General features: G+C 73.8%; 100 protein-coding genes, 3 pseudogenes and 1 riboswitch (2 of these 104 running past the window's edge). Of the genes and pseudogenes, 58 read left to right on the top strand and 45 right to left on the bottom strand.

The features are described from left to right. Window positions 1-373: the 5' end (the start) of an alpha/beta fold hydrolase gene (locus AC1C2V_RS05530; protein ID WP_495388592.1), read on the bottom strand. The gene continues 458 nt to the left of window position 1, outside the view; 373 of the gene's 831 nt are visible here — the first part of the coding sequence; it begins with the start codon at window positions 371-373; its stop codon lies beyond the left edge, outside the window. A 59-nt stretch (window positions 374-432) separates the two neighbouring features. Between AC1C2V_RS05530 and AC1C2V_RS05525 the strand changes: the two genes are divergently transcribed. Then, window positions 433-783, top strand: coding sequence for a holo-ACP synthase (locus AC1C2V_RS05525; protein WP_495388591.1), 351 nt, complete (start codon window positions 433-435; stop codon window positions 781-783). Window positions 784-1,051: 268 nt separating this feature from the next. Here the strand turns inward: AC1C2V_RS05525 and AC1C2V_RS05520 are convergent, their stop codons facing one another. Further along, on the bottom strand, window positions 1,052-2,107 hold the full coding sequence (locus AC1C2V_RS05520; protein ID WP_495388590.1) for an LLM class F420-dependent oxidoreductase: 1,056 nt from the start codon (window positions 2,105-2,107) through the stop codon (window positions 1,052-1,054). On the opposite strand from AC1C2V_RS05520, the pseudogene AC1C2V_RS05515 reads away from it, so the two are divergent. The 4 genes and pseudogenes from AC1C2V_RS05515 to AC1C2V_RS05500 form a co-directional block, all read left to right on the top strand. Continuing rightward, window positions 2,039-2,569 (top strand): annotated as a pseudogene (locus AC1C2V_RS05515) (NAD(P)H-hydrate epimerase); the annotation flags it as partial. The gene AC1C2V_RS05520 and the pseudogene AC1C2V_RS05515 overlap by 69 nt on opposite strands. Before the next feature lie 220 nt (window positions 2,570-2,789). Next, window positions 2,790-3,932 carry an ADP-dependent NAD(P)H-hydrate dehydratase gene (locus AC1C2V_RS05510; protein ID WP_495388589.1) on the top strand — a complete coding sequence of 381 codons (1,143 nt, stop codon included), beginning with the start codon at window positions 2,790-2,792 and terminating at the stop codon, window positions 3,930-3,932. Then, window positions 3,929-4,759, top strand: coding sequence for a class I SAM-dependent methyltransferase (locus AC1C2V_RS05505; protein ID WP_495388588.1), 831 nt, complete (start codon window positions 3,929-3,931; stop codon window positions 4,757-4,759). The genes AC1C2V_RS05510 and AC1C2V_RS05505 overlap by 4 nt, the downstream gene beginning before the upstream one ends. Beyond that, a complete protein-coding gene (locus tag AC1C2V_RS05500) occupies window positions 4,756-5,361 on the top strand; it encodes an acetyltransferase (RefSeq protein WP_495388587.1) in 606 nt (201 codons plus the stop codon). The genes AC1C2V_RS05505 and AC1C2V_RS05500 overlap by 4 nt, the downstream gene beginning before the upstream one ends. Before the next feature lie 50 nt (window positions 5,362-5,411). Here the strand turns inward: AC1C2V_RS05500 and AC1C2V_RS05495 are convergent, their stop codons facing one another. Next, window positions 5,412-5,894, bottom strand: a complete 483-nt coding sequence (locus AC1C2V_RS05495) for a glutathione peroxidase (RefSeq protein ID WP_495388586.1) — start codon at window positions 5,892-5,894, stop codon at window positions 5,412-5,414. Window positions 5,895-5,940: 46 nt separating this feature from the next. Between AC1C2V_RS05495 and AC1C2V_RS05490 the strand changes: the two genes are divergently transcribed. The 6 genes from AC1C2V_RS05490 (at window position 5,941) to AC1C2V_RS05465 (ending at window position 11,145) form a co-directional block, all read left to right on the top strand. Further along, window positions 5,941-6,924 carry a pseudouridine synthase gene (locus tag AC1C2V_RS05490; protein WP_495388585.1) on the top strand — a complete coding sequence of 328 codons (984 nt, stop codon included), beginning with the start codon at window positions 5,941-5,943 and terminating at the stop codon, window positions 6,922-6,924. Between the two features lie 14 nt (window positions 6,925-6,938). Beyond that, on the top strand, window positions 6,939-8,222 hold the full coding sequence (gene alr, locus AC1C2V_RS05485) for an alanine racemase (protein WP_495388584.1): 1,284 nt from the start codon (window positions 6,939-6,941) through the stop codon (window positions 8,220-8,222). Window positions 8,223-8,230: 8 nt separating this feature from the next. Next, entirely contained in the window at window positions 8,231-8,797 is a 567-nt protein-coding gene (gene tsaE / locus AC1C2V_RS05480; RefSeq protein WP_495389122.1) for a tRNA (adenosine(37)-N6)-threonylcarbamoyltransferase complex ATPase subunit type 1 TsaE, read from the top strand. Window positions 8,798-8,870: 73 nt separating this feature from the next. Further along, window positions 8,871-9,602, top strand: a complete 732-nt coding sequence (gene tsaB / locus AC1C2V_RS05475) for a tRNA (adenosine(37)-N6)-threonylcarbamoyltransferase complex dimerization subunit type 1 TsaB (RefSeq protein WP_495388583.1) — start codon at window positions 8,871-8,873, stop codon at window positions 9,600-9,602. Next, window positions 9,599-10,252 carry a ribosomal protein S18-alanine N-acetyltransferase gene (rimI, locus tag AC1C2V_RS05470; RefSeq protein WP_495388582.1) on the top strand — a complete coding sequence of 218 codons (654 nt, stop codon included), beginning with the start codon at window positions 9,599-9,601 and terminating at the stop codon, window positions 10,250-10,252. Before tsaB ends, rimI begins: the two co-directional genes overlap by 4 nt. After that, a complete protein-coding gene (locus AC1C2V_RS05465) occupies window positions 10,249-11,145 on the top strand; it encodes a sulfurtransferase (protein WP_495388581.1) in 897 nt (298 codons plus the stop codon). Before rimI ends, AC1C2V_RS05465 begins: the two co-directional genes overlap by 4 nt. A 13-nt stretch (window positions 11,146-11,158) precedes the next feature. Here the strand turns inward: AC1C2V_RS05465 and AC1C2V_RS05460 are convergent, their stop codons facing one another. After that, on the bottom strand, window positions 11,159-11,782 hold the full coding sequence (locus AC1C2V_RS05460) for a malonic semialdehyde reductase (protein WP_495388580.1): 624 nt from the start codon (window positions 11,780-11,782) through the stop codon (window positions 11,159-11,161). A gap of 113 nt (window positions 11,783-11,895) precedes the next feature. Here AC1C2V_RS05460 and tsaD point away from each other — a divergent pair, with 113 nt between their 5' ends. From tsaD to AC1C2V_RS05445, 3 genes and pseudogenes are all read left to right on the top strand, one after another. Then, window positions 11,896-12,957, top strand: a complete 1,062-nt coding sequence (tsaD, locus tag AC1C2V_RS05455) for a tRNA (adenosine(37)-N6)-threonylcarbamoyltransferase complex transferase subunit TsaD (protein WP_495388579.1) — start codon at window positions 11,896-11,898, stop codon at window positions 12,955-12,957. A 45-nt stretch (window positions 12,958-13,002) separates the two neighbouring features. Continuing rightward, complete coding sequence (locus tag AC1C2V_RS05450) at window positions 13,003-13,308, top strand: hypothetical protein (protein WP_495388578.1); 306 nt, start codon at window positions 13,003-13,005, stop codon at window positions 13,306-13,308. Next, window positions 13,254-13,571, top strand: a pseudogene (locus AC1C2V_RS05445) (class I SAM-dependent methyltransferase); the annotation flags it as partial. The gene AC1C2V_RS05450 and the pseudogene AC1C2V_RS05445, both read left to right, overlap by 55 nt. Before the next feature lie 292 nt (window positions 13,572-13,863). On the opposite strand, the gene AC1C2V_RS05440 reads toward AC1C2V_RS05445, so the two are convergent. Next, complete coding sequence (locus AC1C2V_RS05440) at window positions 13,864-15,015, bottom strand: glutamate--cysteine ligase (protein ID WP_495388577.1); 1,152 nt, start codon at window positions 15,013-15,015, stop codon at window positions 13,864-13,866. Between the two features lie 200 nt (window positions 15,016-15,215). Next, complete coding sequence (locus AC1C2V_RS05435) at window positions 15,216-16,442, bottom strand: class I SAM-dependent methyltransferase (protein WP_495388576.1); 1,227 nt, start codon at window positions 16,440-16,442, stop codon at window positions 15,216-15,218. A 211-nt stretch (window positions 16,443-16,653) separates the two neighbouring features. Here AC1C2V_RS05435 and groES point away from each other — a divergent pair, with 211 nt between their 5' ends. Continuing rightward, window positions 16,654-16,950, top strand: a complete 297-nt coding sequence (gene groES, locus AC1C2V_RS05430) for a co-chaperone GroES (protein ID WP_495388575.1) — start codon at window positions 16,654-16,656, stop codon at window positions 16,948-16,950. A 76-nt stretch (window positions 16,951-17,026) separates the two neighbouring features. On the opposite strand, the gene AC1C2V_RS05425 is transcribed toward groES, so the two are convergent. Continuing rightward, window positions 17,027-17,317, bottom strand: coding sequence for a WhiB family transcriptional regulator (locus AC1C2V_RS05425; protein ID WP_495388574.1), 291 nt, complete (start codon window positions 17,315-17,317; stop codon window positions 17,027-17,029). A gap of 202 nt (window positions 17,318-17,519) precedes the next feature. Here AC1C2V_RS05425 and AC1C2V_RS05420 point away from each other — a divergent pair, with 202 nt between their 5' ends. The 3 genes from AC1C2V_RS05420 to AC1C2V_RS05410 all read left to right on the top strand — a co-directional run bounded on the left by AC1C2V_RS05420 (window position 17,520) and on the right by AC1C2V_RS05410 (window position 20,497). Continuing rightward, complete coding sequence (locus AC1C2V_RS05420) at window positions 17,520-18,644, top strand: MerR family transcriptional regulator (RefSeq protein ID WP_495388573.1); 1,125 nt, start codon at window positions 17,520-17,522, stop codon at window positions 18,642-18,644. A gap of 72 nt (window positions 18,645-18,716) precedes the next feature. After that, window positions 18,717-20,234, top strand: a complete 1,518-nt coding sequence (gene guaB, locus AC1C2V_RS05415; RefSeq protein ID WP_495388572.1) for an IMP dehydrogenase — start codon at window positions 18,717-18,719, stop codon at window positions 20,232-20,234. A gap of 125 nt (window positions 20,235-20,359) precedes the next feature. Further along, window positions 20,360-20,497: a hypothetical protein gene (locus tag AC1C2V_RS05410; RefSeq protein WP_495388571.1), complete on the top strand. Its 138-nt coding sequence runs from the start codon at window positions 20,360-20,362 to the stop codon at window positions 20,495-20,497. Here AC1C2V_RS05410 and AC1C2V_RS05405 read toward each other — a convergent pair. Next, window positions 20,472-21,245, bottom strand: coding sequence for an exonuclease domain-containing protein (locus AC1C2V_RS05405; RefSeq protein WP_495388570.1), 774 nt, complete (start codon window positions 21,243-21,245; stop codon window positions 20,472-20,474). The two genes, AC1C2V_RS05410 and AC1C2V_RS05405, sit on opposite strands and share 26 nt — an antisense overlap. 129 nt (window positions 21,246-21,374) lie before the next feature. On the opposite strand from AC1C2V_RS05405, the gene AC1C2V_RS05400 reads away from it, so the two are divergent. From AC1C2V_RS05400 to AC1C2V_RS05390, 3 genes are all read left to right on the top strand, one after another. Continuing rightward, a complete protein-coding gene (locus tag AC1C2V_RS05400; RefSeq protein ID WP_495388569.1) occupies window positions 21,375-22,499 on the top strand; it encodes a GuaB3 family IMP dehydrogenase-related protein in 1,125 nt (374 codons plus the stop codon). Then, complete coding sequence (locus AC1C2V_RS05395) at window positions 22,496-22,939, top strand: GNAT family acetyltransferase (protein WP_495388568.1); 444 nt, start codon at window positions 22,496-22,498, stop codon at window positions 22,937-22,939. Before AC1C2V_RS05400 ends, AC1C2V_RS05395 begins: the two co-directional genes overlap by 4 nt. A gap of 121 nt (window positions 22,940-23,060) precedes the next feature. Beyond that, window positions 23,061-24,683: a succinic semialdehyde dehydrogenase gene (locus AC1C2V_RS05390; protein WP_495388567.1), complete on the top strand. Its 1,623-nt coding sequence runs from the start codon at window positions 23,061-23,063 to the stop codon at window positions 24,681-24,683. Here AC1C2V_RS05390 and AC1C2V_RS05385 read toward each other — a convergent pair. Genes AC1C2V_RS05385 through AC1C2V_RS05375 form a run of 3 tightly spaced genes read right to left on the bottom strand, consistent with a single transcriptional unit; the run spans window position 24,680 to window position 27,100 of the window. Continuing rightward, complete coding sequence (locus AC1C2V_RS05385) at window positions 24,680-25,426, bottom strand: enoyl-CoA hydratase (protein ID WP_495388566.1); 747 nt, start codon at window positions 25,424-25,426, stop codon at window positions 24,680-24,682. The genes AC1C2V_RS05390 and AC1C2V_RS05385 overlap by 4 nt on opposite strands. 19 nt (window positions 25,427-25,445) lie before the next feature. Continuing rightward, window positions 25,446-26,381 (bottom strand): DUF4031 domain-containing protein, encoded by a 936-nt coding sequence (locus tag AC1C2V_RS05380; RefSeq protein WP_495388565.1) that lies wholly within the window; start codon window positions 26,379-26,381, stop codon window positions 25,446-25,448. After that, complete coding sequence (locus AC1C2V_RS05375) at window positions 26,378-27,100, bottom strand: FadR/GntR family transcriptional regulator (RefSeq protein ID WP_495388564.1); 723 nt, start codon at window positions 27,098-27,100, stop codon at window positions 26,378-26,380. The genes AC1C2V_RS05380 and AC1C2V_RS05375 overlap by 4 nt, the downstream gene beginning before the upstream one ends. Window positions 27,101-27,244: 144 nt before the next feature. On the opposite strand from AC1C2V_RS05375, the gene AC1C2V_RS05370 reads away from it, so the two are divergent. After that, window positions 27,245-27,817, top strand: coding sequence for a gluconokinase (locus tag AC1C2V_RS05370; RefSeq protein ID WP_495388563.1), 573 nt, complete (start codon window positions 27,245-27,247; stop codon window positions 27,815-27,817). A 95-nt stretch (window positions 27,818-27,912) separates the two neighbouring features. Here the strand turns inward: AC1C2V_RS05370 and AC1C2V_RS05365 are convergent, their stop codons facing one another. The 3 genes from AC1C2V_RS05365 to AC1C2V_RS05355 are packed head-to-tail and all read right to left on the bottom strand — an operon-like array spanning window position 27,913 to window position 33,845. Then, window positions 27,913-29,199, bottom strand: a complete 1,287-nt coding sequence (locus AC1C2V_RS05365) for an acetate/propionate family kinase (protein ID WP_495388562.1) — start codon at window positions 29,197-29,199, stop codon at window positions 27,913-27,915. After that, complete coding sequence (pta, locus tag AC1C2V_RS05360) at window positions 29,196-31,322, bottom strand: phosphate acetyltransferase (protein ID WP_495388561.1); 2,127 nt, start codon at window positions 31,320-31,322, stop codon at window positions 29,196-29,198. The genes AC1C2V_RS05365 and pta overlap by 4 nt, the downstream gene beginning before the upstream one ends. Before the next feature lie 30 nt (window positions 31,323-31,352). Continuing rightward, window positions 31,353-33,845 carry a phosphoketolase family protein gene (locus tag AC1C2V_RS05355; RefSeq protein ID WP_495388560.1) on the bottom strand — a complete coding sequence of 831 codons (2,493 nt, stop codon included), beginning with the start codon at window positions 33,843-33,845 and terminating at the stop codon, window positions 31,353-31,355. Window positions 33,846-34,033: 188 nt separating this feature from the next. Between AC1C2V_RS05355 and AC1C2V_RS05350 the strand changes: the two genes are divergently transcribed. Together AC1C2V_RS05350 and AC1C2V_RS05345 are read left to right on the top strand one after the other, a co-directional pair. Continuing rightward, window positions 34,034-34,930 carry an SURF1 family protein gene (locus AC1C2V_RS05350; protein WP_495388559.1) on the top strand — a complete coding sequence of 299 codons (897 nt, stop codon included), beginning with the start codon at window positions 34,034-34,036 and terminating at the stop codon, window positions 34,928-34,930. Window positions 34,931-34,985: 55 nt separating this feature from the next. Then, window positions 34,986-35,600: a GyrI-like domain-containing protein gene (locus AC1C2V_RS05345; protein WP_495388558.1), complete on the top strand. Its 615-nt coding sequence runs from the start codon at window positions 34,986-34,988 to the stop codon at window positions 35,598-35,600. Window positions 35,601-35,697: 97 nt separating this feature from the next. On the opposite strand, the gene AC1C2V_RS05340 is transcribed toward AC1C2V_RS05345, so the two are convergent. Both AC1C2V_RS05340 and AC1C2V_RS05335 read right to left on the bottom strand, forming a co-directional pair. Next, a complete protein-coding gene (locus AC1C2V_RS05340) occupies window positions 35,698-37,452 on the bottom strand; it encodes an ABC transporter ATP-binding protein (RefSeq protein WP_495388557.1) in 1,755 nt (584 codons plus the stop codon). Further along, a complete protein-coding gene (locus AC1C2V_RS05335; RefSeq protein WP_495388556.1) occupies window positions 37,449-39,212 on the bottom strand; it encodes an ABC transporter ATP-binding protein in 1,764 nt (587 codons plus the stop codon). Before AC1C2V_RS05335 ends, AC1C2V_RS05340 begins: the two co-directional genes overlap by 4 nt. A 75-nt stretch (window positions 39,213-39,287) precedes the next feature. Here AC1C2V_RS05335 and AC1C2V_RS05330 point away from each other — a divergent pair, with 75 nt between their 5' ends. Together AC1C2V_RS05330 and AC1C2V_RS05325 are read left to right on the top strand one after the other, a co-directional pair. Then, window positions 39,288-39,683 (top strand): DUF3817 domain-containing protein, encoded by a 396-nt coding sequence (locus AC1C2V_RS05330; protein ID WP_495388555.1) that lies wholly within the window; start codon window positions 39,288-39,290, stop codon window positions 39,681-39,683. Beyond that, window positions 39,680-40,924, top strand: coding sequence for a ThiF family adenylyltransferase (locus AC1C2V_RS05325; protein WP_495388554.1), 1,245 nt, complete (start codon window positions 39,680-39,682; stop codon window positions 40,922-40,924). Before AC1C2V_RS05330 ends, AC1C2V_RS05325 begins: the two co-directional genes overlap by 4 nt. Window positions 40,925-41,007: 83 nt before the next feature. Here the strand turns inward: AC1C2V_RS05325 and AC1C2V_RS05320 are convergent. Next, window positions 41,008-41,597: pseudogene (locus tag AC1C2V_RS05320) on the bottom strand (thiazole synthase); the annotation flags it as partial. Window positions 41,598-41,810: 213 nt separating this feature from the next. Here AC1C2V_RS05320 and AC1C2V_RS05315 point away from each other — a divergent pair. The 3 genes from AC1C2V_RS05315 to guaA are packed head-to-tail and all read left to right on the top strand — an operon-like array spanning window position 41,811 to window position 44,790. Beyond that, complete coding sequence (locus AC1C2V_RS05315) at window positions 41,811-42,491, top strand: hypothetical protein (RefSeq protein ID WP_495388553.1); 681 nt, start codon at window positions 41,811-41,813, stop codon at window positions 42,489-42,491. Further along, window positions 42,488-43,153 (top strand): OmpA family protein, encoded by a 666-nt coding sequence (locus AC1C2V_RS05310; protein WP_495388552.1) that lies wholly within the window; start codon window positions 42,488-42,490, stop codon window positions 43,151-43,153. The genes AC1C2V_RS05315 and AC1C2V_RS05310 overlap by 4 nt, the downstream gene beginning before the upstream one ends. A gap of 41 nt (window positions 43,154-43,194) precedes the next feature. Next, on the top strand, window positions 43,195-44,790 hold the full coding sequence (guaA, locus tag AC1C2V_RS05305) for a glutamine-hydrolyzing GMP synthase (RefSeq protein ID WP_495388551.1): 1,596 nt from the start codon (window positions 43,195-43,197) through the stop codon (window positions 44,788-44,790). Between the two features lie 317 nt (window positions 44,791-45,107). On the opposite strand, the gene AC1C2V_RS05300 is transcribed toward guaA, so the two are convergent. Continuing rightward, window positions 45,108-46,304: a glycosyltransferase family 4 protein gene (locus tag AC1C2V_RS05300; RefSeq protein ID WP_495388550.1), complete on the bottom strand. Its 1,197-nt coding sequence runs from the start codon at window positions 46,302-46,304 to the stop codon at window positions 45,108-45,110. 127 nt (window positions 46,305-46,431) lie between these two features. On the opposite strand from AC1C2V_RS05300, the gene AC1C2V_RS05295 reads away from it, so the two are divergent. Beyond that, window positions 46,432-47,145, top strand: coding sequence for a hypothetical protein (locus tag AC1C2V_RS05295; RefSeq protein ID WP_495388549.1), 714 nt, complete (start codon window positions 46,432-46,434; stop codon window positions 47,143-47,145). Here AC1C2V_RS05295 and AC1C2V_RS05290 read toward each other — a convergent pair. Both AC1C2V_RS05290 and AC1C2V_RS05285 read right to left on the bottom strand, forming a co-directional pair. Beyond that, entirely contained in the window at window positions 47,131-47,658 is a 528-nt protein-coding gene (locus tag AC1C2V_RS05290) for a hypothetical protein (RefSeq protein WP_495388548.1), read from the bottom strand. The genes AC1C2V_RS05295 and AC1C2V_RS05290 overlap by 15 nt on opposite strands. Further along, window positions 47,655-49,145 carry a PspC domain-containing protein gene (locus AC1C2V_RS05285; RefSeq protein WP_495388547.1) on the bottom strand — a complete coding sequence of 497 codons (1,491 nt, stop codon included), beginning with the start codon at window positions 49,143-49,145 and terminating at the stop codon, window positions 47,655-47,657. Before AC1C2V_RS05285 ends, AC1C2V_RS05290 begins: the two co-directional genes overlap by 4 nt. 137 nt (window positions 49,146-49,282) lie before the next feature. Between AC1C2V_RS05285 and AC1C2V_RS05280 the strand changes: the two genes are divergently transcribed. Beyond that, window positions 49,283-50,599, top strand: coding sequence for an ATP-binding protein (locus tag AC1C2V_RS05280; RefSeq protein ID WP_495388546.1), 1,317 nt, complete (start codon window positions 49,283-49,285; stop codon window positions 50,597-50,599). Next, entirely contained in the window at window positions 50,596-51,279 is a 684-nt protein-coding gene (locus AC1C2V_RS05275) for a LuxR C-terminal-related transcriptional regulator (RefSeq protein WP_495388545.1), read from the top strand. The genes AC1C2V_RS05280 and AC1C2V_RS05275 overlap by 4 nt, the downstream gene beginning before the upstream one ends. Here AC1C2V_RS05275 and AC1C2V_RS05270 read toward each other — a convergent pair. Genes AC1C2V_RS05270 through AC1C2V_RS05255 form a run of 4 tightly spaced genes read right to left on the bottom strand, consistent with a single transcriptional unit; the run spans window position 51,245 to window position 56,002 of the window. Next, window positions 51,245-52,018 carry a sirohydrochlorin chelatase gene (locus AC1C2V_RS05270; RefSeq protein WP_495388544.1) on the bottom strand — a complete coding sequence of 258 codons (774 nt, stop codon included), beginning with the start codon at window positions 52,016-52,018 and terminating at the stop codon, window positions 51,245-51,247. The two genes, AC1C2V_RS05275 and AC1C2V_RS05270, sit on opposite strands and share 35 nt — an antisense overlap. 56 nt (window positions 52,019-52,074) lie before the next feature. Continuing rightward, window positions 52,075-53,427, bottom strand: a complete 1,353-nt coding sequence (gene cobA, locus AC1C2V_RS05265; RefSeq protein ID WP_495388543.1) for a uroporphyrinogen-III C-methyltransferase — start codon at window positions 53,425-53,427, stop codon at window positions 52,075-52,077. Continuing rightward, entirely contained in the window at window positions 53,424-54,278 is an 855-nt protein-coding gene (locus AC1C2V_RS05260) for a phosphoadenylyl-sulfate reductase (RefSeq protein WP_495388542.1), read from the bottom strand. Before AC1C2V_RS05260 ends, cobA begins: the two co-directional genes overlap by 4 nt. Next, the gene (locus AC1C2V_RS05255) at window positions 54,275-56,002 is read right to left on the bottom strand and encodes a nitrite/sulfite reductase (protein ID WP_495388541.1); all 1,728 of its coding nucleotides are present in this window, start codon (window positions 56,000-56,002) and stop codon (window positions 54,275-54,277) included. Before AC1C2V_RS05255 ends, AC1C2V_RS05260 begins: the two co-directional genes overlap by 4 nt. Window positions 56,003-56,404: 402 nt before the next feature. Here AC1C2V_RS05255 and AC1C2V_RS05250 point away from each other — a divergent pair, with 402 nt between their 5' ends. Then, window positions 56,405-56,773, top strand: coding sequence for a hypothetical protein (locus AC1C2V_RS05250; protein ID WP_495388540.1), 369 nt, complete (start codon window positions 56,405-56,407; stop codon window positions 56,771-56,773). Between the two features lie 28 nt (window positions 56,774-56,801). Continuing rightward, window positions 56,802-57,284, top strand: coding sequence for a DUF456 domain-containing protein (locus AC1C2V_RS05245; protein WP_495388539.1), 483 nt, complete (start codon window positions 56,802-56,804; stop codon window positions 57,282-57,284). A 109-nt stretch (window positions 57,285-57,393) separates the two neighbouring features. On the opposite strand, the gene AC1C2V_RS05240 is transcribed toward AC1C2V_RS05245, so the two are convergent. From AC1C2V_RS05240 to AC1C2V_RS05230, 3 genes are all read right to left on the bottom strand, one after another. Then, window positions 57,394-59,166, bottom strand: coding sequence for an HNH endonuclease signature motif containing protein (locus AC1C2V_RS05240; RefSeq protein WP_495388538.1), 1,773 nt, complete (start codon window positions 59,164-59,166; stop codon window positions 57,394-57,396). A gap of 78 nt (window positions 59,167-59,244) precedes the next feature. Continuing rightward, window positions 59,245-59,586 carry a YnfA family protein gene (locus AC1C2V_RS05235; RefSeq protein ID WP_495388537.1) on the bottom strand — a complete coding sequence of 114 codons (342 nt, stop codon included), beginning with the start codon at window positions 59,584-59,586 and terminating at the stop codon, window positions 59,245-59,247. A gap of 35 nt (window positions 59,587-59,621) precedes the next feature. Further along, entirely contained in the window at window positions 59,622-60,005 is a 384-nt protein-coding gene (locus AC1C2V_RS05230) for a VOC family protein (RefSeq protein WP_495388536.1), read from the bottom strand. Between the two features lie 173 nt (window positions 60,006-60,178). On the opposite strand from AC1C2V_RS05230, the gene AC1C2V_RS05225 reads away from it, so the two are divergent. After that, a complete protein-coding gene (locus AC1C2V_RS05225) occupies window positions 60,179-60,685 on the top strand; it encodes a GNAT family N-acetyltransferase (RefSeq protein ID WP_495388535.1) in 507 nt (168 codons plus the stop codon). A 25-nt stretch (window positions 60,686-60,710) separates the two neighbouring features. Here the strand turns inward: AC1C2V_RS05225 and AC1C2V_RS05220 are convergent, their stop codons facing one another. Further along, a complete protein-coding gene (locus AC1C2V_RS05220; protein WP_495388534.1) occupies window positions 60,711-61,280 on the bottom strand; it encodes a TetR/AcrR family transcriptional regulator in 570 nt (189 codons plus the stop codon). A gap of 153 nt (window positions 61,281-61,433) precedes the next feature. Here AC1C2V_RS05220 and AC1C2V_RS05215 point away from each other — a divergent pair, with 153 nt between their 5' ends. Together AC1C2V_RS05215 and AC1C2V_RS05210 are read left to right on the top strand one after the other, a co-directional pair. Beyond that, entirely contained in the window at window positions 61,434-62,060 is a 627-nt protein-coding gene (locus AC1C2V_RS05215) for an NAD(P)-dependent oxidoreductase (RefSeq protein WP_495388533.1), read from the top strand. Window positions 62,061-62,119: 59 nt separating this feature from the next. Continuing rightward, window positions 62,120-64,795, top strand: coding sequence for a UvrD-helicase domain-containing protein (locus tag AC1C2V_RS05210; protein ID WP_495388532.1), 2,676 nt, complete (start codon window positions 62,120-62,122; stop codon window positions 64,793-64,795). 560 nt (window positions 64,796-65,355) lie between these two features. On the opposite strand, the gene AC1C2V_RS05205 is transcribed toward AC1C2V_RS05210, so the two are convergent. Further along, on the bottom strand, window positions 65,356-65,502 hold the full coding sequence (locus AC1C2V_RS05205) for a hypothetical protein (protein WP_495388531.1): 147 nt from the start codon (window positions 65,500-65,502) through the stop codon (window positions 65,356-65,358). A 154-nt stretch (window positions 65,503-65,656) separates the two neighbouring features. Here AC1C2V_RS05205 and AC1C2V_RS05200 point away from each other — a divergent pair, with 154 nt between their 5' ends. Next, window positions 65,657-66,253 carry a hypothetical protein gene (locus AC1C2V_RS05200; protein ID WP_495388530.1) on the top strand — a complete coding sequence of 199 codons (597 nt, stop codon included), beginning with the start codon at window positions 65,657-65,659 and terminating at the stop codon, window positions 66,251-66,253. A gap of 7 nt (window positions 66,254-66,260) precedes the next feature. On the opposite strand, the gene AC1C2V_RS05195 is transcribed toward AC1C2V_RS05200, so the two are convergent. From AC1C2V_RS05195 to AC1C2V_RS05165, 7 genes are all read right to left on the bottom strand, one after another. Continuing rightward, window positions 66,261-66,965 (bottom strand): response regulator, encoded by a 705-nt coding sequence (locus tag AC1C2V_RS05195; protein WP_495388529.1) that lies wholly within the window; start codon window positions 66,963-66,965, stop codon window positions 66,261-66,263. Next, the gene (locus AC1C2V_RS05190) at window positions 66,962-69,484 is read right to left on the bottom strand and encodes a DUF4118 domain-containing protein (RefSeq protein ID WP_495388528.1); all 2,523 of its coding nucleotides are present in this window, start codon (window positions 69,482-69,484) and stop codon (window positions 66,962-66,964) included. Before AC1C2V_RS05190 ends, AC1C2V_RS05195 begins: the two co-directional genes overlap by 4 nt. A gap of 25 nt (window positions 69,485-69,509) precedes the next feature. Next, window positions 69,510-70,151, bottom strand: coding sequence for a potassium-transporting ATPase subunit KdpC (gene kdpC, locus AC1C2V_RS05185; RefSeq protein WP_495389121.1), 642 nt, complete (start codon window positions 70,149-70,151; stop codon window positions 69,510-69,512). A 32-nt stretch (window positions 70,152-70,183) separates the two neighbouring features. Further along, on the bottom strand, window positions 70,184-72,361 hold the full coding sequence (gene kdpB, locus AC1C2V_RS05180; RefSeq protein WP_495388527.1) for a potassium-transporting ATPase subunit KdpB: 2,178 nt from the start codon (window positions 72,359-72,361) through the stop codon (window positions 70,184-70,186). Further along, window positions 72,358-74,034 (bottom strand): potassium-transporting ATPase subunit KdpA, encoded by a 1,677-nt coding sequence (gene kdpA / locus AC1C2V_RS05175; RefSeq protein WP_495388526.1) that lies wholly within the window; start codon window positions 74,032-74,034, stop codon window positions 72,358-72,360. The genes kdpB and kdpA overlap by 4 nt, the downstream gene beginning before the upstream one ends. 313 nt (window positions 74,035-74,347) lie before the next feature. Further along, the gene (locus tag AC1C2V_RS05170) at window positions 74,348-74,902 is read right to left on the bottom strand and encodes a Clp protease N-terminal domain-containing protein (protein ID WP_495388525.1); all 555 of its coding nucleotides are present in this window, start codon (window positions 74,900-74,902) and stop codon (window positions 74,348-74,350) included. Then, complete coding sequence (locus tag AC1C2V_RS05165) at window positions 74,902-75,111, bottom strand: RNA polymerase subunit sigma-70 (protein WP_495388524.1); 210 nt, start codon at window positions 75,109-75,111, stop codon at window positions 74,902-74,904. Before AC1C2V_RS05165 ends, AC1C2V_RS05170 begins: the two co-directional genes overlap by 1 nt. 322 nt (window positions 75,112-75,433) lie before the next feature. Between AC1C2V_RS05165 and sucC the strand changes: the two genes are divergently transcribed. The 5 genes from sucC (at window position 75,434) to AC1C2V_RS05140 (ending at window position 80,694) form a co-directional block, all read left to right on the top strand. Then, a complete protein-coding gene (gene sucC, locus AC1C2V_RS05160; RefSeq protein WP_495388523.1) occupies window positions 75,434-76,603 on the top strand; it encodes an ADP-forming succinate--CoA ligase subunit beta in 1,170 nt (389 codons plus the stop codon). A 39-nt stretch (window positions 76,604-76,642) separates the two neighbouring features. Continuing rightward, complete coding sequence (sucD, locus tag AC1C2V_RS05155; RefSeq protein WP_495388522.1) at window positions 76,643-77,539, top strand: succinate--CoA ligase subunit alpha; 897 nt, start codon at window positions 76,643-76,645, stop codon at window positions 77,537-77,539. Between the two features lie 157 nt (window positions 77,540-77,696). Next, the gene (locus tag AC1C2V_RS05150) at window positions 77,697-78,941 is read left to right on the top strand and encodes a cell division protein PerM (RefSeq protein WP_495388521.1); all 1,245 of its coding nucleotides are present in this window, start codon (window positions 77,697-77,699) and stop codon (window positions 78,939-78,941) included. A gap of 9 nt (window positions 78,942-78,950) precedes the next feature. Continuing rightward, window positions 78,951-79,607: a phosphoribosylglycinamide formyltransferase gene (gene purN / locus AC1C2V_RS05145; protein WP_495388520.1), complete on the top strand. Its 657-nt coding sequence runs from the start codon at window positions 78,951-78,953 to the stop codon at window positions 79,605-79,607. 112 nt (window positions 79,608-79,719) lie between these two features. Then, a complete protein-coding gene (locus AC1C2V_RS05140; RefSeq protein ID WP_495388519.1) occupies window positions 79,720-80,694 on the top strand; it encodes a helix-turn-helix transcriptional regulator in 975 nt (324 codons plus the stop codon). On the opposite strand, the gene AC1C2V_RS05135 is transcribed toward AC1C2V_RS05140, so the two are convergent. Both AC1C2V_RS05135 and AC1C2V_RS05130 read right to left on the bottom strand, forming a co-directional pair. Continuing rightward, complete coding sequence (locus AC1C2V_RS05135; protein WP_495388518.1) at window positions 80,581-81,813, bottom strand: MFS transporter; 1,233 nt, start codon at window positions 81,811-81,813, stop codon at window positions 80,581-80,583. The genes AC1C2V_RS05140 and AC1C2V_RS05135 overlap by 114 nt on opposite strands. 107 nt (window positions 81,814-81,920) lie before the next feature. Next, window positions 81,921-82,490 carry a helix-turn-helix domain-containing protein gene (locus tag AC1C2V_RS05130; protein ID WP_495388517.1) on the bottom strand — a complete coding sequence of 190 codons (570 nt, stop codon included), beginning with the start codon at window positions 82,488-82,490 and terminating at the stop codon, window positions 81,921-81,923. Between the two features lie 111 nt (window positions 82,491-82,601). Between AC1C2V_RS05130 and AC1C2V_RS05125 the strand changes: the two genes are divergently transcribed. Continuing rightward, window positions 82,602-83,879: an MFS transporter gene (locus AC1C2V_RS05125; protein WP_495388516.1), complete on the top strand. Its 1,278-nt coding sequence runs from the start codon at window positions 82,602-82,604 to the stop codon at window positions 83,877-83,879. Between the two features lie 39 nt (window positions 83,880-83,918). On the opposite strand, the gene AC1C2V_RS05120 is transcribed toward AC1C2V_RS05125, so the two are convergent. Next, window positions 83,919-84,806 (bottom strand): hypothetical protein, encoded by an 888-nt coding sequence (locus tag AC1C2V_RS05120; RefSeq protein ID WP_495388515.1) that lies wholly within the window; start codon window positions 84,804-84,806, stop codon window positions 83,919-83,921. A 22-nt stretch (window positions 84,807-84,828) separates the two neighbouring features. After that, complete coding sequence (locus AC1C2V_RS05115) at window positions 84,829-85,845, bottom strand: SDR family NAD(P)-dependent oxidoreductase (RefSeq protein ID WP_495388514.1); 1,017 nt, start codon at window positions 85,843-85,845, stop codon at window positions 84,829-84,831. 71 nt (window positions 85,846-85,916) lie between these two features. Here AC1C2V_RS05115 and AC1C2V_RS05110 point away from each other — a divergent pair, with 71 nt between their 5' ends. After that, window positions 85,917-86,459: a TetR family transcriptional regulator gene (locus AC1C2V_RS05110; RefSeq protein ID WP_495388513.1), complete on the top strand. Its 543-nt coding sequence runs from the start codon at window positions 85,917-85,919 to the stop codon at window positions 86,457-86,459. 10 nt (window positions 86,460-86,469) lie between these two features. Here the strand turns inward: AC1C2V_RS05110 and AC1C2V_RS05105 are convergent, their stop codons facing one another. After that, complete coding sequence (locus tag AC1C2V_RS05105; RefSeq protein ID WP_495388512.1) at window positions 86,470-86,844, bottom strand: nuclear transport factor 2 family protein; 375 nt, start codon at window positions 86,842-86,844, stop codon at window positions 86,470-86,472. A gap of 92 nt (window positions 86,845-86,936) precedes the next feature. Then, a riboswitch (ZMP/ZTP riboswitch) is annotated at window positions 86,937-87,029 on the top strand. Between the two features lie 32 nt (window positions 87,030-87,061). Here AC1C2V_RS05105 and purH point away from each other — a divergent pair. Further along, window positions 87,062-88,696, top strand: a complete 1,635-nt coding sequence (purH, locus tag AC1C2V_RS05100) for a bifunctional phosphoribosylaminoimidazolecarboxamide formyltransferase/IMP cyclohydrolase (protein WP_495388511.1) — start codon at window positions 87,062-87,064, stop codon at window positions 88,694-88,696. Window positions 88,697-88,878: 182 nt separating this feature from the next. On the opposite strand, the gene AC1C2V_RS05095 is transcribed toward purH, so the two are convergent. Then, window positions 88,879-90,225: an NAD(P)/FAD-dependent oxidoreductase gene (locus AC1C2V_RS05095; RefSeq protein ID WP_495388510.1), complete on the bottom strand. Its 1,347-nt coding sequence runs from the start codon at window positions 90,223-90,225 to the stop codon at window positions 88,879-88,881. Window positions 90,226-90,264: 39 nt separating this feature from the next. Between AC1C2V_RS05095 and AC1C2V_RS05090 the strand changes: the two genes are divergently transcribed. Continuing rightward, on the top strand, window positions 90,265-90,621 hold the full coding sequence (locus AC1C2V_RS05090) for a DUF3017 domain-containing protein (protein ID WP_495388509.1): 357 nt from the start codon (window positions 90,265-90,267) through the stop codon (window positions 90,619-90,621). Window positions 90,622-90,627: 6 nt separating this feature from the next. Here AC1C2V_RS05090 and AC1C2V_RS05085 read toward each other — a convergent pair whose 3' ends face one another. From AC1C2V_RS05085 to AC1C2V_RS05075, 3 genes are all read right to left on the bottom strand, one after another. Next, window positions 90,628-91,698, bottom strand: coding sequence for a hypothetical protein (locus AC1C2V_RS05085; protein ID WP_495388508.1), 1,071 nt, complete (start codon window positions 91,696-91,698; stop codon window positions 90,628-90,630). A gap of 61 nt (window positions 91,699-91,759) precedes the next feature. Continuing rightward, window positions 91,760-92,275, bottom strand: a complete 516-nt coding sequence (locus AC1C2V_RS05080) for a CD225/dispanin family protein (protein WP_495389120.1) — start codon at window positions 92,273-92,275, stop codon at window positions 91,760-91,762. 63 nt (window positions 92,276-92,338) lie between these two features. After that, window positions 92,339-93,400 carry an MIP/aquaporin family protein gene (locus AC1C2V_RS05075; RefSeq protein ID WP_495388507.1) on the bottom strand — a complete coding sequence of 354 codons (1,062 nt, stop codon included), beginning with the start codon at window positions 93,398-93,400 and terminating at the stop codon, window positions 92,339-92,341. 253 nt (window positions 93,401-93,653) lie between these two features. Between AC1C2V_RS05075 and AC1C2V_RS05070 the strand changes: the two genes are divergently transcribed. The 11 genes from AC1C2V_RS05070 to mmsA (AC1C2V_RS05020) all read left to right on the top strand — a co-directional run. Next, complete coding sequence (locus tag AC1C2V_RS05070) at window positions 93,654-94,643, top strand: malate dehydrogenase (protein ID WP_495388506.1); 990 nt, start codon at window positions 93,654-93,656, stop codon at window positions 94,641-94,643. Window positions 94,644-94,748: 105 nt separating this feature from the next. Next, window positions 94,749-98,318, top strand: a complete 3,570-nt coding sequence (locus AC1C2V_RS05065) for an ATP-binding cassette domain-containing protein (protein WP_495388505.1) — start codon at window positions 94,749-94,751, stop codon at window positions 98,316-98,318. A 111-nt stretch (window positions 98,319-98,429) separates the two neighbouring features. Continuing rightward, entirely contained in the window at window positions 98,430-104,366 is a 5,937-nt protein-coding gene (pulA, locus tag AC1C2V_RS05060) for a pullulanase-type alpha-1,6-glucosidase (protein WP_495388504.1), read from the top strand. Window positions 104,367-104,417: 51 nt separating this feature from the next. Continuing rightward, the gene (locus AC1C2V_RS05055) at window positions 104,418-104,783 is read left to right on the top strand and encodes an ArsR/SmtB family transcription factor (RefSeq protein WP_495388503.1); all 366 of its coding nucleotides are present in this window, start codon (window positions 104,418-104,420) and stop codon (window positions 104,781-104,783) included. Further along, window positions 104,783-105,235, top strand: a complete 453-nt coding sequence (locus tag AC1C2V_RS05050; RefSeq protein WP_495388502.1) for an SRPBCC domain-containing protein — start codon at window positions 104,783-104,785, stop codon at window positions 105,233-105,235. Before AC1C2V_RS05055 ends, AC1C2V_RS05050 begins: the two co-directional genes overlap by 1 nt. Before the next feature lie 351 nt (window positions 105,236-105,586). Beyond that, the gene (gene chvE / locus AC1C2V_RS05045; RefSeq protein WP_495388501.1) at window positions 105,587-106,744 is read left to right on the top strand and encodes a multiple monosaccharide ABC transporter substrate-binding protein; all 1,158 of its coding nucleotides are present in this window, start codon (window positions 105,587-105,589) and stop codon (window positions 106,742-106,744) included. 207 nt (window positions 106,745-106,951) lie between these two features. Beyond that, complete coding sequence (mmsA, locus tag AC1C2V_RS05040; protein WP_495389119.1) at window positions 106,952-108,493, top strand: multiple monosaccharide ABC transporter ATP-binding protein; 1,542 nt, start codon at window positions 106,952-106,954, stop codon at window positions 108,491-108,493. Further along, entirely contained in the window at window positions 108,490-109,668 is a 1,179-nt protein-coding gene (gene mmsB, locus AC1C2V_RS05035; protein WP_495388500.1) for a multiple monosaccharide ABC transporter permease, read from the top strand. The genes mmsA (AC1C2V_RS05040) and mmsB overlap by 4 nt, the downstream gene beginning before the upstream one ends. Window positions 109,669-109,762: 94 nt before the next feature. Then, window positions 109,763-111,007 (top strand): ROK family transcriptional regulator, encoded by a 1,245-nt coding sequence (locus AC1C2V_RS05030; protein WP_495389118.1) that lies wholly within the window; start codon window positions 109,763-109,765, stop codon window positions 111,005-111,007. Then, window positions 111,004-111,738 carry an ATP-binding cassette domain-containing protein gene (locus tag AC1C2V_RS05025; RefSeq protein ID WP_495388499.1) on the top strand — a complete coding sequence of 245 codons (735 nt, stop codon included), beginning with the start codon at window positions 111,004-111,006 and terminating at the stop codon, window positions 111,736-111,738. The genes AC1C2V_RS05030 and AC1C2V_RS05025 overlap by 4 nt, the downstream gene beginning before the upstream one ends. 156 nt (window positions 111,739-111,894) lie before the next feature. Beyond that, a protein-coding gene (gene mmsA, locus AC1C2V_RS05020) for a multiple monosaccharide ABC transporter ATP-binding protein (RefSeq protein WP_495388498.1) crosses the window boundary here: on the top strand, window positions 111,895-112,812 show its 5' portion. 630 nt of this gene lie beyond the right edge of the window; 918 of the gene's 1,548 nt are visible here — the first part of the coding sequence; it begins with the start codon at window positions 111,895-111,897; its stop codon lies off the right edge, out of view.

Genomic DNA, 112,812 nt, shown 5'->3' with positions numbered 1-112,812 from the left:
CGGGGCACAGCAGCGCGATGCCCCGGACCCGTTCCGGGTCGGCGGCCACCAGCCCGCGCGCGAGGTACCCGCCGTACGACTCGCCGACGACGACGTACGGGCCCGGCGCCAGCTGGTCGATCGCGGACCGGACGACCGCGAGCACGTCGTCGGTGCTCCCCACCCCGGACGGCCGGCTGGCGCCCATCCCCGGCAGGTCGAGGTAGACGCGCCGCCAGCCAGGGCGGGACGCGAGCACACCCTCGAACGCAGTGAGCATGAGCCGGTGGTCCACGGGGAACCCGTGCAGCAGCACGAGCGTGGGCACGTCCTGCCCCGCCGGTGCGCCCCGCTCGACGTAGTGGACCCGGGACCCTGCGGCGTCGACGAACATGGGCGGGACCCTACGGCCGGGCACCGACACCGGCCCTGGGGGCACCTAGGCTGAGCCGCATGATCATCGGCGTGGGCATCGACGTGGTGGACGTCGCCCGGTTCATGGCGACCGTCGAGCGGGTGCCGCGCCTGCGGGAGAAGCTCTTCACCGAGGCCGAGCGCGACCTGCCGGCCTCGTCGTTGGCCGCCCGATTCGCCGCGAAGGAGGCCATCGCGAAGGCGCTGGGGGCCCCGGGGAACATGCACTGGCACGACGCCACCGTGCACCGGGTGGTCGGCGGCCCGCCGGAGGTCGAGCTGCGCGGCACGGTACAGGCGCGCGCCGACGAGCTCGGCGTGAAGGCCTGGCACCTGTCCATCTCCCACGACGCGGGCATCGCGTCCGCCATGGTGGTCGCCGAGGGCTGACGTCGCCCGTCGTGCAGCTCCGCGCCCGTCGCCGGAAGCTGCGCCGGTTGCCGGCGATGGTCGCGAGCGAACGGGTCTGGGTCGAGACCACCGATGTGACCGACGACCTCGACACCCTGTTCCCCATCGTGGGCGCGGAGTTCGAGGCGGGGGGACGACGTCGTCGGTCACCGTGGGCCGGGCGGTCTGCCGTCTCTTCGACGCCGCGGCGAGCTGGTGCAGTTCGCGACCGGCCGTTTCGCCGAGCTGCTCCGCCCCGTGAGCCCGGTCAGTCCTGCAGGGCGGGGATGACCTGGCGCTGGAACAGCTCGATCTGGTCCCGGTCGGCCGCGGCGTTGGGGAAGTAGTTGATGGCGTAGGTCATGCCGCGCGACTGCAGGTCGGTCAGTGCCTCGACGACCTGTTCGGGCGTGCCGACGAGCGGGCTGTTGCGCCAGTTCGCGATCTCCTGCTCGCCCTTCTCGCCGGGGGCGTGCTTGCGGAAGTGCGACTCGATCCACGCGAAGCGGTCGTCCACCTCCGCCTGGTTCTCCCCGATGACGACGTTGTAGTCGGACGAGCGGGTGATCTCGCCGAAGTCACGACCCACGTCGCGGCAGTGCTGCTCGAGGATCGTCGACTTGCGCGAGAAGCCCTCGGGGGAGCCGTCGAAGTTGGTGTACTGCGCGAACCGCGCGGCGATGCGCAGCGTCTTCTTCTCGCCGCCGCCCGCGACCCACAGCGGGATGCTCGGCACCTCGGCGCCGCCGTCGCCGACGGGCAGCCGCTGCAGGGGCTGCGGGTAGCACAGGGCGCCGTCCACCTGGTAGCGCTCGCCGTCGAACTTCCCGGAGCTCCCGGTGCGCCACATCTGCGTGATGATCTGCAGGCCCTCGTCGAGCGCTCGCAGGCGCTCGCCCGCGCGCGGGAAGCCGTAGCCGTACGCGCGCCACTCGTGCTCGTACCAGCCGGCCCCGATGCCCAGCTGCGCACGGCCGCCGGAGATCGCGTCGACCGTCGAGGCGACCTTCGCCAGGTACGCCGGGTTCCGGTACGACATGCACGTGCACATCTGGCCCAGCTTCACGCGCTGCGACGTCGCCGCGAACGCCGCCATCAGCGTCCATGCCTCGTGCGTGGCCTCGGTGCTCGGCACGGGGACGGTGTGGAAGTGATCGAAGACCCACACGGAGTCCCAGGCCCACGGGCCGCCGGGGATCGGCTCCCCGGCCGCGGCATTGTCGGCGTAGTGGAGCAGGGACAGCATCGTCTCCCAATGCTGCTCCGGCGGGATGTCGGTGAGCGAGTGGCGCCAGCCCTGCGGGATGAAGAGTCCGAATCGCATGCCCGGAAGCCTATGCCCCGGCCTGCGGAGACGCTGCGGGACGCGTCGGCGCGCGGCAGGATGCGTCCCATGATCTCCGCCTGGTCCGCAGCCGACGTCCGCGCCGCCGAGGAGCCGCTGCTCGCCGCCGGCGTGCCGCTGATGGAGCGCGCGTCGTTCGCCCTCGCGACGCTGGTGCTGCGCGACGTGGCGGGGCTCCGGCGCGCGGTCCGGGACACCCGTGTCGTGCTGCTGGTGGGCGCCGGCAACAACGGGGGCGACGCCCTGCACGCCGGCGCGGTGCTCTCGCGCCGGGGGATCGCGGTCACGGCCGTGCTGACCTCCGAGCGGTTCCACGCCGGCGGCCGTGCCGCGCTGGAGCGGGCGGGGGGCCGGGTGGTCGAGCTGTTCGCCGCGCCCGAGCGCCTGGGTGTGGCGGCCGACGACGCCGTGCGGGCCGACGTCGTCCTGGACGGCCTCGTCGGCATCGGCGCTCGCGGCGCCCTGCGCGGCCTCGCCGCCGACCTCGTCACCGCCCTGCACGACGCTGTGGGCGCGGGGGGGGGGGGGTGGGAGTGCAGGAAGGAACCCGGGTTGGGGAAGGGACGGTGGAGAGTGGAAGGGTGCGAGATCGGGGACTATCGGCGGCGCGACAGTCCCCGATCTCGCGCCCACAGCGGGCCGGGGGCCGTGGGTGGTGGCGGTGGACGTGCCGTCCGGCATCGGGGTGGACGACGGCGCGGTGGCCGGGCCGGTGCTGGCCGCGGACCGCACGGTGACCTTCGGCGCGGCCAAGCCCGGCCTGCTGCTGCCGCCGGCCGCCGGGCTGGTGGGGGAGCTGAGCGTGGTAGACATCGGCCTCGACCTCGGACCCGAGCCGGGACCTGAGCCGGGACCCGGCCCCGGCGGCGGCCCGGCCGTGCGCAGGCTGACGCCCGACGACGTCGGCCGGTCGTGGCCGGTGCCCGGCGGCGCGGACCAGAAGTACACGCGCGGGGTGGTCGGGATCGTGGCCGGCACCGCCACGTTCCCCGGCGCCGCGGTGCTCACGACCACGGCCGCCGTGCGCGCGGGCGCCGGGATGGTGCGCTACCGCGGCTCGGAGAGCGTCGGGCGGGCGGTGCTCGCCGCGCGCCCGGAGGTCGTCACCGCGCCGGGGAGGGTGCAGTCGTGGGTGGTGGGCGCGGGTGTCCCGGGCGGGCCGGAGACGGTGCACGAGGGCGAGGACGGCGGGCTCGACGACGGGCAGCACGAGCGCGGACGGGCGGGGCTGGCCGCCGCCGCGGGCCGCCTCGCGGGCACCGCCGGCGCGCCCGTGCCCGCCGTCGTCGACGCGGGCGGGCTCGGGCTGCTCGACGACGTCAGCCCGCCGTGGTTCGTCCTCACCCCGCACGCCGGCGAGCTGACGACGCTGCTGTGCTCCCGCGGCGAGGGCGTGCGCCGCGCGGACGTCGAGGCCGAGCCGCTGCGCTGGGCGCGGCGGGCGCACGAGCTCACGGGCGCGACCCTGCTGCTCAAGGGCGGGGTGACCGTCGTCGTCGGGCCCGGGGTGGCGTACGCGCAGGCCGACGGCCCGGGCTGGCTCGCCACGGCCGGCTCCGGCGACGTCCTGGCCGGCGTGCTGGGCGCGATGCTGGCGGCCCGTGCGGAGGAGGTGGTCGGGCGACCGGCGCTCGCGGCCGAGGTGGCCGCCGCCGCGGCGCTCGTGCACGGCCGCGCCGGGCACCGGGCGAACCCCGGCGGACCCGTCGCCGCGCTCGACGTGGCGAACGCCGTGCCAGGTGAGATCGCCGGACTACTGTCGGCGGAAGGCCCGCCGACCCGCCGACCCCAGGGAGCCCCATGACGACCACCGCACGCAGGACCGACGGCTCCGCCGGGGACGTCGACTACGGCGCCATCGGCGGCGGGTACACCGAGTACCGGCGGCCCGAGCCGGAGTTCGCCGCGGCGATCGCGGCGGCGCTCGGCGACGTACGCACCGTGCTGAACGTGGGCGCGGGCGCCGGGTCGTACGAGCCGCGCGACCGCGACGTCACCGCTGCGGAGCCGTCGGCCACGATGCGCGCCCAACGACCCGCGCACCTGCCGGTCGCCGTCGACGCGACGGCCGAGGTACTGCCGTTCCCCGACGGCGCGTTCGACGCGGCCATGACGACGTTCTCCGTGCATCAGTGGCCCGACCTCGACGCCGGGCTGCGCGAGCTGCGCCGGGTCGCGACCGGCCCGGTGGTGGTCATGACGTGCGACCCGGCGCGCCTCGACCGGTTCTGGCTGCACGAGTACGCGCCCGAGCTGATCGAGACCGAGGCGGGTCGCTACCCTGCTGTCGACCGCATCGGGTCCGGGCTCGGAGGGGGCGTCGAGGTCGCGGGGCTGCCGATCCCGCTCGGGTGCGTGGACCGGTTCAGCGAGGCCTACTACGGCCGCCCGGAGGGCCTGCTCGACCCGGGCGCGCGGCAGGCGAATTCGGCGTGGAGCTTCGTGGGGCCGGACGTCGAGGAGCGGTTCGTGGAGCGGCTCGGCGCGGACCTCGCCTCGGGCGAGTGGGACCGCCGGTTCGGGCACCTGCGCACGCAGGCGCACCTCGACGGCTCGCTGGTGCTGGTCGTGAGCCGGCCGATGACAACGAATGACCGCCGCCGGGACGACGCTGCTACGGTCGGCCGGTGACGACGAACCTCCCCGCCGTGCGGATCCTGCGCTCCGACGACCCGGAGGCGGCGTGCCTGCTCGACGCCGGGGCCCGCATCGAGGCGGAGTCGTGGGGCGCGCGGCTGACCGTCACCCCCGCCGTGCTGGCGACGTGCCGCGCCGCGGTGGACGCCGCGCGTGCCGGGGGCTGGACCGTCGGCGAGCTCGCCGTCGAGGACGCGGCGGACGTCGTCGACCTCGACGCCGGCGCGGCGTCCGACTACCCGCGGACCGCGGCGACGTCGCACGACGTGCCCGACGCTGCGAAGTTCGCCGCCGCGCTGGCGGCCGGCGAGCGCTGGGCGTTCGGGGCCCGCGCCGCGGACGGCCGGCTGGACGCGGCAACCGTGCACTACCTGGTCGCGGACCGGGTCGACGTCGACTTCACGGTGACCCGCGCCCGGGCGCGGCGTCGCGGCCTCGCCACGGCGGTCAAGGGCGCGGCGGTGCTCGCCCTCGCCGGCGCCGGGCACACGCGCTTCGGCACCGGAGGGGCAGGCATCAACGCGGGCTCGCGGCTCGCGAACGAGGCCCTGGGCTACGTGGTCACGGAGCGCTGGCTGCACCTGGTCGCGCCGTAACCGGTTGAACTACCTCGAGGGGGGCCCGAACTACGTCGGCGAGACTCGAACTACCTCGGCAGGGACTTCTCGATCAGCCCGACGACGGCGGGGTCGTCCGGCACCGTCTGCGGGGAGAACCGGTGCACTTCGCCGCCGGGCAGGACGACGAACTTCTCGAAGTTCCACCGGACGCGGCCCGAGTGACCGCCGTCGTCCGCGGCCTTCTTCAGCTCGGCGTACAGCGGGTGGGTGTGCCGGCCGTTCACCCGGACCCGGGAGACGACGGGGAACGTCACGCCGTAGGTGGTGGAGCAGAACTCGGCGACCTTCTCGTCGGTGGACAGCTCCTGCAGGAACTGGTTGCTGGGGAATCCCACCACCGTGAACCCGCGGTCGGCGTATGTCTTCTGCAGCTCCTCCAGGGTTGTGTACTGCGGTGCCAGCCCGCAGCGTGACGCGACGTTGACCACGAGCACCACGTCGTCGCGATGCTCGGCCAGCGACGCCGTGGTGCCGTCCATGCGCTCGAACGGGATGTCGTAGAGGCTCATGCCCTCATCATGCCGCGCGGGGCGAGGTGCGCGGGAGAATGGAGGAGTGTCAGACCGCCCGCGCCCGCACCGCCCGCCGCTCCCGGTCCGCGACGGGCTCAACCCGACCCGGCTGGTGCTGCCCCACGACGCGGCGAGCACGGCCCGCTACGCCACCGCGACCCAGTACCTGCTGGACCGGTTCCCGCACGACGCCGGCCGCCTGGCGGAGAAGGTCGCCGCGGGCGAGGTCGTGACGGGGGCGGGCGCCGTCGTCGACCACGACACCCCGTACGAGCCGCGCGGCTTCCTCTACCTGTACCGCGACCCGCCCGCCGACGAGCCCGAGGTGCCCGCCCTCGACGACCTGGAGGTGCTGCACCGCGACGACGACCTGCTCGTGGTGGACAAGCCGCACCTGGTCGCGACGATGCCGCGCGGGCGGTGGGTGACCCGCACGGTGCTGGTGCACCTGCGCGCCACCCTCGACCTGCCGGACCTGGTGCCCGCGCACCGGCTGGACCGGCCCACGGCCGGCGTCCTCGTGCTCACGCTGCGGCCCGAGGTGCGCGGCGCGTACCAGACGGCGTTCCAGGACCGCGCGGTGCGCAAGGTCTACGAGGCGGTGGCGCCGCTGCCGGCGGCGGGCACGGAGGCGGACGCACGGCTCGGGGCGGAGGGCGCGACGACGGTGCGCTCGCGCATCGTCAAGCACCGCGGCGTCGTGCGGGCGCAGGCGGAGCCGGGGGAGCCGAACGCCGAGTCGCGGATCACGCTCGTCGCGCGCGACGACGCCCGCGGCCTGGGCTTCTACCGGCTCGAGCCGCACACCGGCAAGACGCATCAGCTGCGCCTGCACATGGCCTCCCTCGGGCTGCCCCTGCTGCACGACCCGTTCTGGCCCCAGCTGCGCGAGGACGCACCGGACGACCCCGATCGCCCCCTGCAGCTCCTCGCGCGCTCGCTCGCGTTCGCCGACCCGATCAGTGGGACCCGCCGGGAGTTCCGCTCCCGGCGCCGGCTGCGCGAGTGGCCCGGTGCCGAGCGGTGAGAGAATTCTTGACCGTGAGCACCGACCTGAGCTCCGTGGTCCCACCCTTCCCCGACGACCTCCTGGCCCGCGCCGTGATCGACCTGGCGGCCGTGTGCGACAACGTGCGCGCGCTGGCCGGCCAGGCGCCCTCCGCCGCGGTGATGGCGGTGGTCAAGGCCGACGGGTACGGGCACGGGATGTTGCCGGTGGCCCGGGCGGCGCTCGCGGGCGGCGCGACCTGGCTCGGCACGGCCGTGCCGGCCGAGGCGCTCGCGCTCCGCGCCGGCGGGATCGCGGCCGCCGATGCCCGCGTGATGACCTGGCTGTGCGCCCCCGGCGCGCCGTTCGAGCGCCTGGTGACCGCGCGGGTGGACGTCGGTGTCGCCGCACCCTGGGCGCTCGACGAGGTCGCCGCCGGTGCGCGGGCGGCGGGCGCACCGGCGCGGGTGCACCTCAAGGTGGACACCGGGCTCGGGCGCAGCGGGATCATGCCCGCCGACCTGCCCGACGTCGTGCGCCGGGCGGCCGCGCTGGAGGCCGAGGGCGTGTTGCGGGTGGTGGGCGTCATGTCGCACCTGGCGTGCGCGGACGACCCCGGGCACCCGTCGATCGCCCTGCAGGCCCGCGCCTTCGACGACGCAGTCGCCGCCGCCGAGGCCGCCGGCCTGCGCATCGAGGTCCGCCACCTCGCCAACTCCGCGGCCGTGCTCACCGACCCTCGCCTGCACTACGACCTGGTCCGCCCGGGCATCGCCGTCTACGGACACTCGCCCGTGCCGCAGCTCGGCGTGCCCGGCGACTACGGCCTGCGGGGCGCGATGACGCTGCAGGCGCGGCTCGCCACCGTCAAGGACATGCCGGCCGGGCACGGCGTCTCCTACGGGCTCCAGTACACGACGACGCAGGACACGCGGCTCGGCGTGGTGCCGTTGGGGTACGCCGACGGCATCCAGCGGCACGCCTCGGGCGGGGAGCTCGGCGTCGGCGGCCCGGTCGGGGTCGGGCGGGGAGACCCCGCGCGCGGTGGCTCCGCCCGGGTGCTGCGTGTGGCGGGACGCGTCTGCATGGACCAGTTCGTGCTGGACCTCGGGCCGGGGGCGGACGAGCGGGCCGGGGACGTCGTGACGCTCTTCGGGGCGTCGGACGGCGTCGAACGCGGCGCGGTCGTGCCGAACGCGGAGGACTGGGCCCGCGCGGCGGACACCATCAGCTACGAGATCGTCACCGGGATCGGGGCGCGCGCGCCGCGCGTCCACGTCGGGGCCGGCACAGAGATCGGCACAGAGATGGACACGGGGAAGGAAGTGCAGCGGTGAGCGACGTCATGGCGCGGGCGGAGGCCGAGCTGCCGGACGCGGAGCGGACACGGGCGCTGGGGGCGGCGCTGGCGGGTGTGCTCCGGGCGGGCGACCTCGTGATCCTCACGGGAGACCTGGGGGCGGGCAAGACGACGCTCACCCAGGGGCTCGGCGCCGCGCTGGGCGTGCGCGGCCACGTGGCGTCGCCGACGTTCATCGTGGCGCGCGAGCACCCGCCGCTGCCCCGCGTCGACGGCTCGCGCGGACCGGCGCTGGTGCACGTCGACGCCTACCGGCTGGGCGGCCTGGACGAGCTCGACGCGCTCGACCTGGACTCGTCGCTCGACGAGTCGGTGACCGTCGTCGAGTGGGGCCAGGGCCTGGCCGAGGCACTCACCGAGGACCGCCTGGAGATCGACCTCGAGCGCCCGCGCGGCCGCGCCGCGGGCGCCGCCGACGCCACGGAGGACGGTGCCGAAGACCTGGCCGAGGATCTGGCCGAGGATCCGGGCGCGGGCACGCGACACGCGACGCTGCGGGGCGTCGGGCCGCGCTGGGCCGGCGTCGACCTCGCCGCCCTCGTCGCGAGATAGAGAACCCTCGCGGGGAGGGGTTCTCCATCTCGCGTGTTCGCGCTATATCTCGCGGGAAACGTAGGCTGGGGCCGTGGCAGTTCTCGCTCTGGACACCTCTGCAGCCGTCGCCGTCGCCCTCGTCGACGAGACCGGCACCCGGCTCGCCTCCCGCTCGGCCGACGAGCGCCGTCGGCACGCCGAGTCGCTCGGCCCCCTCGTGGCTGAGGCGCTCGACGAGGCCGGGCTCGACCGCACCGCCCTGACGGCCGTGGTCGTCGGCACCGGCCCCGCGCCGTTCACCGGCCTGCGCGTCGGGCTCGTGACGGCGCGCACCCTGGCACTCAGCCTCGGGGTCGAGGTGCTCGGGGTGCCGAGCATCGACGTGGTCGCGGTGCAGGCGGTCGCCGACCTCGGGCTGGCGCCGGGCGACGAGGTGCTCGTCGCGACCGACGCCCGCCGCAAGGAGGTCTACTGGGCGCACTACCGCGTCGTCGCCCACGAGGGGCCGCACGGGGTGCCCGTCGTCGAGACCCTGGCGGGCCCCGGCGTGGACAAGGCCGCCGACCTGGCGGCCCGGCTCGAGGACGCTCCTGCAGACGGGCGGCTCGTCGTCGTGGGGGAGGGCGCCACGCTGTACCCCGAGCACCTGCCGGCCGACGAGGACGCCCCGCTCGTGCCCGACGCAGCCGTGCTGGCGCGCCTCGCGCTCGCTCGGCGCGCCGCCGGCGCGGAGCTGCCCACCGACCCGCTGTACCTGCGTCGTCCCGACGTGCAGGAGCCCGCGCCCGCGCGGCTGGTGCCGGCCACCGGGAGCCCGGCATGAGCGCCGACCTGCCCCGCGTGGTGCAGCAGGTGTACGCGCCGTCGTGCCGGCTGCGCCCGCTGGCGAGCGCGGACTTCGACCGGGTACTGCAGCTGGAGCGCGTGCTCTTCGGCGCGAGCGCCTGGACGTACGGCATGCTCGCCGACGAGCTCGCTGCGCTCGGCCGGTGGTATGTCGTCGCGGAGCCGACCGGCCCCGACGCCGCGGCCGTGTACGGGCCGGGCCGCAAGCCCGTCGTGGGATACGCGGGCCTGTGGTTCGACGGTGACGTCGCGCAGGTCATGACCATCGGCGTCGACCCCCACTACCAGCGGCACGGCGTGGGCCGCGCCCTGCTGGAGGCGCTGATCGACCGGTCGCGGAAGCTGAGGGCGGGCGCGGTGCTGCTCGAGGTGCGGGTGGACAACGGGCCGGCGCTCGCCCTGTACGAGCGTTTCGGCTTCGAGCGGATCGGGCTGCGCAAGCGGTACTACCAGCCCGAGGACAAGGACGCCTTCACGATGCGCCTGGATCTGTCGGCCGCGCGCAATGTACCGGCCCAGGCGGCCGCGGACGGCGGTCCCGGCATCGGTCCCGGCATCGGTCCCGGCACCGACCCCGGCACCGACCCCGGCGACGGGCCCGACACGCCGGTGGGAGACGCCGCATGAACGACGTGAGCCCCGCCCGGTCCCGGATCCTGGCGGACGTCGCCGAGCTCGCCGCGGACCTGCAGGTCGGCACGGGGCCGGACCCGGCCGCCGGGGTGCCCGTGCTGCTGGACGTGCGCTGGGCGCTCGGCATGACCGACGGCCGCGAGCGCTACCTCGAGGGGCACCTGCCGGGTGCCGTGTACGTCGACATGGAGAGCGAGCTGGCCGCGGAGCCGTCTCCGGCCGAGGGGCGGCACCCGCTGCCGTCCGCGTCGTCGTTCCAGCGCAGCGCCCGCGCCTGGGGCGTGCGCGAGGGGTCGCGCGTCGTCGTCTACGACACGGTGGGCGGCCTGTCCGCGGCGCGGGCGTGGTGGCTGCTGCGGTACTTCGGGGTAGCGGACGTGCGGATCCTCGACGGCGGCCTGCCCGCGTGGGTGCGAGCCGGGTTCGCGCTTGAGGGCGGCGACGTGGTGCACGCGCCGGGGGACCTGGTCGTGCACCCGGGGCACCTGCCGGTGCTGGACGCGGACGACGCGGCCGAGCTGGCCGAGAGCGGCACGCTGCTGGACGCCCGCGCGGCCGAGCGCTACCGCGGCGAGACGGAACCGGTGGACCCGCAGGCCGGGCACGTGCCCGGCGCCGTCTCGGCGCCGACCGCGGCGAACCTCCGCGACGACGGGACGTTCCTCGACGACGCAGCGCTCGCCGGGCGGTTCGCCGACCTCGGGCTCGGCGCTGCCGGGTCGGAGCAGGCGGCGGAGCCGGCCGTCGGCGTCTACTGCGGCTCCGGCGTGACGGCGTCGCACGAGGTCGCGGCCCTGGCCTGCGCGGGCATCCCGGCGGCGCTGTACCCGGGCTCCTGGTCGCAGTGGTCGAACGACCCGTCGCGGCCGGTCAGCCCGTCGGGATAGAGAAGGCGAACCGTCAGGCGATGCGGGCGACCTCGTCGAAGGAGAGGCGCGGGCCGCGCGGGTACGGCGAGCCCTCGCCCTCGGCGTGGCCGACGTTGATGACGAGGAACGACTTCCAGCCGGACTCGGCGAAGAACTCGCCGTCCACGCCGTCGAAGTCCATGCCGTTCATCGGGCCGGCGGCGAGGCCGGCGGCCCGCAGGCCGACGATGAGGTAGCCGGCCTGGATGAGCGCGTTGTTGCGGGCCATCAGCTCGCGGACGTCCGCGGCGGGGTCGAGCTGGTCCTTGATCCCCGGGTACGCGGGGTACAGCGTGTCCATGTGCTGGTGGAAGGCCGGGTCGGCGGCGAGCACCAGGGAGACCGGGGCAGCCTCGACCTTGGGCTTGTTGCCGTCGCCCATGTGGGCCACGAGGCGCTGCTTGGCCTCGGGGGAGCGCACGACGAGCACGCGCAGCGGCAGCGCGTTCATCGCGGTGGGGCCGAACTTCGCCAGGTCCCAGGCCGCGGCGAGCTGCGCGTCGGTCACGGGCGCGTCCGTCCACAGCGAGGTGGTGCGGGCGGAGCGGAACAGGAGGTCCGCCACGTCGTCGCCGACGGCGAGCGAGGCGGCGGGGTGCGTCAGAGTCTCGGTCATAGTTGCCTCAACAGATAGATGCAGAATCATGATTCCTGCCTCGGGCGTGACGTGAGGCACAGCGGTGTCCACCCCCGCGTCACGGCCGGTCGCTGTGGTGCGATCATGGGGCCATGGCACGCGCGCACGGGGGTAGCGGCCCCCTCGTCCTCGGAATCGAGACCTCCTGCGACGAGACGGGCGTCGCCCTCGTCCGCGGCGACGAGCTCCTGGTCGACGCGGTCGCGAGCTCGATGGACGAGCACGCGCGCTACGGCGGGATCATCCCCGAGGTCGCCAGCCGCGCCCACCTCGAGGCGATGGTGCCGACGATCACCCGGGCGCTCGGCGAGGCCGACGTCGACCTGTCCGAGGTGGACGCGGTCGCCGTCACCGCCGGCCCCGGCCTGGTGGGCCCCCTGACCATCGGTGCCTCGGCCGCGAAGGCGCTCGCGATCGGCCTGAACAAGCCGCTCTACGGCGTCAACCACGTGATCGGCCACGCCGCGGTGAACCAGCTCGTGGACGGACCGTTCGTCGGCCGCACGATGGCGCTGGTCGTCTCGGGCGGGCACAGCTCGCTCATGCTCGTCGACGACCTCGCGACGAGCGTCACCGAGCTCGGCTCCACCCTCGACGACGCCGCGGGGGAGGCGTTCGACAAGGTCGGCCGGCTGCTCGGCGTGCCGTACCCGGGCGGCCCGCACGTGGACCGGCTCGCGCGCGAGGGCGACCCGGAGGCCATCCGTTTCCCGCGCGGGCTGACTGCCGCCAAGGACCAGGCGAAGCACGCACACGACTTCTCGTTCTCCGGGCTCAAGACGGCCGTCGCGCGCTGGATCGAGGCGTGCGTGGACTCCGGGCGCGAGGTGCCCGCCGCCGACGTCGCCGCGTCGTTCGCCGCGGCGGTGGCCGACGTGCTCACCGCCAAGACGATCGCAGCCTGCCGGCGGCACGACGTCGACACGCTCGTCGTGGGCGGCGGGTTCTCCGCCAACAGCCAGCTGCGCGACCTCGCCGCGAAGCGGTGCGCGGAGGCCGGCATCGACCTGCGCATCCCGCCGATCCGCTACTGCACCGACAACGGGGCGATGATCGCCGCGCTCGGTTCGTCGGTCGTGCGGGCCGGGGTGGCGCCGTCGAGCCTCGACTTCCCTGTCGACTCCTCCATGCCGATGACGACGATCACGGTCTGAGAAAAGTCCTCGGCGCTTGGCCGGGGCGTCGCTAGCGTGCCGGTCGTGAGCTCCGCCGGCCGCAGCATCTACCAGCACCCGCTCGCCTACCTCGTCGGGCTCGAGGGGGTCGCGCTGATGCGTGCGTTCGCCGGCGAGCACGACCGCGCGTTCGTCGAGGCGCGGCTCGCCGACGTGCGTGCGCTGCTCGACGCCGGCGACCGGTTCGGCGACGGCCACGACGTGCCGCCGATCACCACCCAGGACGGTTACCGGCACTGGGCGCCCCGCTACGACGGCCCGAACGGGTTCTGGGGATGGAGGAGCCGCTCGTCCGGCCGCTGCTGGAGCGGGCCGAGCCGTGCGTGGTGATCGACGCCGCGTGCGGCACGGGCCGGCACACCCAGTGGCTCGTCGAGCAGGGGCACGAGGTGCTGGCGTTCGACACCTCGCCGGACATGCTTGCGATCGCCCGCGCCAAGGTGCCGGGTGCCCGGTTCGCGCAGGCCGACCTGTCCGACCTCCCGGTGCCCGACGCCTCTGCCGACCTCGTGCTCGTCACGCTCTCCCTCTGCCACGTGCGGGACCTGGGCCCGGTGTTCGCCGAGCTGGCGCGCGTGCTGCGCCCCGGCGGACGCCTCGTCGTCTCCGACACCCGCGGGTACTTCGTCGGCTCGCCGCTCTACCCGCTCGTCGAGGGGGCGGACGGCGAGTTCGGGTACATCCCGAACTGGCGGCACGAGACGAGCGAGTACCTGCAGGCGGCGCTGCCCGCGGGGCTGGTGCGACCCCACGGGCGACCTGACGTTCGAGGACCCGTCCAGGCCGCCGAACGTCTGGGAGATGATGCCGTGGGTCGAGGCGGCCACCCGCGCGGCGTACGCCGGTGCGCCCGTGCTCATCGTGTGGGACTTCGCGCGGGAGTAGCTAGCCCGCCGCGGGCAGCGGCCTGCCCGCGCGCAGCTCGGCGACCAGCGACGCCACCACGGCCTCGAGGGCGTCCTGCCCGCCGCCGTGGGCCCGGGCCACCTCCCGCTGACGCTGGTACGACGCGCCGCGGCGCACGATCTCGCGCACGCCCTCGAGCTCCACGATGCAGCCGAGGCGTCCCGCCACGGGTTCGAGGGTCGTGAGCAGGCGGGGGAGGGCGTCGGTGACGAGCTCCTCCTCGCCGGCCTGGTCGAGGATGATGATCGCGTCCATCCCGTACCGGGCGGCGCGCCACTTGTTCTCGTGCACGAACCACGGCGGCATCGTCGGCAGCGGCCGGCCGGCGTCGAGCAGGCCCGACAGGTGCTCCACGAGGCAGTGCACCAGCGCGCCGAGCGCGGCCAGCTCGAAGGCGTTCGACGTGCCGTCGCAGATGCGCACCTCGATCGTGCCGAACTGAGGCGCCGGCCGGATGTCCCAGCGCACCTCGGTGAAGTCGTCGATGACCCCGGTGTGGAGCATGTCGTCCACGTACCGCTCGAGCTCGCTCCACGCGGCGAACTGGTACGGCAGCCCGGCCGTGGGCAGCTGCTGGAAGATCATGGTCCGCATCGACGCGTAGCCCGTGTCGTCGCCCCCGAAGAACGGCGACGACGCCGACAGCACCTGCAGGTACGGCAGGTACACCAGCAGGGAGTTGACGATGGGCAGCACCTTGGCACGGTCCTCGATCCCCACGTGCGCGTGCACGCCGTAGACGATCTGCTGGCGCCCGACGACCTGGGCCCGCTCGACGACGGTCGCGTACCGCTCCTTGTCCGTCACCTTCTGCTGGGACCAGAGCGCGAACGGGTGGGTGCCCGCGCCCATGAGGTCCACCCGCATCGGGCCCGTGGCGTCGTGGATGGCAGCGATGCCGCGCTCGAGGTCGGCGATCGCCTCGGGCACGGTGCGCCGCACGTCGCTGATCACCTCGACCGTGTTGCGCAGGAACTCGGGCTTCACGTAGCGGTGCCGCACGTCGTCCGCCACCGCCTCGAGAACCGCGGGCGCCACCTGTCGGAGGTCGCCGGTGTCGGCGTCGACCAGCGCGAGCTCCCACTCGAGCCCGACGCTCGACCGGTCGGAGGCGGCGAATTCCAGCACCATACGGGCCATGCTTCCACGGAGTCCACCGGTCGAGCCTGTCGAGACCACGGGTTTCGACAGGCTCGACCAGCGAGTACTGACGGGCTCGACCAGGGGGTTTCGACAGGCTCGACCAGGGGGTTTCGACAGGCTCGACCAGCGAGTACTGACGGGCTCGACCAGGGGGTTTCGACAGGCTCGACCAGCGGGTTCTGGCACGCTCAACCAGCGAGGCGCTCGACGACGAGCACGTGCTGCGCGCCGGCGACGCGCGTGAGGACGAGCGTCGCCTCGGCGTCCCCCTTCGGCGAGAGCTGTGCGCGCAGCTGCTCGGGCGTGACGGCGGTGCCGCGCTTCTTGATCGTCAGCCGCCCGACGCCGCGCTCGCGCAGGTAGGCCTTGAGCCGCTTGAGGTTGAACGGCATGACGTCGAGCACCCGGTAGCCGGTGGCCAGCGGCGCCCGGCCGGCGGGCGGCGGGGCGGCGGGCTGGTCCGTGGTGACGTACGCGATGGTGCGGTCCACGAGCCGCCCGCCCAGCTCGGCGGCGGCGTGCGCCACGAGCCCTGCCCGGATGACGGCGCCGTCCGGCTCGTACAGGTACGCGCCGACGGACCCCACGGCGGGCACGACGTCAGCCGGGTCGCCGTCGGCGCGCAACGTGCGCGACGTGGTCGTCCCGCCGGCCGAGGAGAGCACGAGGGCGGACCGGCCGGGCCCGTCGGGGGCGAGCGGCCCGAACCACAGGCCGGCCTCCACGACGTCGCCGTCCACCGAGACCCACTGGGTCTCGGCCTCCGCGGGCAGGCCCTGGTGCGGGATGCCGGGCCCGACCTTGATGCCGAGTGCCGGGACCTGCGACCGCAGCGCCCACACGGCGTCGAGCGGGGGAGCGTACGCGGCCGGGTCGAAGACGCGCTTGCCACCGCGCGTGCGGCGGGCGGGGTCGGCGTAGATCCCGTCGACCCCCTCGGCGGCGAGGTCGAGACCGAGCCCGTCGGCGTGCCGCACCTCGGCCTCGGGGAAGTGGCGCAGGTTGACGGTGGCCATCGCGGCGGTCATCTCGTCGACGTCGGCCGCGAGCACCCGGAGCCCGACGCCGGCGAACGCGAGTGCGTCGGCGCCGACGCCGCTGGTGAGGTCGGCGACCTTGGTGACCCCGGCCTCCAGGTAGCGCCGGGCGTGCACCGCCGCGACCACCAGCCGCGTCGCCTGCTCGACACCCTCGGGGGTGAAGAGCATCCCGTCGGCGAAGTCGCCCAGCTTGGCACGGGCCTTGGCCCGCAGGCGGGACTGCGTGAGGGCGGCGGCCGCGAGATCGGGGTCGACGCCGTCGGCGCGCAGCCGCGTGGCGAGGGCCATCGCCGTCTTCTCGTCGTACGGCGGCAGGGCGTTGAGCAGTGCCCAGCCCTCGGGGCTCAGCAGCTTGCTCACGGAGGCGGCGTCCATCGGGCCATCGTCTCAGGCGTCGCCGCCGGGTCGGGGACGAGCACCAGGCGCGACGCTCTCGGTGAATTATTGGCACTCGACTTGTCAGAGTGCTAACGGCTGCCTAGATTTGTCGTCAGCGACCGCAGGCTGTAACCGGCACCCGCGACGACGGCCAGCCGCTGGGCGCGACCTCAGTCCATCCATGCACAGCGAAACAAGGAGGTCCGACGTGTCGGTCCCCATCAAGCCGCTCGAGGACCGGATCGTCGTCAAGGCCATCGAGGCCGAGACCACGACCGCTTCCGGCCTGGTCATCCCGGACACCGCCAAGGAGAAGCCCCAGGAGGGCGAGGTCCTGGCCGTGGGCGAGGGTCGCTTCGACGACAAGGGCAACCGTGTCCCCGTCGACGTGAAGGTCGGTGACAAGGTCATCTACAGCAAGTACGGCGGCACCGAGATCAAGTACGCCGGTGAGGACTACCTCGTCCTCTCCGCGCGCGACGTCCTCGCGGTCGTCGTCGCCTGACGACGAGCCAGCGCGGAAGGCCTCGCATCGAGATCGGTGCGGGGCCTTCGTGCGTCATGACAGGTTCCGGCGGCTCTCAGCCGGTCTTGCGGGAGGTGCCGGCGAGGATGGCGGACCGCTCGTCCTCGCTGAGCCCGCCCCACACGCCGTAGGGTTCGCGCACCTGGAGCGACTGCTCTCGGCACTCCAGCATGACGGGGCAGGAACTGCAGATCGCCTTGGCCGCCTCGGCCCGCCGTCGGCGGGTCGATCCACGCTCACCCTCCGGGTGGAAGAACAGTGTGTCGTCCGTGTCGCGGCACGAACCCTGGTACTGCCACTCCCACAGCTCCATCACAGGGCCGGGAAGTCTTGAGATCTCCGTCATGCCGAACAACCTACAAGTTGTGCAGAAGTTGTTCAAGGTGCAGTTGTGTGACGAGGTTAATGGTTCATTGTTCAACTTCCGCCTCCCGGTGTGAATCGGTTCGGCCGGCATTGACCGGCTTTGACGTGCGTCTGTGAGACGGATCGCGGCGCGCCCGGCTGCGCAGTGGCGACCCCCGGGTCCTCTCGGCAGAATCGAGGCCATGACCTCATCCCGGCCCGCCCCTCGCGGGGGCGGGTCTCGCGCGTCGAGCCCGGGCCTCGCCGTCGCGGCGGTCGCCAGGCGCCTGGGGGTGGCCCCGGCGACCCTCCGCACGTGGGACCGTCGCTACGGACTCGGCCCGTCCGCCCGCACCGCGGGATCGCACCGTCGCTACACGCCCGAGGACGTGGCGCGCCTGCTCGTGATGCGCCGCCTCACGCTCGAGGGCGTGGCGCCCGTGGACGCCGCCCGCGCGGCGCTCGAGGCCGGCGTCGAGGAGCTCGAGGAGGCCACCGAGCAGGCCGCCGCGAAGGCTTCCGACGCCGGTGACACGGCGCGCGAGCCCGACGACGAGCAGCGCCCGGCCCGCCCGGCCGACAGCGACCCCCCGCGGTCAGGTCGTGCCCACCTGCGGGCGCTCCCCGGCGGTGGTGAGCGCTCCCCGGCGACGTCCAGCGCGGCTCCGGGGCGGAGCGCCTCCGGGCTCGTGTCCGCCGTCGTCGACGCCGCCCTGGCCTACGACCAGGCGTCCTGCGACGACCTGCTGGCCCTGTCCGCGCAGGGCGACCCGGCAGTCTGGTGGACGGAGGTCGCCGAGCCCGCCTGGCAGCGCGTGGCGCAGCGGACGGTGCTCGCCGGACCGGGCGCGGTCCCGGAGGTGGTCCTGGCGACGGCGGCCCTGCGCGCGCTGCGCGACTTCACCGAGGCGTTCGAGCGGGCGATGGTCGCGGGCGGCGCGCCGCCCGCGAACCACCCCAGCCGGATGCGCAAGATCGTGCTCATCTTCGCGGCCCCCGACGAGGTGGTCCCGCTGTCGGCGCACGCACTGGCCGCGGCGCTGACGGCCAAGGGGGCGACCGCGCGGATCGTGACCGGGCCGGCGAGCACGCACCGCTCGCTCGAGCTCGTGACGATGGTGCGGCCCGCGGCCCTTGTGCTCGCCACGGCGCAGCGGCGGCCCGACCTCGACCTCGTGCACGCGGTGCACGACGGCTTCTCCGAGCTCCCGATCATCGTCAGCCTGCGTCGCGACGACGCGGCGAGCGAGCTTCCCCTGGCCGCGACGGTGCAGCGCGTGCGGTCCTTCACCGCGATGCTGCACGAGGCGCTCGCCGTCGTGGCGTGAGGTCCGCCACCCCGGCCTCCGACGGCGCCTCGGGCCGGAATATCGGCGACGTCGGGAACGTAGACTCCTGACATGACGGACTCGACCTCGCCCGCGCACGACCCGTTCGGATTCCTCGGCCTCACGTACGACGACGTGCTGCTGCTGCCGGGCTACTCGGACCTGGCCCCCACGGACATCGACACGACCTCGCGCCTCACCCGCGAGATCTCCCTGCGGGTGCCGCTGGTCTCCGCGGCGATGGACACCGTCACCGAGTCCCGGATGGCGATCGCGATGGCGCGCCAGGGCGGCATCGGCGTGCTGCACCGCAACCTGTCGATCGAGGACCAGGCGTACCAGGTCGACCTCGTGAAGCGCACGCAGACCGGCATCATCTCCAACCCGGTGACGATCGGCCCGGACGCGACGCTCGAGGAGCTCGACAAGCGGGCGGGGGAGTACCGCATCTCCGGGTTCCCGGTGGTCGACGCGGGCGGTCGCCTGACCGGGATCGTCACCAACCGCGACCTGCGCTTCACCCCCGTTGCCGAGTGGGCCACGACCAAGGTCTCCGAGGTCATGACCCCCGCCCCGCTCATCACCGGACCGGCGGGGATCGCGCGCGACGACGCGACGCTCCTGCTGCGCAAGCACAAGCTCGAGCGGCTGCCGCTGGTGGACGACGAGGGCCGGCTGGCTGGGCTCATCACCGTCAAGGACTTCGTGAAGTCCGAGCAGTTCCCGAACGCCTCCAAGGACGGGCAGGGGCGCCTGCTCGTGGGCGCGGCGATCGGCTACTTCGGCGACGCGTGGGAGCGGGCGACGACCCTGGTCGACGCGGGCGTCGACGTCCTGGTCGCGGACACCGCGCACGGCAACGTGGCGATGCTCGTCGACATGGTCCGCCGGCTCAAGACCGACCCCGCCACCCGGCACGTGCAGGTGATCGGCGGCAACGTCGCGACCAAGGAGGGCGCGCAGTCCTTCGTCGACGCGGGCGCCGACGGCATCAAGGTCGGCGTGGGCCCGGGCTCGATCTGCACCACCCGCATCGTCACGGGTGTCGGCGTGCCGCAGATCACCGCCGTCTACGAGGCGTCCCTCGCCGCGCGCGAGGCCGGGATCCCGGTGATCGCGGACGGCGGCATGCGGCACTCCGGCGAGATCGGCAAGGCGATCGTCGCGGGGGCCGAGGCGGTCATGCTCGGCTCGATGCTGGCCGGCACCGAGGAGGCGCCGGGCGAGACGATCCTTGTCAACGGCAAGCAGTACAAGGCATACCGCGGGATGGGCTCGATGGGGGCCATGTCCTCGCGCGGCAAGAAGTCGTTCTCCAAGGACCGGTACTTCCAGGCCGAGGTCACCAGCGACGACAAGATCGTGCCCGAGGGCATCGAGGCGCAGGTGCCGTACAAGGGCACGCTCAACGCCGTGGCGCACCAGCTCGTGGGTGGCCTGCACCAGTCGATGTTCTACGTGGGCGCCCGCACCGTGCCGGAGCTGCAGGCCAAGGGCCGGTTCGTGCGGATCACCTCCGCCTCCCTCAAGGAGAGCCACCCCCACGACGTGCAGATGACCGTCGAGGCGCCGAACTACACCGGCTTCTGACGAGTCGCCGGTCGAGCCTGTCGAGGCCCGGGTCTCGACAGGCTCGAATGCCCCGTGAAACCCGCCGTCGATCGTGCTGGTGCACAGCTCGCTCCGGTCGTTCGGACACCTGGGACGCCACCGGCGTGCCCGGGCCGCCGGGGCTCGTGCGGCCGCACAACGCGTACTGGAACGTGCTGCTCGGCGTGGACCACCGCGCGGCCGCCTGGCGCGGCCAGGAGCCGGTGCCCGCTGTCGTCAGCCGGCGCGCAGGGTCGGGCTGATCGACTCGGTGACCGCCGGCGCCGGCTGGGACGGCCAGGCCGTCGACGTCGGCGGGCGGCCGTCGTGCAGCGCGGCGCGCTCGGCGTTGACGCGCTCCGCCCAGTCGTGGTGCACCCCCGCCTGCGCGGCGTGCAGGGCCTCGAGCGCGACGCTCCGCAGGTGCGGGTGCCGGGTGAGCTGCGCGTCGAGCACGTCGAGCGTGGCGAGCGCGTCGACGTCGGCCGTGTGCAGGTTGCCGACGCCCTCGATCTCGTACAGGGCGCACAGGTCGCCGAGCCGCCGCTTGCCCTCCCGCGAGCCGTCGAGCCAGCGGTCGAGCTGGAGCGGGTCGATCACGGGGGAGACGGGGCGGCCGAGCCGCTCGGGCACGGTGGCGAGGTCGTGCCGGGCCAGCTCTGCGTCGAGCAGCGAGAGGTCGAACGAGGCGTTGTACGCCACGAGCGGCGCACCCCGGCGGACGTGCTCGACCAGCGTGGTCGCGATCTGCTCGAGCGCCGTGCCGGGCGCCTGCCCGGCCGCCCGGGCGTGCGCGGTGGTGATGCCGTGGATGGCGGCGGCCTCCGCGGGGATCTCGACGCCGGGGTCGAGGATCCAGGTGCGCACGTCGGTGCGCTGCCCGGGGCTCCGGAGCACGAGGGCCGCGGTGACGATGCGGTCGTGACAGACGTCGAGGCCCGTGGTCTCGGTGTCGAACCCGAGCACGGGGTCGCTCGACCACCCCGTGTGCTGCGCTCCGTGCCTCGTCATGCTCACTGCCCTCCTGGCGGGGCCTCGTTGCCGGCCTCGACCTGGCACGGACTGTGCCACCGGCCACCGACAGCCGCGCCGTGCCGGACGGGCCCGACCGTCCCGGGGCCGCGCCGGTACCCTGGTCCGGTGAGCAACGAGATCGAGATCGGACGTGGCAAGCGCGGCCGCCGCGCATACTCCTTCGACGACATCGCGATCGTGCCCTCGCGGCGCACGCGCGACCCGAAGGACGTCTCCGTGGAGTGGCAGATCGATGCCTACCACTTCGAGCTGCCGATCATGTCGGCGCCGATGGACTCCGTGATGAGCCCGGACACCGCGGTGGCGCTGGGGAATCATGGCGGCCTGGGCGTCCTCGACCTCGAGGGCCTGTGGACGCGCTACGAGTCGCCCGAGCCGCTGCTCGCCGAGATCCGCGACCTGTCGGCCGAGCAGGCGACCCAGCGCATGCAGGAGATCTACGCCGAGCCGATCAAGCCCGAGCTGATCACGCAGCGCCTCAAGGAGATCCGCGCCTCGGGCGTCACGGTCGCCGGGGCCCTGTCCCCGCAGCGCACGCAGGAGCACTATCAGACGGTGGTCGACGCCGGCGTCGACCTGTTCGTCATCCGCGGCACCACGGTCTCCGCCGAGCACGTCTCGGGCAACGCCGAGCCGCTCAACCTCAAGAGGTTCATCTACGAGCTCGACGTGCCCGTCGTCGTCGGCGGCGCGTCCACCTACACCGCGGCGCTGCACCTCATGCGCACGGGCGCGGCCGGCGTGCTCGTCGGCTTCGGCGGCGGGGCCGCGCACACGACGCGCGTCGGCCTCGGCATCCACGCCCCCATGGCGACCGCCGTGTCCGACGTCGCCGCCGCGCGCCGCGACTACCTCGACGAGTCGGGCGGCCGGTACGTGCACGTCATCGCCGACGGCGGCGTGGGCCGCTCGGGCGACGTGGTCAAGGCCGTCGCGTGCGGGGCCGACGCCGTCATGCTCGGCGCCGCGCTCGCCCGTGCGTCGGAGGCGCCGGGTCAGGGCTGGCACTGGGGTCCGGAGGCGCACCACGCGGTGCTGCCGCGCGGCGAGCGGGTCGAGGTCGGCACGGCCGGCTCGCTCGAGCAGATCCTGTTCGGGCCCAGCGGCACCGCCGACGGCACCCTCAACCTGGTCGGCGCCCTGCGCCGGGCCATGGCCACGACCGGCTACTCGGACCTCAAGGAGTTCCAGCGGGTCGAGGTCGTCGTGTCCCCCTACCAGCCGCGATGACCACCGGCGCCACGACCCGGGACGCGCTCGACGTCGCGTTCCGGGAGATCGAGGACGGCGACGTCGAGCAGGTCGTCACGCTGTGGGGGGCCTGCGGGCTGACCCGGCGGTGGAACGACCCGCACCTGGACATCGCCGATGCCCGGACCAACCCGACGTCGACCGTCCTGGTCGCCGCGGGGGAGGACGAGGTGGTGGCGTCCGCCGTGGTCGGCTACGACGGCCACCGGGGGTGGGTCTACTACCTGGCCGTCAGCCCCGGGGTGCAGCGCGGGGGACTGGGTCGAGCTGCGATGGGCGCGGCCGAGGACTGGCTGCGCCGGCGGGGCGTGCGCAAGATGCGCCTCATGGTGCGGCACGGGAACGAGGGCGTGCTGGGGTTCTACGAGGCGCTCGGGTACACCGACTCCGACTGCGTGGTCCTGGGCCGCGACCTGTAGCGGCCGCCCGCCGTCGCGCCCGGGGGCCGGAAACGTTCCCGGTCGCGCTGAGAGCGAACGGCCCGGTGAACCATGGACGACGGTTGCCCTGGTGACACCGGGTCCGCGTATGGTGTCGGCCATGTCCACCGCGCACGAGGGCGAAGGAGCTCTCGAGGGTCTCCTCGACCCCGAGCTGCCAGCCGCCACCTATGTCCTGGAGCCCGACGTCGTGGAGCCGCTGACGCGGCGCATCGTGACCTCGCACGCTGCAGGGACGCACCGCTCGATGCTGCCCTTCACGGGTGCTCCCCTCGCCGCGTTCCCGCTGTCGTCGACGGACGACGTGACGGACGCCGTCCGGCGGGCGCGCGACGCGCAGGAGCGTTGGGCGCGGACTCCCGTGCGGGAGCGCGTGGCGGTGCTCGACCGCCTCGGGGCGATCGTGCTGCGGCGCCAGTCGGAGATCCTCGACCTGATCCAGATGGAGTCCGGCAAGTCGCGGCGCGGCGCCTTCGAGGAGGTCGCGGACATCGCGCTGGTCTGCCGGCACTACACGGTGCGCGGGCCGTCCTACCTGGCCGACCGTCGTGAGCCCGGGATGCTGCCTCTCCTCACCGGCGTCCGCGTGCACCGCCGTCCCGTGGGTGTGGTCGGCGCGATCACGCCCTGGAACTACCCGCTGACCCTCGTGCTCTCCGAGGCGGTGCCCGCCCTGCTGGCCGGGAACGCCGTCGTCGTGAAGCCGGACCCGCAGACCTCGCTCTCGGCCCTGTGGGTGGCAGAGGTGCTCGAGGACGCGGGGCTGCCGGAGGACCTGTTCCTGGTGGTCACGGGCGGGGGCGACGTGGGCGCGGCGCTCGTGGAGCACGTGGACCACGTCGTGTTCACGGGGTCGACAGCGACGGGTCGCAAGGTGGCGGCGCGCGCGGGCGAACGGCTCATCGGGGCGACGCTCGAGCTGGGCGGCAAGAACCCCCTCTACGTGGCGGCCGACGCGGACCTCGACTCGGCGGTGCCGGGCGTGGTGCGGGCCTGCTTCTCCAACGCCGGCCAGCTGTGCATGTCCATCGAGCGGCTGGTGCTGCACGAGGAGATCGCGGACGCATTCCTGGAGCGGTTCACGGCCGCGGTGCGCGAGCTGACGCTCGGGACGGGGCTCGACTACACGGCGGACGTCGGCTCGCTCGTCTCCGCGGCGCAGCTCGACCGCGTCATCGAGCACGTGGACGACGCGCTCGCCAAGGGCGCGCGCGCCCTCGTTGGGGGCGTGCACCGCTCTGACGTCGGGCCGTTCTTCTACGCCCCGACCGTGCTCGACGACGTCCCCGCGGACGCGCTGTGCGCCACGGACGAGACCTTCGGGCCCGTGGTCGCGGTGACGCGCGTGGCGTCCGACGACGAGGCCGTGCGCGTCATGAACGACACCGAGTTCGGGCTCAACGCGAGCATCTGGTCCGCGGACGTCGTGCGGGCGCGGCGCCTGGCGGCGCGCGTGGAGGCCGGCACCGTCGTGATCAACGACGGGTACGCCTCCGCGTGGGCGTCCGCGGCTGCGCCGATGGGTGGGTTCAAGGCCTCCGGGCTGGGCCGCCGGCACGGGCGGGAGGCGATCGAGGCGATGACCGAGGTGCAGACCGTCGCCGCCCAGCGCGGCGCGCGGCTCGGCGTCTCCCTCGACACGCTGTACACCCTCGGGGGCGAGACCCCGAGCCGGGTGCTCACCGTCGCCCTCGGCGCGATGCGGCGGCTGCGCCTGCCCTAGGGGCGGGTCAGGAAAGAGCTCAGGGCAGCCTGCGCCGCGGGCTCGCCCAGCAGGCGGGTGAACACCGCGCCCTCGTCCTCGATCCGGTCGAGCACGGCGGCCTGCGTGCCGGCCCGCAGGAGCCGCTTGGTCTCCACGAGCGCCGCGACGGGCTTGGCGGCCAGCCGGGCCGCCTGCGCGCGGGCGAAGCCGAGCACCTCGGCGTCCGGCAGCACCCGGTTGACCAGCCCGGCGTCGAGCGCCGCGGCGGCGAGGATCGGCTCGCCGAGCATCAGGGCGGCCGCGGCCCGCTGGTGGCCGACGACCCGCGGCAGCAGGAGGCTGGACGCCGCCTCGGGGACCAGGCCGAGGTCTACGAACGGGAACAGGAGCGTTGCGCCCTCGCCGGCGTACACGAGGTCGCAGTGCAGCAGCATCGTGGCGCCGACACCGACGGCCGGGCCGCACACGGCCGCGACGAGGGGCTTCGGGAACCGCGCGATCGTGCGCAGGAAGCGGAACCCTGGGTCGTCGGGGCCGGCCTGCGGGCGGTCGACGAAGTCGCCGATGTCGTTGCCCGCACAGAACACGGTCTCGTCGCCCTGCACCACCACGGCCCGGACGTCCTTGTCCGCCTCCGCGGCGTCGAGCGCATCCGCCAGCGCGGCGTACATCGCGGTGGTGATCGAGTGCTTCTTGGAGGGGCGGTTCAGGGTCACCGTGGCGACGCCCTCAGCGACGCTGGTGAGTACGTCTTCGGTCATGCCGAGACGATATCCGCCGTCAGGGCTCAAGCGCGGCGCGCTCGGCACGCAGGTTCCGACCGGCAGATCCGGCCCAGCGGGTCGCGCCGACGGCGGTCCGGAACAGCGCCGGCAGCCCCGCGAGCTGGTCCAGGACCGCCGCCCGGCCCGTGCGGAACGCGTCGTCGGGCACGTGGCCGTACTCGGCCCGCACCTGGGCCGCGTACCGGGCGTAGCGCGTCGGCTCGGCGCCGAGGATCGCGAGGTCGGCGTCGCTGACGAGCGCCCCGGTGGGGTCTTCGGCCGTGGGCGCGTGGTCGGTCGTGACGAGCACGAGCCGCGCGACCTCGTCGGCGTCCTGCGACGACACCGCCGCCGCCCGCCCGGCCGGCCCCGCGCCGCCGACGAGCGGGCCCAGCAGCGTGCCGACCAGCGCGGCCGAGCGCTCCTCGTCGCTGCCGGCCTCGCCGTCGTGCACCGCGTCGTGGAACCACAGCGCGACGGCCGCGTGCCAGCCCGAGCCGGAGGCGTCGTCGGCGACGAGCTGGCTGAGGGCGTCGAGGGAGTCGGCCAGGTGCAGGCGCGAGTGGTACACGCGGTGCGGCTCGCGCCAGCGGTCCACGAGATCGACGCCGACGGCGTGCACCCGCGGGCCGGCGCGGGGGTCCCACAGGCGGCCCCACCGGTCGAGGAGCGCCGCGCGCGAGGCGCGCCGCCGCTCCCGGCCCGGGACGCGCAGCACCGACGCGCCGAGGCGCCGCGCGAGCGTCCGCCCGTCCAGCGCGACGGCGCCCGCCGCGACGAGCGTGTCGTGCCGCTCGGCGGGCACGTCGTAGTGGTCGAGGTCGAAGGCCCGGTCGCCGAGACCATGCGCACGGGCGAACGCGCGCAGCTCGTGCAGCGACGTGTCGGAGACCAGGTGCGACCACAGCGTGCCGTGCGCGGGCCAGGCGGGCGGGTCGATGAGGAGCGTCATGCGCGGACCTGCTCGGTGTCCCGCTCCTGGTCCCGGCGCGTGAGGGTCCGGCGTACCTCCCCCACGATCGCGGACATGGCCGCCTCCGCGGCCGCGGGGTCGCCGTCCGCGACGGCGCGGGCGACGGCCTCGTGCTGGTCCAGCGCCTCGGGCACCGGCGAGGGGGGCATCAGCCCCAGGTTTGTCCGGCCGGCCAGGACCTCGGCGACGACGTCCGCCAGGGGGCCGAACATCTCGTTGCCGCTGGAGCGCAGCAGCAGCTCGTGCATGCGGACGTCGAAGGCGAGGAACTCGGTGAGGTCGCCGGCCTCGCCGGTGAGCCGCATGCGTCGTGCCAGGTCCAGCAGCTCGCCGCGCACCTGCGGCGAGGCGTGCCGGGCGGCGCCGGCAGCGGCCAGTGGCTCGACGGCGTGGCGCAGCTCGGTGAGGCTGCGCAGCTGGGCGTCGCGCCCGGGACCCTGCAGCCGCCACCGAATGATGCGAGGGTCGAGGACGTTCCAGTCCTCGATGCCGAGGACGACCAGACCGACCCGACGGCGGGAGCGGACCATCCCGAGGCCCTCGAGCAGTCGCATCACCTCGCGCGCGACGGTGCGCGAGACCCCGTGCTCCGCGCCGATCCCGTCCAGCGTCAGGGGCGTGCCCGGGGGCGCCTCGCCGCCGGCGATCGCGAGCCCGAGGGAGTCGAGCACCGCGGCGTGCAGGGAGGGACGGGGCATGGGGCGAGCCTATCCACGCGGCACCGCCCGGTGTCTTTTGGTGTCACCAATCTTGGCAAAGGTGTTACCAGTGGTGCATGCTCTGACGACGTCACGGCCGTTTGCCCCGGCCACAGGCACGAGCACAGGGACAAGGAAGTCGACATGGACACCGTCGTCGCGAACGCACCGCAGGAGGCCCGCGTGACCAGCACGTCGCGGCTGCCGGGCACCGAGCACCTCGTCGTCATGGGCGTGGCCGGCTCCGGCAAGACCACCGTCGCCGGCCTCCTGGCCGACCGTCTCGGCCACGACCTCGCGGAGGCGGACGAGTTCCACCCGCCCGCGAACATCGAGAAGATGAGCGCCGGCACCCCGCTCACCGACACCGACCGGGCGCCCTGGCTCGAGGCCATCCGCGAGTGGCTCGACGCCGAGTCCGACGCCGACCGCGCGGCGGTCGTCACCTGCTCGGCGCTCAAGCGCGCCTACCGCGACGAGCTGCGTCGGGCGCGCGACCGCGTCCGGTTCGTGCACCTCACGGGCAGCCCCGACCTGCTGGCGGAACGCATGGCGAACCGCTCCGGGCACTTCATGCCGACGACGCTGCTGCCGTCCCAGCTCGCCACGCTCGAACCGCTCCGACCGGACGAGGACGGGATCACCCTCGACGTCTCCGCATCCCCGGCCGAGCTCGTCGAGTCCGTCGTCGTGTGGCTCACCGCTTCCGCTTCCTGAGACCGGATGACTCCAGGACCGACGGGCCCAGACCCTCACGGAAGGGCCGCCGCTCACCACCGCCGCCGAACATGCCGCCCGCGCGTCGGCGTCAATCAGCCGGAGGTGACCGCCGACGACGGGTTCCGCCCGTCGACGGCCTCGACGGCCTGCCGCGCGATCGCCAGCTCCTCCATGGTCGGGATGACCATGACCAGCGTGGACGTCCAGTCGGGGGAGACGATGCGCTCCCCGCCACGGCGGGCCTCGTTGCGCTCCGGGTCGACGGCGATGCCCATGCCCGCGAGCCCCTCGCAGACGGCGGCCCGCACCGCCGGGTCGTTCTCGCCCACGCCCGCGGTGAACGCGATGACGTCCACCCGCCCGAGCAGCGCCGCGTACGCGCCCACGTACTTCCTCAGCCGGTGGATGTACACGTCGAACGCGAGGGCGGCGGCCTCGTCGCCGTCGTCGATGAGGCGGCGCAGCTCGCGGAAGTCGTTCACGCCGGACAGCCCCAGCATGCCCGAGCGCTTGTTCAGCAGCGTGTCGAGCTCGTCGATGCTCATGCCCGCGTTGCGGGCGAGGTGGAACACGACGGCCGGGTCGATGTCTCCCGAGCGCGTGCCCATGACCAGCCCCTCCAGCGGCGTGAGCCCCATGGAGGTGTCGATCGGCGCGCCGCCGCGCACGGCCGAGGCCGACGCCCCGTTGCCCAGGTGCAGCACGATGGTGTGCAGGTCCTGCACGCGGCGGCCCAGCACCCGCGCGACCTTGCCCGTCACGTACTGGTGGCTGGTGCCGTGGAACCCGTACCGGCGCACGTCGTGGGCGGCGGCGACCTCGCGGTCGATCGCGTACGTGTAGGCCGCGGCGGGCAGCCCCTGGAAGAACGCGGTGTCGAAGACCGCGACGTGCGGGACGTCGGACAGCAGCTCGCGCGCCACCCGGATGCCCTGCACGTTCGCCGGGTTGTGCAGGGGGGCGAGCGGCACCAGCGCCTCGATGCGGTCCACCACGCCGTCGTCCACGACGACCGGCCCGGAGAACTCCGCCCCGCCGTGCACCACCCGGTGGCCGACGGCGTAGATCCCCGCGTCCTCGAGGTGCGGGCCGATCTCGGCGAACATGCCCAGCGCGAGGCGCAGAGCCTCCCCGTGGTCCGGCACCTCGAGCTCGCGGCGCGTGCGGTTGCCCGCGAACGTGTGCGTGACGATGCCCTTCGAGTCGCCCGAGGTCTCGCCGATCCGCTCCACCGTGCCCGCCGCGATCGCCTCACCGCCCACCGGGTTGACGAGCTGGTACTTCAGCGACGACGAGCCCGAGTTGAGCACGAGCACCGACCCGTGCGCCCCGTACGCGCTGTACGGGTTGGACCGCTCTGCCTCGGGGACGATGCTCATGCGGGAACCTCCTGCGGGTCGGTCGGCGTCTGCGCCTGGATCGCCGTGATCGCCACGGTGTTGACGATGTCGGCGACGAGCGCGCCGCGCGACAGGTCGTTGACGGGTTTGTTGAGCCCCTGCAGGACCGGGCCGACGGCGACCGCGCCCGCCGAGCGCTGCACGGCCTTGTACGTGTTGTTGCCCGTGTTCAGGTCGGGGAAGACGAACACCGTCGCCCGGCCCGCCACGGAGGACTCCGGCAGCTTCGACGCCGCGACGGACGCGTCCACGGCGGCGTCGTACTGGATGGGGCCGTCCACGGACAGGTCGGGACGGCGCTCGCGGACCAGCTCGGTCGCGGAGCGCACCTTGTCCACGTCCGCGCCGGACCCCGAGGTGCCCGTGGAGTACGAGAGCATCGCGACCTTCGGGTCCACGCCGAACTGCGCGGCCGTGGCCGACGACGAGATGGCGATGTCCGCTAGCTCCTCCGCAGTCGGGTCGGGGATGACGGCGCAGTCGCCGTACACCAGCACCCGGTCCTGCAGGCACATGAGGAAGACGGACGACACGACCGAGACGCCGGGCTGCGTCTTCACGATCTCGAACGACGGCCGGATGGTGTGCGCCGTGGTGTGCGCGGCGCCCGAGACCATGCCGTCCGCGAGGCCGAGGTGCACCATCATCGTGCCGAAGTACGACACGTCGGTGACGATCTCGCGCGCTCGCTCCACCGTCATGCCCTTGTGGGCGCGGAGCCGCGCGTACTCGGCGGCGAACTGCTCCACGTGCTCGGGGTCGGTGGGGGAGAGCACGGTGGCCGCCGCGATGTCGAGGCCCAGCTCGGCGGCCCGCGCCCGGATCGGGGTCTCGTCGCCCAGGATCACGAGGTCCGCGATACCGCGCGCCAGCACGGTCGACGCGGCGCGCAGCACGCGGTCGTCGTCGCCCTCCGGCAGCACGACGCGGCGGCGGTCGCCGCGGGCGCGCTCGATGAGCCCGTACTCGAACATCAGGGGCGTGACCACGGGCGTGCGCGGCAGGTCGAGACGGGCCAGCAGCGCCGCGCCGTCGACGTGCTGCTCGAACAGCGCCCGCGCCACGTCGATCTTGCGGGTCGAGGCCACGGTGACGTAGCCGTGCGTCTCGGCCGCGCGTCGTGCCGCCTGGTACGTGTCGAGGGTGGTCGCCACGACCGGGACGCGGGGGCCGAGCGCGGACAGCAGCTGCGCGATCACGCCGCGCGGCACGTAGCCGCCGGTGAGCACGATGCCGGCCAGCGACGGGAACGTGGCGGCCGCGTGCGCGGACAGCAGCCCGAGCAGCACGTCCGAGCGGTCGCCCGGCAGGATGACGACCGCGCCGTCGGACAGGTGGTCGAGCACGTGCTCGAACGACATCGCCCCGACGATCACCTCCAGCGCCTCGCGGCCCATCAGGTCCGGGTCGCCCAGCATGAGCGTGCCCTCGACCGCCTCGGCGAGGCGGCCGACCGTCGGCGCGTGCAGGAACGGCTCCTCGGGGATGGTCCAGACCGGCAGGTCCAGGTCGCCGACGAGCGCCGGCGCGCCCGCGGCGAGCACCGCCGGGCCGCTGCGGTTGACCACGACGCCCACCGGCTGGGCGTGGTTGGCGCGCAGCTCGGAGACGCTGAGCCGCGTCAGGGCGCGCACCTCGTCGGTCGTCCGGTCCCGCCCCGAGGCGACGAGCAGCACCGGCGCGCCCAGGTTGGCCGCCACCCGGGCGTTGAACGCCAGCTCGGTGGCGCCCGTCACGTCCGTGTAGTCGGTGCCGACCACCACGACGGCGTCGCAGGTGTCGGCGACGGCGTGGTAGCGGTCGACGATGCGCGCCAGCGCCCGTTCCGGGTCGGCGTGCACGTCGTCGTACGTGACGCCGACCGCCTCCTCGTAGCCGAGGTCCACGCCGTCGTGCTCCAGGAGCATCTCCAGGACGTGGTCGCGCGGGGCGTCGCCGCCCGCGTCCGACGCCGGCCGCGACGGCACGCGGGAGACCGCCCGGAAGACCCCGACGCGGGAGACCTGCCGCACCAGCAGGTCCAGGACGCCGAGCGCCACCGTGGATTTGCCGGTCTCGCCCTCGGGGGAGGCGATATAGATCGAGCGGGACGTACCGGTCACGCGGCGTCACCTGTCATTCGTCGTCACCTGTCATTCGTTGTCGCCGCCCGTCGCGGCGGAGGCGTCGTACTGCGGCCCACCCTGCTCGGTCGCCGTGTCGCCGGCGTCCGGCCACACCCAGTCGCGCACCTCGGGGAGGTCCTCGCCGTGCTCGCGCGTGTACTGGCGGGCCGTGAGGCGGGCGTCGACCATCTCCTGGCGCAGCCCGGCGGCCTTCGACCGCAGGAACGGCACCCGGTCGATGACGTCGATCACCAGGTGGAAGCGGTCGATGTCGTTGAGCATCGCCATGTCGAAGGGCGTGGTCGTGGTGCCCTCCTCCTTGTAACCGCGCACGTGGATGTTGCCGTGGTTGGTGCGGCGGTAGGTGAGGCGGTGGATCAGCCACGGGTAGCCGTGGTAGTTGAAGATCACCGGCCGGTCGGCCGTGAACAGCGTGTCGAAGTCCTGGTCGGACAGGCCGTGCGGGTGCTCGTGCACGTCCTGCAGGCGCATGAGGTCGACCACGTTGACCACGCGGATCTTCAGCTCCGGCACCCGCCTGCGCAGGATATCGACGGCGGCCAGCACCTCGAGCGTCGGGACGTCGCCGGCGCAGCCGAAAACGACGTCCGGGTCCTCGCCCGGCGTCTCCGTGCCCGCCCACTCCCAGATGCCCAGGCCGCGGGTGCAGTGCGCGATCGCCTGCTCCATCGACAGGAACTGCGGGGCGGGCTGCTTGCCCGCCACCACCACGTTGACGTACTGGCGCGACCGCAGGACGTGGTCGTAGGTGCTGAGCAGCGTGTTCGCGTCCGGCGGCAGGTACACCCGCACGATCTCGGCCTTCTTGTTGACCACGTGGTCGATGAAGCCCGGGTCCTGGTGGCTGAAGCCGTTGTGGTCCTGGCGCCACACGTGGCTCGACAGCAGGTAGTTGAGGCTCGCGACCGGCCGCCGCCACGGGATGTCGTTGGTGACCTTGAGCCACTTGGCGTGCTGGTTGAACATCGAGTCGACGATGTGGATGAAGGCCTCGTAGCTGGTGAACAGGCCGTGCCGCCCGGTGAGCAGGTAGCCCTCCAGCCAGCCCTGGCACTGGTGCTCGCTCAGCATCTCCATGACGCGCCCGGCGCGGGCCAGGTGTTCGTCGACGTCGGGCCCGAAGAAGTCCGCGTTCCACTGCTTGTCGGTGACCTCGTAGACCGCCTGCAGGCGGTTCGATGCCGTCTCGTCCGGCCCGAAGATGCGGAAGTTGTCGGGGTTGAGGCGCACGACGTCGGTGAGCCACTGCCCGAGCACGCGCGTCGACTCCGCGATGCCGCCGCCGGGGGCCGAGACGTCCACGGCGTAGTCACGGAAGTCGGGCAGGCGAAGGTCCTTGAGCAGCAGCCCGCCGTTCGTGTGCGGGTTGCCGCTCATCCGAAGCTCGCCGACCGGGGCCTGCGCGGCGATCTCGGGCCGCAGGCGGCCGTCGTCTTCGAAGAGCTCGCTCGCCCGGTACGACTCGAGCCAGCCGCGCAGCACCTCGAGGTGCTCCGGCGTGTCCCGGGCGCTCGCGAGCGGTACCTGGTGCGCCCGCCACGAGTCCTCGGTCTTCTTGCCGTCGATGACGGGCGGGCAGGTCCAGCCCTTCGGGCTGCGGAAGACGATCATGGGCCAGGCCGGGCGCTCGTCGTTGCCCTCGTGCGCCTCGCGCTTGATGCGCGCGATGTGGTCGAGAACCTCGTCGAGCAGCGCCGCGAACCGGCGGTGCGCCTCGGCGTGGTCCTCGCCGTCGAACCCGCCGACGAAGAAGTACGGGGTGTGCCCGTAGCCGATCATCAGGTCGCGCAGCTCGTCGTCGCGGATGCGGCCGAGCACGGTCGGGTTGGCGATCTTGTAGCCGTTGAGGTGCAGGATCGGCAGCACGACGCCGTCGTTGACCGGGTTGATGAACTTGTTCGAGTGCCAGCTCGTGGCGAGCGGGCCGGTCTCGGCCTCGCCGTCGCCCACCACCGCCGCGACGAGGAGGTCCGGGTTGTCGAAGGCCGCGCCGTACGCGTGGCTGAGGGCGTAGCCCAGCTCGCCGCCCTCGTGAATGGAGCCGGGGGTCTCGGGCGCGACGTGCGACGGGATGCCGCCCGGGAACGAGAACTGCCGGAACAGGCGGCGCAGGCCCTCGTCATCGGGGGTGATGTCCGTGTAGGTCTCGGAGTACGTGCCCTCGAGGTAGGAGTTCGCGACCAGGCCGGGGCCGCCGTGGCCGGGGCCGGTGACGTAGATCGTGGACTGCTCGCGCGTCTTGATCGCCCGGTTGAGGTGCGCGTACAGGAAGTTGAGCCCGGGCGTCGTGCCCCAGTGGCCCAGCAGGCGCGGCTTCACGTCGTCGCGGGTCAGCGGGGTGCGCAGCAGAGGGTTGTTGAGCAGGTAGATCTGCCCCACGGACAGGTAGTTGGCCGCCCGCCACCACTGGTCGATCCGATCGATGGCTTCCGGCGGGAGATCGGCGACGCCGGTGGCGCGCCACGGCGTGGGGCTGGCGGTCGTGGACGGGATGCTCATCACACGCTCCTGCGAAGCTCGGGGACGGCCGGCGGGGTGCTGCCCGGTCTGCGCCCTCATTCCATCGCACACCGGACCCGAATGCAGCACGACCGGCGGGGTCATCGACGTGACGTCGATCTGGCAGTCCGTCAGGTGCCGCCGGCACCGATTCCGTCGCAGGGCCGCGCGCCGATTACGGTGGTGCCGTGTCCAGCCCCCGCCCCGCCCGCAGGTCGTTCTGGGCGGTGGCCGTCCGACCCCGCATGCTCGGGATCCTGCTCCTCTTCCTGCTGGCCGCGGCCGTGTGCGCGCGGCTGGGCGTGTGGCAGCTCGACCGTGCCTACGAGCGGGCGGAGCTCGCCGCGCAGCAGGAGGCCGCGGAGGCGGTGGCTCATGGCCCCGAGGCGCTGGGCGACCTGCTGCCACCGCAGACGTCGTTCCCCGGCGAGCTCGTCGGGCAGGAGACGTGGGTGACCGGCACCTACGAGACCGACGGCCAGATGCTCGTGGCCGGACGCTCGCTGGAGGGCCGCACCGGGTACCTGGTGCTGACGCCGCTGCGGGTCACGGACGACGGCTCCGGGGGCGAGTCGTGGGCCTCGCTGTCCGGGGCGCCTGTCGTCCCCGTGGTGCGGGGCTGGGTGGACTCGCCGGACCCGGGCGACGCCGCGCTCGACGTGCCGGACGGCGAGGTGCGCGTCACGGGGTGGCTGCAGGCCTCCGAATCCGTCCAGGAAGGCGGCGGATCGCTGCCGGAGAACTCCGACGGCCCGCCGCTCGTGGACTCCATCGCCACCGGTGCGCTCGTCAACTCCTGGGGCGGGCCGATCTACTCCGGGTACGTGGTGCTCACGTCCTCGGAACCCGCGCAGACCCCGGCGGCCGACGGCGGGCCCGTCCCGCTGCCCCGGCCCATCCTCGAGGGCGGCGACGGCGTCAACCTGCAGAACCTGTTCTACGCGCTGCAGTGGTGGGTCTTCGGGCTCTTCGCGGTGCTCCTGTGGGTGCGGCTCTTGCGCGACGAGGCTGCCGGCACCCACCGGGGACGGCAGAAGGCGGACGACGATCCCGTGGGGACCGGCATCGCGGGGCTGCCCGGCTGACCGGCGGCCGTCCGTCCGGGGGCATCTTGTCGGTGGCCGCAGCCATCCTGGGGCGATGGTGAGCATCGACCTGAAGCGTGAGCTCCGCGAGCAGTACGGCGCGACGACGACGCCGGCGCTGCTGGGCGTCCGGCCCCGCCCGTTCCTCATGGTGGACGGCGAGGGCGACCCGAACACCGCGCCCGCGTACCGGGAGGCCGTCGAGACGCTGTATCCGCTCGCGTACGCGCTGCGCGCGGCGATCAAGCAGACCACCGGGGACGCCTACACCGTCATGCCGCTCGAGGGGCTGTGGTGGGCGGACGACATACGCCGCTTCAGCGTGGATGCCAAGGACGAGTGGCGCTGGACCCTGATGATCAGCCTGCCCGACGCCGTCGACCAGGTGGACGCGTCAACCGTCGTGGCCGCCGTGGGCCGCGACAAGGACCTGCCCGCCGCCGACCGGGTCCGCCTCGAGCGCTACGACGAGGGCGACGCCGCCCAGGTGCTGCACCGCGGCCCGTTCGCCACCGAGCCGGAGACCATCGAACGGCTGCACGCGTTCATCGACGCCCAGGGCCTGCGGCTGCGCGGGCTGCACCACGAGGTCTACCTGTCCGACCTGCGCCGTGCGGCGCCTGACAAGTGGCGCACGATCATCCGCCAGCCCGTCGCCCCGCCGAGGTAGTCCCAAAATCGCCGAGGTAGTTCGAAAATCGCCGAGGTAGTTCGAAAATCGCCGAGGTAGTTCGAACTACCTCGGCGATTTTGGGACTACCTCGGCGTCACTCGTGCTGCCAGCTGTGCCAGAGCCTGGCGTAGTCGCCGCCGGCGGCGACGAGCTCGTCGTGCGGGCCGATCTCGGTGATCCGCCCGCCGTCGACGACGGCCACGCGGTCGGCGTCGTGGGCGGTGTGCAGGCGGTGCGCGATGGCGACCACGGTGCGGCCGGTGAGCACCGCGTTGAGCGACCGCTCCAGGTGCCGGGCGGCTCGCGGGTCGAGCAGCGACGTGGCCTCGTCGAGGACGAGCGTGTGCGGGTCGAGCAGCACGAGCCGCGCGAGCGCGATCTGCTGCGCCTGGGCCGGGGTGAGCGTGTACCCGCCCGATCCGACCGCGGTCTCCAGACCGTCGTCCAGCGCCGCCGCCCAGCCGCGGGCGTCGACGGCGCCCAGCGCCTCCCACAGCGCGTCGTCCGACGCCGACGTGTCGGCGAGGCGCAGGTTCTCGGCGAGCGAGCCCACGAAGACGTGATGCTCCTGGGTGACCAGCGCGACGTGGTGGCGCAGGTCCTCCAGGGGCAGCTCGACGAGCGGCACGTCGCCCACGGTGACCGACCCGCCGGTGGGCGGGTGGATGCCTGCGAGCATGCGACCCAGGGTCGACTTGCCGGCCCCCGACGGCCCGACCACCGCGAGCCGCTCGCCCGGGCCGAGGTCGAGGTCGATGCCGTGCAGGACGTCGTGACCCTCGCGGTAGGCGTACCGCACCGCGCGGGCCCGCACGTCCTCCGACGTGGGCACCGCCGTGCCCGCGACGCGGTCCGGGCCGACGAGCCCGACGCCGACGACGCGCGCCAGCGCCACCGCGGCGACCTGCAGCTCGTCGAGCCAGAACACCAGGTCGAACACCGAGCCGCCCATCTGGTGGCCGTACATGGCGATGGTCGCCACGGTGCCGATGGTCACCATGTCCTGCGAGACGAGCCAGCCGCCCCACAGGATGACGACGATCGGCGCGATCGCGACCGCCGCGTCGAGCGCCGGGATGAGGCGCAGCCGCAGCCCCAGCGTGTACGACTCGGCGTCGAAGGCCTCGCGCAGGTCCCGGTCGATCCGCCGGCGGAGGCGCGCGCCGAGGTGCAGGGCGTCGGTGGTGCGGGCGCCCTCGACGGCCTCGGTGATGGAGCCGTTGATCGTGGCGTACGCGGCCGACTCGCGCAGGTACCCGGGCGTGGCCCGCTTGAGGTACCAGCGTGTCGCCACGGCGATCAGGGGGGCGCCGGTCAGCAGCCCCAGCGCGACGAGCGGCGAGGCGAGGAACGACGCCACGAGCGTCAGCGCGATCGTCACGACGCACACGAGCACGCGCGGGACGCCGAAGCGCACGGCGTGCTGCAGCTTGTTGACGTCGTTCGTGGTGCGCGCGACGAGGTCGCCCGTGCCGGCCTTCTCCACCGCGGACAGCGGCAGGCGGGTCACGGCGTCCATGAACTCCTCGCGCAGGTCCGCGAAGACCCGCTCGCCGAACACCATGGACAGCCGCTGGGCGTACCGGGTGATCACGGCCTGCGCCACGACGGCGATCAGGAGCGCGAGGGCGAGCCCGTCCACCGCGGCGATCGTGGTGCCGTCCGCGATCTGGTCGATGATCCGACCGAGCACGAACGGGCCGACCAGGCCGGCGAGCGCCGCGAGCGTGTGCAGCACGCCGACGCCGCCGAGCTGGCCGCGGTGCCGGCGGAACAGCCGGCCCACGGTGCGGTTGACCTCCGCCCGGTCGGCGATCGGGAGCAGGTTCGGGTTGGCGGTGCCGCTCATCGCGCCGCTCCTTCCAGGTCGGAATCTTCTGCCATGCTGCGGCCGACGACGGCCCGGTAGGAGGCGCCGTGCGCGTCCCGGCGGGCGAGCAGCTCGGCGTGCGTGCCGCCCGCAGCCACCCGGCCGTCGTCGTCGAGGAGCAGCACGTCGTCGAGGTGGTCGAGGACGAGCGGGCTCGCGGTGACCACCAGTGTCGTGCGGCCGCGGCGGGCCTCGGCAACGCGCTCGGCGATCCGCGCCTCGGTGTGCGCGTCGACGGCGCTGGTCGGCTCGACAAGCACGAGGACCTCCGGCTCGGTGAGCAGCGCCCGCGCCAGGGTGACGCGCTGGCGCTGACCGCCCGAGAGCGAGCGGCCCTTCTCCGGCAGCTCGCCGGCGATTCCGTCCGGCACGCTGTCGAGCACGTCGTGCGCGTCCGCAGTCATCATGGCCGCCATCAGGTCCGCCTCGGTGGCGCGGCCGCGGGCGTCGATCTCCTCGCCGAGCACGCCGGAGAACAGGTGCGGCGTGGCCTCGGAGACCACGACGCGGTGCCGGAGGGCGTCCTTGTCGAGGTCGGCGAGCAGCACGCCGCCGAGCCGGACGGGCGTGGCCGCCTCGGCCTCGTCGTCGAGCCGGCCCAGCCGCGTCGCGACGGCCGCCGAGGCGTCCGGGTCGGCGCTGACCAGCCCGGTCACGCGGCCCGGGCGCAGCACGAGCCCGCTCGCCTCGTCGACGAGGTCGGACCCGGCCGGGGGCGCGTCGGCGGGGTCGGTGGACGACGGCGTCGCCTCCGTGACCCGCAGCACGTCGAGGATCTTGCGCGACGAGATGACCGCGCGGATCACCATCTGCAGCATCTGCGTGGCCATCTGCACGGGCCAGGCGAGGAACGCCGCATACCCGTAGAAGGTGACGAGCTGGCCGCCCGTGATCTCCCCGCGCACGGCCGCCCGGGCGCCGAGCCACAGCACCAGGGCCGCGAGCAGGCCAGGCAACAGCACCTGCAGCCCGTCGAGGACCGACTGCAGCACGGCCACGCGTACGCCCTGGCGGCGCACCTCCTGGGACTGCCGCGCGTACCGGGCGGCGAACTCGTCCTCGCCGCCGATGCCGCGCAGGATCCGCAGGCCGGACACGGTGTCCGAGCCGAGCGACGTGAGCCGGCCCGTCGCCTCGCGCTGCGTCGTCTGGCGCGACTGCAGCGGCTTGACCAGCAGGCCGAGCACCAGCGCGACGACCGGGATGCCGAGCGCCAGGACGAGCCCGAGCTGCACGTGCTGGGACAGCATGATCGCCACCACGACGACGTACGCGAGCACGCCGCCGGTGAACCGGCCGGCCATGGAGAACATGTCGCCCACGCGCAGCGCGTCGTTCGCCACGGCGGCCACGACCTCGCCCGTGGGCAGCTTGCGCGTGATCGCGTGCCCGCTGCGCGACGCCTGATAGCCGATGAGCTGGGAGAACGACAGGGAGGCGCGCACCCAGTTCTCCACGTCCCAGATGTGGTTGAAGATGCCCGAGACCACGATGATCGCGGCCGCCGCGAGCATCGCCCCGCACCACAGGAACAGCTCGGGGCCGAAGCCCCGGCTCAGGCCCTCGTCGATGGCACGGCCGATCAGCAGCGGCGCCGCGGCCGACGCGAGCATCGCCACCACGCCCGCCACCAGGGACTTCGCGAGCACGTCGCGCTGGCGCCACCCCTGCCAGGCCAGGAGCCGGGCGGGGGACGCGAGGGGAGGCCGGCCGACGTCGGCCAGAGGGAGGGGGCGCACGATCGTCCAGCCTACGAACGCCCTCCGACACGGGCCACGGATTAACCGGACGGGTTCCGCACCTACGATGCAGAGGTGAGCACGCCGCAGCAGACCCCAGCAGCCAGCCAGGCCCAGGCCGAGACCGCCATCCGCAAGGCGCGCGGAGCACTGTCGCGCTACCGGTTCATGGCGATCCTCACCGGTGTGATGCTGCTGATCCTGTGCGGGGAGATGTTCTTCAAGTACGTGGTCCCGGTCGACGTCGTGGTCGACTACATGGGCTGGGTGCCGTTCGCTCACGGCTGGATCTACGTCGTCTACCTCGTCACGGTGCTCGACCTGTGGTCCAAGATGCGCTGGGGCTTCGGCCGCCTGGCGACGATGGTCTTCGCGGGCGTCGTGCCCGTCATGTCCTTCATCCTGGAGAAGCGTGTGCACGCCGACGCCGACGCCAAGCTCCAGGCCCTGGAACAGCGGTACGCGGCATGACCGACACGAGCGCACCCGCCGTCCCGGACCTGGCGCCGCTCGTCGCGCCCGGCCCGGAGCTCGACCCCGCCCGCCTCGCGCGGTACGCCCGGCACCTGCCCCTGCCGGGGATCGGCCCGGAGGGGCAGCGGCGGCTCACGGCGGCGCGTGTGCTCGTGGTGGGGGCGGGCGGCCTCGGCAGCCCGGCCCTGCAGTACCTCGCCGCCGCCGGGGTGGGGACGCTGGGCGTCGTCGACGACGACGTCGTGGACGTCAGCAACCTGCAGCGCCAGGTGGTGCACGGCACCGCGGACCTCGGCCGGCCCAAGGTGGAGTCCGCCCGGGACCGGCTGGCCGACCTCGCGCCTGACGTGCGCGTCGTGCCGCACCCGGTACGCCTCAGCCCCGAGAACGCGCTCGAGATCCTGCGCGGCTACGACCTCGTCCTGGACGGAGCCGACAACTTCCCCACGCGGTACCTCGTCTCCGACGCGGCCGAGATCCTCGGCGTGCCCGTCGTCTGGGGCGCCATCCACCAGTTCGACGGCCAGGTGAGCGTCTTCTGGGGCGCGCCGCGGTCCGCCGAGCCCCCGGCCGATGGCGGCCGCGAGCGCGGCGCCACCTACCGCGACGTCTTCCCCGTGCCCCCGCCACCCGGCACCGTGCCGGACTGCGCCACCGGCGGCGTGCTCGGCGCCCTGTGCGGCACCGTCGGGTCGGTGATGGCCACGGAGGCGGTCAAGCTGATCACCGGCGCCGGCACCACGCTGCTGGGCCGCATCGCCGTCTACGACGCCCTCGACCTCACGTGGCGCCAGCTCGCCGTCCGCCCGGACCCCACGCGCGCGCCCGTCGCCGCGCTGCTGGCCGACGACGCCGCGTACGCCGCGTTCTGCGGCCTGCCCACGCCGTCGGGCACCGCGTCGGAGCCGGCCGCCGAGCTCGGCCCCGCCAGCGTGACCGCGCGCGAGGCCGCTGACCTGCTCGCCGGCGCCGGGCCGGTCGCGCTCGTCGACGTGCGCGAGGAGTGGGAGGCCCAGATGCTGCCGGTCGCCGGGTCCCGCCTGGTGCCGAGCGGTGAGTTCCTGGGCCCCGACGACGTCGCCGCGGCGGCGATCGCGGAGCTGCCCACCGACCGCCCGGTGCTGTTGGTCTGCGCGGCCGGGGCGCGCTCCGCCCGCGTGGCCGACGTCGTGCGCGGGGCCGGCGTCGACGCCCGCTCCGTCGAGGGCGGCGCCTCCGCCCTCCTCCTCGCCGTCTGACTGCTTCACCGTCAGATTCACCGTCAGATTCACCGTCAGATTCACCGTCAGATTCACCGTCAGATTCACCGTCAGATTCACCGTCAGAGCGCGAGGTCCAGACGCCCGTCGGGGGAGGAGCTCGCCAGCGCGCCCTCGCGGCGGGGGATGCGGCCCGCCCCGGCGGCGAGGCGACCTGACTCCACGGCGAGGCGCATCGCGTGGGCCATGCGCACCGTGTCGGCGGCGCGGGTGACGGCCGTGGCCAGCAGCACGCCGTCGCAGCCCACTCCATCGCCTGCGCTGCGTCGGACGCCGTGCCCGCCCCGGCGTCGAGGATGACGGGCACCCGCGCCGCCGCGGCGATGGCCTCGATGTTGCGCGGGTTCAGCACGCCCAGCCCGGTGCCGATGGGGGCGCCCAGCGGCATGACGGCGGCGCGCCCGACGTCCTCCAGGCGGCGGGCGAGGATGGGGTCGTCGTTGGTGTACGGCAGCACGACGAAGCCCTCGCGCACGAGCTGCTCGGCCGCCTCGACGAGCCCGATCGGGTCGGGCAGCAGCGTGACGTCGTCGGCGATCACCTCGAGCTTGACCCAGTCGGTGCCGCACGCCTCGCGCGCGAGCCGCGCGGTGAGCACGGCCTCCTTGACCGAGAAGCAGCCGGCGGTGTTGGGCAGCGCGCGGATGCCGAGCCGGTCGTCGTGCGGGCGATCACGCAGGCCCCCGACCCCGAGCGCGCGGCGCGCGAGCTGCGTGAACGGCTGGCCTGACCTGACCTGGCATCAGGAGGGCCGGGATGGGGTGTTCTCCCCATCGGGTGCGGTACCGCCCCGGGGTGTCGTGTGTCACAGTGGGCTCGGCCCCCTTCGCGACGCCCGGGGCACCCCCCAGCTCCGGAGATGCCCATGTCTGCACGTCCTCGTACGTCCACCCTGCTGCTGGCCGGCGTGCTGCTCGTCCTGTCCGGGTGCACGGGCGGCGGCGACGGCGACGCGGACAAGGCCTCCGCGGACAAGGTCACCGGCGGCGAGTCCGCGGCGGCAGCCGAGAACGCCGCCGCCGGCCCGGGCACGGCCACCGTGGCCGACCAGGTGATGGCGGAGCAGAAGATCGCTACCCCGCACAGCTCGGACTCCGCCCCGGGCGGCGAAGTGACCACGACGCTGCGCGCGGTCGAGGTCGCCGACGGCACGATGACGGTCCGCTGGGCGCTGCGCTGGGACGACGAGGCGTCGCCGGCCGACGCGGGCGTGAGCTGGTACGACATGTCCCTCGAACCCTCGACCACCGTGACGGACCGCGAGGCCCTCAAGGCCTATCGGCCGTTCTGCACCGAGGGCGCGTGGCAGGCGGACACGGAGAGCGCGTCGGACGCCGCGAACGAGCAGCGGAGCTGCCGGGAGTCGATGCTCGTGTCCCCGCTCGACCAGCACTTCTTCAAGTTCCCCAACCACGGCACGATCGAGGTGTCCGCCGTGCTGCCCGCTCCGGAGGGCAAGCCCGCGACGGTCGACGTCCTGGCCGCCGAGGGGCTGCCGCTGTTCACCGGCGCGACGGTGACGTACGCGGACGGCGGCGCCGAGTGAACGCTCGACGGGCCCTCGTCCCGCTCGCCGCGGCACTGGCCCTCGCGGCGGCCGGCACCACCCCCGCGCTCGCGGCGACGGACCCGACACCGACGTCGTCTCAGTCCGGTGCCACGGCCGCCGACCCGGAGCTGATGCAGGAGTCCGAGGACGGGCTCGCCGAGGACGCGACGCGGATCGAGGCGGCGGACGTGTCCGCGGAGAGGGCGTCCGACGCGACGTTCGACCTGCGGGCCGACGACTCGACGTTCCCGCTCCGCCCGGAGGACTCGACCACCGTGCTCGAGAAGCAGCGCGAGGAGAAGGACGACACGGTCGTCACACTGACCTCCGACCTGCTGTTCGACTTCGGCAAGGCCACGCTCACCCCCGCCGCGAAGGACGCGGTGGCGGCCCTGGCAGGCGACGTCCCGCAGGACGCGACGGTCCGCGTGGACGGGCACACGGACTCGATCGGCGGGGACGCGCGCAACCAGAAGCTCTCGGAGCAGCGCGCGAAGGCCGTCGCGGACGTGCTGGGTACCGAGCGCCCGGACCTGACGCTGAAGGTCAAGGGTCACGGCGAGTCGGACCCGGTGGCCGAGAACGAGGTGTCCGGCGAGGACAACCCGGCCGGCCGCGCCCTCAACCGCCGGGTCGAGGTGACCTACCCCACCGGCTGAGGCGCCCGGGGGCGGGGTCCGCCGGCGGATAGGATGGGCCGGTGACGACCCCCGCCACCGCCCAGCCCACCCCGCCCACGCCTCGGCCCGTCCTCGTCGTCGACTTCGGCGCCCAGTACGCGCAGCTCATCGCGCGCCGCGTACGCGAGGCCAAGGTCTACTCCGAGATCGTGCCGCACACCGCGACGGTGGAGCAGATGCTCGCCAAGGACCCGGCCGCGATCATCCTGTCCGGTGGCCCGTCGTCCGTGTACGCCACGGGTGCCCCGTTCGTGGACCCGAAGCTCTTCGACGCCGGCGTGCCGGTGCTCGGCATCTGCTACGGGTTCCAGGCGATGGCGCAGGCCCTGGGCGGCACGGTGGCGCAGACCGGGACCCGCGAGTACGGCGGCACCGAGGTCGAGGTGTGCGAGGCCGGCGTGCTGCTGTCGGGCACGCCCGACCACCAGACCACATGGATGAGCCACGGCGACTCCGTGCACACGGCCCCCGAGGGCTTCGAGGTGCTGGCGACGTCGTCCGGCTCCCCGGTCGCGGCGTTCGAGGACCAGGGGCGGCGCCTGTACGGCGTGCAGTGGCACCCCGAGGTGAGGCATTCCGCGCACGGTCAGACGGTGCTGGAGCACTTCCTCTACGAGGGCGCCGGCCTCGAGCCCGACTGGACGCCGGGCAACGTCATCGCCGACCAGGTCGCCGCGATCCGCGCGCAGGTCGGCGACGCGCGCGTCATCTGCGCGCTGTCCGGCGGTGTGGACTCCGCGGTCGCCGCGGCGCTGGTCCAGGAGGCCGTGGGCGACCAGCTCACCTGCGTGCACGTGGACCACGGTCTGATGCGCGCGGGCGAGGTGGAGCAGATCGAGAACGACTTCGTCGCCTCCACCGGCGTGCGCCTCATCGTCCGCGACGAGAAGGAGCGCTTCCTGACGGCGCTGGCCGGAGTCAGCGACCCGGAGACCAAGCGCAAGATCATCGGCCGCGAGTTCATCCGCGTCTTCGAGGACGCCCAGCGCGCCATCATCGAGGAAGCGGGGGAGGCCGGCGAGGACGTCCGCTTCCTCGTGCAGGGCACCCTGTACCCCGACGTGGTGGAGTCCGGCGGCGGCGAGGGCGCGGCGAACATCAAGAGCCACCACAACGTGGGCGGGCTGCCCGAGGACCTGACGTTCGAGCTTGTCGAGCCGCTGCGCACCCTGTTCAAGGACGAGGTCCGCGCGGTCGGCCGCGAGCTCGGCGTGCCGGAGGAGATCGTCTCCCGCCAGCCGTTCCCGGGCCCCGGCCTGGGCATCCGCATCGTCGGCGAGGTCACGGCCGAGCGGCTGGAGACGCTGCGCAAGGCGGACGCCATCGCCCGCGCGGAGCTGACGAAGGCCGGCCTGGACGGCGAGATCTGGCAGTGCCCCGTGGTGTTGCTGGCCGACGTGCGCTCCGTCGGGGTGCAGGGCGACGGCCGCACCTACGGCCACCCGATCGTGCTGCGGCCGGTGTCGTCCGAGGACGCCATGACGGCCGACTGGACGCGCCTGCCCTACGACGTGCTGTCCGTGATCTCCACCCGCATCACCAACGAGGTGAGCGAGGTCAACCGCGTGGTGCTCGACGTGACGAGCAAGCCCCCGGGCACCATCGAGTGGGAGTGACGTCCCGAAGTCGCTCTGCGGGTCAGGAGATCCGGTAGGAGTTGGCGCGGGCGTGCTGGCCCCGGTCTTGTTGTCGCCGTTGTCGAGGCGCACGTCGCAGTGGTTGGTTGTAGGTCTCCACCGGGCTGATGGCGCTCGCGTGGCCCAGGTTGGCGCCGCCCTCGTTGTCCGAGGTGCCGGCGGTGCCGGCGGTGCCGCCGACGCGGTACTTCGGGTTGAAGACACGATCCCCTCGTCGCCGGTCATGGTGTGACGAGGCATCCATCCGGGCCCTTGATACGCCGAGGTATCGATCCGGCCGTCACCAGGGGCGACGCTCAGCCGACGAGCGCGGCTGCCCTGCCGTAGGCGGCGTCGACGTCGGCGAGCACCCGCGGCCAGGAGGTCGCGGGCTCGGCCGAGCGGTTGTGCGCGATGATCGCGTCGAGCAGCGCGGGGTCGTCGGCGAGGCGCACGAGAGCGGCCGCCATCGCGGCGTCGTCGTCCACCAGCAGCGCGTCGCGGCCGTCGACGAGCCGCTCCGCCACACCGGACTGCGACCGGCTGACGAGGGCGAGCCCCGCGGCCTGCGCCTCGAGGGCGGCGATGCCGAACGCGTCCTGCACGGCGGGGGCCACGAACACGTCGGCGCGCATGTACAGGCGCTTCAGCTCGGTGGGGCTCAGCCGCCCGACCAGGCGGACGACGTCGGCCAGCCCGTGCTCGCGGACCCATCGCCGGGCCTCGTCGAGCTGCGGCCCGTCGCCACCGATCGTCGCGACGATCCGCCCCGGCGCCCGCTCGACCGCGGCCGCGATCGCGTCCAGCATCGGCAGCACGCGCTTGCGCGGCGCGAACCTGGTGGCGGACACGACGTGCACCTCGCGCCCCTCGGCGCGCTCGCCACGCTCCACCCGGGGAAGCCGCCACGCCCCGACGTCGATGCCGTTGCCGAGCACCGACACCCGGTCCGCCGCTGCCTGCGGTCCGAGGCGGCGACCCACGACGCGACGCAGCGGGGCCGCCGTCAGCTCGCTGACCGCCGACCACTGCACGGGCCAGGCCGACCAGCCCGCCACCCGGTCCAGCCCGGCGAACGCCCGCTCCCAGCCGCCCCACACGCTGTGCACGGTGAGCAGGGCGGGGAGGCCCAGGCGCGTCACCGGCCGCAGGGTGGCCTCGACGGTGGGGGCGAGCACACCCATGTGCAGGTGCACGACGTCGGGGCGGCGTCCCTCGGCCTCCAACGCGCGCAGCCGGGCGACGACGTGCCGCGAGGAGCGGGGGTGGATCGGGTAGCCGCCCGGCACACGGGCGGCGATGCGGTGCACGACGACGCCGGCGCCGTCGCCGTGGGTGGAGAGGTCGGTGTCGGTGGTGGTCGTGATGCCGTGGGCGCCGGGAGCGGCCGGGGTGGTCGTGACGACCTCGACCTGGTGCCCGGCGGCGGCCTGCCGGCGGGCCAGCCGGGCGACCTGCGTCTCGATGCCCCCGAGCAGGGGCAGGTAGGAGTCGGAGACGTGGGTGATGCGCACCCGGCCATCCTGCCATCGCCGGCGCGACGACCTGCGGGTTCACCGCGCCGACCCCGAGACCCGGCGCTACCGTTCGAGAAGCGGCACCCGAGCGCACGCAGCGCCGCCGACTCCAGAGAGGTGCGACATGTCGAGCACGGTCACGGTCCATCCGGCCAAGGGCGTCCGCGGGATCGGCCTGGTCACCATCATCGCCGGGATCATCATGATCCTGGCCGGGCTCGGTGTGTGGGTCGTGGTGTCCCAGACCCTCTCCGACGAGCAGATCACCGTGTCCGACGACTCCACGCTGCTGGGCGGGAGGTTCGCCGGTCAGCACGTCTCCGGCCCGTTCACCGCCTACGCGCAGGCCGACGTCATCGACATGCACGCCACTGCGATGGCGGACGGGCAGACCTACGCCGAGCTCGACCAGGACGACCCGACCCGCGACACCGTGATGAACGCGTCCTTCTTGCGGGCCTCGCTGTTCACCTCGGTCGTCGCGTTCGGCGTGTCCGCGCTGGTGATCGGGCTGGGGATCCTCGCCATCCTCATCGGGGGCGCCCTGCGCAAGCTGGCCGGCGGGCCGCAGGTCGTGGTCGACACGCCCGCGTACTCGTCGTCCGGCGACCTGTCGCACGCCGCGCACCGCGCGGAGCCGGTGCGTCCGGCGTCTCCGACCACCCCGGCCCCGCCGCCCGAGCGGCCGAGCACGCGGACCGCGCCGCCGCCGAGCGCGCCACCGTCGACGCCCCCGCAGGGCGGGGGCGGAGCCGACGGTGGGACGACGCAGCTCCCGCCGACGCCGCCCCGCGAGGCGCCGCCGGCGGGGGGAACCCCGCCGTCAGCCGACCGATGACCGCCGACGGCGTCGCACCGCGCTGACCATCGAGCCGATGACGAGCAGCGCGCCCGCCGCGGCGAGCAGCAGGATGGCGCCGAGCTCGACGTCGATGTGCGCGCCCGCACCGTTGGCCACCAGGCCGATGCCGAACGCGGCCACGAGGAAGCCCCACACGATCGTGCTCGCGCGCGGCCCGGCGCTGACCGGTTCCTGCTCGGGCACGCTCGGCGTCGGGACCGGTGCCGGCGCGGCGGCGTCCGGCGAGGGGAGCGGCGCCAGGACCGGCTCCGGCAGCGGCTCGGCGGGCAGGTCGGGCCGGTCGAAGACGGACAGCGGGTCGTCCGGACCGGCGGCGGGGAACGCGCGGGTCTCGTCCGCCGGGGGCAGCGCCTGGGTCTCGTCCGCCGGGGGCAGCGCCTGGGTCTCGTCCGCCGGGGGCAGCGCCTGGGTCTCGTCCGCCGGGGGCAGCGCCTGGGTCTCGTCCGGCCGGTCGTCGGGCACCTGGGGGGTGGGCTTGTCGTCGCTCATCGGGACTCCTCGATGGTCAGGTCGCCGGCGCGCACGTCGACGTCGAGCAGCAGGCGTGCGCCGTCGGAGTCGCTCACCTCGTCGGTGGTGAACCGCGCCGGGCCGTTGGTGTACGTGTTGACGGACCGGTTCTCGCCGTCGGCACGCCAGGTGGCGTTGCCGGCGATCACCTCGACCGCGGCCTCCACGGCCTGGTCGGCGGGGATGACCACCAGGGTGCTGCCCGCGGTCATGGAGATCGGCACGACGACGGGGTCGCCGGGAGTCACGGAGGTGAGGTCCAGCTCGGTGAGGTCCACCACGGCGGAGCCGAAGCGCACCCGCACGCCGTCCTCCGCCTCGGTGATCGACCGGGGCGTGAGGGTGCCGTCGCTGACGACGGCGGCGGCGCCCATGCCCGGCGAGTTGTCGTCCCAGAAGTCCCACGAGTCCCTGCCACCGGCGAACGGCCAGGTGAAGATGCCCGCGATCAGGGCGAGGGTCGCGACGAAGGTGAGGGTTCCGCCGCGGCGCCCGCGGAGGCCGGTGACGACGAGCCCGACGCCCAGGATGACGATCGACGCGCCCAGCCACGTGGGACCGAGGGGGAAGGGGAGCTCGCCCACGCGGTCGGCGACGAGGAGCAGCGCACCGGCGAGCAGCACGAGCCCGAGCACGATGCCGATGGCGCCCGCGCCCGGGCCGCGGCGTACCGGGCGGGCGGGACGCGGGGGACGCGGCGGCTGCACGGGCGCTGCCGGGGGAGTGGGCGGCGACACAGGGGCGGAAGCCGCCGTGTAGGGAGCGGTGTAAGGAGCGGTGGAGGGCGCGGCGGCCTCGTACGAGGACGACGCGGAGGGGTCGGTGGCGGGCGTGGCCGGCGCCGCCAGGTACGGCGGCGGGGGCGCCGGGGCGAAGGGCTCGGCCGGTCCCGTGCCGCTGGTCGCGGTGGGGGCGCCGGGAGCGGGCGCGGCGGGATAGGGCGGGGTCGGCGGCACGCCGGGCGCACCGGACCGCGGCTTGCGGTCGCGGATCAGCTTGACCACCAGCCAGACGATCGCGACCCAGACGCCCACCCAGACGACGCCGCCGACCCAGTTGAAGAAGCCGCCGGCGCCCCACGACCAGAAGCCGTCGTCCCAGGCGAAGCCCACGACCATGGCGACGACCGCCCCGACGAGGGCGACGTCGAAGTCGCCGCGGAACGCCTGCTGCAGGTGGATCCGCCCGTCCTTGCGCTCCGGCAGCAGCGCCCACGCGATCGCGTAGATGACGATGCCGGCGCCGGTGAGGAAGAAGCTGAGGACCAGCAGCCCCCGCACCAGCAGGGGGTCGAGGCCGAACCGGTCGGCCACGCCGCCCGCCACGCCGCCGAGCCAGCGGTCGTCGGACCGGCTGATGCCCAGGCGGCGGATGGAGTCGAAGAAGCCGTCGCCGTTGCGGCGGGGAGGTGCTTCACCGGCGCCGGGCTGCGGCCCTGGCGTCTGGGGGAGGTCGTCGGTGCTCATGGCTCCATCGTGGCAAGCCTGCGGGCGCCACGGCATCGGGTGCTGCCCTGACAGGACCCTGAATCGCCCCGCCCCGGGACCCTGAAACCTCGGGAAACGGCGTCCGGGGGTGTCCCCGACGTGCCAGGATCGGGAGGGTGACCACCGACCGACCTCCGCGCCTCCCGCTGCGCCGGCCCCCGCAGGGCCGGTTGCTCGGTGGCGTCGCGGCGGGCCTCTCCGCGCACCTGGGCCTGCCCGTGGTGGTCGTGCGTCTCGCCTTCCTGCTGTTCACGTTCGCGGGCGGGGCGGGCGCGGTGGCGTACGTCTTCTGGTGGGTGACGGTGCCGTCCGGCGACCCGCGGCTGGCGGCGGACACGACGCCGACGTCGCTGCAGCGGCTCGCGCCGCGGCTGCGGATGCGCGGGCCGGTGGCGGCGCTGCCCGTGCGGGACGTCATGATCGGGGCCGCGCTCATCGCGGGCGCGTTCATCCTGGTGGCCATGCGGGCGGGCTGGGACGTGGGTGCCTCGTGGGTGCTCCCGGTCCTCGTCGCCCTCGGCGGCCTGGCGCTCGCCTGGAGCCAGCTCGACGCCGCGCAGCGCGGCCGCCTCGGTGGGGCGCCGGGGACCGGGCGCTCGACGCTCGTGCTGCGCCTGGTCGGCGGCGTGATCCTCGTGATGGCCGGCATCCTCATGCTCATCGGCCAGGACGCCCCGGTGCCGGTGCTGCTGCAGGCCGCCGCCGCGTCGCTGGCGGTGCTCGCCGGGGCGGCGCTCATGCTGGCGCCCTGGTGGCTGCGCCTGGTGCGCGAGCTCGGCGACGAGCGCGCCGCCCGCGCGCGCGAGGCCGAGCGGGCCGACATCGCCGCGCACCTGCACGACTCCGTGCTGCAGACCCTGGCGCTCATCCGCTCGCGCGCCGACGACCCCGAGGCGGTGGCGCGCATGGCGCGTGCCCAGGAGCGCGAGCTGCGCGAGTGGCTGTACACGGATCGCACCGAGCCGGGCACGTCCCTCGCCGCCGAGCTGCGCACCCTCGTGGGCGAGGTCGAGGACGGGCGCGCCGTCGAGGTCGAGACGGTCGTGGTGGGCGACTGCGTCCCCACCGAGGCGACGTCGGCGCTGCTGCAGGCGGCGCGCGAGGCGCTCGTCAACGCCGTCGTGCACGGCCGCCCGCCCGTGACCATCTACGTCGAGGTGACGGACGCCGCGGTCGAGGTGTTCGTCCGCGACCGCGGCGACGGCTTCGAGATGGACGACATCGCGCCCGACCGGTTCGGCGTGCGCGAGTCCATCCTGGGGCGGGTACACCGCCGCGGGGGCACCGCCGACGTCTCCAGCCGCGCCGGCTGGGGCACCGAGGTGCGGCTGCGCATGCCGCGCGACGGCGACGAGGCCACCGAGCCCACCCCGCCGGTCGAGCCCACCGCCTCCGGCACTGACACCGACATCGATGAAGGAGCACGCACGTGACCACTCCCACCGCCGCGACGCCGCCCACCGGGCCGGTGCCGGTCGTCCTCGTCGACGACCATCACATGTTCCGCACCGGGGTGCGGGCCAGCCTGGACGGCCGCGTGGACGTGGTGGGCGAGGCGGCAGACGTCGACCAGGCCGTCGCCGTCGTGCACGAGCACCGCCCGCCCGTGGTGCTGCTCGACGTGCACCTGCCCGGCGGCAACGGCGGCGGCGGCGCGGAGGTCGTGCGGCGTTGCGCGGACCTCCTGGCCGAGACGAAGTTCCTCGCGCTGTCCGTGTCGGATGCCGCGGAGGACGTGGTCGCCGTGATCCGCGCGGGCGCGCGGGGGTACGTCACGAAGAACATCTCCGCGTCCGATCTGTCCGGCGCCGTGGTACGCGTGGCCGGGGGAGACGCGGTCTTCTCGCCGCGGCTCGCGGGCTTCGTGCTGGACGCGTTCGGCACCGCGGCGGGCGACGTCGCCGTCGCGGACGACGAGCTGGATCGCCTGTCCAAGCGCGAGCAGGAGGTGATGCGGCTGATCGCGCGCGGCTACTCCTACCGCGAGGTGGCAAGCGAGCTGTTCATCTCCATCAAGACGGTGGAGACCCACGTGTCGGCCGTGCTGCGGAAGCTGCAGCTCTCCAGCCGCTACGAGCTCACGCGCTGGGCGGCGGCGCGCCGGCTGCTCTGACGACTTCGCCGGTGCAAGCCCAACCAGCGGTGCGGTAGCGGTCGACGACGACGTCGACCAGCCCCGAAGGCGCCTCGTCATGGGCGACCAGCAGTGGCGGCGTCGTGACGTCACCGCCGGCCTTCGCCGCCAGGTCGGCGAAGGACCCGGGGGCCAGCAGGTACGACGCGACCACCACCCGTCGTCCGGGGTGCCCCCCGCGCGCGGCGTCGACGACCTCGTGCACCCGCGGCGTGGCGTTGGCGATGTACCCGACGGGCACCGGGCGCCGGATGCGCCCGGCGAGGCGGGCCGCGGTGGCCTCGCAGTCGGCGACGGCACGGGCGTCGCTCGACCCGGCGGCCGCCAGCACCACGACGTCGTCCTCCCGGTGCCCGCCCCCGACGAGGCGCTGCTCGAGCACGTCCACGAGCCGCTCGTCCGGCCCGAGCGCGCCGCCGAGCGTCACGTCCTCGCCCTGCGCGACGGCGGCATCGACGTCCTCGCGCAGGTCCACGTGCACGTGGTAGCCCGCCGAGAGCAGCAGCGGCACGACGACGACCGTGCCGACCGCGGGATCGCCGGCGAGACCGGACAGGCAGGTGGGCACGTCGGGCTGCTGCACGTCGACGAAGCCGCCGTGCACGGCGGCCTCGCCGTCGAGCCGGTGCGCGACGGCGTCGACGAGCGCCGCGACGGCCCACGCGCCGGTGGCCGACGCGGTGCCGTGCGAGATGGCGAGCAGCGCGGGCGAGATCATGCCCGCGACCCTAGGGCGCGCGTCGACCGGCCCGGTTTCGCGTGTGCGAACCGTCGTCACGACGACCTCACGGCGGGTGTGACGACCGCGTGAGCGGCGGCAACGTCAGCGGTCGCGGGCCCCGCCCAGGCCGGGCTGCGGCGTACCACGTCGCCCACCACGGTCACGGCGGGGGCCCGCACGCCGACCGCGCGCGCCCGCTCGGCGATGTCCGCGAGCGTACCCACCGTGGTGCGCTGCCGTGCGCGGAACCCGTCCTCGACGACGGCGACGGGCGTGGACGCCGGCCGACCCGCCTCGACGAGCGCGCGGGCGGTGTCCGCGAGGCGGGTGACGCCCATCAGCAGCACCAGCGTGTGGTCGGTACCGCCCGGCACATGACCCACGTCGTCGTGCCCGGTGAGCACGCTGAACCCGCGGGCGAGCCCGCGGTGGGTCACGGGGATCCCGGCGGCGGCGGGCACCGACACGGCGGACGTCACCCCCGGGACGACCTCGACCTCGATGCCGTGGGCGCGGCAGGCGTCGAGCTCCTCGCCGCCGCGCCCGAAGACGTACGGGTCGCCGCCCTTGAGGCGCACCACGTCCCGCCCGGCGAGCGCGCGCTCCACCAGCAGCGCCGAGATCTCCTCCTGCGGCACGGGATGGTGGCCGGCCGTCTTGCCGACGTCGACCACCTCGACGTCGTCGCCGAGCGTGGCCAGCAGGCCCCGGGGGGCGAGGCGGTCCACGACGACGACGTGCGCTGCGGCGAGCAGGCGGCGGCCCCGCACGGTGATCAGCCCTGCCGCCCCCGGCCCGCCGCCGACGAGGGCCACCCGGCCCGGCCGGGGCGCCACGCCGCCGGTGGGCGCCTCGGTGGAGTGGGCCGGGCCGGGACGCACCGCGCGCAGCGGCAGGCTGCCGTCGTCGAGCCCGGCCGCGACGGCGTCGCGCACGCGGACCGCGCGGCGCGGGTCGCGGCCGGCGGTGACGGCCACGGTGACATGCCCGCCCGGTCGTCCGGCGGCGTCGGTGACGGGGGTGCGCGCCACGGCGGGCACCCACGCGGTGCCGAGCGCCGCGTCTCCGGCGGTGATGCAGAAGGTGCGCAGCAGCTCGGCGTCGGCTGCCACACGGGCGTCCACCTGGGCGTCGCCGGTGGCGGTGTGCACCAGCCAGGCGCCGTCGAGGTCGTTGTCGCAGTAGCCGCGCGTGACGCGCTCGATCGTGCCCGCGGAACCGAGCGCGGCGAGCTCGGGCACGACGTCGGGCGCGATGATCCGCACGCGCGCCCCGGCCGCGAGCAGGCTGCGCGCCCGGCGCAGTGCGACCTGGCCCCCGCCCACCACGATCACCAGGCGGCCGGCGACCCGCAGGCCCAGGGGATACGTGTCGTGCGCTGCCGCCGACGCTCTGCGGACGCTCATCCGTGCAGGCCGCACTCGGTCTTGTCCCGGCCCGCCCAGCGGCCTGCCCGGGAGTCCTCGCCGTGCGCGACGCGCTGCGTGCAGGGCTCGCAGCCCACCGACGGGTACCCGTCGCCGAGCAGGGGGTTGACGACGACGCCGTGCCGGCGCGCATACTCCTCGACCTCCTCGTCGGTCCACGCCGCGAGGGGGTTGATCTTGACGACGCCGTTGCGCCCGTCCCAGGACACCAGCGGCGCGTTGGCGCGGGCCGCGGTCTCGCTGCGTCGGACGCCCGTGGACCACGCCTCGTAGCCCTCGAGCGTCCTGCGCATGGGCGCGACCTTCCGCATCGCGCAGCAGGCCTCCGGGTCGCGGTCGTGCAGGCGCGGGCCGTGCGCGGCGTCCTGTTCGGCCACCGTGAGCTCGGGCCGCACGTCCACGACGTCCACGTCCATCTCGATCTCGACGGCGCCGCGCGTGCCGAGCGTCTCGGCGAAGTGGTAGCCGGTGTCGCCGAAGAGCACGTCCACGAACGGGAGCTGCCGGGAGACCAGGTGCGCGAGCACCAGGTCCTGCATCGACGACGCGACCGCGAGGAACGGGCCGAACTCGGGGACCGCCCACGCCACGACCTCCTCGGCCGTGGCCTCCGGCCGGTCGCCGTCGGCGTGCAGCTGGGCCTGGCCGCGTTCCACCACGTGGCGCAGCTCCTCGGCGGAACGGCGACCCCGGGCGGAGCGGGCCTGCCGTCGGGCTGCGCGGGACTCCTCGCGCGCGGCCGCCCGCGCGCGCACCTGGGCGACCCGGTCGTTGCCGGTGAGGGAGGCGGGCTGCAACGTCAGCGGGGTGGACAGCTCGACGGCCGTCATCGCAGCGCCTCCTCGTCAGCCCGGTGCGCCCACTGCGCGAACGTCTCGTCGCCCTCGTGCTCGGCGTCGTACCGGCGCACCACGCGCTCGACGTATCCGCCGACGTCTGCGGCCGGCACCTTGAGGCCGCGCACCGTGCGCCCGAGCTCCCCGGCGTCGCGCCCCGCGCCGACGAGGCCGCCGCCCAGGTGCACCTGGAAGCCCGGCATCTGCTCGCCGTCCACGGTGATGATCTGGCCCTTGAGCCCGATGTCCGCCGTCTGGATGCGGGCGCAGGAGTTGGGGCAGCCGTTGACGTTGAGGTCGATTGGGCGGTCGATCCGGGAGGTGACGTCCCCGAGTCGCTCCTCCAGCTCGCCGATCACCCGCGCGGCCGTGTCCTTGGTGTCGACGATCGCGAGCTTGCAGTACTCGATGCCCGTGCAGGCGATCGTCGAGCGGCGGAACAGGCTGGGGCGGGCGGTGAGGCCGAGCGGCTCGAGGCCGCCCAGCAGCTCGTCGACGCGGTCACCGGGAACGCCGAGGACCACGACCTTCTGGTGCGCGGTGAGCCGGGCGGAGTCCGCGCCGACCTGCTCGATGAGGTCGGCCAGCCCGGAGAGCGTGTCGCCCCCGACGCGGCCTACGACGGGCGCCGCTCCGACGTAGAACCGACCGTCCTTCTGCTCGTGCACGCCCACGTGGTCGCCGGGGCGGGTGGCCGGCGCGGGCGGCGGGCCGTCCGGCAGCGCGTAGCCGAGGTACTCGGTCTCCAACACCTCGCGGAACTTCTCGGTGCCCCAGTCCGCGAGGAGGAACTTCAGGCGGGCCTTGTTGCGCAGGCGCCGGTACCCGTAGTCGCGGAAGATCCGGATGACGCCGTGCCACACGTCGGGTGCCTGGTCCTCGGTGACAAACACCCTGAGCCGCTCGCCGAGGCGCGGCGTGGTCGACAGTGCGCCGCCCACCCAGAGGTCGTAGCCGGGCCCGAGCTCCGGGTGCACGACGCCGACCAGCGAGATGTCGTTGATCTCGTGCACCACGTCGAGGCTCGGGTGGCCCGTGATCGCGGTCTTGAACTTGCGGGGCAGGTTCGCCAGCTCCGGGTCGCCGATGTAGCGGCGCTTGATCTCGAGGATCACGGGGGTGGGGTCGATGATCTCGTCCGCCGCGACGCCCGCGACCGGGCTGCCGAGGAAGCCGCGGGGCGAGTCGCCGCAGGCCGTGGTCGTCTCCAGACCGACGGTGTCGAGGCGGCGCCAGATCTCCGGCATGCTCTCGATCTCGATCCAGTGGTACTGGATGTTCTGCCGGTCCGTGATGTCGGCGGAGCCGCGGCCGAAGTCCGCCGAGATGCCGCCCAGCACCCGCAGGGCGGCCGGGTCGAGGGCCAGGCCGTCGGAGCGGACCCGCAGCATGAAGTACTGGTCCTCGAGCTCGTGCGGCTCGAGCGTCGCCGTGCGCCCGCCGTCGATCCCGGGCTTGCGCTGCGTGTACAGGCCCCACCAGCGGAATCGTCCGTGCAGGTCGTCGTCGGCGATGGAGTCGAAGCCCTCGTGGGCGTAGATCGTCTCGATGCGCTCGCGCACCCCGAGCGGCGCGGCCTCCAGCTTGAACTCCTCGTTGTGGTTGAGGGGGGCGGTGCCGTCCACCTTCCACTGTCCGTGGGGGCGGGAGGTGCGCGGGGGGCGGCCCGGGCGGGCGGGGCCGGAGGCGGCTGAGGGTGCGGTGGCCTGCGTCGTCATCAGGGGGATCCTCGGGTCCTCGGAGGGCGGGACGCGCGACGACGAGCGACTCAGCTGGGGTGGGCTGAGGACCGACGGCGCGCGCCGGTGCTCAGGGCCGCGAGTCCGCGGCGGGGCTGAGGTAGGGCGCGATCAGCGACAGCAGCACAGACAGCTGCGCATGCCGCGGTCGGCGCACGCCGGCATCCCGTGACGAGTCGTCACGAGGAGGCGGTGCGGGGCCGTGGTCATGGCGACGACGGTAACCGCTGGGGGTGGCATCGCGCGATACCGGGTCCACATGCTGGGACCACATGTTGGGACGCGCCGTGGGCGGCTTGCCGAACGGTGCCGCGATGTGATGTGCGGCCGGTTGCGGACACCTGTGTCAGATCCCTGACCGCGCGCGGATAGGCTGACCGCATGGAGTTCCTCTATAACGTCTTCGTCGCTCTGCACTTCGTTGGCTGGGCGATCGTCATCGGCGGTTACGTCGCGTCCCTGAAGAGCCCCGGCCTGTACCGCGGGGTGTTCCACGGCGCGGCGACGGCGCTGGTGTCGGGAATCGTGATGATGGGACTGATCGAGTCGGGCACCGCGGGCCCGGATGTCGATCGCATGAAGCTCACGGTCAAGCTCGTCATCGCGCTGATCATCGCGATCCTTGCGTTCGTCGCCAAGCGCCAGGGCTCGAAGGGCGACAACGGCACGGGTGCCGTGACCCCCGCGCTCAAGCACTCGATCGGCGCGCTGACGCTGGTCAACATCCTGGTCGCGGTCTTCTGGAACTGAGCCCGCAGGGCTTCTCGGGGCGGCCGGGATGAGCGCGCTGGGGGAGGTCCTGGTCGGCCTCACGATCGCCGTCGGCCTGGTCGGCATCGTCGTGCAGGTGCTGCCCGGCAACGTGCTCGTGCTGGGCAGCATCCTCGTGTGGGCGTGGGTCACCGGCGGCACCGCCGCGTGGGTCTGCTTCGCGATCGCCGCGGTGGTCGTCGTGTTCGCCGAGACCGGGCAGTGGCTGCTCGCCGGCCGGCACATGCGCCGGGCGGAGGTGCCCTGGGGCACGCTCGCGATCGCCGGCCTGGCGGGAATCGTGGGCTTCTTCGTGGTGCCCGTGGTGGGGCTCTTCCTCTTCTTCGCCGGCGCGATCTTCCTGGTCGAGCTGGCCCGACGGCGCGACCCGGCCATTGCCTGGGCGGCCACGCGCGCGGCGCTCAAGGCCACGCTCATCACCATCGGCGTGCAGCTCTCCGGCGGCCTGGTGGCGACCGTGGTGTGGGTCGTCGGGCTGGGCGTGACCTGACGCGGGCACACCGACCCGACGCGGGCTCACCCGCGATGTTTGCGCGCCCAGGTCTGTCCCTACTGTCCCTACTGTCCTCGCCAGGTCCGTCCGACCCGACCGTCCCGCTTCAGTACGGGGGCGCGGCATCGCCGGGTGGCTCGTGGCGAGACGGCGGTTCGTGGCCGCGCGGCATCGTCAGGTGACGCGTGGTCTCCGCTGGGGCGGGTTCGGTGCGGTAGGTGCGGCCGGTCGGGGAGGTCCATTCGAGGATGCCGCCCCAGCCGAGGGTTGCTGACGAGGCGCTGCCTGGTGGACCGAGCCGCCCGCCGGTGGGCGGCTCGCTTCGCTCGGGGACTTGGCGGACAGCCCATCGCGTCTGATGTTTGGTGACGTGATGTTTGCGGCACAGCACGGCCAGGTTCTCGGCCGAGGTGGTGCCGCCGTGGGCCCAGGCGACGGTGTGGTCGAGGTCGGAGCTGCTGGCGGGGCGGGTGCAGCCGGGGAAGCGGCAGGTGGTGTCGCGGGCGGTGACGAGGGCTTTGAGGTCGGCGGGCACGGTGTAGGTGGTGCGGCCGACGGAGAGCACGGTGCCGGTCTCGGGGTGTTTCAGGAGCCGACGGAACGAGGGGGCGAGGGCGGCGAGCTGACGCGCCGTGTCGGGGGCGATGGGGACGTGCCCGTTCATCGTGGCGGGGGCGTCGGTGATGCCGAGGAGCGTCAGGACCGGGACGGTGACCTGGACCTGCGGGCGGATCGAGCGGGCCAGGGTCGCGAGCCAGGTCTGCTCGAGCAGCTGTTGCTGCACCTGATCGTGCGCGAGGTCCGGTGCGGGGCGCGGGGTCTGCGGGTGATCGGCGGACGCACGCGATGCTTCGTCCGGGGCGCCGGCTCGTGGGGCGCCGGCTCCTGGGATGCCGGCCGAGGCGAGGTCGAGGGTGCCGTCCTCCAGGAGGAGGGCGGCGAGGACGTCGGCGCGGGCCTGGTTCGGCGTGCGCGTGTCGGTCGGATGCCCACTCGTGCCGTGCACGTTCGTGGTGGGACTCGTGAGGTGTGCGGCGGTGCGGGTGAGGCGGTCGTAGGCGGCGTGGGCGAGGGGTGCGGGCAGGTGGGCGGTGAGCCAGGCCATGCCGTCCTGGCCGTCGTCGAGCCATACGGCGCGATGGGTGGCGGCCTCGGCGTGCCGGGCCTCGGCCGGGACGGGGTGTGCCACCTCGCGGGCGCGGCGGGTGCGGGCGGCGAGCTGGCCCGGCGTGCACGTGACGCCGGTGGCGGCGGTGGGCAGGGCTGCCGCCTCGACGCGGGCGGCTTCGTCGCCGGTGAGGTCGGCCACGTGCTTGGTGATCTGGGTGGCGTGTGCCCAGGACAGGCGTCCGTGGTGCAGCGCGGCCAGGGTGCGGGGGGCCTTGGTGGTCAACGTGACGGCGTGGTCGGCCAGGGTGGCGGCGGCGTGCTCCCCGAGGTGCAGGGTGGTTGCGAGCTCCGCGACCACGGCGCGTCGGGCGAGCTCCAGTCGCCGTGAGCTCGGTGCCGTCCTGGCGACGGGGTCGGCGTCGTCCACGAGGTCCGACTCAAGTACCTGCGCCAGCCGGTAGGCCTGTGCCACCAGCACGGCACGACGCGCGTGCAGGGTGGCGATCTGCTGCTCGACCTCGGTGATCTCGTCCAGCGCTCCGTCCAGGTCGGCGAGCGTCGGCGGGCGATGAACGGCAGGCGCTGCGACCTCCGCGCCTCGAGCGTCCTCGGGTGCGCGCTGCGCCTCTTCGTCCAGAAGCTCGGCGATCGTCGGCTCCCACGTGCGCGGCATGATCGCCAGCCGGGCAGCCTCCTGCCGTGCCCGCACGACGTCGTGCGCCGGGGCGGCGGCCACGCCGGTCGCGCGGTCGGGGAGTGTCGTCGTCATGCCCCGAGTCTAGCGGGGTTCGAACACCTGTTCTAGACCCGAAGTCATCCTGTGGACAAAGGCTCGAACCGCGCGAACTCAGGCAGAGAGGTCCCTCGGGGTGTACATGATCACCGCGACGCCGGCCAGGCAGAGCATGGCGCCGAGCACGTCCCAACGGTCGGGGCGGAAGCCGTCGACGACCATGCCCCAGACCAGCGACCCCGCGACGAACACCCCGCCGTATGCCGCGAGGATGCGGCCGAAATGGGCGTCGGGCTGGAGGGTGGCGAAGAAGCCGTAGAGGCCCAGGGCGATCACGCCGGCGCCGATCCAGATCCACCCGCGGTGCTCGCGCACCCCCTGCCACACCAGCCAGGCGCCGCCGATCTCGAAGACGGCGGCGGCGAGGAAGAGCAGGATCGAGCGGAGCACGGTCATGGGCCGAGTCTCCCCGGCCACGGCGTCGGCGCGGGCTACCCGGCGGGGTTCTCCGTCACGTACAGGGTGTTGCCGTCCGGGTCGCGGAACTCGAACATCGGCGGCGCGGTCGGCCAGAGCAGCAGCTCCCCGACATCCGCGCCGGCGTCGGAGAGCGCCGCGTGCGCGGCGGAGGCGTCGGAGGTGATCAGCCTGATCCCGGTGTCGATCCCGGCGGGCAGGCCGTCCCCCGCGCGAACGAGGGAGACCGACGTCGGGGCGCCGGGCGAGGCGACATCGATCCAGCGGAAGTCGTCCTGCAGATAGCCGTCGAAGCGGACCTCGAGGCCAAGGTTCAAGGTGTAGAAGCCGAGCGCTGCGTCCTGGTCGCGGACGGGGATCGCGACCGTGTGCACCCCGGTGAATCGGGCGGCGGGCATGGGTCCTCCTCGGTTCCGGCGGTGCCCGGGCCAGGGCCGGGCGGGTCGAGGTGTCGACCCTCGGGAGGGCGGAGACTCATCGCCGGAGCCGGGCGCGGCCTCCCGCAGGAGGGGGCCGACCGGGGGCGCGGCATAGGGTGTGGCGACGTCGGACGGACGCGGACGGAGGAGTGATGACGGTGCAGGACGGGGCGGCCGGCAGGGCACGGGACGACCGGTGGACGGTGCGCGTCGCGACGATCGACGAGCTCGAGCCGCGGGCCGCTTACGAGGTGTGGCGGCTACGCCAGGACGTGTTCGTCGTCGAGCAGGAGTGCGCGTACCCCGACCTCGACGGCCGGGACGCCGAGCCGGGCACGCGGCACGTCGTGCTGCTCGACGGCGTCCGCGTCGTCGCCACCGCCCGGGTGCTCGACGACGGCGACGTGCAGCGCATCGGGCGCGTCGTGTGCCACCCGGACGCACGCGGGACAGGCGCCTCCGGGGCGCTGATGCGCGCGTCGATCGACGCCGCCACGGCCGCCGCGCCCACACACGACGTCGTGCTGGGGGCGCAGTCGCCGCTGACGGGCTGGTACGGGTTGTTCGGCTTCGAGCCGGACGGGCCCGAATACCTCGAGGACGACATCCCGCACACCCCGATGCGCCTGGGGCGCACGGAGGCTGTCGACCAGGCCTGAGCGGCGTCCGGCCGCCGCTCAGAACTCACGACGTGAGGCGCACCGTGGCGACGATCCCGCGGGCCCGCGCGTCGGCGTCCGGGATCTCGCCGAGCCCTGCGTAGACGGCGAGGAACGCCTCGAAGAGCGCCGCGCCGGCGAGCACGCGCGACAGCGCCCCCGTGTCGACGTCGGCGATCAGCCGGCCCGCGCGCGCCTCGGCGTCGAGGTAGGCCTGCACCTGGAGCGCCGGTCCCTGCGGCCCGGCGCCCTGGCGCCCGAGGCCGGCCCGGTGCGCGGCGAGCAGCTCGGGCGCGCCCAGGATCGAGGCGGCCATCGGGAACGACCGGGCGTAGAACGCCAGGAGCTGACGCACGAGGGTTGCGACGTTCCCCGCGACCGTGCCCTGGCCCACGAGCGCGTCCGGCGGGTCGAGCTGCGGAGCGCGCTCCGTCAGCACGCCGACGAACAGCTCCTGCTTGTCGGCGAAGTACTTGTAGAGCAGCGCCTCGGAGCAGCCCGCGGCCCGCGCGATCTCCTTGGTCGTCGCCCGGGCGATCCCTCGTTCGCGCAGCACCGTCGCGGCGGCGTCGAGGATCCGGTCCCGTGTGCCCATCCGTTCCTCCTGGTCTCGTGCGCTGAACTCGTGCGCTGATCTCGTCCGCGGCAGCGCGCCCATCGCTGTTGACATGCTCCCGGCCCCGCTCCATCCTAGGGGTGAGTGAACACTTACTCACCCCCACGCGTACCTCAACCGAAGGAGCGACAGATGAAGATCGCCGTCCTGGGCGCCACCGGCCGTACCGGCCGCCTGCTGGTGGACGAGGCCCGTCGCCGCGGGCACCACGTCGTCGCGGTGGTGCGCGACCCCGCCCGGCTGGGCGACCTGCGGCCGGACGACGTCGCGACCGCGGACGGGCTCGACGTCGCGGCGGTCACCGCCGCCCTGGCAGGGACCGAGGCCGTGGTGTCCGCCCTCGGGCCCGTGCCGGGCAGCGTGCCCGGTGTCCAGGGGGAGCTCACGGAGGTGCTGCTCCGCGCGGCGCGGGACGCCGGGGTGCGCCGCGTCGTGGTGGTGACCGCCAGCGGCTGGGTGGTGGACGACGACGACCCGCTCAGCCGCTACCTCGCGAAGCCGATCCTGGCGAGGTCGCTGCGGGACGCGAACACGGGTTTCGCGCGCGCCGAGGCGGCGGTGCGGGGCTCCGGGCTCGACTGGACGATCGTGCGGCCGCCGATGCTGCGCGACGGCGCTGCGCGAGGGCGTCACCACGAGCGCCGGGAGGGCAACGTGCGGTGGCGCTGGTCGATGCGGCGCGCCGACCTCGCGGCGGCTGCGTGTGACCTGCTGGCCGACCCGACGGCCGTGGGAGCGACGGTGTCGGTGGCGGGCTGACCAGCGCCTGGGCGGCGGGGCACTGGGATGTCGGCCGCGACGCCTAGGCTTGGTCCACGATGACCTCCCTGTTCGACAGCCTCTCCTTGCCCGGGTTCGACCACGCCGCGAAGGACGACACCGCGCGCCTTCCGTCCATCGCACCGCGGTGGGACGACGACGCCGCCGACCCCGCGGCGGGCGCGCCCGACTGGGTGCGCGACGCCGCGGCCGGTGCGCACGACGGGGGGCACGACGACGCGACCCCGCGGGCTCGCGGGGCGTTCTCGCACCTGGACCCGGACGCCCTGCTGGACGGCCTGAACCCGCAGCAGCGGGCCGCCGTCGTGCACCACGGCTCGCCGCTGCTCATCGTCGCGGGTGCGGGCTCGGGCAAGACGCGCGTGCTCACGCACCGCATCGCCTACCTGCTCGCCACCGGCCGCGCCCGGTCGGGCGAGATCCTCGCGATCACGTTCACCAACAAGGCCGCCGCGGAGATGCGCGAGCGCGTCGTGGACCTGGTGGGTCCCGCGGGCGGGCGGATGTGGGTCTCGACGTTCCACTCGGCGTGCGTGCGGATCCTGCGCAAGGAGGCCAAGACCCTCGGCCTGCGCTCCAGCTTCTCCATCTACGACGCCGCGGACAGCCAGCGCCTCATCACGCTGGTGACGCGGGAGCTCGGCCTCGACGCGAAGAAGTACCCGGCCCGGTCGCTCGCGCACAAGATCAGCGACCTGAAGAACGAGCTGATCGACCCGGAGACGTACGCACAGAGCTCGGGCGCCGACGCGACCGAGGAGGGCTGGCGCGAGCGCTCCGCCCGGGCCGGTTCCGGCGCGCTGCCGGCGCAGGGGCCGGAGTTCGACACCGTGCTGGCGGACGTCTACCGCCGCTACCAGCAGCGGCTCGCGCAGGCGAACGCCCTGGATTTCGACGACATCATCATGACCACGGTCAACCTGCTGCAGGCGTTCCCGAACGTCGCGGAGCACTACCGGCGCCGGTTCCGGCACATCCTGGTGGACGAGTACCAGGACACGAACCACGCGCAGTACATGCTGGTGCGGGAGCTGGCGGGGGTTTCGACAGACTCAACCACCGAGGAGCTGGACCCGGCCGAGCTGACCGTCGTCGGCGACGCCGACCAGTCGATCTACGCGTTCCGCGGCGCCACGATCCGCAATATCGTGGAGTTCGAGGAGGACTACCCGGACGCCACGACCATCCTGCTGGAGCAGAACTACCGCTCCACCCAGACCATCCTCTCGGCCGCCAACGCGGTGATCTCGCGCAACCCGGACCGCAAGCCCAAGCGGCTGTGGACCGACGCCGGCGCGGGGGCGAAGATCGTCGGCTACGTGGCTGACGATGAGCACGGCGAGGCGCGGTTCGTCGCCGAGGAGATCGACCGGCTCGGCGACTCGGACGGCGTGCGCCCCGGCGACGTCGCGGTGTTCTACCGCACCAACGCGCAGTCGCGTGCGCTCGAGGAGGTGCTGATCCGCGTCGGCCTGCCGTACAAGGTGGTGGGCGGTACCCGGTTCTACGAGCGCCGCGAGGTCAAGGACGCCGTCGCCTACCTGCGCGCGCTGGCCAACCCGGACGACGACGTCAACCTGCGCCGCGTGCTCAACGTGCCCAAGCGCGGGCTGGGGGACAAGGCCGAGTCCATGGTGGCCGGGTTCGCGGACCGCGAGCGCATCTCGTTCGGTGGCGCGCTCGAGCGCGCGGACGAGATCCCCGGCCTCACGACCCGCACGTCCAAGCCGCTGCTGGCGTTCCGCGACATGATGCGCGACCTGCGCGCCCTCGTCGACGACGGCGAGTCGCCCGCGACGATCCTCGGCGCGGTCCTGGACCGCACGGGGTACCTCGCGGAGCTGCGTGCGTCCGACGACCCGCAGGACGCGTCGCGCGTGGAGAACCTCGCGGAGCTGCACGCCGTCGCGACCGAGTTCAGCGAGCTGGACCCGGAGGGCGACCTCGCGGACTTCCTGGAGCGGGTGTCGCTGGTGGCCGACGCCGACCAGATCCCCGCCGAGGACGTGGCCGACGGCGAGGCGGAGCAGCAGCCCAAGGAGGACCAGGGCGTCGTCACGCTGATGACGCTGCACACGGCCAAGGGCCTCGAGTTCCCCGTCGTCTTCCTCACCGGCATGGAGGACGGCACCTTCCCGCACATGCGCTCGCTGCACGACGACAGCGAGCTCGCGGAGGAGCGCCGCCTGGCGTATGTCGGGATCACGCGGGCGCGCGAGCGGCTCTACGTGAGCCGGTCCGCGGTGCGCTCGGCGTGGGGCATGGCCAACGAGTTCCCGCCCAGCCGGTTCCTCGAGGAGATCCCCGAGGAGCTGTGGGACTGGCGGCGGCGCGAGTCCTCGACTCAGGCGCTGCGGCGCGGCGGGTCGGCCTGGGGGGACCGGCGCACCTGGTCGTCGGAGCGCCGCTCGGGCGAGCGCCGGACGGCGGAGCGCCGCCAGCCCTCGTCGCCGTCGGCGCCCGGCGGTCGGATCGGGCGGCCCAAGGACGGTGCGACGACGTCCACGGGCGCCACGTTCGGGTCGGCGACGCCGCGCACGGCGACGGACGTCCCGTCGCTCGACGTCGGGGACAAGGTGACGCACGACGCGTACGGCCTGGGCACGGTCGTGTCGCTCGAGGGCAGCGGCCCCAACTCGGTCGCGCGGATCGACTTCGGCGCGGACGGCACCAAGCGGCTCCTGCTGCGGTACTCGCCGGTCACCAAGCTCTAGCCGGCGGAGCAACCCCGGCGGAGCTATCCCGCGGAGATCGAGCCGCAGCCGGTCGAGCTGGCAAAGCCCCCTCCTGCGCCGACGTTCAGCGTGAAGCTGATCAGGTCGAGGTCGTCCGTCATGATGACCTGCACGAACGTCCCGATGCCGATCAGGCCGGCACCGAACTCGAACGTGCAGGTGGAGCGGTTGAGGTGCGATCTGGGCTCCCGTGGACCAGCCGACGAACGTGGTGCGCAGCAAGGAGGCTGCCCTGACGGCGTCGATCGCCGGGCCGAACAGCCCGGAGTCAAGGACCTTGTCGGTGCTGGCGCTGCTCCTCGGGTCGGCGAGGACTGCCGCCACGATGCCCGGGCCGTCGGGCGAGGTGACTATCGCATTCGCGCCGGCCGTGATCGCGGACGCCACCCCCGAGACCTGGACGAAGAGCTCGCCGCCCTTGCGGGCGATGTCCCCGGGCCACTGGAAGGTCGCGCCGAGGGCAGTGTGCTCCCGCGGTCATCGCGGACCTCAACGGAGCGAGGCTCGATGCAGCGGCGCTCGCCGTCGCGCCCCGGCCATCAGCCGAAGTTCCAGATGTGACCGCCGAACACCGTGGCGCCACCCCCGAGGCCGACCCCGGCCCCGATCGCGAATCCGAGGAGGTGGAGGCCGTTGCCGTACCAGAAGGTCTGGAACGACAGCGAGATCCCGAGGTCGATCGACACCTTGAGACCGAACCACGTCGAAGTTCGTCTGCGAGGGCAGCTGGTTCGTGACCGCCGCGGCTGCTGCGCTGCTCGCCGATTACCGTGCCACGACGCGGGGGCGCCGTCGGGCGTCCGATCAGCAGGGCGGGTCGTCGCCTGGCATCGTGACGGTGTGCTGCTCGACGCCAGGACGCTGCGCGGGGTCGCCGACGGGACGGTCACGCACACCTACCGCCGCTGGACGGTGGTGCGGGTGCGCCCCGGGTCGGTGATGCGCACGCGCATCGGGGTGGTCGAGGTGACGTCCGTGGACCCGGTCGAGGCCGGGGCGATCGACGACGCCGACGCCCGCGCGGCGGGATTCCGCTCGGCGGACGCGGCGCGCGCCTGGGTCGAGCGCCGCGGGGAGGGCGAGCTGTACCGCGTCGGCCTGCGGCTGGCCGGTCCCGACCCCAGGGTCGCGCTCCGCGAGGACGCCGACCTGGACGACGAGGCCGTCGACGCCATCCGGACACGGCTCGCGCGCATGGACCGGGCGGCGTCGGAGCCCTGGACACGGACCTACCTGGAGCTGATCGCCGCGCAGCCCGCCGTCGTCGCGCGCACCCTCGGCGAGGGCCTGGGGATGGAGCGCGACGCCTTCAAGATCCGGGTGCGGCGGCTCAAGGAGCTCGGGCTCACCGAGAGCCTCGACGTCGGCTACCGCCTCTCCCCGCGCGGGCGGGCCTACCTGGCGGCGACCGCCGTGGAGCGCCCGGCCGCCCGCTGACGACGCGTCACGCCTCGAACCGGTACCCGGCGCCCGGATGGGTGAGGAGGTGGCGCGGGCTCCCTGGGTCGTCCTCGAGCTTGCGCCGCAGCTGCGCCGTGTAGACCCGCAGGTAGTTCGTCTCGGTGTCGTAGCCGGGGCCCCACACGTCCTGCAGGAGCTGCTTGCGCCCGACCATGCGCCCGCGGTGGCGCACCAGCACCTCGAGCAGCGCCCATTCGGTGGGTGTCAGGCGCACCTCGGCGCCGTCGCGCTCGACGGTCCGCCGAGCCAGGTCGATGCGCAGCCGTCCGGCGGTGACCACCGGGTCCGAGGAGGCCTCGGCGGGCCGCGCGCGCCGGACGGCCGCCCGCAGCCGCGCCAGCAGCTCGTTCATGGCGAACGGTTTGGTCACGTAGTCGTCGGCGCCGGCGTCCAGCGCGTCCACCTTGTCCTCGCCGAGCTGGCGCGCGGAGAGCACCACGATGGGCACCCTGCTCCACCCCCGGATCCCGGCGATGACGTCGAGGCCGGACACGTCGGGCAGACCGAGGTCCAGCACGATCACGTCCGGGTGCGCGGACGAGGCGGAGTCCAGTGCGGACGTGCCCGTCCCCGCGACCGTCACCTCCCAGCCGTGTGCGCGCAGGTTGATCGCCAGCGCCCGCGCCAGGCCGGCGTCGTCGTCGACCACCAGCACCCGGTTGCCCGGCCCTTCGGGCCCGGTCGTCACGACGCCCCGCCCGGCCCGTCGGTCACCGTGGCGGTCGCCCGCGGCACCGTCAGGACCATCGTGAGCCCGCCGCCGGGGGTGTCTTCCGCGGCGACGGACGCCCCGACGGCCCGGGCAAGGCCGTCGGCGACCGCGAGGCCGAGCCCGAGGCCCGTGCCAGTGTCGCCGAGGCGCTGGAAGGGCTGGAACATGGTCTCCTTCCGGTCGTCGGTGACGCCGGGCCCGGCGTCGGTCACCCGGACCTCGACGACGTCCGGGGCCGCGGACGCCGAGACACGCACGGGCGCACCGCGCGGCGAGTGTCGCACGGCGTTGGACACGAGGTTCGCCACGACGCGCTCCAGGAGCCCCGGGTCGGTGCGGACCAGCGGCAGGTCCTCGTGGACGTCGAGCCGAAGTGTGCCCAGCCACGGCTCCACCGCGAGCGGCACCACCTCCTCGAGCGACGCGGCGCGCAGCAGCGGGCGGACCGAGCCGGTCTGGAGCCGGGACAGGTCGAGCAGGTTGTCGATCAGCCGCTCGAGCCTTCCCGTCGACTCCCGGATCGTGGCCGTGAGCGCGTCCGTGTCCTCGGGGTCGAGCTCGACGTCGGTGGCCGCGAGCCCGTCCGCCGCGGTGCGGATCGCGGCCAGCGGCGTCCGCAGGTCGTGGGACACGGCGGCGAGCAGCGCCGTGCGGGTGGCCTCGGCGTGCTCGAGCTCGCGGGCGGCGGCCGCCTGCTCGCGCAGCCGGTGGTGCTCCAGCACGATCGCCGCCTGGCTGCCGAACGCCTCGACCACCTGCTGGTCGCTCGCGGGCAGCGCCCGACCGACGAGGACGAGGCGGCGGGTGTGGTCGATGCGTACCTCGCTCGAGCCGTCCGTGCCCGCCGTTCGGCCGGCGTGCGCGACGGTCTGCCAGGGCGCGCGGTCGTCCTGCCGTGCCTCTAGGCGCACCTCGTCGAGGCCGAAGGTCAGGGCGAGGCGCTGCACGATCGCTTGCGCCGTGTCCTCCCCGGCGAGCACCGACCGGGAGAGCGCGGCGAGGGTCGAGGCCTCGGCCCGGGACCGGTACGCCTGGACCGTCCGCCGCGCGGCGAGGTCCACGACGGACGCCACGGCGGCCGCGACCAGCACGAAGACGACCAGGGCCAGGAGGTTCTCGGGGTCGGCGACGGTGAGCATCCCGGTGGGCGCCGTGAAGAACCAGTTGAGGCAGACGAACGACACCACGGCGGCGACGACGGCGGGCCACAGCCCACCCACCAGGGCGACCGCGACCACCCCGGCGAGGAACAGGACGATCTCGGTCGGCAGCGACGCGGCGCGCGGTCCGAAGGCGAGGAACAGCCCCGTGAGCAGGCCGGGGACGGCGAGGGCCGCGGCCCACCCCCAGACGCGCCGGGTGCGGGACAGGGACGCCGTCCGCGACGGGAGCCGGGCGCCGCTGCGGGCGCGGTCGTGAGCGACCAGGTGCACGTCGATGCTGTCCGAGAGGCGAGCGATCTCGGTGCTGGACGACCCGAGCACGGCCTGCCGCCAGCGCGAGTGCCGGGACACGCCCACCACGATCATGGTCGCGTTCACGCCGCGGGCGAAGTCCACCACGGCGGACGGCACGTCCTCGCCCAGCACCGTGTGGAACGTGCCGTCGAGCGACTCGACCAGCGCGCGCTGGGCGGCGATCGCGGCGGGCGGGGCCGACGGCAGGCCGTCGGTCGGCAGCACGTGCACCGCCAGCAGCTCGGCCCCGGCGGCGCGCTGCGCGATCCGGGCCCCGCGCCGCAGCAGCGTCTCGCTCTCCTCCCCGCCCGTGACGGCCACGACGATCCGCTCCCGCGCGGGCCAGGTGCTCGCGATGTCGTGGTCGCTGCGGTACCGGGTCAGGGCGTCGTCGACCCGGTCGGCGAGCCACAGCAACGCCAGCTCACGCAGGGCCGTGAGGTTGCCCTCGCGGAAGAACTGGCGCAGCGATGCGTCGATCTGCTCCGGCCGGTAGACGTTGCCGTGCGCGAGCCGGCGGCGCAGCTGGTGGGGCGACAGGTCGACGAGCTGGATCTGGTCGGCGTCGCGCACCACCTGGTCGGGCACGGTCTCGTGCTGCCGCACCCCGGTGATCGCCTCGACGTCGTCCGTGAGGGACGCGAGGTGCTGCACGTTGACCGTCGTGACGACGTCGATCCCGGCGTCGAGCAGGTCGCGGACGTCCTGCCATCGCTTGGGGTGGGGCGAGCCGGGGGCATTGGTGTGTGCCAGCTCGTCGACGAGCACCACATCGGGCGCACGGCGCACGACCGCGTCGACGTCGAGCTCGGTGAGGGTGGTGCCGCGGTGGGTGACCCGGCGCCGCGGCACCGCCTCGAGCCCGCGCAGCTTGGCGGCCGTCGCCGCGCGGCCGTGCGTCTCGACCAGGCCCACGACGACGTCGGTCCCGCGCGCGCCGCGGCGCTCCGCCTCGTCGAGCATGGCAAACGTCTTGCCGACGCCGGGCGCGGCGCCGAGGTACACGGTGAGGCGGCCCCGACGAGCGGGAGTGGTCATGCGGGCATTCTCCGCCACCGGCCCGTCACCGGTCCGCGAGGGCCTGGTTCAGGCCGAGCACATCAACCCGCGGGTCGCCGAGCACGCCGAGCGCGCGGCCGCGGGTGTACTCGGCCACCAGGTCGCGGACCTCGTCCGGTCCGAGCCCCCGCGCCCGCGCCACCCGGTCCACCTGGATCGCGGCGTACTCCGGGCTGATGTGCGGGTCGAGGCCGGAGCCGGACGCCGTGACCGCGTCGGGCGGCACGTCGTCCTCGGCGACGCCCTCGGTGCTCGCGACCCGGGCGCGTCGTTCCTCGATCGCGGCGACGAGCTCGGGGCTCTCCGGGCCGAGGTTGGACCCCGCCGAGGCGAGGGTGTCGTAGCCGTCGCCCGCCGCCGAGGGACGCGGGTGGAACCACTCGTCGCCCTCGAACGGCTGCCCGACGAGGGCGGAGCCGGCGGCCTCGGAGCGGTCGCGGGTCGGGCTGCCGTCGGCCGTCACGAGCGAGCCGTCGGCGCGCCAGCCGAACAGGGCCTGGCCGACGCCGGTCACGGCGAGCGGGTAGGCGAGGCCGAGCAGGACGGTGAAGGCGAGCAGCATGCGCGCCCCGGCGAGCGTCTGCCGGGCGAGGGTGCCGCTCGTCGTGCGGGGCGCGCGGCCGGGACGGGACTTCGTGGCGGTCATGAGGTCCATGGGGTTCCTCCAGGGTGCCGGCGTCACAGGCCGGGGATCAGGGAGACGACGAGGTCGATGAGCTTGATGCCGGCGAACGGCGCCACCAGGCCGCCGACGCCGAAGACCCAGAGGTTGCGGCGCAGCAGGGCCGACGCCGACGACGGGCGGTAGCGCACCCCGCGCAGGGCCAGCGGCACGAGCACGAGGATGATGAGGGCGTTGAAGGCGACCGCCGAGAGGATCGCCGACCGGGGCGAGCTCAGGTGCATCACGTTGAGCACCGCGAGCTGCGGGAACAGCCCGGAGAACATCGCCGGCAGGATCGCGAAGTACTTCGCGATGTCGTTCGCCACCGAGAACGTCGTCAGCGCGCCGCGCGTGATGAGCAGCTGCTTGCCGATCTCCACGATCTCGATCAGCTTGGTGGGGTCGGAGTCGAGGTCGACCATGTTGCCGGCCTCCTTCGCGGCCGACGTGCCTGACGCCATCGCCACCCCGACGTCGGACTGCGCGAGCGCGGGGGCGTCGTTGGTGCCGTCGCCGGCCATCGCGACGAGCCGCCCACCCTCCTGCTCCCGGCGGATCAGCGCCAGCTTGTCCTCCGGCGTCGCCTCGGCGAGCACGTCGTCCACGCCCGCCTCGTCGGCGATGGCCTGCGCCGTGACGGCGTTGTCGCCCGTGACCATCACGGTGCGGATCCCCATCGCGCGCAGCTCGTCGAAGCGCGCGCGCATGCCCTCCTTGACGACGTCCTTGAGGTGCACGACGCCGAGCACTCGCGCGGGCGCGTCACCGGCCTGCTCGGCCACGACGAGCGGCGTGCCGCCCGCGCGCGAGACGGCGTCGACGTGCGCGGCGAGCTCGGCCGCCTCGCCGTCCGGCACCCGGGCGCCGGTGCTGCCCACCCAGCGGCGCACCGCCGACGCGGCCCCCTTGCGGAGGCGGCGGGCGGCGTGGCCCCCGCCGGGCAGGTCGACCCCGGGCAGGTCGACCCCGGACATGCGGGTCTGGGCGCTGAACGCGACCAGCTGCGCGCCGGCCGGGAGCGCCGCGCCGCCGGTCGTGCGGGCGACGGCGTCGACGAGGTCGACGATGCTGCGGCCCTCGGGCGTCTCGTCCGCGAGGGAGGCGAGCCGCGCGGCGGCGGCGAGGTCGGCCTCGGGCGTCCCACCGACCGGCAGGAGGGCCGCCGCCCGCCGGTTGCCGTAGGTGATGGTGCCGGTCTTGTCGAGGAGCAGCACGTCGACGTCGCCGGCGGCCTCGACCGCGCGACCCGACATGGCGAGCACGTTGCGCTGCACCAGCCGGTCCATGCCGGCGATGCCGATCGCGGAGAGCAGGGCGCCGATCGTCGTCGGGATGAGGCACACCAGCAGCGCGACGAGGACGAGCACGTCCTGGCGCGAGCCGCTGTAGACCGCGAACGGCTGCAGCGTGGCCGCCGCGAGGACGAACACCGCGGTGAGCGAGGTGAGCAGCAGGTTGAGCGCCACCTCGTTCGGGGTGCGCTGCCGCTCGCTGCCCTCCACGAGGGCGATCATGCGGTCCACGAAGCTCTGCCCGGGGGGCGTGCTGATCCGCACGGCGATGCGGTCGGAGAGCACCACGGTGCCGCCCGTCACGGCGCACCGGTCGCCGCCGGACTCGCGGATCACCGGCGCCGACTCGCCTGTGATGGCGGACTCGTCGACCGAGGCGACGCCGTCGACCACGTCGCCGTCGCCCGGGATCGTCTCGCCCGCGACGACCACGACGGTGTCGCCCACCCGGAGCTCGCCCGACGGGACCTCTGCGGTGGGCAGGTCCCAGTGCCCGGTCCCGGCCGCGAGGGTGTTGTCCTGCGGGGCGAGCACCTTGCGGGCCGTCGTCCGGCGCTGGGTGGCTCGCAGCGACGAGGCCTGGGCGCGGCCGCGGGCCTCGGCGATCGACTCGGCCAGCGCGGCGAACAGCACCGTGGCCCAGAGCCACAGGGTGACGCACCAGGCGAACACGCTCGGGGCCGCGACGGCGAGCACCGTGGTCGCGGCTGCGCCGACCTCGACCACGAGCAGGACGGGGGTGTGCCGCAGCGCGCGCGGGTCCATCCCGCGCAGTGCGCCCGGCAGCGCGGCGCGGACCTGGGTCGGGGTGAGCGAGCGCCCGGGCCCCCTGCGCGGGGGACGGGAGCGGCCGGCGCCGTCGGGGGTGACGGCCGCCGGGCTGAGGGTGGTGTGGGTCATGACAGGGACTCCGCGACAGGGCCGAGGGACAGGACGGGGATGAAGGTGAGGCCGACGACGACGAGCGCGACCGTCGCGACCAGGCCCACGAAGAGGGGCTGGTGCGTGGGCAGCGTGCCGGCGGACGCCGGCACGCCGCGCTGCGAGGCCAGACGACCCGCGAGTGCGAGGACGAGGGCGATCGGCACGAACCGGCCGGCGAGCATCGCCAGCCCGAGCATCGTGTTGTAGAAGGGCGTGCCGGACGTGAGGCCGCCGAAGGCGGACCCGTTGTTGTTCCCGGCCGACGCGAACGCGTAGAGGACCTCGGACAGGCCGTGCGGCCCGGGCTCCTGGATGCCGGCGAGGCCCGGCTCGACAGACACGGCGACCGCCGTGCCGACCAACACGATCGCCGGGGTGGCCAGCACGTACAGGGCGACCAGCGTCATCTCGCCGCGGCCGATGTTCTTGCCGAGGTACTCGGGGGTGCGGCCCACCATGAGCCCGGCGACGAAGACGGCCAGGATCGCGAGGACCAGCATCCCGTACAGCCCGGAGCCCGCGCCGCCGGGTGCGACCTCGCCGAGCAGCATGTCGAAGAGCACCACGCCCCCGCCGGGGGCGGTGAACGAGTCGTGCATCGCGTTGACGGCGCCCGTCGAGGTGCCGGTGGTCGCGACCGCGAACAGGGCGCTCGCGGCGAGCCCGAACCGGGTCTCCTTGCCCTCCGTGGCAGCGCCCGCGGCCTGCGGTGCCGACCCCGGGCCGGCGAGCTCCGCCCAGGTAGTGAGGGCGACGGCGACGAGCAGGAGGCCCACCATCGCGCCGAGGATCGCCCAACCCTGGCGCCGGTCGCCCACGAGGAGCCCGAAGGTGCGGGGGAGGGCCGTGGGAATCAGGAGGATGAGGAAGATCTCCAGCAGGTTGGTCCACGGGTTGGGGTTCTCCAGCGGGTGGGCCGAGTTGGCGTTGAAGAACCCGCCGCCGTTGGTGCCGAGCTCCTTGATGGCCTCCTGCGAGGCGACCGGGCCGCCGAGCAGGTGCTGCGTGCCGCCGTCGAGCGTCGTGACCGCCGTGTGCGGGTCGAGGTTCTGGATCACGCCGCTCGCTACCAGTACCAGCGCCGCGACGCACGAGATCGGCAGCAGGATCCGCACGACAGAGCGGGTGAGGTCGGCCCAGAAGTTGCCGATCCGGGCGTCGGTCCCGGACCGGACGAAGCCGCGCACCAGCGCGATCGCCACGGAGATGCCGACGGCCGCCGAGACGAAGTTCTGCACGGCGAGGCCGGCCATCTGCAGCAGGTGACCCGCGGCCGCCTCGCCGGAGTACCACTGCCAGTTCGTGTTGGTGGTGAAGCTGACGGCGGTGTTCCACGCGCCGGCGGGGTCGAGTCCGGTGAGGCCGAGGTTCCAGGGCAGGTGCTGCTGCAGTCGCCCCAGGGCGTACAGGGCCAGGACCGAGGCGAGGGAGAAGCCGAGCACGGACAGCAGGTAGGAACGCCAGTGCTGCGGCGCGTCGGGGTCGACGCGCACGGCGCGGTACCAGCCGCGCTCGAGCCGCGAGTGCCGCGGCGAGGAGTAGACGCGCGCCATGTACGCGCCGAGGGGCGTGTGCGCGGCGGCGAGCATCGCCAGGAGCAGCAGCAGCTGCCCGCCGGCGGCGAGGATCGTGGTGGTGGTCGGGCTCATCGGGTCGCCTCAGCGCTCCCGTCCGTCGCGCAGCAGCGCGACGAGGAGGTAGACGAGGGCGGCCAGCATGAGGCCGAGGAAGGTGGCGTCGACGGGCGTCATGCCGGCATCCGCCGGGTGACGAGGGCAACCGCGGCGAAGAACGCCACGGTGAGCAGGACGTAGAGAAGATCGCTCATAAGGCCCGGTCTAGTCGCGGCCGAGGCCCCCGACGGCGTCCTTGACGGAGCCTTGACGCCCCGGCCGCGAACGTTGACGGCCCGCTGACGACGGTGGTCGTCAGCGGCCGTCGACGAGCAGAAGCGGACCGGGGTCAGGCGGCGGGGCGGGCGCCTTCCACGGTCGTGCGCAGCGCGGCGATGTCGGTGCCGGCGTCACGCAGCGCGGCCTCGAGCACGCGGCCGCCGGGGCATTCGGCGCGCAGGATGCCGAGCAGCAGGTGGCCGCCGTCGATGCCCTTGTCCGCCAGGCGGATCGACTCGCGCAGGGAGAGCTCGAGGGCCTTCTTGGCGTCGGCGGCGAACGGGACGTGCTTGCCGCGGCGTGCCCGGTGCGTGCCGGCCCGCTCGAGCGCGCCGGCCCCGAAGACCTGGTCGGTGCGACGCCGCACCTCGTCGAGGTCGACGCCGACCGCGGCGAGGGCGTCGGCGTCGAGCGTCTCGCCCGCGGTGACGTCGCGCCGGGCACGCGCGGCGACGTCGGCGGGGTCGAGGCCCGCGGCGCGGAGCGCCGCCGACGCCTGCCCGGTGGACTCGGCGAGCGCCACCAGCAGGTGGCGGGTGTCGACCCTGGGGGAGCGTCGCTCCTGGGCGACGACGACGGCGTCGGTCACCGCCGCCCTCGCGTCCTTCGTGAACCTCTCGAACATCAGATCCTCCTGCCGTGCTTCTTGTGGACCGCCTGCTTGCTGACGCCGAGCGCGTCCGCGACGTCCTGCCACGACCAGCCGAGGTCCCGAGCCCGCTCCACCTGGAGCGTCTCGAGCCGGTCGGCGAGGTCGCGCAGCGCGCGGACGGCGCGCAGGCCTTCTGCGGGGTCGTCGCCGGCGGCGGACCCGGCGAGCGTCTTCTCGGTCATGCGTCAACCATGGTTGACGGACACCCGCGCGTCAACCCCTGTTGACGCAGCGAGTTGTCAGGACCAGGCGCAGGTATTCATGCGTGTGGCCCTGACAACTCCGCTGGCCCGAGGGGTGTCAGGGCCACGTGCAGGTATCCATGCGTGTGGCCCTGACAACTCGGCGGCTGTGGGATCGGTCACGGGTCTCGGGAATCCTGGGCGGGCGTCCCCGCCCGCATGCCGGGCGGACTACCCTGTTCGGGGATGTCTTGATGTCGAGACATCGTTCGTGCCGGCCCTTGCCGACCCAGGGGCACCACCGATGGAAGGACGCAGCAGGGTGGACCTGTTCGAATACCAGGCTCGCGACATCTTCGAGAAGCACGGCGTGCCCGTGCTCGGCGGCGTCGTCGCGACGACGCCCGAAGAGGCTCGCGCAGGTGCAGAGAAGCTCGGCGGCGGGACCGTCGTCGTCAAGGCCCAGGTGAAGGTCGGTGGCCGCGGCAAGGCCGGCGGCGTCAAGCTGGCCCACTCGCCGGCCGAGGCCGAGGAGAAGGCCACCGAGATCCTCGGGATGGACATCAAGGGCCACACCGTCCACCGCGTGATGGTGGCGCAGGGCGCCAAGATCGCCGAGGAGTTCTACTTCTCCGTGCTCCTGGACCGCTCCAACCGCAACTACCTCGCCATGTGCTCCGTCGAGGGCGGCGTGGAGATCGAGCAGCTCGCCGTCGAGCGGCCCGAGGCTCTCGCCCGCGTGGCCGTCGACCCGATTGTCGGCATCGACGAGGCCAAGGCCGCCGAGATCGTGGAGACCGCCGGCTTCGCCGACGACCTCAAGGCACCCGTCGCCGACGTCATCCGCAAGCTCTGGACCGTGTTCACGGCCGAGGACGCCACGCTCGTCGAGGTCAACCCGCTGGTCCGCACCGAGGACGGCGCGATCGTCGCCCTCGACGGCAAGGTCACCCTCGACGACAACGCTTCCGAGGTGCGCCACCCGGACCACGAGGCGCTCGAGGACAAGGCCGCGGCCGACCCGCTCGAGGCGAAGGCCAAGGAGAACGGCCTCAACTACGTCAAGCTCGACGGCGAGGTCGGCATCATCGGCAACGGCGCGGGCCTCGTGATGAGCACGCTCGACGTCGTCGCGTACGCCGGCGAGGAGCACGGCGGCGTCAAGCCCGCCAACTTCCTCGACATCGGCGGCGGCGCGAACGCCACGGTCATGGCCAACGGCCTGGACGTCATCCTCAACGACCCGCAGGTCAAGTCCGTGTTCGTCAACGTCTTCGGCGGCATCACCGCCTGCGACGAGGTCGCCAAGGGCATCGTCGGCGCGCTGGAGATCCTCGGCGACGAGGCCACCAAGCCGCTCGTCGTGCGCCTCGACGGCAACAACGTGGACCTCGGCCGCGCGATCCTGCGCGAGGCGAACCACCCGCTCGTGACCCTCGCCGAGACCATGGACGGCGGCGCCGACAAGGCCGCCGAGCTGGCCAACGCCTGACCCGCCTCCGGACCGCAGAGAGCAGAGACTAGAAGAGCCATGTCGATCTACCTCAACAAGGACTCGAAGATCATCGTCCAGGGCATCACCGGCGGGATGGGTGCCAAGCACACCGCCCTGATGCTCGACTCCGGCGCGCAGATCGTGGGCGGCGTCAACGCCCGCAAGGCCGGCACCACCGTGACCCACAAGGACCACGAGGGCAACGACGTCACCCTGCCGGTGTTCGGCACCGTCAAGGAGGCCATGGCGGAGACGGGCGCGGACGTGTCCGTGCTCTTCGTGCCGCCGGCCTTCACCAAGGACGCCGCCCTCGAGGCCGTCGACGCCGAGATGCCGCTCATCGTCGTCATCACCGAGGGTGTGCCGGTGCAGGACTCGGCCGAGGTCTGGGCCTACCTGCAGGGCAAGAAGACTCGGATGATCGGCCCGAACTGCCCGGGCGTCATCACGCCTGGCGAGTCGCTCGCCGGCATCACCCCGCACACCATCACCGGCAAGGGCCCGATCGGGCTCGTGTCGAAGTCGGGCACCCTGACCTACCAGATGATGTACGAGCTGAAGGACCTCGGGTTCTCCACCGCCATCGGCATCGGCGGCGACCCGGTCATCGGCACCACGCACATCGACGCGCTCGAGGCCTTCGAGAACGACCCGGAGACCAAGGCGATCGTCATGATCGGCGAGATCGGCGGCGACGCCGAGGAGCGCGCCGCGGCCTACATCGCCGAGCACGTCACGAAGCCGGTCGTCGGCTACGTCGCCGGCTTCACCGCCCCCGAGGGCAAGACGATGGGCCACGCCGGCGCCATCGTCTCCGGCTCGGCCGGCACCGCGCAGGCCAAGAAGGAGGCCCTCGAGGCGGTGGGCGTCAAGGTCGGCAAGACGCCGTCCGAGACCGCCGAGCTCATGCGCGAGATCCTGCAGTCGCTCTGACCATCCGCCGGTCGAGCTTGTCGAGACCCCTCGCCGGTTGAGCCTGGCGACACCCTCGCCGGTTGAGCCTGTCGAAACCACGCCCTGGTTTCGACAGGCTCAACCGGCGTCGTCGTGTCTGCACCCGTCCTCCGCTCGCCCGGGTGACGATGGGCCCGTGAGCGCACCGCCCGGAACCCGACCCACCCGCACCGTCGAGGAGAAGCCCGCCCGGAGCCTCGGCCGTGGGAGCGAGCGCTTCGCGGCCGCGACGTCCGGGGCCTGGGCGACGGTCCAGGCGGCGGTGCTGTCCGGCGCGGTGGTGGTGCTGCTCGCGGTGGTGGGTGTGCTCGGCGGGTCGCCGGAATCCGCCTGGACCGGCGCGGTGGGCGTCGCCACGGGGCTGTGGCTGCTGGGCCACGGGGTGCCGATGGCCGCCGGTGCGGGCGTGATCACGCTCGTGCCGCTCGGGATCGGGGCCCTCGCCGTCTTCACGACCTACGTGTCGGTCAAGCGCTCGGCGCTGCCCACGCTCGCCGCCTGGACCGGCGCGGCGGTGACGTACGCGGTGGTGGCGGGCGCGCTGGCGGCGGCCACCTCCGGCGTCGCGGGCGGCGCCGACCTCGCGGGGGCCGGGCCGCGGATCGGGCTGGCGGCGCTCGGCGGCCTGGTGGTGGGCGGCACGGGCGCCGCGCTGGGCATCCTCGTCCCGCCGGACCGGCCGGCCGTCGTCGCCCCGGGCGGCCTGCTCGACCGGTTCGTGCCCGACGTCGTGCGGCTCGGCCTGCAGTCCGGTGTCCTGGCGCTCACGGCGCTGGTCGGCGTCGGCGGGGCGCTCACGCTCGTGTGGATCGTGGCCGGGCGGGCGACGTCGGAGGACGTGGTCACCGGCCTCGCACCGGGCTGGATCGGCGGCGTGGTGCTCGCGGTCGCGCAGCTCGCGCTGCTGCCCAACCTCGTGCTGTGGGCCACCGCCTGGCTCGCCGGTCCCGGCTTCGCCGTCGGGCAGGGCACAGCGTTCGCGCCCGCCGGCACCACGGCGGGCCCGCTGCCGGCGGTGCCGCTGCTGGGCGCGCTGCCCGGCCCGGACTGGGCGGGGGCCGCCGCGACCGTGTGGGCGCCGCTCGTGGTCGTGGCGTGCGGGGCCCTCGCGGGCTGGTCCGCCTGGCGCCGGCTGGACCCCGACCGCGTGCGGTGGCCCGACCTCGCCCAGGTGCTCCTCGGCGTGGTGCTCGCGACCGGCCTGCTGGCCGTCCTGTTCCAGTGGTGGGCCGGGGGCGCGGTCGGTGCAGGGCGCCTGGCGCAGGTGGGCGCGGCCCCACTGCTGACCGGCGCGGTGGTCGCCGTCGAGGTCGGCGTGGGCGCCGCGGTCGCGCTCGGATGGGCGCACCTGGGGCTCGGGGCGAGGACGCGCCGCCGGTAGGGTGGCGTGGTGCAGACCCCGTCCGGCCATCCCGTCGCGTCCACGTCCACGGAGTCGTCGGCGCAGGCCCGTCTCGTCGTCCTGGCGTCCGGCGGCGGTTCCAACCTCGCCGCCCTCCTCACGACGCACGGCGACCCCGGCTACGGCGCGCGAGTCGTCGGCGTCGTCTCGGACAGGCCGGCGGCAGGGGCGCTCGACCTGGCGCGCGACGCCGGCGTGGCGTCCGTCGTCGTCGCCCCGAAGGACTTCCAGGACCGCGCGGCGTGGAACGTCGGCGTGGCCGAGGCCGTGGCCGTCTTCCGGCCGGACTTCGTGGTGCTGGCCGGATTCATGCGGATCCTCGCGGAGTCGTTCGTGGGTCGCTTCGAGGGCCGGATCGTCAACACGCACCCGGCCCTGCTGCCCTCGTTCCCGGGCGCGCACGGCGTGCGGGACGCGCTCGCGTACGGGGTCAAGGTGGCCGGCTGCACGGTGCACGTGGTCGACACCGGCGTGGACACCGGGCCGATCCTCGCGCAGGTGACGGTGCCCGTGCTCGACGGCGACGACGAGGCCGCGCTGCACGAGCGGATCAAGGTCGCCGAGCGCGCCCTGCTGGTCGAGACCGTCGGTCGCGTCGCGCGCGAGGGGCTGCGGGTCGACGGGCGCCGCGCCGTCTTCGGCTGACGCGAGCCCCCTGACGCTTGCCTGACGCTTGCCCTGCCGCGACCCGGGCCCGTCGGGTCCCGAGGGGCGGACGCCGGGGAATACCGCGGTCCGGCCGGGCGCTGGCCTCGCTGTGACCGTCGTGGAGCTGGCCCGTGCCGACAGGGCTGACGGGGCTGACCCTGCCGACCCTGCCGATCGGGACCGCACCCGCCTGCCGGTCGTGCGGACGGCCGGCCCGGGGCCGGTGTGGGAGCTGTCCCTGATGCGCCGCGTGCCGCTCGAGCCGGGCCAGGAGCTCGTCGACCTCCCGGGTGCCCGGTGGGTGATGGTGCTCGCGGGGGCGGTCGTGATCGAGACCGCCCGCGGCGTCGCGGCGCTCGCGGCCGACGGCGCGGCGCTCGTCGACGCGTCCACGGCACACCGGGTGGTCGCGACAGAGGTCTCCGACGTGGTCGTGGCCGACCTGCGCGTCGTGGCCCCGGACCGCCCGCTGCCCGGCCTGCTGGTGGTGTCGGGCTTCGGGGCGCGGCACTCCGGGGTCGCCGCCCTGGTGCGCACGTGCCAGCTCGGCGGGGAGTGCCGGCGTGCGCCGTCGCTCTTCACGGCCGGCTACGGCGCGCTGGTCGGGTCGGCGATGACGGAGTCGTGGCTGGACGGGCAGCCGGAGCAGGGGCGCGCGGATCCCGTCGTCGACGCCGTCGTCACCGCGCTGACCGACCGGCCGGGGGAGGCATGGACGGTGGATCGCATGGGCCGCGTCGTGCACCTGTCCCGCTCGGCGCTCGGCGAGCGCTTCCGGCGCTCCCTCGGGCGCAGCCCCGTGGAGGTGCTGCGGGACGTGCGCATGGGCGAGGCGCGGCGGCTGCTGCGCGACCCGGCGCGGGCCGTGGAGCACGTGGCCCTCACGGTGGGCTACGGGTCCGCCGCGGCGTTCAGCCGGGCGTTCTCCGCACACCACGGCCTCGCGCCGCAGGCCTGGCGGGCGGCCGCCTCAGGAGCGGGGCAGGCGCAGGGTCGCGAAGCCCAGGCCGGCGACGACGGCGGCCCCGGCCCCGACCAGGATCGCGGCCGTCACGCCGCGGGCGTCCAGCAGCGCGCCTCCTGACGCCGAGCCCACGGCGATCGCCACCTGGAACGCGGTCACCTGGAGGGCGAGGGCCGACTCGGTGCGCTGCGGCTCAACCCGCGTCACCCAGAGCTGGGTCGCGACCGGCACCATGCTGAATGCGAGCCCCCAGCCGACGAGGGCGACGGTGAGCGTCCCGACCGTCGTCGCGCTCGCGAGCAGGAGCAGGCTCGCGGCAAAGAGCACCGGCGCCCCGGCGACCAGCAGGCGCAGGTGACGGGCGAGCCGGCCCGCCGCGAGGTTGCCGACGAGGCCGCCCACGCCCCAGGCGAGCAGCAGCAGCGGGGTGTGCGCCGCGTCCACCTCGGCGATCGCCAGGCGGATGTAGGGGTAGGTGGTGAAGTTGCCGAACGCGACCAGCGCGATGCAGGCCACGCCCGCGACGAGGCGCCGGTTGGCGAGCGCGCGGCGCAGCATGGTCAGGCCGGCCGTAGGGTCCGGCGGCACGGGAGGCATGGTGCGCGCGACGGCGACCGCGCTCACCGCGGTGAGGACGGCGGCGGCGAGGAAGACGCCGCGCCAGCCGATCCGGTCGCCGGCCAGCGAGGCGACGGGGATGGCGACGATCGTGGCGACGGTGACTCCCATCGCGATCGAGGTCGAGACGGCGGGCGCGCGGCCGGGCACGGCGCGGATGCCTACCGGGAAGGCGAAGGCCCAGTAGCCGGCGAGCGCGACGCCCAGCAGCACCCGGCCGGCGAGCAAGAGGACGAAGCCCGGGGCGAGCGCCACCCCGAGGTTCGCCACGATCGCCAGGACGAGCAGCCCGATCAGCACCGTGCGCCGGTCGGTGCGGGGGAGCAGCACCGCGATGCTCGGCGCGGTCAGCGCGCCGGCGACGGCGGTCGCCGCGATGGCCAGGCCGGCGGTGCCCTCGCTCACGCCGACGTCCGCCGCGAGGGCGGGCAGCACCGCGGCAGGCAGGAACTCGCTCGACACGAGGGCTGCGATGCCGGCGGCGAGCGCGACGATCGGCGCCCAGGAGGTGCGGGTGGCTGTGGGCACCTTCTCGGGCGCCGGTTCGGGGACAGGCGTGGCCGCCTCGGGAAGCGCCGGGGGTGCCGGGCGGAGCGAGGAGGGGGAGGGGTCGGTGGACATGCCCTCAGCCTCGGGCCGCGCCCGCCGCGGCGGTTGATCGGATGGCGCGCGCGGTTGATCGAACGACCGCCGTCGCCGGTCGCGACGAGCGGTGGGGTGCCAGTCCCTCAGGCGGTGGGGGCCGCGTCGCCGTCGCCGTGCGGTGCGTCGCGGGGTCCGACGGCGAAGAGCGCCTGGTAGGCCTCGCGCGGCACTTCGGGCTGGTCGCGAGCCGCCGCGTAGCTGCGGTCGGTCCAGCGGGTGAGCAGATCCGCGAGCTCGGTCACCATCTCGTCGGCCTCTTCCTGGGTGAGCAGCCACGTGCTCAGCATGAACGTGCGGCCCACGTCCTCCTGGGTGTCGCGCCCGAAGAGCTCGGTGACCCACGCGAGGGTGGGGCGCAGGATGAGGTCGGCGGCGTCGCCGGCCGCGGGCTTCACGCTGTAGGTCTTGGCGACGTTCGTCCAGACGCGGTCCCGCTTGTCGCGCGCGTGCTCGGGGGCCTCCACGATCATCCCGGCCTTGGCGAGCACCCTCAGGTGGAAGCTCACGGAGTTCGCCGGCTGGCCGATGGCCTCGGCGAGGTCGGCAGCTCGGGCGTGCCCGAGCACGGCGAGCTGCATGAGGATGCGCTGTCGCACCGGATGGGCGACCGCTCGCAGCCCCTGCGGATCCCGGATCTCCAACGTCTCTTGCACCCGGACGAGGGTAGCAAGGTCGCCCACCATCCGTTGCTCAACATCTATCGCGCAATATCTATCGCGCAATAGATGTTGCGCAACAAGCGTTGCGGGTCTAGCGTTCCCCTCATGACCACCGAACGCATCGCCGAGGCGCCCGCTGTCGACATCCCCCTGCGCCGTAACCGGCCGTACATGCTGCTCATGTCCGGCCTGACGACCCAGTCGCTCGGGGGAGGGGTCGCGCGGTTCGCCGTCCCGCTCCTCGCGCTGGAGCTGACCGGCTCGCCGGCCGCGGCGGGCCTCGTGGCCGCCGTCGGGCAGTCCGGCGCCCTGCTGGCGGCGCTCCCGGCGGGCGTCGTGGCGGACCGCACCGACCGGCGCCGGCTCGTCCTCGGCGCGGCGGGCACGGCGGCGGTGCTGTGGGGCACGGTGGTCGTCGCGGGCGCCCTCGGCGGCCTGACCGCCTGGCACCTCGCCGCCGTCCTCTTCGGCGCGGCGGTGGTGACCGCGTTCCTCGACCCCGCGATCAGCGGGGCCTTCCGCGCCGTCGTCCCGCAGGCGCAGCTGCCGACCGCGTATGCCGCCGCACAGGGGAGGGATGCCGTCGCGGGGATGGTCGCCGGTCCGTTGGGCGGCGTCCTGTATAGCCTCGCGCACGTCGTGCCGATGGTCGGCGCGGTCGTGGGGGAGCTGGCGACCGCCGTCTGCGCTTTCTTCGTGCGGGAGCCGCTGAACGGCGACGTCGCCGATCAACGCGCCGTCCGGCCGCTGGTGGCCCTGCGGCAGGGGCTGCGGTTCGTCTGGTCGGTGCCGCTCTTCCGGGCGTCCCTCGGGCTGTTCGTCGTGGTGAACGTCGCGCTGAGCGGGATGATGATCGGCATCAACCTCGAGCTCGCCGGCAACGGCACCCCGCCGGTGCTCATCGGCGTCCTCGACATGGCGGCCGCCGGCTCGATGCTGCTCGGTGCGGTTGTCGCGCCCCCGCTCGTCGCACGGCTGCGGCTCGGCGTCGTGACCGTGCTCGCGCTCGGGCTGCTCGTCGTCGCCTTCGCCGCCATGGCGCTTGTGCAGACCTACCTGGGGTACGTGGTCCTCACGGCCGTGGGCGTCCTGCTGGTCCCGGCGGTGAACTCAGCGATGGCGGGGTACAACGCGGCCATCACGCCGGGTGAGATGCAGGGCCGGCTCGCCTCCGTGCTCGGGCTGAGCGGCGTGGCGGCGATGCCGGTCGCCCCCCTGGTCGGCGGCACGCTGCTCGGTGCCGGCGGCATCGGCGTCGTGCTGTGGGTGTTGGTCGGCCTCCTCGCCGTCACCGTCGCCGGGCTGTGCTGCGTGCGGCCGCTGTGGCGGGTCGGCACCCCCGACGCCTGGGCCGCCGACGCGCTCTCGATGCCGGCGGCGTGACCCGGAGCATGGCTCGGCAGGGCTCGGGCAGGTGCTTCGTCAGGAGGCCGGCGGGCCCGAGTAGGCCACGAAGGTGTCCTTCCCTGCCGGGCCGACGTTGGTGACGTAGGCGCGGACCTGATACTCCTCGGGCAGGTCGACGCGGTCGGGAAGTCGTCCCACGACTTCCCGCACCTCCGTGCGATAGGCGGCCAGCTCGTCGTCGGACGGTTCGTGGTCCGGGCCGAGCTCGAGGAGGGCGTCGTCCGGGCGGATCTCCAGGGACACGAGGTCCTCCCGCAGCGGCTCGACGGCGGTCAGGACGGCGCGGACGAGCTGCGGCTCCTGGCGGGTCAGGTCGTACGGCAGGCTGATCTGTTGGCGGGAGAGCCGGTCCGGACGCACCTCGAACTCGGTGACCGCCGGTGGCACGGTGTCCGGCAGCTGGGCCAGGAACTCCGCGGCCTCCTGCGCTGTCTCGACGGCGTCGGCGCCCTCGGGGTAGCGGAGCTCGACGGTTCTTTCGCTGACCACACGTGTGCTGGGTGTGGCGGCCGGCAGGTCCAGGCCGGCCGCGTACAGGAGGGCGTCGAACGATGCGTCGTCCGGCCAGTCGACGAGGGGCTCCAGCGTGGCGGTGCCGAGCGTGGCGGACATCGAGGTGTACACGGTGTCCCTGGCGAACGTGCCCACGTGGGCGACCTGCTCGGCCGTGACGTCGTCGTCGAGGGTGACGTGCAGGTGCGGGAACCACGGGACGTCCCCGCGGGCAGACGCCTGGGCGACGCCCGGCAGGGCCTCGACCTCGCCCAGGTGGCGCTGCAGGGTCTGTTCGGGGGAGGTGTACCAGCGGTACCCGACAACGGCGGCAACGACCACGACCGCGACCCCGGCGACGACGGCGATGGCCACGGTGGCCGGGCGGAATCCTGCGTTCTCCCTGGTCATCGTGGCCATGCTAGCCGTCGGGTCAGACCGCGGACCAGCCGCCGTCCGAGGCGAGGATCGCGCCGTTGAGGTTCACCGCGTCCCGCGAGAGCAGGAACGTGATCGAGGCGGCCAGGTGCTCGGCCAGGGCGACGCCGGGGAGGTTGCCCATGTACCGGCCCAGGCGCGGTGCGCCGAACTCGGCCTGGCCGGGCTGGATGCCGGTGGCGACGCCGCCCGGCGCGACCGCGTTCACGGTGACCCCCGTGCCCGAGTACATCACCGCGGACGACTTGGTCAGCCCGATGACCGCGTGCTTGGACGCCGTGTAGGCGGCGCCGGCCGCCGAGCCGCGCAGGCCTGCTTCCGAGGCGATGTTGACGATGCGCCCGTCCTTCGCCTCGAGCATCCCGGGGACGACGGCGCGCATGAGGCGCATGGTCCCGTCGACGTTGACGCGCATCACGCGCTCCCACGTGGCGTCGGTCATCTCGTGCACCGCGCTCATGTCGTCCATGATCCCGGCGACGTTCGCCAGGGCGTCGACGCGGTCGCCCGCGGTGCGCAGGATCTCGGCGACCGACTCCGCCGACGTGATGTCGCCCGCGACGGCGACGACCTCGGCGTCCGGCAGGGAGGCGGCGAGCTCGTCGAGCTTCTCCTTCGCCAGGTCGACTGCGACGACGCGCCCGCCCTCACGGGCGACGCGGGAGGCGACGGCGCGGCCGATGCCCGACGCCGCGCCCGTGACGATGACGGTCTGGCCGGCGAAGCGGCCCGGCGTGATCTGCTCGGTCCACGGCGCGGGGCCGGCTGCGGAGGGGGTGTCGTCGTCGGAGCCCTCGGGGACCTCGGCGCGATACGCGGCGACGAGGCCGTCCACCAGCTCGGCGGGTACCTTGCCGTTCGACAGCGTTACGAGCTGCTCGAGCGGGAGTGCCCGGGCCGGCGCCAGCGACTCGGCGGACGCCCCGGCCTGCTCGAGGAGGGTGGCGAGGATGCGGCCGCCGACGGGGTGGTCGAGCCATTCGCCGACGGTCGAGGATGCGGACAGGGCCATAGTGCTCTCCTTGCTGGGTGGTCCCTCGCGGGCTAAACCGGACAACACTGTCCGGTTGTTAGCATATTCCGATGTCCCCCTCCCGCCGCAACCCGGGACCGTCGGCCGGCCCGCGCAACCGCGCGGCCCTGCTCGCGGCGGCCCACGAGGTCTTCGCCGAGGCCGGGACCACGGCGCCACTCAGCGCGATCGCCCGGCGCGCCGGCGTGGGCCAGGGCAGCCTCTACCGGCACTTCCCGGACCGGGTCACGCTCGTGGCCGCGGTCGTGGAGGCGAACGTCGCGGAGCTCGAGGACGCGGCGGCCGAACCGGGGACCGAGCTGCCCGCGCTGCTCGGCCTCGTCACCCGGCACGCGGTCGAGTCCGTGGGGGTCGTGGACCTGCTCGTCGAGGAGCGCCCCGGGCGCATGCTGGAGCTGCGCGGGCGCGTCGAGGCGGTCCTCGCAGCGCACCTCGGCGCGGCGCGCGTGGCGGGCCAGGTTCCGGCGACCACGACCGCTGCAGACCTCATGCTCGGGGTCGAGCTCGTCGCGGGGGTCATCACCCGCCGCCCCGCCGCCGAGCGTCCGGCCGTCGCCGCACGCGCGTGGCGGCTCCTCGGCTTCGAGGCCTGACCAGGACGACTCAGTACCTCTCGACGAGGTGCTCGCGACCGGCCGGCGGTTCGTAGGACTCCGGCCAGAAGTCGATGATCGAGGAGACCCGGCCGTCGTCGTCGAACCCGAAGAAGGACACCCCCGTCTCGACGTGCTCGCCGATCCGGACCTCGACCCAGGAGACGGCGCCGTCGTCGTCGGCCACGACCCGCTGGACCGTCACGTGCCAGTCGCCCGGATACTCGCTGTTGAACCGCACCCAGTTCTCGCGGCCGTGCACGCGCTCGCGGGTCTGCGGCATGTCGCAGACGAAGTCCGTGGCGAAGAAGTCCGTGTACGCGCTCCAGTCGCGGTCCTCGGCGGCACGCCAGAGTCGGGTCAAGGTGTCGTGTCGGGGATGCATGTCCGACACCCTATGGCCCGGTGCCGACAGCCGTCGTCGCAGGCCGTCACGGTCGCAGGCAACGTGTCCCACGACCGGGCGGACGATAGAGTGCTCTCGGCTGTGACTGGCGAGGGTGGGGCACCACCGGGGAGCAGCCACCCCAGATCGACCCGCGATGTGCGCCGCCCGCCTGGGTGCCAGGGTCTTCGAGAGACCGACTCTTCGAGGAGACCTCATGTCAGGCGCACCCACCGCCCCCGACGTCCAGCTCGCCGACGACGCGCAGCGCCCCGTCCGCCGTGCCCTGCTGAGCGTCTATGACAAGACCGGCCTGACAGAGCTCGCCACCGCCCTGCACGCGGCGGGCGTCGAGCTCGTGTCCACCGGGTCCACGGCCGCCCGCATCGCCGACGCCGGCGTCCCCGTCACCCGCGTGGAGGAGCTCACCGGCTTCCCTGAGTGCCTCGAGGGCCGCGTGAAGACGCTGCACCCGCGCGTGCACGCCGGCATCCTGGCCGACACCCGCAAGGCCGACCACCTCGCCCAGCTTGCCGACCTCGGCATCGACACGTTCGAGCTGGTCGTCGTGAACCTGTACCCGTTCGCCGCCACGGTGTCGTCCGGCGCCGGGCCGGACGAGGTCGTCGAGCAGATCGACATCGGCGGGCCTTCCATGGTCCGCGCCGCGGCGAAGAACCACCCGAGCGTCGCGATCGTCGTCGACCCGGCGCGGTACGACGACGTCGTCGCCGCGGTGACCGGCGGGGGATTCACCTTCGCCCAGCGCAAGCGCCTGGCGGCGGCGGCGTTCGCGCACACCGCCCAGTACGACGTCGGCGTCGCGTCCTGGTTCGCGAGCGCGTACGCGCCTGACGAGGTCGCACTCGAGTCCCACATGCCCGACGTCGCCGGCGCCGCGTTCGAGCGCACCGCCGTGCTGCGCTACGGCGAGAACCCGCACCAGCGGGCCGCCCTGTACACGCGGACCGACGGCGGCACCGGGCTCGCCCAGGCCGCCCAGCTGCACGGCAAGGCGATGAGCTACAACAACTACGTCGACGCCGACGCCGCCTGGCGGGCCGCGCACGACCACGCGGAGCCGGCCGTCGCCGTCGTCAAGCACGCCAACCCGTGCGGCATCGCCGTCGGTGCGGACATCGCGCAGGCCCACGCCCGCGCGCACGCCACCGACCCGGTGTCGGCCTACGGCGGCGTCGTCGCCGCGAACCGCGTGATCACCCGAGCCGCGGCCGAGCAGATCGCCCCTGTGTTCACCGAGGTGGTCGTGGCCCCCGGCTTCGAGCCGGAGGCGCTGGAGCTCCTGCAGGCCAAGAAGAACGTGCGCCTGCTCGTGGTCGACACCCCGCCGCGCGCCGTCGCCGAGAACCGGCCAATCTCCGGCGGCATGCTCGTGCAGGAGGTCGACAGCTTCCAGGCCGAGGGCGACGACCCCGCGGCGTGGACGCTCGCCGCGGGCGACGCGGCGGACGAGGCCACGCTCGCCGACCTGGCGTTCGCGTGGAAGTCCGTCCGGGCGGCCAAGTCGAACGCCATCCTGCTCGCCGCAGGCGGCGCGGCCGTGGGCATCGGCATGGGCCAGGTGAACCGCGTCGACTCGTGCCGGCTCTCCGTGGAGCGGGCCAACACGCTCGCCGACGGAGAGTCCGGCCCGGTCGAGCGGGCGCGTGGTGCCGTCGCGGCCTCCGACGCCTTCTTCCCCTTCGCCGACGGGCTGCAGGTGCTGCTCGACGCCGGGGTCCGCGCCGTCGTGCAGCCCGGCGGGTCCATCCGCGACGCCGAGGTGATCGAGGCGGCCCAGGCCGCCGGCGTCACGATGTACCTCACCGGCACCCGCCACTTCGCCCACTGACCACCGCGCCGCTGGTTGAGCCGGTCGAAACCACGCCCGGTGGTTGAGCTTGTCGAAACCCGGGTTTCGACAGGCTCAACCGGCGATCGGTTTCGACAGGCTCAACCGGCGATCGGTTTCGACAGGCTCAACCGGCGATCGGTTTCGACAGGCTCAACCGGCGATCGGCGGTTTCGACAGGCTCAACCGGCGACGGCGGTCTTCAGCCGGACCGTCGGGTCGGTGGCCCTGGCGAGGTCGAGGCGCAGCGGCTCGCCGCGGTTCATGAGCCGCCGCACGCCGCCGACGTCGCGCGGGGAGTCGACCAGGAGGACGGCGCGGACCGTCGCGGCGCCGTTGTGCGTCGTGGCGACGGGATCGAGGTACAGGGCCGCCCACGGGCCCTCGCCCGGCGTCCCGCGCAACAGCACGGGGGAGTCGGGGGCGGGCAGTCCCAGCAGGGCGAGGTCGTGGCCGAGCTGCTGCGAGAAGACGTACGGCGCGTGCGTGGCGCCGCCCCCGACGCCGGGCCCCACCTGGAGCATGGCACGCACGGTGGCGTCCGGGTCGTGCAGGGCGGCCGACCAGTGCCCGCCCGGCACCGTGCCGAACACGGGGTGTGCCCGGGACGCGACGTCGCCTACCGCCCAGACGCCCGGCTGGCCGGGGACCCGTCCGTCGGCGTCCACCACCAGCGCGCCGCGGCCGTCCGTCGGCAGCGCGCCCGCCAGCCAGTCGGTCGCCGGGCGGGCGCCGACGGCGGTCAGCACGAGGTCGGCGGGGAGGTGCTCGCCGTCGGCCAGCCGGACGCCGTCGTCCTCCACCGAGGCCACGGCCGCCCCGGTGCGCAGGCGCACGCCCGCCGCGTCGTACCAGCCGGCCAGGTGCGCGCCGACGTCGGCGCCGAGCTGGCGCGACAGGGGGGCGCCGGCCGCCTCAAGCACGGTCACGTCGGCCCCGGCCCCCGCCGCGACCCCGGCGACCTCCGCACCGATCCAGCCCGCGCCGACGATCACCAGGCGCAGCCTGTCGCCCCGGGTCGTGCGCAGCGCCGACCGCAGCCGTTCGGCGTCGGCGGCCGTGTGCAGCAGGGCCGACGCGGCGAACCCGGGCGGCACCACAGGGACCGAGCCCACGGCGACGACCGCCGCGTCCGCGTCGACCCGGCCGCCCGCCGTGGTGACGGCCACGCCGTCGGCGCGCACGTCCAGCTGCTGCGCGGGCTCCGCGAGGCGCACGTCGTCGGCAAGGGTCTCGACGTCGACCCCGAGGTCGTCGCGCAGCCACACCGGGGCCGGGCGCGTGAGGAGCTCCTTCGAGAGCGGCGGCCGGTCGTACGGCGGCACGCCCTCCCCGCCGAGCAGCGTGATCCGCCCCTCGAAGCCGTGGGCGCGCAGGGCGGCGACGGTCTGCGCTCCGGCGAGGCCGGCACCGACGACGACGACGGACCGCGGGATCGGCGGGGGTGCTGCGGGCCCGGCGAGGTCGCGGCTGGCGTCGGGCGTCGGGTCGGGCGGGTCGGGCATCGCGTCGGGCGTCGGGTCGGGCACGGTCATCACGCTAACCCGGCGAGGGTAGGCTCGGCTGCCGTGGAACCCCGTGCGCTGCCCGACCCCGCCGGTGGGCGCAAGCCCGCGCCCACGTGGCACTCCGTCGAGGCTGCGCCGGCGGACCAGCCGCCGCGCACCGTGCCCGGGCCCGAGCGGGCCATCGTCACCATGCTGGCCGGGATCGTGCTGGCCGTGCTGCTCGGGGTGCTGGTCGGAGCTCGCGTCGGGACGGGCATGATCGCGGTCGTGCTCGCCGTCGCCGGTACCTGGCGCGCCACCTCGGCCACCGGGCCCGTAGGGCTCGTGGTGCGCAGCCGCGGGTTCGACGTCTTCACATGCTGGTCGACCGCCCTCGTGATCGGTGTGCTCAGCCTGACGGCGCCGGGCCTGAGCTGAGGTCCGTCAGCCCGCGACGCCCGCGAGGCTCCTGACGAGCAACCTCGCCGAGGTGACGGCGCAGGTCACGCTGCGCGAACCGTCCTCCCAGGAGCTGAACTCGGGCACCACGGTCCAGATCTCCAGCGGCGGCCCGCTGTACTCGCCCCCGACGAACTCGGCCCACGCGTCGGCGCAGAAGTCGCGGCCCGCTGCCCAGATCGTGGCGTCGCTCTCGGCGTCCTCGAGCCCGATGGGCCCGTTGGCGAACACCTGACCCGTGTGCGCCTGGTCGCAGAAGTCGACGAGCGACACCACGAGGTCGCCCCGCGCGGCGAGGGGTTCGGCGGCGAAGCACGAGGGGGCCAGGGCGATGCTCAGATGACGGGGGCCGCCGTCCGCCGGGGCGCGGGTGTCCGCCGAGGACGGCTCCGGCGCGGCCGGGGGCTCGCCCGCGGCCGGCAGCGCGACGCACATCAGGTGCGGCCAGAACTGCCAGCCCTCCTCGTCGGTGAACCAGGTCCGGTACGGCACGTCCTGCGGACGCCGCCCGAGGTCGCTGAGGGCGTCATCGCAGACTTCGGTCGCGGCCTGCCCTCCCACCTCCGTTCCGGGCCACGTGGGGCCGCTGGCGCCGGCGTAGAAGACGCTGAACGCGGTGTCGCGGTCGCACGGGACGAGGAGCACGATGTCGAGGAGCTCGGCCCGCTCGAAGCAGTCGCCCGGAGTGAGGAGCCGCCAGGGCTTGGCGTCGGCGAGCACGACATCGTCACCCAGGTCGGCGGTTGCCTCCGTCAGCCCTGGCGCCGCGGGGGCGGACGGCACCAGCGGGCGGGTCGACCGTGACAGCATGTCGTCGGCGAACGCGTTCAGCACGGGCGTCGCACGTTCGACGAACCCGATACCGGTGATCACCAGCGCCACTCCGACGACCCGCGTCACGATGCCCAGAACGAGGGCGGCGACGCCCTGTGCGCGTACGTGACGGGCCTCCGCCGCGGCGGCCGCGACGTCGCCCGCGCCGAGGGCTCGGGAGCCCCGGACCGACGCCAGCACGGCGCCGATCGCCAATGGCCAGAAGAAGATCATGGCGACCACCGCCCACCCGGTACCGACGCTGGTGGACGGCGCTGCAGCAGGTAGGGGATCGGACACGGGCTCAGCCACGTTCGGCTCCCGTCGGCGCGACGGCGGCGGCGGACCACCCGAACCAGGTGCCCCGGGCGGCATCCAGCACGAGGACGACCATCACGGCGACGAGGGCCGCCGTGAGTACCAGGCTCAGCCCGATCCCGACCCAGAGCGCCGCGATGCCGTACCGCCGGGCGGCGCCGGCGTGGTGCGCCGCGGTGCCGAGGTCACCGGCGCCGAGCGCTCGTGCGGCCCGCTGCGCGTCGAGGAAGGCGGGAACTGCCAGCGGCCAGAACACGACCGCTGCGGTGACGACCCAGCCGGTGCCGGTCGAGTATGGGTGCGATGTCGCGGGCGGCCGCGTAGGTGGTGTCAACGCCGACTCCGATCGGGGGAGGGTGCACGGCGGGCGTGCAGCAGTCGGGATCGACGGCGGGCCATTTGTACCAGAATCGGCCCTCGGGCGGCCCGCTACTCCTCCTCGAGAGCGGGTGATTTCCGGTGACGCGACGACACAGAGACAACGACACAGAGACAACGACACAGAGACAACGAGGGCCGGCACCCGAACGGGTGCCGGCCCTCGTGCTGTGCCGCGAGGCCGTTGTCAGTCGCGGGGCGCGTCGCCCTTCGGCGTCTCGCCCGGCTTGTCGGTGCCGGTCTTGTCGGTGCCGGCCTTGTCGGTGCGGGCCTTGTCGGTGCGGGTCTTGTCCGTGCCGGCCTTGTCCTCGTCCTCGACCGCCGGGGCGGTCGCGAGGGCGCCGTCGTCGACGACGTCGTGCTCCGCACGCTCCTCGCCGATGGTGTCGCCGGCCGACGAGCCGACGCCGACCTCCTCAGCCACGGGCACGGCCGGGACGAACGCCCGGTAGAAGAGGGCCGCGAGGGCCGCGCCGATGAGCGGCGCGACGACGAAGAGCCACAGCTGGCCCCAGGTCCAGCCGCCACCGAACAGCGCGGACGCGAACGAGCGGGCCGGGTTGAGGGACCCGTTCGTGATCGGCCAGGCGACGATGAGCATGGCGCCCAGGGTCAGGCCGATGACGACCGGGGCGTAGGTGACCTTGGACCGCTTGCTCGTCACGGCGAGGATGACGCCGACGAAGATCGCCGTCACGATGACCTCGACCAGCAGCGCCGACCACATCGAGAACTCGACGGGCGTGCCGCCCTGCTGCGCCGCCGAGGCGGTGAGGGATGCGAGCGGCGAGTGGGAGCCGTAGCCGTTGGCCGTGGCCTGGAAGACCTGCTGCTTGGTCTCCAGGCCCAGGATGGCCGGGTACGCCGTCGGGATCACGGAGTACATGACGGCCGCCGAGGCGGAACCGCCGATGAGCTGGGCGACCCAGTACGGGGCGACGTCGCGCCACGGCGTGCGGCCCCCGAGCGCGAGCCCGAAGGTGACCGCCGGGTTGAAGTGGCCGCCGGAGACCGCGCCGACGGCGGCGATCGCCGCCATGACGAGGATGCCGCCGGCGAGTGCCACCGGGAGGATCTGTCCGTTGTTGGCTGCGTTGAAGGTCGCAGTGCCCACGATGCCGAGCACCAGCACGAACGTGCCGAACGCCTCGGCGGCAAGGCGGGCGAACAGGCCGTGCTCGAGGGTGCCGGCCGCCGTCTCGACGTCGACCGAAGCCGTACCGCTCGCAGCGGCGATGTCTTGGGACATGAGTGTCCTTCTCTGTTCTGGAGACGGGCGTCTCGGTGTGCCCCCGTGTGGCGGGGGCCGGACTGACACGGCCAGATCGGGCGTGGCCGCGCCGGCATGCTTCCACCGCGGTCTGAACGGTTGCTGAGCGCGGCCCGACGGTGGCGCACTTTGCACCGTACCGCGCGTCGCCGCTGGTCGCGCTGCACCACGGTCGTCGACGCGCCGACGACCGGCGGTCGACCCGGGCGCTCCGCTGGGCCAGAGTAGGGGCATGACCTCACCAGTGAACGTCACCGTCACCGGGGCGGCGGGCCAGATCGGGTACGCGCTGCTCTTCCGGATCGCGTCGGGCGCGATGCTCGGCCCCGACACCCCCGTGCGCCTGCGGCTGCTGGAGATCCCGCAGGCGGTGAAGGCCGCCGAGGGCACCGCGATGGAGCTGGACGACTGCGCCTTCCCGTTGCTCGCGGGGATCGACATCCACGACGACCCGACGGCGGGCTTCGCCGGGGCGAACGTCGCGCTGCTCGTCGGCGCGCGCCCCCGCGGTCCGGGCATGGAGCGGGCCGACCTGCTGGAGGCCAACGGCGGCATCTTCGGGCCGCAGGGCCGGGCGATCAACGCCGGCGCGGCCGACGACGTGCGGGTGCTCGTGGTCGGCAACCCGGCCAACACGAACGCGCTCATCGCGGCGTCGAACGCGCCCGACGTGCCGAAGGACCGGTTCACGGCGATGACCCGGCTCGACCACAACCGCGCGCTCTCGCAGCTGGCCAAGCGTGCGGACGTGCCGGTCTCCGAGGTCCGCCGGCTCACGATCTGGGGCAACCACTCGGCGAGCCAGTACCCGGACGTGTTCCATGCCGACGTCGCGGGCACCGCCGGGTCCTCGTATGCGCACGAGGACAAGCTCTGGCTGGAGGACGACTTCATCCCGACCGTCGCCAAGCGCGGCGCGGCGATCATCGAGGCGCGCGGCGCGTCGTCCGCGGCGTCGGCCGCGAACGCGGCGATCGACCACACCCGCGACTGGGTGCTCGGCACGCCCGAGGGCGACTGGACCAGCGCGGGCCTCTGGTCGACGGGGGACTACGGCGTCCCCGAGGGGCTCGTGTCCTCGTTCCCCGTCACGTCGTCCGGCGGGGCGTGGGACGTCGTCAACGGCCTCGAGCTCGACGAATTCTCGCGCGCCCGGATCGACGCCAGCGTGGCCGAGCTCGTCGAGGAGCGGGAGGCGGTGCGGTCGCTCGGACTGGTCTGAGCGTCTCCCTGGTCGAGCCTGTCGAGACCTGGTCTCGACAGGCTCGACCGACGGCCCGATAAAGAGCGGCATCCCGTCGGTGGTGACGCATAGGCTGCCCTGGCCATGATCGACGCACCCGCCGCCCGTACGGACCCCGCCATGAACACCGTGACCGCGAGCCCGCGCACCGACCCGTCCCGCCGCCTCGACTGGCGGCGGCTGCGCGGTCCAGTGTCGGCCGTGGCGATGGTCGCGCTCACCCTCGGCGCCGTCGGCGTCGCGCTGGGCACGGTCATCGCAGGCCGCATCGCCCAGGACCCGACGACGGGGCTGCTGACGCTGCTCGCGCTGTGCGTGGTCGGCGCGGCCCTGTTCGACGCGGCCGGTCAGGTGGTGTGGGCGGGCGTCGTCGACCGGGCCGAGGGGCGGCTGCGGGGCGACCTGCTCACCGCCGCGCTCCACCAGCCCCTGGCCACGCTCACCGAGCAGGCGGTGGGCGAGGTGCTCGACCGGGTCGACGACGACACGCACGCCGTCGGCACCCTGGTGCGCCGCCAGCTCTGGGGCGCGGGCCGCACCCTGGTCGGCGTCGTGCCCATGTGGGTGGTGGCGGGCCTCACCTGGTGGCCCGCCTGGCTCCTGTTCCCCGCGCTCGGCGTGCTCGCCGGCTTCCTGGTGCGCCCGATGCTGGGCGAGATCGCGCGCCGCAAGGTGATCGAGGAGGCGGCCTGGACGGACCACGCGGCCGCGTTCGAGGAGTCGGTCGCCGCGCGCGACGACCTGCGCACGAGCCTCGGGCAGCCGTTCGCGATCCGCCGCCTGGCGCAGCGCTCCGCGGACGTGCACCGCAAGTTCGCGGCCGTCGTGACCGTCGAGTCCAAGATGCTGCGTCGCGCCGGGCTGGTGCTGGCCGCGCTGCTGGCCGGGGTCGCGATCGCGGGCGCCGCCCTCGCCGCGGACGGCGATCTCGCCGTCGACCGGCTCGTCACCCTGTTCCTCGTCACGGCCATGTTCGTGGGGCAGGTGGACCACCTCATCCACCACCTGCCCGACATCCAGGAGGGCCTGGGCGCAATCACCCGGATCAAGCAGATGCTGTCGGTCGTCCCCGAGCCCGCGGGTGGACGGGACGTCCCCGAGGGGCCCGTCGGGATCGAGCTGCGCAACCTGCACTTCTCCTACGCGGAGGGCACCTTCGCGCTGCAGGGCGTGAACCTGCGGGTGCCCGCGGGGCAGACCGTGGCGCTGGTGGGGCGCACCGGGTCCGGAAAGTCGACGCTGGCCTCGCTGCTGTCGCGTGCCGTGGAGCCGGCGCCGGGCACCGTGTTCCTCGGCGAGGCCGACGTGCGCGACCTCGACCTGCAGAAGCTGCGTTCGGCGGTCGGCGTCGTGACGCAGCGCACCGAGATCCTCGCCGGCACCCTGGCCGAGAACATCGCGCTGTTCGCCGACGTGCCCCGCACCGACGTCGAGTCCGCCGTGCGCGAGCTGCGTCTGGACGCGTGGGTGGCCGGCCTGCCGGACGGGCTCGACACGCTGCTCGGCCCGGGCGGGACGTCGCTGTCGGCGGGGGAGGAGCAGCTCGTCGCTTTCGCGCGGCTGCTGGTCCGGGACGTGCAGGTCGTCGTGCTCGACGAGGCGACCGCCCGCATGGACCCGCTCACCGAGGCGCGCGTCGTGGCCGCGTCCGATCGGCTGCTCGCCGGCCGTACGGGCGTGCTCGTCGCGCACCGCCTCGGCACGATCGAGCGTGCCGACCTCGTCGCCGCGCTCGACCACGGTCGGGTGGTGCAGCAGGGCCCGCGGGCGGTGCTCGCCCGCGAGCCCGGCCCGTACCGCGACCTGCTGGTCGCGAGCGACGGAGCCGCGTTGGTCGACGGAGCCTCGTTGGTCGACGGAGCCTCGTCGGTCGAGCCTGTCGAGACCACGCGATCGGCGGATCACGCGGCGACTGCGGACGTGGGCGGCCGCCGACGCCGGGGCGCCCCACCCGAGCTGACCGACCCCGGCGACGGCCCGAGCCTCGCGCGCGGTGTGCTGCACGCCCTGTTCGTGCGGCCGGCGTGGGGCGTGGTCGGCGCGGCGCTGTTCCTCGTGACGAGCCTGGTCTCGGCGCAGGGCGCGCTCACCGGATTCCTGTGGGGGCACGCGGTCGAGGGTCTCGCGACCGACGGCTTCCCGACGGCGCTGCTCGTGGCCCTCGCCGTGCTGCTCCTCGCGGCACCCCTGTGCCTCGCCCGCGCCCTGTACGTGTACCCCCGCTGGTGGGTCGAGGTGCTGCTGCGCGTGCGTATGGCCGTCATGACCGGACAGACGCGACAGCACCGGCTGACGGCCGCGCCGCCCGGCGAGGTGGTGGCGCGCGCCATGGACTCCGACCGGTTCGTGCGGTACTCGGACCGGTGGGTGGACTTCGTCAACGGGCTGGTCATCGCGGGCGTGACGGCGCTGATCAGCGGCTCCTGGCTGGCCGGCGGCGTGCTCCTCGCCGTCATGGTCGTCTCGGCGGCCGCCTCCGCGATCGGGAGGCCGATCGCGGGACGCTCGGCGACGCAGTCCTCGGCGGCGCGGGCAGGCTTCGGCCGCGCCCTCGTCTCGGCCCTCGACTCGGCGCGCACGGTGAAGCTCGCCGCGCGCACGCCCGAGGTGCACTCCCACCTGCGGCACGTGGACGCGGGTCGCGTGCGCGCCGCGATCTTCGAGCACCGCATCCAGGCCGCCCTGGACGGCGTGCCGATGATCATGGTCCAGCTGGGCGTCGTCGCGGCGTGGGCGGGCCTGCTCACCGGTACCTGGGGCCTGGCCACCGCGCTGCTCGTGGCCAACGCGGTGAACGGCTTCGGGTGGTTCGGCGTCGTCGCGGGCGCCGTCGTGACGGAGGCCCCCGGCACCCGCTCGTGGCAGCGGGCCACCAGCCGCTTCGCGGCGGGCACGGACCTCATGGACCTGCCCGCGGGCGTCGACCTCGTGTCCGGGGACGCACCCCGGCCCGAGCCCGGCCCCCGCGAGGTGCTGGAGAGGCTGCGGCTCGAGGGCGTGACGGCGGTGCACGACGACGGCACGATCGGCGTCTCGAGCGTCGACCTCGAGGTGCGACGCGGCGAGCTGGTCCTGCTGCTCGGGCAGGTGGGCTCCGGCAAGTCGAGCCTGCTGTCGGCGCTGAGCGGGCTCATGGAGCACACCGGGCGGATCCGGTGGAACGACACGGACGTCTCCGACGCCCCGACCTTCCTGCGTCCGGGCCAGGTGGCGCACGTCGCCCAGGTGCCGCGCGTGCTGTCCGGCACGTTCACCGAGAACGTGCGCCTGGACCACCACCGCGACGTCGGCGGCCCGGTCGCGGCCGCGCGCCTCGGTCAGGACGTCGACGAGGCAGGCGGGCCCGACGCGCTCGTCGGGCACCGTGGCGTGCGGCTGTCCGGCGGGCAGGTGCAGCGGCTGGCACTGGCCCGCGCGCTCGCGACCGACGCCGAGCTCCTGCTGGCGGACGACGTCTCCAGCGCCCTCGACGCCGCCACCGAGGTGGAGCTGTGGGCGTCCCTGCGCGAGCGCGGCACCACCGTCGTGGGCGCGACGTCCAAGCGCGCCGCCCTCTCGCGCGCCGATCGCGTGGTCGTCCTTGCCGACGGCGAGGTGGCCGAGGTCGGGCCGTGGCGCGAGCTCGCGCCGCGCTGGGGCCACCTGGCTGGCTGACGCGCTCCCGGCGCCACGGGGACGGCCGGAGCCGTTGCTGCAAACTTGCAGCAACGGCTACAGTCGCTTCGGGTCGCGACGCCGCGCGCCCGGATGACGAAGGAGTCCTCCATGCCTGGTGACCTGCCCCCTGCCGCGTCTCCTGACCTGCCCCCTGACCTGTCCCCCGCGGGGGCTCGTGCTCCGCGCCGCCGCGCGACCCGCGCAGCGGCGTCGCTGACCGTGATCGCGCTCGCCGTCCCGGCCGTCGCCGCAGGGCTGGCCGGCTTCGCCGTGTCCTCCGCGCCCGCGGCAGGGGCCGCCGAACGCACGGCGACGTTGGTCGGGAGCCTGCAGAGCGAGCTCGGCTGCGCCGACGACTGGGACCCGACCTGCGCGGCCACCGCGCTCACGCCGGCCGGCGACGGCACGTTCAGCGCCGAGCTCGACGTCCCGGCGGGCTCGTACGAGTACAAGGTGGCGCTGGACGGCGGCTGGGACGAGTCGTACGGCCGCGAGGGCACGGACGAGAACGCGCCGCTGGTGCTCGCGGGCGACGCGCGTGTGCTCGTCACCTATGACGACACGACGCACCGCGTCGCGCTGACGCCCCTGGGACTCGCGGGCGCCTACGACGACGCGACGGACGCGGGCCTGGTCGTGCCGCCCGTGCGGCAGCCGGGGTCCGACGAGCGGTTCTACTTCGTCATGACGGACCGCTTCGCCAACGGCGACACCACGAACGACGCCGGCGGGCTCGAGGGCGACCGCCTCGCCACCGGCCTCGACCCGACGGACAAGGGCTTCTACTCCGGCGGGGACCTCGCCGGCCTGCGCGAGAAGCTCGACTACGTCGAGGGCCTCGGCACGACGGCGATCTGGCTCACGCCGTCGTTCCTCAACCGGCCCGTGCAGGGCACGGGGGCGGACGCGAGCGCCGGGTACCACGGCTACTGGATCACTGACTTCACGCGGATCGACCCACACCTCGGTACCAACGCCGAGCTCGAGGCGCTCATCGCCGACGCGCACGAGCGGGGCATCAAGGTCTACTTCGACATCATCACCAACCACACGGCCGACGTCGTCGACTACGCCGAGGGAACCTACGACTACGTCGACCAGGCGACGTCGCCCTACACCGACGCGGCGGGCAACGCGTTCGACCCGGCGGACGTCGCGGGCACGGGAGACTTCCCGGCGCTCGAGGCCGCCACGTCGTTCCCGTACACGCCGGTGATCGCGCCCGAGGACGCCGACGTCAAGGTGCCGGCCTGGCTGAACGACCCGACGGTCTACCACCACCGCGGCAACTCGACGTGGACGGGGGAGTCGGTCACCTACGGGGACTTCGACGGGCTGGACGACCTCATGACGGAGGACCCGCGCGTGGTCGACGGCTTCGTCGACGTGTACTCCGACTGGATCGACCTCGGCATCGACGGCTTCCGCATCGACACGGTCAAGCACGTGAACCCGGAGTTCTGGGAGACGTGGTCGGCCGAGGTGATGGACCACGCGCACGCCGCCGGCAAGGACGACTTCTTCATGTTCGGCGAGGTGTACGACGCCGACTCGGCCAAGACGTCGCCCTACGTGCGGGACACCGAGATGAGCTCCGTGCTCGACTTCTCGTTCCAGGCCGCCGCGACCAGCTACGCGAGCGGCAACAGCGCGCGCGGCCTGGCGAGCCTGTTCGCGAGCGACGACCGCTACACCACCCCGACGAAGTCGGCCTCGGCGCTGCCGACGTTCCTCGGCAACCACGACATGGGCCGGGTGGGCTACATGCTCGCCGGCACCGACGAGCCGCTGGCCCGCGACGAGCTGGCGCACGAGCTCATGTACCTCACGCGCGGGCAGCCGGTCGTCTACTACGGCGACGAGCAGGGCTTCGCCGGCACCGGCGGCGACAAGGACGCCCGCCAGACGCTCTTCGCCACGCAGGTGGACGAGTACGCCGACCAGCCGCTCGTCACCGGCGAGCCGGCGGGCAGCGTGGACCGCTACGACACGGACGCGCCGCTGTACACGCACGTCGCCGAGCTGGCCGCACTGCGCGAGGCGCACCCCGCGCTCGCCACGGGCGCGCAGGTGGAGCGCTATGCCGAGAACGGCGCGGGGGTCTACGCCTTCAGCCGCGTGGACCGTGAAGAGAAGGTCGAGCACCTGGTGGCCGTGAACAACGCGGGTGAGGAGGAGGCGGCGACGTTCACCACCCTCACCCCGGGCGCCTCCTACGAGGTGCTGTACGGGGGCCTCGGGGGCGATGGAGCGGCCGTCACCGCCGACGACGCCGGGGAGGTCACGGTGCGGGTCCCGGGGACGTCGGCCGTCGTGCTGCGCGCTGACCGCGCCGTCGGCGCGGACTCCGACGGGGCCCTCGACATCGCCGTCCCGGCGCCTGGCGCGGCGGTGACCGGCACTGCCGCCGTCGCGGCGGACGTCGATGACGACGCGTGGGCCGAGACGTCGTTCGCGTGGCGCGAGGTCGGCACCGACGCGTGGCACGCCCTCGGCACCGCCGAGGACACGACGCCGCGCGTCTTCCACGACATCGACGACAACACCGCCGAGCTGGCCGAGGGGACGCTCGTCGAGTACCGCGCCGTGACCGAGGACGCGGACGGCGACCGCGCGGCGTCGTCCACCTACGCCTCCGTGGGCGTGGACGTCTCGGGCGTGGTGGGGGACACCGAGCCGGAGCCGGAGATCGACCTGGTCACCGTGGCCGGCAGCCACAACAGCGAGTTGGGCTGCGCCGGGGACTGGACCCCGGACTGCGAGGGCGCGCGCCTGACGGAACGCCCCGACGGGGTGTGGGAGGGGAACTTCGACCTGCCCGCGGGCGACTACGAGTACAAGGTCGCCGTCAACGGGTCGTGGGACGTCAACTACGGCGTCGGGGGCGAGCGGGACGGCGCCAACGCGACCTTCACCCACGACGGCGGCGAGATCACGTTCTACTGGGACCCGGTGAGCCACGATTTCTCGTCCACCGCGCAGGGGCCGGTCGTCACGCTGGCCGGGTCGTTCCAGGACCAGGTCGGATGTCCGGGCAGCTGGGCGCCGGACTGCCTGGCTTCCTGGCTCCGGGATCCCGACGGCGACGGCACGTATACCTGGCAGACCGACCGCCTCGCCGCGGGCGCGTACGAGGGCAAGGTGGCGCACGGCCTGAGCTGGGCCGAGAACTACGGCGTGGGCGGGGCGCCCGACGGCGCCAACTACTCCTTCAGCGTGGGCGACGACGAGACGGTGACGTTCTCCTACGACCTCGCCTCGCACGTGCTGACGATCGGGGTGGAGAACCCGCCGCTGCCCGGCGCCGGTCAGCAGTCCGCGCACTGGGTGCGCGAGGGCCGGGTGCTCGTGCCGGGCGACCTCGGGGACGGCGACGCGTGGACGCTGTGGACCGCGCCGGACGGCGGGCTCGCCGTCGCGGACGGCGAGGTCCGGGGGCCCGACGGAGGAGAGCTGCCCGACGGCGCTGCCTCCTACGACCTCGTCCCGGCCGGCGACGTGCCGGACGACATCGCGCGCGACTTCCCGGCGCTCGCGGGCCACACGGCCCTGGCCCCGGTGGACCGGGACGGCGAGCCGCTGGGTCGCAAGGTCGTGACCGAGCTCCTCGAGGGCCAGCTCCTGGTGACGCGGGCGTCCGGCGACGGCCTCACCGCCGCCACCGGCGTGCAGGTTCCCGGCGTCCTGGACGACCTGTACGCCGAGCGGGCCTCGAGGCGCACGTTCGGCGTCGAGGTCCACCCGAGCGGGAAGTGGGCGTCGTTCGCGCTCTGGGCGCCGACGGCCCACGACGTCGACCTGCTGGTGTGGCCCGAGGGGCGTGACCTCGACGACGACCCGGTGCGCCTGGACGCCGCCCGACAGCGCGACGGCTCGTGGACACTCGATGGAAAGAAGGCCGGGAAGGCGGCGAGAAAGCTCGACTGGGACGGCGCCCGGTACCGGTACGCCGTGCGCGTGTACGTGCCGAGCACCGGGACGGTCGAGACCAACGTCGTCACCGACCCGTACTCGGCGGGCCTCACGCTCGACTCGACGCACTCGGTCGTCGTCGGTCTCGACGACCGCCGGTGGCAGCCGAGGGTCTGGCGCACCGCGCGCCAGCCCGTCGTCGAGCGGGCCGTGGACCAGACGATCTACGAGCTGCACGTGCGCGACTTCTCGATCTCCGACGAGACGGTGCCCGAGGACGAGCGCGGCACCTACCTGGCCTTCGCCGAGAGGCGCTCGGACGGCATGACGCACCTGCGCGAGCTGGCCGACGCCGGCATGACGACCGTGCACCTGCTGCCCACGTTCGACATCGCGACGATCCCCGAGGACCGCGCGGACCAGGCGACCACGCCCGGTCTGTCCGGCCTCGCGCCCGACTCGGAGGAGCAGCAGGCGGCGGTGGCCGAGGTCGCGGCGACGGACGGCTTCAACTGGGGCTACGACCCGTTCCACTTCAGCGTGCCCGAGGGCTCGTACGCCGTCCGCGCTGAGGGGGGAGCCCGGGTGGCCGAGTTCCGCACCATGGTGGGCTCGCTGCACGCCGCGGGCCTGCAGGTGGTGGCCGACCAGGTGTTCAACCACACCGCGGCAAGCGGGCAGGACGCGAAGAGCGTGCTCGACCGGATCGTGCCGGGCTACTACCAGCGGCTGAACCCGACCACGGGGGCGGTCGAGACCAGCACGTGCTGCCAGAACGTCGCCACCGAGCACGCGATGGCCGAGAGGCTGATGGTCGACTCCGTCGTCACGTGGGCCCGCGACTACAAGGTGGACGGGTTCCGCTTCGACCTCATGGGCCACCACGGCCGGGGCACCATGCTCGCCGTCCGCGAGGCGCTGGACGACCTGACGCCCCGCCGGGACGGCGTGGACGGCTCGGCCGTCTATCTGTACGGCGAGGGGTGGAACTTCGGCGAGGTCGCGGACAACGCCCTGTTCACCCAGGCGACGCAGGGGCAGCTCGGCGGCACGGGCATCGGCACGTTCAGCGACCGGCTGCGCGACGCCGTGCACGGCGGGTCTCCCGTCGACGCCGCGTCGCGCTTCACGCAGGGCTTCGGCACGGGGCTGTTCACCGACCCGAACGGGCGCGAGGCGGCCGAGGGCGACGAGGGCAGCGTCAACGACGGCTCGGACGAGGAGCTCGCCGACCTCGGCCACCAGACGGACCTGGTGCGCCTGGGGCTGGCCGGCAACCTGCGGGAGTTCGCGTTCCGGGCGGCCGACGACGCGGACGGCGAGGTCACGAGGGGCGACGAGCTCGACTACCGGGGCGCGCCCGCGGGGTACGCGGACTCGCCGGAGGAGGTGGTCACGTACGTCGACGCGCACGACAACGAGACGCTGTTCGACTTGCTGACGCTCAAGCTGCCGCGGTCCACGGCGATGGCGGACCGGATACGGATGAACACGGTCTCGCTCGCGACGACGGCGCTCGCGCAGACCCCGTCGTTCTGGCACGCGGGCACGGACCTGTTGCGCTCGAAGTCGCTGGACCGTAACTCCTACGACTCGGGGGACTGGTTCAACGCGATCGACTGGTCGGGGCAGGACAACGGCTTCGGCCGCGGGCTGCCGCCGGCGGCGGACAACTCCGACGCGTGGTCGGTCATGGGCCCGCTCCTGGCGGACCCTGCCCTCAAGCCGGCGCCCGCCGACATCGCCACGGCGTCCGCATCCGCCCGCGATCTGCTCGAGCTGCGGTCGTCCACCGACCTGTTCCGGCTCGGCAGCGCCCGGCTGATCGAGGAGAAGGTGTCGTTCCCGGGCTCCGGCCCGGACGCCGAGCCCGGCGTGATCGCGATGTCGGTCGACGACACACTCGGCCGGGACGTCGACCGACGGCTGGACGGCGTGCTCACGGTGTTCAACGCGTCGCCGGAGGCGGTGACCCTGACGCTGCCCGAGCTGGCGGGCCGGGACTACCGGCTCTCGTCCGTGCAGCGAGGGGGCGGCGACCCTGTCGTCCGGGAGACTCGCTGGGACCGGCGTGCCGGGACGGTGACCGTGCCCGCGCGGACGGTTGCCGTGCTGGTGGACCCGCAGCGCTGAACCAGGGTGGCGGGGGTTGCGGGTGCAAGCGGTAGGGGTAACTTACCGTTCGTGGCCACTTACCATGACGCGCTCGACGCGCTCGGCGACCCGACGCGGCGTGCCGTCGTCAAGCGCCTGGCCCGCGGCCCCGCGTCCGTGTCGCAGGTGGCCGCGGACCTTCCCGTGAGCCGCCCGGCCGTGTCGCAGCACCTCAAGGTGCTGCACACGGCCGGGCTCGTCTCGTTCGAGACCGTCGGCACGCGCAACCTGTACCGCCTCGACGCGGCCGGGTTCGACGCGCTGCGCGGCTGGCTCGACGAATTCTGGACCGACGTGCTCGGCGCGTTCGCCGCGCACGCCGACCGCCCGAGCGGCACCGGCGCCGCTGCCTCGGGAACGGGTCGTACCGAGGGCGCCCACGAGGGGAGGTCGTGATGTCCACACGCGAGGAAGCGCTGCGCAAGGTGATGACCCTGCCACCCGAGCCCGCGGTCGCGTTCCGGGTGTTCACCGACGGCATCGCCGGGTGGTGGCCGCTCGCCACGCACTCCGTCGGGCAGGACGCCGCCGGTGACGTCGTCCTCGAGCACGGCGTCGGCGGCCGGCTCGTCGAGACCCTCGCCGACGGCAGCGCCGCCGTCTGGGGCACGGTCACGGTGTGGGACCCGCCGCGCCAGGTCGCGTTCACCTGGCATCCCGGCACCACCGAGGCGGAGGCGACCCTCGTCGAGGTGTCGTTCCGTGCGGGTGCGGGTGGCACAGCCGGCACGGAGGTCGAGCTCCGGCACTCCGGCTGGGACCGTCGGCGCGACGGCGACCGGGGGCGGACCTCCTACGAGACGGGCTGGGACCTGGTCCTGGAGGCCTATACCCGCGCCGCGGGCTGACGCTGCCCGCGTCGAGGCCGGGGACCCTTCGCGTCCATGGGTTCGGCGGCCAAGAGTTCGGGGTCCGAAGAGAAGGCGCCGGCCGTCAGCCCGGCGCGGCCGGGCTGACCGCCGTTCTGACGTGCGCCGATGATCGGCCCATCGCCCGCGGAACGTCTGAGAAACTCTGGGCACCGACGCCCTCGTGACCCGATCGTTATGGGTCGGTGGCGCCGATTCTTTGACTTCGGGACTCGAAGGCAGCAACCTGTACCGCGGACCTGTTCGGTCGTCCGGGGACTCCGGATCGGCCGCACACCGGCGGCGATGGTCGGCGCCGGAGGACCCTCGAGGACGAGAAGGAGCGCGAGGATGCGACTCGCCAAGACGATGAGCGCCGTGGCCGGCGGAGCCGTGCTGACGCTGGCCCTGGCCGCCTGCGGCGGCTCCGGTGCCGGTGGTGGCGGCGACGAGACCGGTGCGGCCGGGAACGGCGACGAGGACGTGAAGGTCGGCGTCGCGATGCCGACGCAGACCTACGAGCGCTGGATCCAGGACGGCAACAACGTCAAGCGGGGTCTTGAGGACCTCGGCTACGACGTGGACCTCCAGTTCGCCAACGACGACATCCCCACCCAGACGCAGCAGATCGACTCGATGATCACCGAGGGCGTCGACGTCCTCATCATCGCGTCGATCGACGGCACGGCGCTGTCGAGCCAGCTCGACGCGGCCGCCGCGGCCAACATCCCGGTCATCGCCTACGACCGGCTGATCAACAACAGCCCGAACGTCGACTTCTACGTCACGTTCGACAACCACGAGGTGGGCGTGGCGCAGGCGAACGCCCTGCTGCGCGGCCTCGGGCTCGTCGACGAGAACGGTGAGAAGACGGACGAGAAGGGCCCCTTCAACGTCGAGCTGTTCGCCGGCTCCGCCGACGACAACAACTCGCGGTTCTTCTACGACGGCGCGATGGAAACCCTCAAGCCGTACCTCGAGGACGGCACGCTGACGGTCCCGTCCAAGCAGAAGGACTTCGACACGGTCGCCACGCAGCGGTGGGAGCAGAAGACGGCGCAGGAGCGCATGGACAACCTGCTGACCTCCACCTACAACGGTGGCACCAAGCTCGACGGCGTCCTCGCGCCGGCCGACCCGCTGTCGCGCGGCATCATCACCGCGCTCCAGGGAGCGGGCATGGGCCCGACCCTCGACGAGGGCCTGCCCGTCGTCACGGGCCAGGACGCGGAGATCGCGTCGGTCAAGCTCATCAACGACGGCGTTCAGTCCTCGACCATCTTCAAGGACACGCGCAACCTCGCCGACCAGGCCGTGACGGCCGCCCAGGCCTTCGCCGAGGGTGGCGAGCCCGAGGCGAACGACACCGAGACCTACGACAACGGCGAGAAGGTCGTCCCGGCGTACCTGCTGGACATCCAGCCCGTGTTCAAGGAAGACATCACGCCGGTGCTCATCGACACCGACTACTACACCGAGGACGAGGTCAAGAAGGGTCAGACCGACTGACCTGCACCCACACGGACGGGCCCGCCCACCGGTCGCCGCGACGGCGGCCGGGAACGGGCGGGCCCGTCCCGGTCGTCCACCGGGCCGTCCACCGGGTCGTCCGGAAAGAGCGGCCCGCACCCAGAAGGAGGGACGAGGGCGCATGCACGCACCCCACGTCATCGCGCGCACACCGGGGAGGCCGTCGTGACCGGCACCATCCTCGAGATGCGCTCCATCGTCAAGGAGTTCCCCGGCGTCAAGGCGCTGGACGGTGTCGACCTCGACGTCACCCGCGGCGAGATCCACGCCATCTGCGGGGAGAACGGCGCCGGCAAGTCGACGCTGATGAAGGTGCTCTCGGGCGTCTACCCGCACGGCAGCTACGACGGCGAGATCGTCTTCGACGGCGAAACTGCCGAGTTCGGCGCGATCAACGACTCCGAGCAGCGCGGCATCGTCATCATCCACCAGGAGCTCGCCCTGGTGCCCTACCTCTCCGTCGCCGAGAACATCTTCCTCGGCAACGAGCGGCGCGGTCGCGGCGGGCTCATCGACTGGAACGCGGCCAACAAGCAGGCCGCGACGCTGCTCGCCCGGGTCGGTCTCGACGAGAACCCCCTCACGGCGGTGGGCACGCTCGGCGTCGGCAAGCAGCAGCTCATCGAGATCGCCAAGGCACTCTCGAAGGAGGTGCGGCTGCTCATCCTCGACGAGCCCACGGCGGCGCTGAACGACACCGACTCCGAGCACCTGCTCGAGCTGCTGCGCCAGCTCAAGGAGCAGGGCATCACGTCGATCATCATCTCCCACAAGCTCAACGAGATCGCCGAGATCGCCGACCGCACCACGATCATCCGTGACGGGCGCTCCATCGAGACTCTCGACATGTCCGAGCCGGGCTCCACGCAGGATCAGATCATCCGCGGCATGGTCGGTCGCGACCTCGAGCACCGCTTCCCCGAGCGCAGCAGCGTGGTGGGCGACGAGGTGCTGCGGGTGGAGGACTGGAGCGTCTTCCACCCCACGCAGCCGGGCCGCAAGGTCATCGACGCGGCGTCGTTCCACGTGCGCGCAGGCGAGGTGATCGGCATCGCCGGGCTCATGGGCGCCGGGCGCACCGAGCTGGCGATGAGCATCTTCGGCCGCTCCTACGGCAAGAACATCACCGGCCACCTGTTCAAGGACGGCAAGGAGATCCAGGCGCGCAACGTGGCCGAGGCGATCGAGCACCACATCGCCTACGCCACCGAGGACCGCAAGGTCTACGGCCTCAACCTCATCGACGACATCCGGCACAACATCACCTCGGCGGCGCTCGGCAAGCTCGCGCCCCGCGGCTGGGTGAACGGCAACGAGGAGATCCGGGTCGCGGAGGAGTACCGCGGCAGCCTCAACGTCAAGACCCCGGACGTCCTGGCCAACGTCGGCAAGCTGTCGGGCGGCAACCAGCAGAAGGTCGTGCTGTCCAAGTGGCTGTACACCGACCCGGACGTCCTCATCCTCGACGAGCCCACGCGCGGCATCGATGTCGGGGCCAAGTACGAGATCTACACGATCATCAACAAGATGGTCGCCGCCGGGAAGGCGGTCGTCGTGATCTCGTCCGAGCTGCCCGAGCTGCTCGGCACCTGCGACCGCATCTACACGCTGGCCTTCGGCCGCATCACGGGTGAGCTCCCCGTCGCCGACGCGACGCAGGAGCGGCTCATGGAGCTCATGACCCTCGAGCGCGACCAGCCCCTGCCCACGAAGGAACTCTCCTCATGAACGCCATCGCCTCGATCCGGGACGTCATCACCCGGAACATGCGGCAGAGCGGGATCCTGGTCGCGTTCGTCGTGATCGTCGCGATCTTCGCGCTGCTCAACCCGATGTTCCTGTCGCCGACGAACCTCACGAACATCGTCCTGCAGTACACGTACATCCTGATCCTGGCGATCGGGATGCTCATGGTCATCGTCTCCGGCCAGATCGACCTGTCCGTCGGGTCGGTGGTCGCCCTGACGGGGGCGGTCTCGGCCGTCGTCGTCATCAAGAACGGCCTGCCCTGGTGGATGGGCGTGCTCGCCGCGCTGGTGGTCGGCCTGCTGGTCGGCGCCTGGCAGGGGTTCTGGGTGGCCTACGTCGGCATCCCCGGCTTCATCGTCACGCTCGCCGGCATGCTGCTCTTCCGCGGCCTCACCTACGTGGTGCTCGACAACATCTCGCTCTCACCGTTCGGCGGCACCTACTACGACATCGCCAACGGCTTCATGAACGGGATGCTGGGCGGCTACGGCGTGGACACGTTCACGCTCGTCATCTTCGCGATCGGGGTCGTCGGCTTCGCAGTGGCGCAGTGGCGCGGCCGGCAGGGCCGCATCGCCTACCAGCAGTCGGTGGAGTCGTTGCCGCTGTTCGTGACCAAGATCGTGGTGCTCGCCGTGGTGGTGATGTGGTTCGCCTACCAGCTCGCCTCGAGCCGCGGCCTGCCGATCGTGCTCATCATCCTGGCCGTGCTGACGATCGCCTACACCCTGGTCACGCAGAAGTCGGTGTTCGGCCGGCACGTCTACGCCGTGGGCGGCAACCTGCACGCCGCGCAGCTGTCGGGCGTCAAGGTCAGGAAGATCAACTTCTGGGTCTTCGTGAACATGGGCCTCCTCGCCGCGGTCGCGGGCATCGTGTACTCCTCGCGCGTGAACAGCGCGCAGCCCAGCGCGGGCAACATGTTCGAGCTCGACGCCATCGCCGCCTGCTTCATCGGTGGCGCGTCCACCTCGGGCGGTGTCGGCCGCGTGGGCGGCGCCCTCATCGGCGGCCTGATCATGGCGGTCATGTCGAACGGCATGCAGCTCATGGGCGTGCCGACCTCGGTGCAGCCCATCGTCAAGGGCCTCGTGCTGCTGCTCGCCGTCGCGTTCGACATCTTCAACCGTCGCCGCGCCGCGGCGCTGCGCTGAGGACGACGGCCACCACGGCGCGCGGGACGGCGGACGTACGCCGGCCCGCGCGCCGTCGCACCATAGACTCCCCGGCGTGAGAGGACGGCTGCCGATGGTGGGTTCGCAGTCCTCGCTGCGCGAGGCCAACCGGGCCCGCGTCGTCGACGCCGTGAAACGGCACGGCGGGCTTACGCAGGTGGAGCTCTCGGGCGCCACCGGGCTGTCGCCCGCCACCGTGTCGACGATCGTCAAGGAGCTCGTCGCCGCGGAGCTCGTCGAGGTCCGCAACACCGTCCGCTCGGGCCGGCGCGCGCAGCTCGTCACGCTGTCGCACCGGGTGGGGCTCGTCGCGGGTGTGCTGGTCGGAACCCGGCACCTGACCGTCGCCGTGGCGGACGTGTCGCACGAGATCCTCGCGGAGCAGGTGCTGCCCCTGCCCGCGGAGCACCGGGCAGACACCAGCCTCGACCGCGCCGCGCTGCTCGTCGTCGACCTGCTGGAACGGGTCGGCGCCGAGCTCCCGGAGGTGCTCGGCATCGGGCTGGGGCTGCCGGCGCCCGTCGACGCGTCCAGCGGCCAGGTCACCGTGCGGGGCATCCTGCGCGGCTGGGACGGCGTGCCGGTGGCGCAGGTGCTGTCGAAGCGCCTGGCGAGGCCCGTGTTCGTGGACAACGACGCGAACCTCGGTGCGCTGGCCGAGAGCACCGTGGGCGCGGCGCGGGAGGTGCACGACGCGCTGTACGTGCGCGCCGGCCACGGCGTCGGCGCGGGGATCGTCCTGGCCGGCCGGGTGCACCGCGGCGTCGCGGGCACGGCCGGCGAGATCGGGCACGTCCAGGTGGACCCGGCAGGCATCATCTGCTCGTGCGGCAGCCGCGGCTGCCTCGACACGGTGGTGGGGGACAGGGCCCTGCTCGAGCCGCTGCGCAGCAGCTACGGCCACCTCACACTGAACGACGTGGTCCGGCTGGCCAGCGACGACGACCCGGGGTGCCGAGAGATCGTGGCGGACGCCGGCGCGGTGATCGGCGGCGTCGTCGCGGGGCTCGCGACGACGCTCAACCCGGAGCTGGTGGTGGTCGGCGGCGTGCTCGCGACCACCGGCGAGGTGTTCCTCGGCCCGTTGCGGGACGCGCTGCGACGGCGCACGCTGCTGCACCAGGTGACCCCGCTCGAGGTGGTGCCCGCGGCGCTCGGGGCGCGCGCCGAGCTCGAGGGGGCGCTCGCGCTCGCTCTGCAGCACACGGACCTGCTCGACCAGCCCGACGACGGCCTGCTCGGGCGTCCGGTGACCGTGGCGCAGGCCCAGCCCGCACAGGCCGCGCTGGGGCAGACGACACGGAGGGTGAACCGGTGAGGGGACGGACGCCGTTGCTCGCGCTGCGGCAGGTCAGCAGGTACTTCGGCGCCGTCGAGGCCCTCGTGGACGTGCACCTCGAGGTGCACCCGCACGAGGTGGTCGCCCTGGTCGGGGACAACGGGGCGGGGAAGTCGACCCTCGCCCAGATCGTCGCGGGCGTGCTCACCCCGAGCTCGGGGCAGGTGGAGATCGACGGCGAGCCGGTGACGATCTCGTCGCCGACCGCGGCGAACCGGCTGGGCGTGGCGAGCGTGTTCCAGGATCTCGCGGTGTGCGAGAACCTGGACGTCACGGCGAACGTCTTCCTGGGGCAGGAGCTGCGGGGGCGCGGCGGCCTGCTGCACGACGGCCGCATGGAGACCCAGACCCGCGAGCTGCTGGAGCACCTCACGGTGCGGATCCCGTCGGTGCGCACGCCGCTGCGCCACCTCTCGGCCGGGCAGCGGCAGGCCGTCGCCATTGCTCGCACGCTCATCGGCCAGCCGCGCATCGTCGTCCTCGACGAGCCCACGGCGGCGCTCTCGGTGGCGCAGACGGCCGAGGTGCTGACGCACATCCAGCGGCTGCGCGAGCTGGGGCTGGGGGTGGTGCTCATCAGCCACAACCTCAACGACGTCCGGGCGGTCTCCGACCGCATCGAGGTGCTGCGCCACGGCCGCAACAACGGCAGCTTCCCCGCATCCGCGGCGCACGAGGAGATTCTCGCGGCCATCACGGGCGCGTCGTGAGCGATGCTGGTCCCGACGCGGGGCGGGGTGGAAGGTCACGACCGTGACACGAGTTGCGTTCGGAAGTTGACGACAAGAAACAGGCCGGTCTACCGTCGCCGGTGCGTTGCTTACCGGGCTGTCACTGCTGACGGCTCGTCGCTCGAAGGAGAGTTCATGCCCGATCGTCATGCCGTGCTCGAGATGCGGTCCATCACCAAGGAGTTTCCGGGCGTCCGGGCCCTGGACGACGTCTCGCTCGAGGTCGGCGCGGGCGAGATCCACGCGATCTGCGGTGAGAACGGCGCGGGGAAGTCCACGCTGATGAAGGTGCTCTCGGGCGTCTACCCGCACGGCAGCTACACCGGCGAGATCGTCTACCAGGGCGAGGTCGTCGAGTTCAAGGACATCCGGTCGAGCGAACACGCCGGGATCGTCATCATCCACCAGGAGCTCGCGCTCATCCCCGAGCTCTCCATCACGGAGAACATCTTCCTCGGTAACGAGGTGCGGGGCAGGATCGGCATCGACTGGGATACCGCGCGCCAGCGGTCCACGGAGCTGCTCGCCCGCGTGGGCCTGCGGGCCTCGCCCGACACGCTGGTCAAGAACCTCGGCGTCGGGCAGCAGCAGCTGGTCGAGATCGCCCGCGCACTGGCGAAGGACGTCAAGCTGCTCATCCTCGACGAGCCGACCGCGGCGCTCAACGAGGACGACTCCGAGCACCTGCTGGACCTCCTGCGCGGGCTGCGCGCCAAGGGGCTGACCAGCATCATGATCTCCCACAAGCTCAACGAGATCGAGGAGATCGCCGACTCGATCACGATCATCCGCGACGGCCAGACGGTCGAGACTCTCGACGTCCGCTCCGGCGGCATCAACGAGGATCGGATCATCCGGGGCATGGTCGGCCGCTCCCTCGCGTCGCGGTTCCCCGACCACACCCCGAAGATCGGCGAGAACTTCTTCGAGGTCGACGGCTGGACCGTGGAGCACCCGGAGATCCCGGGCCGGCTGGTGTGCAAGCAGTCCAGCTTCCACGTGCGCCGGGGCGAGATCGTGGGCTTCGCCGGGATCATGGGCGCCGGCCGCACC

This window comes from Isoptericola sp. Y541 (genome assembly GCF_059445465.1).
This window is presented reverse-complemented; position numbering and strand designations above follow the sequence as displayed.

Excerpts from the sequence above, each read along its gene's own strand:
- AC1C2V_RS05390 (WP_495388567.1), top strand. The coding sequence starts at position 23,061 with ATGTCCACCGCGCACGAGGGCGAAGGAGCTCTCGAGGGTCTCCTCGAC.
- AC1C2V_RS05030 (WP_495389118.1), top strand. The coding sequence starts at position 109,763 with ATGGTGGGTTCGCAGTCCTCGCTGCGCGAGGCCAACCGGGCCCGCGTC.
- AC1C2V_RS05270 (WP_495388544.1), bottom strand. The coding sequence starts at position 52,018 with ATGATCTCGCCCGCGCTGCTCGCCATCTCGCACGGCACCGCGTCGGCC.
- AC1C2V_RS05240 (WP_495388538.1), bottom strand. The coding sequence starts at position 59,166 with ATGACGACGACACTCCCCGACCGCGCGACCGGCGTGGCCGCCGCCCCG.
- AC1C2V_RS05190 (WP_495388528.1), bottom strand. The coding sequence starts at position 69,484 with ATGACCACTCCCGCTCGTCGGGGCCGCCTCACCGTGTACCTCGGCGCC.
- AC1C2V_RS05170 (WP_495388525.1), bottom strand. The coding sequence starts at position 74,902 with ATGTTCGAGAGGTTCACGAAGGACGCGAGGGCGGCGGTGACCGACGCC.
- tsaE (WP_495389122.1), top strand. The coding sequence starts at position 8,231 with ATGGCGCGGGCGGAGGCCGAGCTGCCGGACGCGGAGCGGACACGGGCG.
- AC1C2V_RS05295 (WP_495388549.1), top strand. The coding sequence starts at position 46,432 with ATGTCGAGCACGGTCACGGTCCATCCGGCCAAGGGCGTCCGCGGGATC.
- AC1C2V_RS05405 (WP_495388570.1), bottom strand. The coding sequence starts at position 21,245 with ATGACGAGGCACGGAGCGCAGCACACGGGGTGGTCGAGCGACCCCGTG.
- AC1C2V_RS05340 (WP_495388557.1), bottom strand. The coding sequence starts at position 37,452 with ATGAGCGGCACCGCCAACCCGAACCTGCTCCCGATCGCCGACCGGGCG.
- AC1C2V_RS05315 (WP_495388553.1), top strand. The coding sequence starts at position 41,811 with ATGTCTGCACGTCCTCGTACGTCCACCCTGCTGCTGGCCGGCGTGCTG.
- AC1C2V_RS05210 (WP_495388532.1), top strand. The coding sequence starts at position 62,120 with ATGACCTCCCTGTTCGACAGCCTCTCCTTGCCCGGGTTCGACCACGCC.
- AC1C2V_RS05385 (WP_495388566.1), bottom strand. The coding sequence starts at position 25,426 with ATGACCGAAGACGTACTCACCAGCGTCGCTGAGGGCGTCGCCACGGTG.
- mmsA (WP_495389119.1), top strand. The coding sequence starts at position 106,952 with ATGCGCTCCATCGTCAAGGAGTTCCCCGGCGTCAAGGCGCTGGACGGT.
- AC1C2V_RS05365 (WP_495388562.1), bottom strand. The coding sequence starts at position 29,199 with ATGAGCATCGTCCCCGAGGCAGAGCGGTCCAACCCGTACAGCGCGTAC.
- AC1C2V_RS05505 (WP_495388588.1), top strand. The coding sequence starts at position 3,929 with ATGACGACCACCGCACGCAGGACCGACGGCTCCGCCGGGGACGTCGAC.
- AC1C2V_RS05125 (WP_495388516.1), top strand. The coding sequence starts at position 82,602 with ATGACCACCGAACGCATCGCCGAGGCGCCCGCTGTCGACATCCCCCTG.
- sucD (WP_495388522.1), top strand. The coding sequence starts at position 76,643 with ATGTCGATCTACCTCAACAAGGACTCGAAGATCATCGTCCAGGGCATC.
- AC1C2V_RS05375 (WP_495388564.1), bottom strand. The coding sequence starts at position 27,100 with ATGCCCCGTCCCTCCCTGCACGCCGCGGTGCTCGACTCCCTCGGGCTC.
- AC1C2V_RS05285 (WP_495388547.1), bottom strand. The coding sequence starts at position 49,145 with ATGAGCACCGACGACCTCCCCCAGACGCCAGGGCCGCAGCCCGGCGCC.
- AC1C2V_RS05120 (WP_495388515.1), bottom strand. The coding sequence starts at position 84,806 with ATGACCAGGGAGAACGCAGGATTCCGCCCGGCCACCGTGGCCATCGCC.
- guaB (WP_495388572.1), top strand. The coding sequence starts at position 18,717 with ATGACGGACTCGACCTCGCCCGCGCACGACCCGTTCGGATTCCTCGGC.
- AC1C2V_RS05355 (WP_495388560.1), bottom strand. The coding sequence starts at position 33,845 with ATGAGCATCCCGTCCACGACCGCCAGCCCCACGCCGTGGCGCGCCACC.
- kdpC (WP_495389121.1), bottom strand. The coding sequence starts at position 70,151 with ATGACCGCCACGAAGTCCCGTCCCGGCCGCGCGCCCCGCACGACGAGC.
- AC1C2V_RS05420 (WP_495388573.1), top strand. The coding sequence starts at position 17,520 with ATGACCTCATCCCGGCCCGCCCCTCGCGGGGGCGGGTCTCGCGCGTCG.
- AC1C2V_RS05495 (WP_495388586.1), bottom strand. The coding sequence starts at position 5,894 with ATGAGCCTCTACGACATCCCGTTCGAGCGCATGGACGGCACCACGGCG.
- mmsB (WP_495388500.1), top strand. The coding sequence starts at position 108,490 with ATGAACGCCATCGCCTCGATCCGGGACGTCATCACCCGGAACATGCGG.
- AC1C2V_RS05245 (WP_495388539.1), top strand. The coding sequence starts at position 56,802 with ATGAGCGCGCTGGGGGAGGTCCTGGTCGGCCTCACGATCGCCGTCGGC.
- AC1C2V_RS05230 (WP_495388536.1), bottom strand. The coding sequence starts at position 60,005 with ATGCCCGCCGCCCGATTCACCGGGGTGCACACGGTCGCGATCCCCGTC.
- AC1C2V_RS05260 (WP_495388542.1), bottom strand. The coding sequence starts at position 54,278 with ATGACGGCCGTCGAGCTGTCCACCCCGCTGACGTTGCAGCCCGCCTCC.
- AC1C2V_RS05425 (WP_495388574.1), bottom strand. The coding sequence starts at position 17,317 with ATGACGGAGATCTCAAGACTTCCCGGCCCTGTGATGGAGCTGTGGGAG.
- AC1C2V_RS05440 (WP_495388577.1), bottom strand. The coding sequence starts at position 15,015 with ATGGTGCTGGAATTCGCCGCCTCCGACCGGTCGAGCGTCGGGCTCGAG.
- pulA (WP_495388504.1), top strand. The coding sequence starts at position 98,430 with ATGCCTGGTGACCTGCCCCCTGCCGCGTCTCCTGACCTGCCCCCTGAC.
- purH (WP_495388511.1), top strand. The coding sequence starts at position 87,062 with ATGTCAGGCGCACCCACCGCCCCCGACGTCCAGCTCGCCGACGACGCG.
- AC1C2V_RS05520 (WP_495388590.1), bottom strand. The coding sequence starts at position 2,107 with ATGCGATTCGGACTCTTCATCCCGCAGGGCTGGCGCCACTCGCTCACC.
- cobA (WP_495388543.1), bottom strand. The coding sequence starts at position 53,427 with ATGAGCGTCCGCAGAGCGTCGGCGGCAGCGCACGACACGTATCCCCTG.
- AC1C2V_RS05135 (WP_495388518.1), bottom strand. The coding sequence starts at position 81,813 with ATGTCCACCGACCCCTCCCCCTCCTCGCTCCGCCCGGCACCCCCGGCG.
- AC1C2V_RS05050 (WP_495388502.1), top strand. The coding sequence starts at position 104,783 with ATGTCCACACGCGAGGAAGCGCTGCGCAAGGTGATGACCCTGCCACCC.
- AC1C2V_RS05395 (WP_495388568.1), top strand. The coding sequence starts at position 22,496 with ATGACCACCGGCGCCACGACCCGGGACGCGCTCGACGTCGCGTTCCGG.
- AC1C2V_RS05220 (WP_495388534.1), bottom strand. The coding sequence starts at position 61,280 with ATGGGCACACGGGACCGGATCCTCGACGCCGCCGCGACGGTGCTGCGC.
- AC1C2V_RS05250 (WP_495388540.1), top strand. The coding sequence starts at position 56,405 with ATGGAGTTCCTCTATAACGTCTTCGTCGCTCTGCACTTCGTTGGCTGG.
- AC1C2V_RS05065 (WP_495388505.1), top strand. The coding sequence starts at position 94,749 with ATGATCGACGCACCCGCCGCCCGTACGGACCCCGCCATGAACACCGTG.
- AC1C2V_RS05290 (WP_495388548.1), bottom strand. The coding sequence starts at position 47,658 with ATGAGCGACGACAAGCCCACCCCCCAGGTGCCCGACGACCGGCCGGAC.
- AC1C2V_RS05225 (WP_495388535.1), top strand. The coding sequence starts at position 60,179 with ATGACGGTGCAGGACGGGGCGGCCGGCAGGGCACGGGACGACCGGTGG.
- AC1C2V_RS05105 (WP_495388512.1), bottom strand. The coding sequence starts at position 86,844 with ATGCATCCCCGACACGACACCTTGACCCGACTCTGGCGTGCCGCCGAG.
- AC1C2V_RS05115 (WP_495388514.1), bottom strand. The coding sequence starts at position 85,845 with ATGGCCCTGTCCGCATCCTCGACCGTCGGCGAATGGCTCGACCACCCC.
- rimI (WP_495388582.1), top strand. The coding sequence starts at position 9,599 with ATGAGCGCCGACCTGCCCCGCGTGGTGCAGCAGGTGTACGCGCCGTCG.
- kdpB (WP_495388527.1), bottom strand. The coding sequence starts at position 72,361 with ATGACCCACACCACCCTCAGCCCGGCGGCCGTCACCCCCGACGGCGCC.
- AC1C2V_RS05435 (WP_495388576.1), bottom strand. The coding sequence starts at position 16,442 with ATGGACGCCGCCTCCGTGAGCAAGCTGCTGAGCCCCGAGGGCTGGGCA.
- chvE (WP_495388501.1), top strand. The coding sequence starts at position 105,587 with ATGCGACTCGCCAAGACGATGAGCGCCGTGGCCGGCGGAGCCGTGCTG.
- AC1C2V_RS05070 (WP_495388506.1), top strand. The coding sequence starts at position 93,654 with ATGACCTCACCAGTGAACGTCACCGTCACCGGGGCGGCGGGCCAGATC.
- AC1C2V_RS05075 (WP_495388507.1), bottom strand. The coding sequence starts at position 93,400 with ATGTCCCAAGACATCGCCGCTGCGAGCGGTACGGCTTCGGTCGACGTC.
- AC1C2V_RS05235 (WP_495388537.1), bottom strand. The coding sequence starts at position 59,586 with ATGACCGTGCTCCGCTCGATCCTGCTCTTCCTCGCCGCCGCCGTCTTC.
- AC1C2V_RS05370 (WP_495388563.1), top strand. The coding sequence starts at position 27,245 with ATGGACACCGTCGTCGCGAACGCACCGCAGGAGGCCCGCGTGACCAGC.
- AC1C2V_RS05465 (WP_495388581.1), top strand. The coding sequence starts at position 10,249 with ATGAACGACGTGAGCCCCGCCCGGTCCCGGATCCTGGCGGACGTCGCC.
- AC1C2V_RS05165 (WP_495388524.1), bottom strand. The coding sequence starts at position 75,111 with ATGACCGAGAAGACGCTCGCCGGGTCCGCCGCCGGCGACGACCCCGCA.
- AC1C2V_RS05325 (WP_495388554.1), top strand. The coding sequence starts at position 39,680 with ATGACCGACACGAGCGCACCCGCCGTCCCGGACCTGGCGCCGCTCGTC.
- AC1C2V_RS05380 (WP_495388565.1), bottom strand. The coding sequence starts at position 26,381 with ATGACGCTCCTCATCGACCCGCCCGCCTGGCCCGCGCACGGCACGCTG.
- AC1C2V_RS05525 (WP_495388591.1), top strand. The coding sequence starts at position 433 with ATGATCATCGGCGTGGGCATCGACGTGGTGGACGTCGCCCGGTTCATG.
- kdpA (WP_495388526.1), bottom strand. The coding sequence starts at position 74,034 with ATGAGCCCGACCACCACCACGATCCTCGCCGCCGGCGGGCAGCTGCTG.
- AC1C2V_RS05110 (WP_495388513.1), top strand. The coding sequence starts at position 85,917 with ATGTCCCCCTCCCGCCGCAACCCGGGACCGTCGGCCGGCCCGCGCAAC.
- AC1C2V_RS05345 (WP_495388558.1), top strand. The coding sequence starts at position 34,986 with ATGGTGAGCATCGACCTGAAGCGTGAGCTCCGCGAGCAGTACGGCGCG.
- AC1C2V_RS05460 (WP_495388580.1), bottom strand. The coding sequence starts at position 11,782 with ATGACCGAGACTCTGACGCACCCCGCCGCCTCGCTCGCCGTCGGCGAC.
- tsaD (WP_495388579.1), top strand. The coding sequence starts at position 11,896 with ATGGCACGCGCGCACGGGGGTAGCGGCCCCCTCGTCCTCGGAATCGAG.
- AC1C2V_RS05255 (WP_495388541.1), bottom strand. The coding sequence starts at position 56,002 with ATGACGACGCAGGCCACCGCACCCTCAGCCGCCTCCGGCCCCGCCCGC.
- AC1C2V_RS05215 (WP_495388533.1), top strand. The coding sequence starts at position 61,434 with ATGAAGATCGCCGTCCTGGGCGCCACCGGCCGTACCGGCCGCCTGCTG.